The following is a 111270-nucleotide window of genomic DNA, read 5'->3' on the forward strand; positions in this document are numbered from 1 at the left end:
CCCCAATTTCAGAATTGTCGGTGCTTCAGGAGACCCCCGAAGTGCCCGCGCCGCCCACGGAGCCCCCCGTCGCGGCGCGGGCCTTCGGTCCTCTCGGCAGCAAGTTGCCGGAGGGGCCGCGCATCCCCGTCAGTCCAAAGCCGACCCGCCAGAGGGCTTTGAAGCGGTTGATGCGCAGACTGGAAACAATCCAGACCAAGGCAATGAACAGCGCGGCATGCAGCGTCGAAACCTCGCCCGAGTTCATGGCCGCCGCAAGCGTCGTCATCGGGCTGCCGGCGACTGTGCCGACGCCGCCGACGATGACCGCGGCAATGCTTATCCTGAGAAGCCAGGACAGGGTGTTCGATTTGATGCTCATCTTCGTTTGCGCCGGCTGTTTTCGTTACGTCAACTGTGCCGTCGGCCCGTATCCAGATCATGCCGCCCAGGCCGCGCTTTGTTGCAGATTGGTTTCGAGCCAGACGGAATGTCTTTCACATAAGGGAAATTCGCGCGTTCGTTTGACGGCAACCCTGGCATCTTGATCCTACGAGGCAGAGTACAGGCCGACGATGGCATCCCTTGTTCCGCTGCTTTGCCTGTCATTCTCGTTAACCTGAGGAAACAGATTCGAAACACAAACGAGCAGCAAGCGAAATCAGCTTGAAACATGACGTTGGGATAAGCCGGTCATCGAATTGGAACCGGCCCGACCGGCAAAAACAGGGGAACATCATGTACGCTGCCATTTCCGCCAAGCTCATCAACATCACCGCCGCCGCCCTGACCGGTGCGGCTCTTCTCTTCAGTGCCGGCAATGGCGCTGCCCACGCCGCCGCAAGTCAGATCGTGGCGCGTGTCTCGCTGTCGCAGCAGACCATGGAAGTCCTGGTCGACGGCCGCCCGACCTTCGCCTGGAAGGTCTCGACCGGCGACCGGGCGCATATCACCCCGACCGGCTCGTTCAAGCCGACCCGCATGCATGAGATGTGGTACTCGAAGAAATACGACAACGCGCCGATGCCGCATTCGGTGTTCTTCAGCGGCGGCTACGCGGTGCATGCGACCTACGCCATCAAGCGTCTTGGCCAGCCGGCTTCGCATGGCTGCGTGCGGCTGCACCCGGACAATGCCGCCGACTTCTATCAGCTGGTCGAGACCTTCGGCCCGGCCAATACCAGCATCGTCATCGTCAAGTAGTCGGCTGTGGTTGGAGCGGTCGCGCAGCGCAGCTGCACAGCAAGCTCCCGCCTGAAGCTCCACTGAGCTTCGCGGTAATCAATCCAGTCAAAGAAAGAGGCCGGAATTGTCCGGCCTCTTTTTGTTTGTTCGTTGGTGTCGTCGCAGTTCAGTCGACGGGCACCGGCATCAGCTTCGGGTCCGGCTTTTCGGCATGATGCGGCAGGTCCTTGCTGGCGATGAAGGTGTAGAACATCGGCACCACGAACAGGGTGAACATGGTCCCGACCAGGATGCCAGTGAAGATCACCAGGCCCATCGAGTAGCGCGCCGCGGCACCAGCACCGCTGGAGATGATTAGCGGCACCACGCCGAGCGCCATCGCCGCCGTCGTCATCAGGATCGGCCGCAGCCGCACCTTGGCCGAGGCGATGATCGCTTCCCTGCGTGACATCCCATGCTTCTCGCGCTGCTGGTTGGCGAACTCGACCAGCAGGATGCCGTGCTTTGTGATCAAGCCGATCAGCGTGATCAGGCCGACCTGCGTGTAGATGTTGAGTGTTCCCAGCCCCAGATTGAGCGGCACGATGGCGCCGAAGATCGACAGCGGCACTGCCATCATGATGATCAGCGGATCGCGGAAGCTTTCGAACTGCGCCGCCAGCACCAGATAGATGACGAGGATTGCGGCTGCGAAGGCGATCAGGATGGTGCTGCCTTGCTCCTTCTCCTGCCGCGACTGGCCGGAATAATCGATGAAGAAGGTGTCGGGCAGGCTTTCCTTGGCGATGTCCTCGATGGCCTTGAGCCCGTCGCCGGTGGTGACGCCGGGCAGCGGCAGCGCGGAAATCGTTGCCGAGTTCAGCTGGTTGAACTGCTCGATCGCGGCCGGCGAGGCGTTGGTCGAGATCTTGACCACGGCCGAGAGCGGCACCATCTGGCCCGAGACGCTGCGCACGAAGTATTCTGCCAGCTTTTCGGGATTGTCGCGGAATTCTTGTGGCACCTGCGGGATGATGTCGTAGCTGTTTGAATCGCGGTCGAACTGCGCCACTTCGGCGCCGCCGACCAGCAAGGTCAGCGTGCGGCCGATATCGGCGATCGGCAGGTTGAGGGCGGCGGCGCGGTCACGGTCTATCGTTACCGTCACCTGTGGCGCGTCGTAGGCCATCGAGTTCTGCACGACAATGAAGCGACCGGAAGCCTGCGCCTTGTTCTTGATCTGCTCGGCCGCTTCGAAAACATCGGAAGCATTGCCGGTCGAACGCACCACCATGGTGATCGGCAGACCGCCACCGGAGCCAGGCAGCGTTGGCGGCGCGAAGACGAAAGCCTCGACACCGGCGACCTTGGCGAGGCGTCCCTGGATGTCGGCCTGGATCTCCTTCGAGCTGCGCGTGCGTTCGGCCCAGTCCTTGAAGGCAAAGCCAACGAAGGCACCGCTGGTCTGGCCGCCAAACGCCACTGCCGAGAACTGCGCCCGCGTCTCCGGTATGTCCTTGACCAGGCCAAGCATCTGGTTGACGTAGAGTTCGGTATAGTCCGACGTCGCATAACGCGGCGCGTTGACGATCGACAGCAGGAAGCCCTGATCTTCTTCCGGTGCCAGTTCGCTAGACGTCTTGGTGAACGCAAAGCCGGTGACGGCGACCAGCGCAATGACGATTATCAGCGTCAGTGGGCGATAGTTCAGCGATCCGGTGACCGCCTTTTCATAGACGCGTTCGACGCGTCCGAAAGTGCCGTCGACAATGCGCTGGAAGCGGCCGGGTGACCCGGCTTTCAGCAGGCGCGCCGACATCATCGGCGTGATGGTGACGGCGATGACACCCGAAAGCACCACCGAGCCGGCAAGCGTCACCGCAAATTCGCGGAACAGGGCGCCGGTCAGGCCGCCGGTGAAAGCCAGTGGTGCGAACACGGCGGCCAATGTCACCGTCATGGCGACGATGGCGGAAAAGATTTCCCGCATGCCGTTGAAGGCCGCCTGCATCGGCGACATGTGGTCTTCTTCCATGTGGCGATGGATGTTTTCCACCACCACGATGGCGTCGTCGACGACGAGACCGATCGCCAGCACCATGGCCAGCAACGACAACAGGTTGATCGAATAGCCCACCGAATAGAGCAGGAAGCAAACGCCGATCAACGACAGCGGAATGGTGACGATCGGCATCATCACCGAGCGGAACGAACCAAGGAAGAGCAGGATGACGACGATGACGATGGCGACGGCCTCGGCAATGGTCTTGAACACCTCGTAGATCGAGGCGCTGATCTGCTCGGTTGAATCGTAGACGATCTCGATCGTCATGCCTTGCGGCAGTGTGTCCTGGATCAGTGGTACGATCTTGTGGATCGCCGCTGCCGTCGTCAGCGGGTTCGCCGCCGGTGTCGGGAAGATGGCAAGGAAGGTGCCGGGCTTGCCGTTGAAACTGACCCTGGTGTCGGTGCTTGCCGCGGCCAGTTCCACTCGCGCCACGTCGCGCAACCGCACCACATTGCCATCCGTCGAACGCAGCGGCAGTTCGGCGAAAGCCTCAGGCGTCTGCAGCGTCGAGCGCACCGTTATCGAGGAGACGACATATTCGTTCTGGGTGTTGCCGGGCGCAGAAAGGAAGTTGGAATTGTTGATCGCGGCCAGCACTTCGGATGCGGTCACGCCACGCGCGGCAAGCTTGACCGGGTCGATCCAGACGCGCATCGAATATTCCTGGGCGCCGAAGATTTGCACGTCGGCGACGCCTTCCACCGTCGACATGCGTGGCCGGATGACGCGCTCGATATACTCGGTCAACTGCTCCTTCGTCATGTTCGGATTCTGCATCGAGATGTACATCATCGCGAACTGATCGCCGGTGCCCTTGACGATGACCGGGTCCTTCGATGCGTCGGGCAAGGTACCGCGCACGCCCTGCACCTTCGACAGCACTTCGGTCAGCGCGACATCGGGATTGGAGCCGAGCTTCATCTGCACGGTCACGGTGCTGGAAGAGGGCCGGCTCGACGAGGTGACGTAGTCGATGTTCTCGGTCGAGGCGACGGCACGGGCGATCGGCGCCGAAATAAAGCCCTGGATCAGGTCGGCGCTGGCACCCGGATAGGCCGTGGTGATGGTGATGGCCGTTTCATCGACCTTTGGATATTGCCGGATCGACAGGTTGAAAATGCCCTGGAAGCCCAGGAGCAGGATCATGCAGGCCAGGACCGTCGACAGAACCGGGCGGCGGATGAAGATGTCGGAGACGTTCATTACTGGGCGGCCTGCTTGTTTGCCGATTGGGTCGGGTCGATGGTGTTGTCGACAGCAACGGACATGCCATTGAAGAGTCGGTTCTGACCGGCGGTGACAACCTCGTCGCCAGCCGTCAAACCTTCAAGGATCTCGACCATGCCCGCGTTGCGACGGCCAGGCTTGACGAACACCTGCGACAGGACGAGCTCGGGCTTTTGTTCTTCCGCCGCCGGTTTAGCCGGGTCGGCAGCCGCCTTGTCAGCGGGTTTTGCCGCGGCAGGGTCGGCAGGCTTGGCGGCATCAGCGGGCTTGGCTGCATCGGCGGGTTTGGCTGCATCGGCAGGTTGGCCTTCAGGTGCCTTGGCCGGACGCACCACGTAGATGAAGTCGCCGTAGAGGCTGGATGTCAGCGCCGTTTGCGGCAGAGCCAGCACATTGTTTTCCTCGGGCAGTTCGACGCGTACCTGCACAAACTGGCCGGGGGTGAGCTTGCCTTCGGTGTTGGCGACCTCCGCCCGGATGGTGACCAGCCGGCTGGTGGGGTCGATCTTGGGATCGATACCGCGGATCTTGCCGGCGTAGGGCAAGTCGCCGCCACCGATGCCCAGCCGCACCTTTTGCTCGATCTTCAGCAGCGGGAGCTGCTGTTCGGGAACGGAGAAGTCGACTCGCATCGTGTCCAGGTCCTGCAAGGTCACCACTGCAGTGCCCGGCGTCAGATACTGGCCAAGGTCGATTTTCGGAATGCCCACCGTGCCGCTGAAGGGCGCGGTCAATTGTTTCTGGTCGAGCACTGCCTGCAGCTTGTTCACCTGCGAGGCGGAGACCGACGCCGCCGCCCGCGCCGCGTCGAGCGTTGCGTCGGTGCCGACGCCGCGCCGCTGCAGTTCAAGGGCGCGCTGCAGCGTCGTCTGGTCGGATGCGGCCTGCGCCTTGGTCGCCTCGAGATCAGCGCGCTCGACGGCGTCGTCGAGCTGCAGCAGGGTTGCGCCGTCGGCAATCTTCTGGTTGGCGTGAAACAGGATTTCCTTGACGATGCCGGCGGTTTCGACAGTGAGGTCGACGCCGCGCACCGCGCTGACCGTGCCGATTGCCTCGACGCCCGGGGTCCAGTCCGACGGCTTGACGATGACCGTCGATACAGTTGCTGCAGGCGGCTTCATCGTGGCGAAATACTGCTTGATGCCGTTGTCGCGAAGGAAGTTGAAGCCGACGATCCCGCCGACCACGACCGTGAGCACGAGCAAAACCAAGGCGATGACGATTATCTGGATTATGCGCTTGAACACAAAAAGTCCCCTCGAACGGCGACCCACATAGCGGTCGGTCGCGGGACACTAGCAATGGCAGGTCCCGGTTTCAAATGACGGCGATCTTACTGTACCGTCTGGACGGTCTTGTCAATTCCGCATAAGCTAATGTATGGGGGACGGATCGATGAAAACACGCAGAGCAAATTCGCGCGACAGGATACTCGCCGCCGCCGCCGAAGTGGCGCGCGTTACCGGTCCCGGCAGCCTGTCGCTGGACGCGGTCGCCAGCCGAGCCGGTGTGTCGAAAGGCGGCCTGCTGTACAATTTCCCGACCAAGGCGAAGTTGCTGCAGGCGCTGGTGCAAGACTATCTGGATGAGTTCGACGCTGCGCTGGAAACCACCGCCAAGGCTGGCGCCAGCGGCGAAAGCCTGCTTGCCGTCTATATCAGGCTGTCGGCAAATGAGTGGGAGAAACCCCAGCCATCGGCCACGTGGATTTTTTCGGCGATTGCCGAGGATCCCGATTTCCTGACGCCGATCAAAACGTTCAAGCGACAGCTGTTCGAGCGGCTGAAGGGGGAGACGCCTGATATCAAGGCGCTGCTGATCTGCTATCTCGCCATCGAGGGGCTGCGCAGCATGAACCTGTTCGATTCGGATGTTCTCTCGGTCGACGAACGCCGGCTGCTGGTATCGTCCCTGCTGCAGATTGCGGGATAGCCCGCAAACCTGCTGCACCGGGTTCAGGAGAGAGGGGCTGGCGAGGGCAGCTCGAAACGGACCCAACCGTTAGACGTGGTTTGCCCGGCCGTCACATCAGCTTCATCGTCGAGTACCTGCACCGGCGTCAGCTTCGCGCATGGCTCCGATGACGGACAAAAAGGCATGGGCCTGATCATGCTGATCCTGATCGGCGTGGTGCCGACCGCCTTTGCGCTCAACCGCACTCCCGACATCAAAGCGGCATTGCATAGGCGCGCTTCACGACATCGGCGATATCCAAGCTTCTCCCACGGGTTCAGGAACGATCCATACGAGACGTGCGGGAAGATTATGTTGCACGGCAGCATGACAGTGCCATGTCACGCCGCGCCAATGCCAGCTTCAAGGCGCTCGCAAAGGATCACAACATTGTAATCGCAATGACATATGGTCATGCCATTGTTATGTTGCGATGCACAAACTATGTGCGCCAACAGCACCTCACCTGTCGCGAGATCTCCCATGGGTTCCCTGTCTTCGAAGAATGCGCTTGTCACCGGCTCGACCAGCGGTATTGGCCTGGCAATCGCCCGCGCCTTCGCCGCCGAGGGCGCCAACATCACCATCAATGGGCTCGGCGATGCCGCTGCTATCGAACAGGAGCGCGCCGGCATCGAGAAGGATTTCGGCGTCAAGTGCCGCTACTCGGACGCCAACATGATGGACGGCGCCGCGGTGACCACCATGGTGCGCGAGGCCGAGGAAGCCTTCGGCAGTCTTGACATCCTGGTCAACAATGCCGGCATCCAGCATGTCGCGCCGATCGAGGAGTTTCCCGACGATAAGTGGGAAGCCATCATCCGCATCAACCTGCTGGCGGCCTTCTATGCGATCAAGGCGGCGCTGCCCGGCATGAAGACGCGCAAATGGGGCCGCATCATCAGCACCGCTTCCGCGCATGCGCTGGTCGCCTCGCCGTTCAAGTCCGCCTATGTGTCGGCCAAGCACGGCATTTCAGGCCTGACCAAGACGGTGGCGCTGGAGGCGGCGCAGGATGGCGTCACCGTCAACGCGATCGCGCCCGGCTATGTCTGGACGCCGCTGGTCGAAAAGCAGATCCCCGACACGATGAAGGCACGCGGCATGACCGAAGAGCAGGTCAAGCACGATGTGCTGCTGGCCGCACAGCCGACGAAGGAGTTCGTCACCGTCGACGAGCTGGCGGCGCTGGCGCTGTTCCTGTGCTCGGATGCGGCCAGGCAGATCACCGGCACGACCTTGCCGATGGATGGCGGCTGGACGGCGCAGTAAGCGGTCCCTGGGACGGGCTCGATGGCATTGCCCGGTGCAGCTCTTTCCTTGACAAGCGCGAAGGATCAATCCAGCATCATGGCAAGGGGTTCTTTCGCGACGACCCCGTGAGGCGTCAGCCCAACGATCGCGTCCAAACTCTCATCTCTGGAGGTGGACGCCATGCCGTCAACAACCGCAATCACCGTATCGCAGCTCTCTCGCCTCGTCGGCCTGCCTGACGCGCCTGTTCTCATCGACGTGCGCATCGACGACGATTATGATGCCGACCCGCGCCTGCTGCCGGCGTCATGCCGACGCGACTTCAAGACCGTTTCGAACTGGGCGGCGGAATTCACCGGGACCCAAATCGTCGTCATCTGTCAAAAAGGGCAAAAGTTGTCGCAAGGCGTTGCCGCATGGCTGCGCCATGAAGGCATCGCGGCGGAGTCGCTGGAAGGCGGCTTCGAGGCCTGGCTGGCGGCCAAAGGGCTTCTGGTCAAGGCCGACAAGATACCGCGCCGCGACGGCAAGGGCCGCACGGTCTGGGTGACGCGCGCGCGCCCCAAGGTCGACCGCATCGCCTGCCCCTGGCTGATCCGCCGTTTCATCGACCCTTCCGCGGTGTTCCTGTTCGTCGAGCCGGCCGAAGTGCTGGCCGCCGCCGATCGTTTCGCAGCCATCCCCTTCGACATTGACGATGTGTTCTGGAGCCATCGCGGCGAACGCTGCACCTTCGACACGATGATCGAGGAGTTCGGGCTTCAGTCCGAAGCGCTCGACCGCCTGGCGCTGATCGTGCGCGCCGCCGACACCGCGCGGCTTGACCTCGCGCCGCAGGCAGCGGGGTTCCTGGCCGCTTCGCTCGGCCTGTCGCGCATGTTCCGCGACGATCTCGAACAGCTCGAGGCCGGAATGCTGCTCTACGATGCGTTCTTCCGCTGGTGCCGCGACGCCACGGACGAAAGCCACAACTGGCCGAGCGGGGGCAAAACACCATGAACGCCCTTGCCGCTGGCAACGACGCGCACGCCGTCGATATTCCTGAAGCGCCGACCTTCAGGCAAGCAGCAAGATTGTGGGCCAAGATCGGCCTGCTCTCCTTTGGCGGGCCGGCCGGACAGATCGCGCTGATGCATAAGGAACTGGTCGAGGAGCGCCGCTGGATCGGCGAGCAGCGCTTCCTGCATGCGCTCAACTATTGCATGCTGCTGCCCGGTCCGGAGGCGCAACAGCTCGCCATCTATATCGGTTGGCTGCTGCACCGGACCGCCGGCGGTCTCGTCGCCGGCATTCTGTTCGTGCTGCCGGGTGCCTTGGTCATGCTGGCCTTGAGCACATTCTACATGCTCTACAACGACGCGCCGGTCATCGAGGCGCTGTTCTTCGGCGTCAAGGCGGCGGTGCTCGCGGTCGTCGTCGAAGCGGTCATCCGCATCGGCCGGCGGGCACTCAAGAACCGGGTGATGATGGCGATCGCGGTGGTCGCCTTCCTCGCCATCTATGTCGTCAAGCTGCCGTTTCCGCTTATCATCCTGGCGGCAGGGCTGACCGGCTGGATCGGCAACCGTTTTGCGCCGGGGCCGTTTTCCGGCGCCGCGCACGGCAAGGGCAACGCGCCCGATGTTCGCGGCGCCGTCGACCTGATGTTCGAACGCGGCGAACTCGCGCACACCAGGCCGACGAAATGGCATGCGCCGCGCACCATTGCGACCTGGCTGCCGATCTGGCTCGGGCCGGTCGCGCTGATCTGGATGCTGACCGGCTCCTCCAGCGTGTGGACGCAGCTTGGCTCTTTCTTCAGCCTCATGGCGGTGGTCACTTTCGGCGGCGCCTACGCGGTTCTTGCCTATGTCGCGCAAGCCGCCGTGACCTCGTTCGGTTGGCTCGCGCCTGGCGAAATGGTCGATGGCCTCGGCCTTGCCGAGACGACGCCGGGCCCGCTCATCCTGGTGCTGCAGTTCGTCGGCTTTGTCGCCGCCTACCGGCACGCCGGCACGATGAGCCCACTCGCTGCCGGATCGCTCGGCGCGCTGCTGACGATCTGGGTGACATTTGTGCCGTGCTTCTTCTGGATTTTTCTCGGCGCGCCTTACATCGAAGCGTTGCGCCAGAACAAGGCGCTCTCGGCCGCTTTGAGCGCGATCACGGCCGCTGTCGTCGGCGTGGTGATGAACCTCGCTCTGTGGTTCGCGCTGCATGTCATCTTCGGCAAGGTGCAGAGCATTGGCCTTGGCACCGAGGTCCCGGTGCTGTCCTCTATAGACTGGCGTGCCGCGCTGCTGTCGGCCGCTGCGATGATTGCCATGTTGAAACTGAAGATCGGCATGCTACCCACGCTGGCCGGCTCGGCAGTGGCGGGAATGGTGTTGCTGGCCGTATTTTGACGTCAATCAAATCGGATTTGATAAGAGTATAGCCAGCGGACCAGACCGTCTTCAGCAGCACTATCGCGCTCGGCTATCCCAGGAGGCTGGACAATGATCGACAATCGACGGCGCAGGCTATTGCGGCTGGTGATTGTGTTGGCGATCTGCGGCCATGGGCGGTTCGCCTATGCTGCCGATACAGGCGACGGTGTGGACCAGCCTGCCGCCAAGGCGGCCTTGCTCAAGGCCTATCCGGGACTTTTCACCATATTGGGCAATACACTGACCTGGACCGACGGCACCACGATGGTGTGGGATGACGGCAAGACGCGCGACGCCGATGCGCTGTTGGACGCCCCCGACATCGAAGACATGTTTCACTACGCCTATCCGCCGGCCAGTGCGGGAACCCTGATCCCGGCAGATGATTTCGATCCCGGTCGTATCCGCAACCAGGCCTTCTTCGAGAAGCTCTACGGCGGTGGCGCTGCCGCGGTCGGCAAGCACATCGCCGATGTCAAATGGCTGCCGAAACTCGGCAGGAAGGTGGTGCAGGTTAGCAGGCTTTTTGGCATCGATGACCGGATCGGCAAGGTCTCCGACGCGCTTGAGGCCATGCCCGCAGAGCTAAGCCGCTACGGGCTCATGCCAGGCGGCGGTTTTGTATGGCGGCCGATCGCCGGCACCAATCGACTGAGCGTCCACTCTTTCGGGGCAGCTTTCGACATCAATGTCGGTTTCTCCGACTATTGGTACAACAACAGAAACAGGAAGGATCCGAAGGCGCACATTCCGTTCAAGAATCGTATCCCGCTGCCGGTTGTGGAACTGTTTGAGAAACAAGGGTTTATCTGGGGTGGGCGCTGGTATCACTACGATACGATGCACTTTGAGTACCGCCCGGAATTGCTGTTGTACAAGAAATCCGCCTGACCGGGATTGTGGTCGGCGGTTTCCGGGCGCGGATTTCTGCCTGCGTGAGGAAAGCGCGCCTCCGGTTGAATCCGATCTTCCGAACTGCTTCAAAGTCGGTCCTGGATCGCGGAAGGGGATGTGACGTGGTGGATTCTGATCGGATCGACAAGCTGATCGCAGCGGTGCCCCCCGCCCTGGCGCTTCGCGCCGGGCTGGACCTTGGCATCTTCACCCGGCTCGGTGGCGATGCTGCGACTGCTGACAGCCTTGGGGCCGCGCTCGAAGTCGAGCCCGATCGTCTGTCGCGGCTCCTCTACGCGCTCGCCAGCATCGGTCTCCTCGAGGTCGCGGATGGTCAATTTCGCAACGGAGCCGAAGCGTCGGAGTTTCTCGACGCGTCCAAGCCGACCTATCGCGGCGGCGATCATGCGCTCCTGCGCGAGCTCTGGGGAGCCGACCTTTTGACCGCAGAGTCGCTGCGGCAGAACCGGCCGGCCGCGCTGCACGACTTTTCGGAAGCGGGGCCTGAGTCCGCCGCGGCCTTCAGCCGGATGCTGGCACCGGGCGGGGTGATTTTCGGCCGACATCTGGCCCAGGAGATGGACCTCTCGGCGACCGGTTCGGTGATCGACATTGGCGGGGGTGCCGGGACCATTCTCGTTGGACTTCGCGAGCGTTGGCCGCATATTGAGGCGACGCTGATGGAACTCCCAACGGTCGCAGCGGTCGCGCCAGCGATCTTGTCCGAATACGGTGCCGACGACGTGGTTGTCGAAGAGGGCGACATAACTGTCGCGCCATCCATCGGTCGGCACGATCTAGCGATCCTCAAGGCCGTCGTCCAGGTCCTGCCGCCGGACCAGGCACGCAGTTCGATCCTGAACGCGGCGCGTTGCCTCACACCGGGAGGCGAGATCGCAATTGCCGGGTGGGGTGTCGTCGATGACGACCGCCTCGGCCCGACTGAGGGTGTGTTTCTCAATCTCACCTTCCTGAACCTCTATCGTCACGGCGAAGCGTACACGGAAGGTCAGTATCGCGCGTGGATGACCGAGGCCGGATTCCGGGATATTTTGAGGTCGCGCCTGACGGACGGCTGCACCTTGTTTCGTGCGCGCCTCGCGGGCTGATGACGGGAACGCGATAGCAACGGCACCCGTATCGCCCTTCACCAAGTCCTTGAATTGAATGGTGATCCCGACAGGAATCGAACCTGTGACCTACAGATTAGGAATCTGCCGCTCTATCCTACTGAGCTACGGGACCACGCGGCCCGACACATAGACGCTTCGGGCCGTTTCGCCAAGAGGCAGGTTGATGCTGGCTACGCGGCTCTTTCGCACCATGGCGCGGTCTTGAATTCCAGGCCTGTGCCGTTGCGGCTGGGCCTCGATCCGATCGCGCCGAGGGCAAAAACGCCGGTGCCGCTATCAGGTCCGGCGTCAAACCTGTCAGGCGGCCAGGGCGGTTTCCGCCAGCTTCACCCAATAGCTCATGCCGTGCGGGATGACCTCGTCGTTGAAGTCGTAGGCGGGGTGGTGGAGACCCGCGCTGTCGCCATTGCCGATGAAGATGAAAGCGCCGGGCCGCGCTTCCAGCATGTAGGAGAAATCCTCGCCGCCCATCACCGGCTGGATGGCGCGGTGGACCTGGGCGTCGCCGGCGACGTTGGCGGCGATATCGCCGGCAAAGACCGTCTCTTCCGCGTGGTTGAAGGTTACGGGGTAGTTGGCATCGTAGTCGACCTTAATCGTCACTCCGAAGGCCGTCGCCAGCCCGTCGCAGATGGCGCGGATGCGCTCCTCCGCCTTCCTGGCGATGTCTTTCTTCAGCGTGCGCACGGTGCCGGCGATCTCGGCGGTCTCGGGGATGACATTGTAGGCGTCACCGGCGTGGAATTTGGTCACCGACACCACCACGGCCTCGACGGGATCGATGCTGCGCGAGGCAATGGTCTGCAAGGCGCCGACAAGCTGGCTGGTGATGACGATCGGATCGATCGTGCCGTGCGGCATCGCCGCATGGCCGCCGCGGCCCTTGACGGTGATGGTGAATTCGGCGGTCGCCGCCATGATCGGACCGGGCCGGATGGCGAACTCGCCGACTGCCAGGCCCGGCATGTTGTGCATGCCGAACACCCTGGAGATGCCGAAGCGCTCCATCATGCCGTCCTTGACCATTTCGTTGCCGCCGCCGCCACCTTCCTCGGCCGGCTGGAAGATCACCGCCACCGAGCCGGCGAAATTGCGCGTCTCCGCCAGATATTTGGCGGCGCCCAGCAGCATGGCCGTGTGACCGTCATGGCCGCAGGCATGCATCTTGCCGGGAACCGTAGAGGCGTAAGGCTTGCCGGTAATCTCGTTGATCGGCAGCGCGTCCATGTCGGCGCGCAGGCCGACGGTCGTGCCTTGCCCCTTGCGGCCATGGATGATGCCGACGACACCGGTCTTGCCGAGCCCGGTCACCACGTCGTCGCAGCCGAAAGCATGCAGTTTCTCGGTCACGAAGGCGGCGGTCTTGAAGACGTCGAAATTCAGTTCTGGCGTCTGATGCAAATGGCGTCGCCAGCCGGCGACCTCATCCTGCATCTCGGCGGCGCGGTTCAGGATCGGCATACGGGTTCCATCTCGCTGTTGGAGCAGACGGTTTCGGCCTGCTGCATTGCAATTGTGATTGTCGGGCGCTTTGCCATGTTGACGTCACATAGGGTAAATAGCACCGCAAGCAATGTGGTTCGAGGATGAGGGTCGGACCGCATTGTGCTGGCCATCGCGTAATGAAACCTTACGGAGCCAGAGGCGACTACGGCAAGAGGCGATTTCGGATTCGATCATGCGGCACAGGCATTTCCTCACATTATTGCTGGCGGGCGCCGTGGCGCTGCCCGCGCTGGCCGGATCGGCTCTGGCCAATCCGTCGATCCTGTTCGACCTGAAAAGCGGCAAGATTCTTCAGCATCAGGATGCTTTCCGGCGCTGGTATCCGGCTTCCCTGACCAAGCTGATGACCGCCTATGTAGCCTTCCGCGCCATCGCGGCCGGCGAGGTCCAGCTCGATTCGCCGATTAAGGTCACGAAACATTCCGCCGGCGAGCCACCGAGCAAGATGGGCTTCAAGCCGGGCTCGGTTATGCGGCTCGACAACGCGCTGAAGATGATGCTGGTCAAATCGGCCAACGACATCGCCATGGCTGTCGGCGAGAATATCGGCGGTTCGCAGGACGCGTTTGCCGTACGCATGAATGCCGAGGCGCAGCGGCTCGGCATGACCGGGACGCATTTCGTCAATCCGAACGGGCTCTATTCGCCGGACCAGTATACGACGGCGCGCGATCTTGCCTTGCTGGTGATGGCGATCCGCAGCGAATTCCCGCAATACGCCCCCTGGTTCTCGATCGAGGGTCTGGCCGTCGGCAAGAAGACGCTGCCGAACTACAATCTCTTGATCGGCCGCTATCCCGGCGCCGATGGCATGAAGACGGGTTTCGTCTGCTCTTCGGGCTTCAACATGATCGGCTCGGCAACGCGCAACGGGCGCACGCTGGTTGCCGTGGTGCTTGGCGAAAAATCGGCGGTCAGCCGTGCGGAGACTGCCGCAAACCTGCTCGACCAGGGCTTTGCGACGCCGGCTTCAAACCTGGTCACGGTCGCAGCGCTGCCTTCGTATGGCGATGCCGTGTCGGCCAACGATCTGCATGACGAGATCTGCAAGAAGAAGGCGCGGGTAGAACAGTCCGAGGCCGCTCCGCCGGTGGCCGAAAAAGACAAGGATGTGCCCAAATCGGATGTGCCCAAATCGCCCTATCAGGAAAAGCTCGATCATGTGCCGACGCTGGTTGCCGTCGGCCTTGGCGGCGCCACCGGGCCGGCTCCGAAGGCGATGCTCGACCAGGGCGGCCAGGAGTTCGCCGATGTGCCGCTGCCGAGCTGGCGGCCTGATTTGCCGGCGCCGGGCGGCGCCGAGCCGACCGTGACAGGGTCCGCCCCCGCGGCGCAGGGCGATCTCCCGGTCAAGGTCGCGAACTAGGCCGATGGCTGGCTTTCCCATTCCCGTCTCGGTGCTCACCGGCTTCCTCGGCGCCGGCAAGACGACGCTGCTCAACCGGCTGCTCAAAGACCCCGCACTCACCGACACCGCGGTCATCATCAACGAGTTCGGTGAGGTGGCGATCGACCATCTGCTGGTCGAGCAGGCCTCCGACGGCATCATCCAGCTGTCAGACGGCTGCCTGTGCTGCACGGTGCGCGGCGAACTGGTCGACACGCTGGCCGATCTCGTCGACCGGCTGCAGACCGGCCGCATTGCCCGGCTTGCCCGCGTCGTCGTCGAAACCACGGGGCTCGCCGATCCGGCGCCGGTGCTGCAGTCGATCATGGCCCATCCAGCCCTTGTCCAGGCTTTTCGGCTTGACGGCGTCATCACGCTGGTCGACGCCGTCAACGGCAATGCGACGCTCGATGCCCATGTCGAGGCAGTCAAGCAGGTGGCCGTCGCCGACCGCATCGTCTTGACCAAAGCCGATCTGGCCACCGATCCCGGCGATGTCGAGGCATTGCGGGCCCGGCTGCGGCTGATCAATCCCGGGGCGGCGGTGCTCGATGCCGGCGACAGAATGACCGACGTGGCGGCGCTGTTTGACTGCGGCCTATACAATCCGGCCACCAAATCCGCCGATGTGCGGCGCTGGCTGGGCGAAGAAGCCGGCCATGACCATGGCGACCACCATCACGGCGATCATGACCACGACCACCACCACCACCACCGGCATGATTCGCGGGTGCGCTCCTATTCGCTGGTCCATGATCGGCCGGTGCCGTTTTCGACGATCGAGATGTTCCTCGATCTGCTGCGCTCGGCGCATGGCGAACGCCTGCTGCGCATGAAGGGCGTCATCGAGCTCACAGAAGATCCGTCGCGGCCGCTGGTCATTCATGGCGTGCAGAAAATCCTGCATCCGCCGGTGCAACTGGCGTCCTGGCCGGACGGCCAGCGTGGCACAAGGCTGGTGCTGATCACGCTCGACATGCCGGAAGACTATGTCCGCCGGCTGTTTGCCGCCTTCACCAACCGGCCGTCGATCGACACGCCGGACCGTGCGGCGCTGGAAAACAACCCGCTGGCCATCGCCGGGCGTTGATCCTTAAATTCGCGGTTCGCCGCGCTCGACAAGAAAGCGATGCCCGCCGGACATCGCCGCCGTTTCAATCAGCTGGTGGCCGTCATCCGAGCAGAAAGCCGGGATGTCGATGACGGCGAGCGGGTCGGTGGTCTCCAGCCAGAGTCGGCTGCCCGGTTTCATGGCAGCCAACCGCTTCTTGGCCTTGAGTACGGGCAGGGGACAGTTCAGACCCTTGAGATCGTAAACGGCAGCGCGCTTGGGCAAGGCCGAAACCTCAGCCGCCGAACATGCCGAGCAGCTTCTTCTTCAATTTGCTCACCGTGCCTTCGTCGGCGCTCGCGGCCTGCGTTTCCGCCGGCTCGACGCCCGCGGTGGTGACCGGCTGCTGGGCAGCCTGCTTGGCGGCTTCCGCCTCGGCGAGCGCCTGGGCCTTGGCTGCGGCTTTTGCAGCCTTCGCTTCTTCTATGGCCGCAAGCCGTTGTTCCTCGGCCTTCTGCTTGGCGGCCTTTGCCGCGTCGAGCGCGGCCATCTTGCGGCCGGCCGGCGAATCGATGCGGCCCATGCGCGCCGTTTCCGTCACCGAACCGTCCGAGTTGAGCGACGGCGGGTCGATCGGCACGCGTTCGCCGCGCGCCCGGCGCTTCGACCAGTCGGAAACGATGCTGGCTTCCTTGACGCCGGCGATGGTCGGCTTGGGTGCCGGCACCGAGGCCTTGACCGCGCCGCTGAAGGCTGCGTCGTAGGTGCTCTGGTAGGCATTGTAGGCGCTCTTCAGCGAATCCGGCTGCGTGGTGGCAGGACAGGCGCCGGTCGGATCGAAGGTGGTGCCTTCGGGCGCAACCTGGTTGAAGACATAGCGTTTGTCGCAAACATCGACCTTCGGCGGCACCTTGGTGATCTCGAAATTGTCGTAGCCGACCTTCAGCATTTTCCAGAAGTCGTAGTTCGGGTCGTTGCGATAGCGCGCCATGTTGGCGGCGGTCATGCGGAACGGAAAGGCCTGGATCTGGAACTCGGTCTGGCCGCCCTGGAAGGCGTCACGGCCGAAGGCGTAAATCTGCTCGATCTGCGGATCTGTCATCGAATAACAGCCAGACGACGAGCAGGCGCCGTGCACCATAAGATTTGCGCCGGTGCGGCCATTGGCACGGTCATAGGCATTGGGATAGCCGATGTTGAAGGACAGATGATAGTTCGAGCGCGGATTCATCTGCGACGGGCGAACCGTATAGAAGCCTTCCGGCGCCTGGCGGTCGCCTTCGGTGTATTTCGGCCCGAGCTTGCCTGACCATTTGCAGATATCGTAGCTGGCGACCATCTCGTAGCGGCCGTTGGTCTTGGCCTTCCAGATTTCGAGCTTGCCCTCTTCCTTGAAAATGCGGGCCATCACCGACGAGGTGCGGACCATGCCCTTGGCCTGCATGTCGGCCAGGATCTTGTCCGGCAGCGGCTTGTTGGCTTCCGGAGCAAAGTCCTTCATCGACGAATCATTGCAGCCGGCGACGCCGAGGGCGGCGATCAGAAGTCCGGTGCGGGCAAACTTGGCGAACATGGTTACGGCTATGACTTTTCTCTCGGGCCACGGGCTTCGGCACTGCCGGGTCCGCGCGCTGAACACTGACGGACCCTAAGCCCGTTAACCTTGAAAATTCCTTACCGCAAGCTTTGGCCAGCTTCCCTCACGGCAATTTCATTGAGCCGAATGCAGCGGCATTTTTGTGGCGAAATTGCTCCCGGCCGCCACATTGCGGTGGGGGAACAGCCTGAAACTAGAGGCTGCGGCCCATCGATAGGTATTTTTCGCGCCGATGTTCGCGGAAATCCGTGTTGGCGCCTGCAAAGTCCTTCATCGTCCTGGCGATGAGGTCGCCGGTGGCGGCGATCACCGTTTCAGCACCTCTATGGGCACCGCCGAGCGGTTCGGGAATGATGGCGTCAATGATCTTCAGCTCCAGAAGATCCTGGGCGGTGATCTTCATGTTGGTCGCCGCATCTTTCGAGCGGGTGGTGTCGCGCCACAGGATCGAGGCCGCACCTTCCGGCGAGATCACCGAATAGATGGCATGTTCGAGCATGTAGACGCGGTTGGCGGTGGCGATGGCGATGGCGCCGCCGGAGCCACCTTCGCCGATGACCACCGAGATCGACGGCACCTTCAGGCCGAGACAGGCCGAGGTCGAGCGGGCGATGGCTTCGGCCTGGCCGCGTTCCTCGGCGCCGACGCCGGGATAGGCGCCGGCGGTGTCGACCAGCGTCAGCAGCGGAATCTTGAAGCGGTCGGCGAGTTCCATCAGCCGCACCGCCTTGCGGTAGCCCTCCGGCCGCACCGAACCGAAATTATGCTTCAGCCGGCTGGTGGTGTCGGAACCCTTTTCCTGACCGATGATGGCCACCGGCTCGCCGCGGAAACGGGCAAAGCCGCCGACGATCGCCTGGTCCTCGCCGAAATTGCGGTCGCCGGCGAGCGGCGTGAAATCGTTGAACAGGCCCTTGATGTAGTCGACGCAATGCGGCCTGTCGGGATGGCGGGCGACTTGTACCTTCTGCCACGGCGTCAGCGCCTTGTAGGCCTCGCGCAGCGCGTCGCGCGAGCGCTTCTCGAGACGGCTGATCTCATCGCCGACATCGACGGCCTCGCCATTCTCGGCAAGCTTCTTCAGTTCGAGGATCTTGCCTTCGAGATCCTGCACCGGCTTTTCGAAATCGAGGTAATTGTACATTCTTGAGCGGACCGATACGTCGGAAGGCAATGACTGATGGAACCCTGAAATCATAGGCTCCGCGCGGGGGAACGTTGTCCTCACATAGCGATATGAGGCCTAGTCGGCAAGCGGATGATGATCGTTGACCAGCCGCACCAGCCGCTCTTCCAGCACATGGGTGTAAATCTGCGTGGTCGAGATGTCGGCATGGCCGAGCAGTTGCTGCACGGCCCGAAGATCGGCGCCGTTCTGCAACAGATGGCTGGCAAAAGCGTGGCGCAGCACGTGCGGCGATATTTTCGCCGCTGATATGCCGGCCCGGGCGGCGAGGCCTTTGAGGTCGCGGGCAAAGACCTGCCTGGAGAGATAGCCGCTGTCGGACGCCGCTGGAAACAGGAACGGGCTGTCGGCAAAGGCCGGCACCTTTGCCCGCGCCGCCAGCCAAGCCCGCATCGCAGTGCGCGCCTTGGCCGAGAGCGGCACCATGCGTTCCTTGTCGCCCTTGCCGCGCACCATGAAGAAGCGGTCGTCACGCTGGGCCACCGTCACCGGCAGGCCGACCAGTTCGGAAACCCGCAAGCCGGTGGCGTAGAGCACCTCGACCAGCGCGTGCAAGCGCAGCGCCGCCAAACTGTCACTATTGCCCAGGGAGGCGGCCAGCGCTTCCTGCGCCGCCCTGTCGATCAGCCGGCCGGTATCGGCCTCGCTCATCGTCTTGGGCAGCGGCCGGCCTTTTCTAGGGCTGTCCAGGGTTCCGGTCGGGTCGTCGCCGCGCAGGCCTTCGGTATAGAGGAATTTGAAGAACTGGCGGATCGCCGAGAGTTTGCGCGCCTGCGACGTGGCGGCAAAGCCGCGCGCGGCGACGTCGTCGAGATAGCTACGGATATCGGCGGCGGCGGCACCGGCAAGTCCGCCGCTGATTTCAGCCGAGGCGTCTTCAAGGTCGCGGCGATAGGAGGACAGCGTGTTTTCGGCCGCCCCCCGCTCGGCGCTCATCATTTCGAGAAAGGCTTCGATGCGGGCGGCGCTGTTCATTGGCTTAATTTTTCTTGGGGTTCAGCTTTTCCAAGGGGATGCGCACGCTCATTTCCGCTTTCTTTGGCTCGACGAACATCACCAGCGCGAACATCGTGCCATAGGCAATGCCAGCCAGAATCGTGAGCGTCACGACAAAGCGGAACAGTGTCGGCATCAATTTTCGCCCGTCTTCTTGTTCTGCGTTTCCAAACCCAGTGCCCTTATGGGATGCCAATCCGGCCAATTCAAGGACGAAGCTCGCTCGCTGCCTGCTTGACGCAAACAGGCTTTTGATGTCGATACGCCGGCAAAGAGGGCCTAGAAACATCATGGTCTCATGAACGCGCTACCCGCAAATCCTCCCGGCGAGAGCCATGCCGCGCTGCTCGGCCAGCTGGGCAACCGTTCGATTGTCTTTGTCGGCCTGATGGGCGCCGGCAAGACGGCGATCGGCCGCAAGGTGGCAGCGATGCTGGCGCTGCCCTTCGTCGACAGCGACCAGGAGATCGAAAGCGTCTCGCGCATGACGGTTCCGGAACTGTTCGAGCGCTATGGCGAAACCGAGTTCCGGGCGCTGGAGCAGCGCGTCATCCTGCGCGTGCTGGAGAATGGGCCGCAAGTGCTGTCGACCGGCGGCGGCGCCTTCATGAATGCACAGACGCGGGAAGCGATCGCCAGCCATGGCGTTTCGGTGTGGCTGAAGGCCGAGATCGAGCTGTTGATGGACCGGGTGTCCAAGAAGCAGAACCGCCCGCTTTTGAAAAGTGCCGATCCCCGCGCGGTGCTCGAGCGGCTGATGGCCGAGCGCTATCCGGTCTATGCCGAGGCGAACGTCACCGTACCGACCCGCGACGACCGCAAGGAGGTGATTGCGGCCGAGGTGGCGGACGCGCTTTGCCGGCATTTCGGCGTTGCCGAGATTGCCGCAACAGGCGAGGTGCGCTCGTGAGCGATGGCGAAACCGTCACCGTCGAGGTCGGGCTTGGCGACCGCGCCTACGACATATTGATCGGTCCCGGCCTGCTGTCGCGCGCTGGCGCCGAGATTGTGCGCCGCCTGCCCGGCACAAGGGCGGCCGTGGTTACCGACGACAATGTCGCTGCCGCGCATCTCGAGACACTGAAGGCCGGCCTCGAAAAAGGCGGCATCCAGCCTGCCGTGATCACGTTGCCGGCGGGTGAGAAGACCAAGAGCTTTGCCCATCTGGAAGAGGTGGTCGACGGTGTGCTCGCCGCACGGCTGGAGCGCGGCGACGTCGTCATCGCGCTCGGCGGCGGCGTTATCGGTGATCTCACCGGCTTTGCCGCCGGCATCGTGCGCCGCGGCATGAATTTCGTGCAGATCCCGACCTCGCTTTTGGCGCAGGTCGATTCCTCGGTCGGCGGCAAGACCGGCATCAACAGCGCGCGCGGCAAGAACCTGGTCGGCGTCTTCCATCAGCCGAAACTGGTGCTGGCCGACACCGAGGTGCTCGATACGCTGCCGATCCGCGAATTTCGCGCCGGCTATGCCGAGTTGGCCAAATACGGTCTCATCGACCGCCCGGATTTTTTCGCCTGGCTGGAACAGAACTGGAAACAGGTGTTTGCAGGCGGTCCGGAGCGGGCTGAAGCGATCGCCGAAGCCTGCCGCGCCAAGGCCGATGTCGTCGCCCGCGACGAGTTCGAGACCGGCGATCGTGCCCTGCTCAATCTCGGCCACACGTTCGGCCATGCGCTGGAAGCCGCCACCCGCTATGACGGCGCCAGGCTCGTGCATGGCGAAGGTGTCGCCATCGGCATGGCGCTGGCGCATCGCTTTTCGTCCAGGCTCAATCTGGCGAGCCCCGACGATGCGGCGCGCGTCGAGGTGCATCTGCGCGCCGTCGGCCTGCCCTGGCGGATGGCCGACATCCCGGGCGAACTGCCCGATGCCGAGGCGCTGCTGGCTTTCATCACCCAGGACAAAAAAGTGTCGCGCGGGGCGCTGACCTTCATCCTGACGCGCGGCGTCGGCCAGGCCTTCATCGCCAAGGATGTGCCGGCGTCGGAAGTACTGTCCTTCCTCAGGGAAAATCATCCGGACAACAGGAAAGCCGGCTGAGATGGACATTGGCTGGATCGTTGTCGCCGTCCTCGCCATCCTCATCCTGTTTTTCATTTCCGTGCGCACGCGCCTGCTTGCCATGTTCGGCTACGAACTCTCGCGCATCGAGCCGCAGCGTTCGACCCAGGACGAATTGCGCGGCGCGGTCGACGATTTCCGCCGCGACGGCCAGATGGTGCGCGAGGACCGCGACCGTGTCGGCGGCCTGTTCGACCTTGACGAGCTCGAAGTCTCAGACATCATGGTCCACCGCACCAATATGCGCTCGGTCAATGCCGACAATGCGCCGGAAGCCGTGGTGCGCGAGATCCTGCAGAGCCCGCACACCCGCATGCCGCTGTGGAAGGGCTCGCTCGACAACATTGTCGGCGTGCTGCACGCCAAGGATCTGCTGCGGGCACTGAACGATGTCGGCAACGACTTTTCCCGGATCGACGTGATGAAGATCGCGTCAAAACCGTGGTTCGTGCCCGACACCACGACGCTGCAGGAACAGCTCAACGCCTTTCTGCGCCGCAAGGCGCATTTTGCCATCGTCGTCGACGAGTATGGCGAGGTCGAAGGACTGGTGACGCTGGAGGACATCATCGAGGAGATCGTCGGCGAGATCGCCGACGAGCACGATGTCGAAATCCAGGGCGTCAAGCAGGAGGCCGACGGCTCCATCGTCGTCGACGGCAATGTGCCGATCCGCGACCTCAACCGGGCGCTCGACTGGAACCTGCCGGACGAGGAAGCCACCACCATTGCCGGCCTCGTCATCCACGAGACGCAGTCGATCCCGGAGGAGAAGCAGGCCTTCACCTTTCACGGCAAGCGCTTCACCGTCATGAAGCGCGACAAGAACCGCATCGCAAGGCTCAGGATCAGGCCAGCCGGCGACGCCTAGGGCGTGTCGATATTCAGGTGAAGCCGGTCTGCAAACGGCTGATACCTGCGCTTCCGGTGCTCACGTACTTGAGTGCGCTCCGCTCCGGTTCTCGGTATCAGCCATCTTCGACTCGGCTTGACCCGAATCTCAACCCCCCGTCCACAGCTGAGCACGTTACCAATCGTTCATTGGAACTTCGCGGCGCCAGGGTGCATTTTGCGCTCGGGTGGCCAGGAGGGAATGATGATCGATCGGAGAACCTTGCTTGTGGCCTCGTTCGCGGCGCTGTTGCCGGCTGGTGGCGCAGCGGCCTGGGATCGGCAAGCGCCATCCCAGACCTTCGACTACGGGCCGGCCAAGCTCGACATCTATGCGCCCGATGGCGCGCGCGGTCTGCCGGTCGTCCTTTTCGTGCATGGCGGCGCTTGGGCGTTTGGCAAACGCAGCCAGGTGGGCGCCAAGCCGGCCTTCCTGCTGGCCAATGGCTTCTGCTTCGTCTCCATCGATTATCGTATGTTGCCCGAGGCCGATGTCGCCACACAGGCCAACGATGTCGAAAAGGCCTATGCCTATGTGCGCGCGAATATCGCCCAACATGGCGGCGACCCCGATCGCATTGTCGGCATGGGCCATTCGGCCGGCTGCCATCTGGTTGCATTGACCGGCATGCGCGGTGGGCTGCCGGGTATTGCTGCCCTGCTTCTCGACGATACCAGAGGCTATGATCTTGCGGCGCTTGCCAAAAACGGCGGCATGGTCCGGGCCTACGCCCGCGCTTTTTCCGATCCCGCGCAGTGGCATGCGCTGTCGCCGGCCAGCTATGTCGACGGCCGCAAGCATCCGCCGACCTTCATAGCCTATTCGCGCGCCTCGGACCGCGGCGAGCTTTCGAAGGCCTTTGCCGAGCGCCTGCGCGCCACCGGCACGAAGGTCACGCTGTTCGATGGCAGTGCCTATACGCATCTGTCGATCAATCGCGATTTCGGCGAGGATGGCGACGCTTTGACCGCCGCTGCGCTGGCGTTCTTGAAATCGACCGTGGGCTGATCCAAGGCTTTCCAACGAGGCACAGGCGTCAGCGGCGCTGGATTAGACCAAAACTGCCGGCGGGATATTGTCGGGCGGGTGCTCGTAGGTGCATTGCTCTCTCTGTTTGTTTTGACGCAATTCCTAGGGAAAACCGCTTCACACTTTTCCTGGAATTGCTCCTAACCGTCAGACGGGAGAGAATTGCATGAATGGCGCCGATGTCCTGTGTGACGTGCTTCTGGCCAATGATGTGACGGTCTGCTTCGCCAATCCCGGCACATCCGAAATGCATTTCGTTGCGGCGCTTGACCGCAAACCCGAGATGCGGTGCGTGCTGGGTCTTTTTGAAGGCGTGGTGACCGGCGCTGCCGATGGCTATGCGCGCATGACCGATCGGCCGGCCGCAACGCTGCTGCATACCGGGCCGGGCTTGGCCAACGGCCTGGCCAACATGCACAATGCCCGGCGAGCGCTCAGCCCGATGATCAACATCGTCGGCGACCATGCCTCCTATCACCTCGTACTCGACGCGCCGCTGACCAGCGATATCGAGAGCCTTGCGGCGCCGATGTCGAACTGGGTCCGCCGCGTCGATGGCCCAGGCGATGTCGCGCCGGCCGCGGAAGCCGCCTTCCGTGCCTCGCTGACGCCGCCTAGCATCGCGACGCTGATCCTGCCGGCGGATGCAGCCTGGGGCGAAGTCGGCGCGGTCTCCGTCGACAAGGTGAAGCTGGCGCCGCCGCCCGCTGTCGACACGGACGCGGTGCGCAAGGTCGCCGCAGCCATCCGCGCCGCACCGGGTCGTGCCGGCATCATCGTTCGTGGGCGGGCGGCGAGAGCCGATGCGCTTGCGATTGCCGGCCAGATCTCGGCAGCCAGGGACGTCCGTCTGTTCAGTGACGTCCTCGTGGCGCGAATGCAACGCGGCCGTGGGCGCGTCGCACCGACTCGCATCCCCTATCCGATCGACGCGGCAACGGCGCTGCTTGGCGACATCGACGTTCTGGTGCTGGTCGGAGGCAGGGAGCCGGTTGCCTTCTTCGCCTATCCGGGAAAACCGGGACGGTTGGTTCGGGAAGGCTGTCAGGTGCTTACGCTGGCCGCCCATGGCGACGATCTGCATGCGGCGCTGGAAGCGTTGCGCGACGAACTGGGCGTAAAGCCGTCGCAGCAAACGGTCCACGCCGCCGCCTTCCCCGACGAGCCAACGCCGCGCGGCAGGCTGACCGACGATGCCATCGGGCTCTCGGTGGCACGAAAGCTGCCGGCCGATGCCATCGTCTGCGACGAGGCGGTCACCTCGGCACGGCGCTTCTTCGCTTTGTCCGCCTTTGCCGCGCCGCACGACTACATGATGGGCACAGGCGGATCGATCGGCGGCGGCATTCCGATGGCAACCGGGGCGGCGATCGCCTGTCCCGACCGCAAGGTGATCAATCTCGAGGCGGATGGCAGCGGCATGTACACGGTGCAGGGGCTGTGGACCCAGGCCCGGGAAAATCTCGACGTGGTGACGATCGTCTTTGCCAACAGGACCTATGCGATCCTGCATGGCGAGATGAAGAATGTCGGGGTCGAGGCGATCGGCGAGAATGCCAGGCGAATGCTGGATCTCGACCAGCCCGCGCTGGACTGGGTTTCGCTGGCGAAAGGTATGGGCGTCGAGGCGGAGCGCGCCGACACATGCGAGCGGTTCGATGCGCTGCTGGACAGCGCCTTGTCGCGGCGCGGGCCGTTCCTCATCGAAGCGGTGATCTGAGGTCGCCGCGAAAGGCGAGGGCTGATTTGACCTACCAGCGGGTCTTTTCGCCCGGTGCCGAAGGTTCGATCGCCAGCGCATGCACGCCGGCCTTCAGTTCGTCGGCAAGCAGTTCGTTGACGGCGCGGTGGCGGTCGATGCGGCTCATACCGGCAAAATTCGGCGAGACGATGCGGACGCGGAAATGTGTCTCGCCAGTGCCGTCATAGGCGCCGTGATGGTCGGAGCCGTGGTGATGATGGCCGGCATGGAGATGGCTTTCATTGACGATCACCAGCCGCTCCGGCGAAAACGCCTTGTTCAGCTTGTCTTCCATCGTTGTCTGTATGGACATCGCCGCTTCTCCTCACCACATCTATGGTCGCCGCCACAAAATTCGCCATTCGCCGGTTTTGTGCCGCGATTCAGCGGTTAGGGCGATCATCGCGAAAATGTCAATTCTTGTTTCGCAGTAGCGAACAGCCCATAAATGGGTGAGATGAAACCGTATCCCAAATATTTCGAGAAGATTCGTGTCCGCCCCGACAAGGATGCGGAACTCAAGTCGCGCTCGCCGATCTGCCAGTGGGATGGCTGCAAGGAGGCTGGCACCCATCGCGCGCCTGTGGGACGAATGAAGGAAGGCGAGTATTTTCAGTTCTGCTTCGATCATGTGCGCGAGTACAATAAGGGCTTCAACTACTTTTCCGGGGTGCCGGACACCGAGATCGCGCGCTTCCAGAAGGAGGCGATGACCGGCCACCGGCCGACCTGGAAGATGGGCGTCAACGGCGCCTCGACGCGTTCGTCGCCTGACATGGCCCAGATGCGTTCAGGCCGCGCCGGCTACTACAACCGCATGCGCGACCCGTTCGACCTGTTCAAGGGGCCGAAAGATCCGCGCGAGGCGCGCGCGCGCAAAGCCAAGCCGCTTGAGGCCAAGGCGCTGGAAACGCTTGGCCTTGATACAAAGGCGACTGGCACTGAGATCAAGGCGCGCTATAAGGAACTGGTGAAGCTCCACCATCCGGATGCGAATGGTGGCGATAGAGGTTCGGAAGACCGGTTCCGCGATGTGCTGCAGGCCTATCGCGTGCTCAAGCAGGCAGGTTTGTGCTGAGCGACCTTACGGTTCGTGTCGTTTTCCAACTTTCATAAGGTTGGAAAAGGCTCTAAGACCGCCCCCGAACAAAATAGATTGCCGGCGAAATCAGGCTTTTCGCCCGTGGAGACGTTGATAGAGATGAACAAGGTCGATCGCGACATCGCCAACCTGCCCGACACGACGGTGTCGGTGAAGGAGAAATTCGGCTTCGAATCCAAGATGGTGGTGCCGGCCTATTCGGTGACATCAGAGCATGTGCCCGACATCGATCCGGACTATCTGTTCGACAAGAACACGACGATGGCGATCCTGGCCGGCTTTGCCTACAACCGCCGCGTCATGGTGTCGGGCTATCACGGCACCGGCAAGTCGACCCATATCGAACAGGTCGCCGCCCGCCTCAACTGGCCCTGCGTGCGCGTCAACCTCGACAGCCATGTCAGCCGTATCGACCTCGTCGGCAAGGACGCTATCGTCGTCAAGGACGGCTTGCAGATCACCGAATTCCGCGACGGCATCCTGCCCTGGGCCTACCAGCACAATGTCGCGCTGTGCTTCGACGAGTATGATGCCGGCCGTCCGGACGTGATGTTCGTCATCCAGCGCGTGCTGGAATCTTCGGGCCGGCTGACGCTGCTCGACCAGAGCCGGGTCATCCGGCCGCACCCGGCGTTCCGCCTGTTTTCGACCGCCAACACGGTCGGGTTGGGCGACACCACCGGCCTCTATCACGGCACCCAGCAGATCAATCAGGCGCAGATGGACCGCTGGTCGATCGTCACCACGCTGAACTACCTGCCGCATGACAATGAGGTCGCCATCGTGCTGGCCAAGGCCAAGCACTATCGCGACGTCAAGGGCAAGGACATCGTCAACAAGATGGTGCGCGTCGCCGATATGACGCGCTCGGCCTTCATCAATGGCGATCTGTCGACCGTGATGAGCCCGCGTACCGTCATCACCTGGGCCGAGAATGCCGAGATTTTCGGCAATATCGGCATGGCGTTCCGGCTGACCTTCCTCAACAAATGCGACGAGCTGGAGCGCTCGGTGGTGGCCGAGTTCTACCAGCGCGCTTTTGGCGAGGATCTGCCTGAATCCGCTGCCAATGTGGTGCTGGGCTAAGCAGAGTCTCGATGGCGGGTCCGGGCGACAACACGCGCAACAAGTCGAAGACGGGGTCTGAAGCCGACAGCTTCAAGCGCGCCGTCACCGTCTGCATGCGCGCCATCGCCGGCGACAAAGAACTTGAGGTCGGCTTTGCCAAGGACCGGCCGGCGCTGGCCGGCAATCGCGCCCGGCTGCCCGAATTGCCCAAGAAAGCCTCGAAGGCCGACATTGCGATTACCCGCGGCCTCGGCGATTCCATGGCGCTGAAGCGCGCTTGCCACGACACCCGCATCCACAACAAGCTGGCGCCGGAAGGCAAGGCCGCCCGCGCCATCTACGATGCGGTCGAGCAGGCTCGTGTCGAGGCGATCGGTAGCCGCGCCATGCAAGGCGTCGCCGACAATATCGGCTCGATGCTTGAGGACAAATACGCCAGGGCCAACCTCATCGACGTCAAGGACAAGGCCGACGCCCCGATCGAGGAAGCGCTGGCCCTGATGGTGCGCGAAAAGCTGACCGGCCGCGCCGTGCCGAAGAGCGGCGAGCGGCTGGTCGATCTCTGGCGTCCTTGGGTCGAGGAAAAGGCCAGCGCCGATCTCGACGGGCTCTCGGCCAAGCTCGACGACCAGCAGGCCTTCGCCCGCGTCGTGCGCGACATGCTGGCCTCCATGGAAATGGCCGAGGAACTCGGCGACGACCAGGAGACCGAAGACTCCGAAGACAATGACGACAACCAGCCGCAAGGCGAGGAGCAGAGCGAGGAGGGGGGGGAAGACGATTCCGGCTCCGAGCAGTCGCAGTCCGACGATACCGAGGCGTCCGCCGACGATGAGCAGTCGGCCGAGACCGAGGCGTCCGACGCCACCGCGGACGATTTGTCCGACGATGACGACGCCGATGCCGAGACCCCCGGCGAGGCGCGCCGCAACGACAATCCCTTCACCAATCTGCCGAAAGAGATCGACTACAAGGTTTTTACAAACGCCTTCGACGAGACGGTTGGTGCGGAGGAACTGTGCGAAGAGGAAGAGCTGGACCGGCTGCGCGCCTTCCTCGACAAGCAGCTTGCCAATCTGTCCGGCGTCGTCGGCCGGCTGGCCAACCGGCTGCAGCGCCGGCTGATGGCGCAGCAGAACCGCTCCTGGGACTTTGACCTCGAAGAAGGCTATCTCGATCCGGCGCGGCTGGTGCGCATCGTCATTGATCCGATGCAGCCGCTGTCGTTCAAGCAGGAACGCGACACAAAATTCCGCGACACGGTGGTGACGCTGGTACTTGACAATTCAGGTTCGATGCGTGGCCGGCCGATCACGGTCGCCGCCACCTGCGCCGACATCCTGGCGCGCACGCTTGAGCGTTGCGGCGTCTCGGTCGAAATCCTCGGCTTCACCACCCGTGCCTGGAAGGGCGGGCAGGCGCGCGAGAAATGGCTGAAGGACGGCAAGCCGCCGAACCCCGGCCGGCTCAACGACCTGCGCCACATCATCTACAAATCCGCCGATCATCCGTGGCGCCGCGCACGGCGCAATCTCGGGCTGATGATGCGCGAGGGCCTGCTCAAGGAAAACATCGACGGCGAGGCGCTCTTATGGGCGCACAACCGGCTGATCGCCCGGCCGGAGCAGCGCAAGATTCTGATGATGATCTCGGACGGCGCGCCGGTCGACGATTCGACGCTGTCGGTCAATCCGGGCAATTATCTCGAGCGGCATCTGCGCGCCGTCATCGAGTTGATCGAGACGCGCTCGCCGGTCGAACTGCTCGCCATCGGCATCGGCCATGACGTCACCCGCTACTATCGCCGCGCCGTCACCATCGTCGACGCCGAGGAACTGGCCGGCGCCATGACCGAGCAATTGGCCTCGCTGTTTGGCGAGGAAAGCGCGCGCGACACGCGGCGCGGCGGCCTGCGGCGCGCCGGATGATCTTTTCGCGCGGCGGCTTTCGGCAAGTGTTTTTCGCCGCCACTGCCTTGTTCGGCATGGCTCTGTCACCGACCATCGCCGCCGGCCCGACATCGGTCGAGCCGATCGAGATTTCGGCGCGGCCGATCAGCGAATTCCAGATCGGCCACGCCGAGAAACAGTTCGGACCGCTCGAATTCGTCGGCGGGCTGGAAATGACCTCGCCATCGCGCGATTTCGGCGCGCTGTCAGCCTTCCGCTTCCTCAAACCGGGCAGCGACTTCGTCGGTGTCGCCGATACCGGTTTCTGGTTCTTCGGCACCGTGGCTCACGATGCCGACAAGCGCCCCTCGGGCATCCAGAATTTCAAGATGCAGCAGATGGTCGATGCATCAGGCCGGCCGATCGACAGGAAATGGGAGGTCGACGCCGAAGGCCTCGCGGTCAAGGACGGCATCGCGACCGTCGGTTTCGAGCGCAATCAGCGCATCGCCCAGTTCAGAATAGACCCTGACAATATGAAGGCGCCGTTCAAGCAGCTGGATTTCCTGGTTCCGGCCCGGGAGATCCGGCAGAACCGCGGCTTCGAGACGGTCACCCACGCCAATCCTTATGGCCAGCATGAGGGGGGACTGGTGGTGGTGTCGGAAAAGAGCCTGGACAAGGCCGGCAACATCTTTGCGGCAATCATCGAAGGGCCGCACAAGGGCGTCTTCACCGTCAAGCGCAATGGCGAGTTCGACATCACCGACGGCGCCTTCCTGCCGGATGGCGATCTTTTGCTGCTGGAGCGCAGTTTTTCGATGGCGAGAGGCGTCAAGATGCGGCTGCGCCGCATCTATGGCGAAAGCGTCGAGAAAGGCGCCGTCGCCGACGGCCCCGTGCTGATGGAAGCCGACATGGGCTACCAGATCGACAATATGGAAGGGCTCGACGTCTGGACCCGTGACGACGGCGCGCTGATGGTGTCGCTGGTCTCCGACGACAATCATTCGATCCTGCAGCGCAACCTCTATCTGGAATTTATTCTCCACCAGGATTGAGCGGCGCTCCAAGTGCGCACCTGAAGTTGAGGTTTTCAACGGCGGGTTCGATTTGGTCGGGCGCCTTCCCCGATTTTCGCTCGCCAGAATACTTTAGTCTGGACTTGACAATTGGTGCGCCTCGCTCAATACTCAAGTCCATGCTTAACCATTCCCAGATCGACAGCATCTTGCGGGCCCTTGTCGAGCCCACGCGCCGCCAGATCCTGGAAAGGCTGAGCCGCGGACCGGCGACAGTCAGCCAGCTGGCGGAGCCGTTCGGCATGACGTTTGCTGCCGTGCTGCAGCATCTGCAGGCGCTGGAAGCCTGCGGGCTGATCCGCAGTGAAAAGATCGGGCGGGTGCGCACCTGCCGGATCGAACCGGGCGGACTCGCTCCGCTCGCCGACTGGATCGCGCAACGCCGCATACCGGCGGAACGCCACCTCGATCGTCTTGGCCAGATCCTGGCCGAGACGGACCCCAAATACCAATCCCCCAAGAAAAATCAGGACAAGGACCAAGAGACATGAACCAGATTGCATCAGTGAAAGACGAGCACTCCGTCATCCACTCCACCTTCACCATCGAGCGGACCTATCCGCAATCGCCAAACCAAGTCTTCTTTGCCTTCGCCGACAAGGCGACGGTGCGGCGCTGGCGGGTGGATGGCGATGGCTTTGCGATCGCCGAATTCAGCTTCGACTTCCGTGTCGGTGGCGGCGAGGTGTCGCGCTTCAGTTACCAGGGCGGCCCGGAGGTCCGGCTCGACGCGCAATTTCAGGACATCGTTGCCGACCGGCGCATCGTGTTTTCGTACCGCATGGCGATCGGGCAGCAGCCGCTGTCGGCGTCGCTGACCACCATTGAGCTGACGCCCTCAGGCGATGGCACCCGCCTGACCTATACCGAACAAGGTGTCTTCTTTGACGGCGTCGACTCGGCGCAAGGACGCGAAGAGGGCACACGCGGATTGCTGGAGGCTCTCGCGGCGGAGCTGCAGAAAGCGAAGTAGATTTCCTTGGTCATCGCTCGCGCCTGACCAACCTCGGAACTGTTGGCCATCCGGCACGAGCGGTGCAGGGTGGCTATCGCACTGTCCCAGCCGTTGCGATCCAGATGACATGGCGCGCGCCACGCTTGCCGTTGGCCCGCACCTTGACCTCTTCGACCGCAAAGTCCGCCTGCTTCAGCCGTCGCGTGAAGCCGCTGTCCGGCCCTTGCGACCAGACTGCCAGCACGCCTTGCGGTTTGAGCGCGGCGCGTGCGGCGCTCAGACCGGCCACGCCGTAGAGAGCATCGTTGGCCTTGAAAACAATGCCCTCCGGGCCATTGTCGACATCAAGCAGGATGGCGTCATAGGTCAACGCCTTCGAGCGGATGATTTGTCCGACATCGGTCTCGCGGATGCTGACGCGGGGGTCGTCGAGGCAGCCGGCAAAGACCTCGGCCATCGGACCGCGCGCCCAGGCGACGACCGCTGGTACCAGTTCCGCAACAACGATGCTGGCATCGTCGCCAAGCGCGGCGAGGGCGGCACGTAGCGTAAAGCCCATGCCGAGGCCACCGATCAGGATTTTTGGTTGTCTGCGGCCGGCAATCCTGTCGCAGGACAGTTTTGCCAGTGCTTCCTCGGAGCCGCTCAGGCGGCTGTTCATCAGCTCGTTGATGCCAAGCATGATCGAGAATTCGTTGCCGCGCCGCTTCAGGCGCAGTTCCTGGCTGCCATCCGGGGTTTTCGCGCTATCGAGCTGGACCCAGGGGATCACGGGCGGTTTCTTTGTGTGGCCATGATCTTTTCCGAAAACCGGAAACCACTTTTCGGGATCATGGCCTAGACCGCGACCGCCGGCTGGCTCCAGCGGGCGGCGAGCAGCCGGTAGGGGATCAGCGCCACCACGGCGATGATCAGCTTCACCGAGAGGTCGCCGAGCGCCCAGGATACCCATCGCATGGTCTCTACCGGCAGCACGCCCATCAGCGGCGCCGTCTCCAGCGCAAAACTGTCGTTCGGCCCGGCGAAGGCGAAGGCCGCGGAAAAGGCGATGGTGAAGAACACGACGGTGTCGAACACCGAACCGACCAGCGTGCCGACGATCGGCGCGCGCCACCAGCTCTGCCGGCGCAGCCGGTTGAACACTGTGACGTCGAGCAATTGCGCGGTCAGGAACGCTGCACCGGACGCCGCCGCGATGCGCACCAGCCGGTCGGCTGCGGTCTCGAACTCGATCAGGCCGTGGCGAAACAGGAAGGGCGGGACGAGGATCGAGCAGACCACCGCGGTCATGAAGCCGACAAAGACGATCCGGCGAGCCACGGCGGGGCCATAGCGGCGGTTGGCAAGGTCGGTGACCAGGAAGGAGAAGGGATAGGTGAACGCACCCCAGGTGAGCAGGTCGGCCAGCGACAGGCCGCCGATCTGACCCTGCATGGGGAACTGCACAAGGATGTTCGACGCCACGACGACAAGCGCCATGGCGGCCACGAAGGGCAGATATCGCGAGAAGAAGTTCATTTTTTTATCCTGGGTAATGGAACCAGCGAAGCGCATCCGAACTCCGGACTGCGCTCCTTGGAAGGCGGTTGTCCCCCGCCTGAAAGATATTAAGCGGCGGGCTGCTCGGCCAGCTTCTTGGCGATCTGCTTCTTCAGCAGGCGGGCGCGCTGCGACAGCTCCTTGGCGTCTGCCTTGACCAGGAACGCGTCGAGGCCGCCGCGATGCTCGACCGAACGCAGAGCGTTGGCGGAAATGCGCAGGCGCACATTCTGGTTCAACGTCTCCGAGATCAGCGTCACATTGACGAGATTCGGCAGGAAGCGACGCTTAGTCTTGTTGTTGGCGTGGCTCACATTGTTGCCGGACATGACTGCCTTGGCAGTGAGTTCGCAGGTGCGGGACATGGTTCTAACCTTCAGTTCTCGGTCTGGCCAAACCTTTGTACCCGCGCCGGGTGGCGCGCGGTTTCGGTCAGGCGGCCTTTTGGAAAAGTTGGCGTTCCATAGTTGCATTTCGCCCATGCGTCAAGCTCCGGCTTGCCGGCGAGGCGATGGCTTAGTCCATATAAAGGCCGAAATTCAGCCTATAAGCGGTCGCACAGGGACATGCCAGGCCTGAGCTGCCCATCTCCGGCCGAAAAATCGAGGATCGATCCCCGCCATGCTTCGTTCGTCACGTGCTCTTGTTGCCTTGCTTGCCGTTGCCTTGCCGACAGCAACGTCCGCCGCCACGGCCAATTCCGCCGCCTCGCCGCAGTCCTTCAAGGGTGAATACACCGTATCGTTCCTTGGCCTTTCGATCGCCAGGTCGACATTTTCCAGCCGCTATCAGGACGGCACCTATGCGATCGACGGCACCGTTTCCGCCGCAGGCCTCGCCAAGCTGTTCGACGATACGCGCGGCACGATCTCGTCCAAAGGCACGATTTCGGGCAAGAAGATGGTGCCGCAGGTGTTTCGCGCCGACTATACGTCCGGCAAGAAAGCATCGGTGGTCGATATCCGCTTTGCCAACGGCAGCGTCACCTCGACGCAAGTCGTCCCGGCTCCCGGCAAGCGCGACCCCAAGAGCTGGGTGCCGCTTGGTGCCAGCGATCTGGCGTCGGTGCTCGATCCGATGGCTGCCACCGTCATTCACGCCGACAGCCTCGATCAGGTCTGCGGGCGCACGGTGAAGTTCTACGATGGCGAAATGCGCGCCAACCTGACGCTGACCTATGATTCGAAGGGGTCGATCTCGGTGCCCGGCTACAAGGGCGATACGGTCACCTGCAGAATGGGTTTTGAGCCGGTGGCCGGCTACCGCAAGGGCCGCAAGGCGCTGAACTATCTTAAGAACCGCAGCCGCATGATGGTGACGTTTGCACCGCTTGGCCAAACCGGCGTATATGCGCCGATCCACGCCACGGTCGGCACGCAGATCGGCACCCTGACCGTCAGCGCTGGGCGTTTCGAAGCAATCAACTAGGCGCCTTAGCGCGCCGCCGGAGACGGGCATGGGGCGCGCAACACTGATCGGCTTCTCGGCGGTCGCCATGTGGGCGCTGCTGGCCCTGCTGACGGACGCGTCCGGCGCGGTGCCGCCGTTCCTGCTGTCGGCGATCACCTTCACCATCGGCACCGCGGTCGGGCTGGTCGCCCGGCTGTTCATGCCAGCGGCCGACAAAGGCCAGAAGATCCCTCGTCAGGTCTGGCTTGCTTTCGACGCGCGCTACACCTTCGGCTATGCGATGGCCGGCGTTTGCGCGGTGCTGTGGTCGTCCTATTCGCTTTTGTCGTGGCGATTCCCCTCGGTGCCGACCAGCATCGTTACCTGGTTCTGCGCGGCGACGGCGGCACTTTCGTTCGTCTGCCACCTGTTGCTGGAAAAGACGGTGCTGCCTGACGGCGCGGGCCAGTGGCTGACCGTGCTTGGCCTCGGGCTGCTGCCGGTGGGCGCGGCCTTCTACGCCTGGGATATCGGCGTCAAACGCGGCAACATCCAGGTTCTGGGGGCGGCGAGCTATGCGGCGCCGCTTTTGTCGACACTGGTGCTGATCGCCGCCGGCGTCGCCGAGCCGTCCTTGCGTATCCTTGCTGCCTGCGTGCTCATCACCGGCGGCGCGGCGCTGGCGGCGAAATCGCTGTTCCTGCGCAAGCCGGCAACGATCGGGGCACAGGCATGATGCCGTTTCCCGGCGGCATCGACGCCAACGCCAATGCGACGCTGGTGTTTTCGCTGGTGGCGGCGGTGATCTACGCCTTCACGCTGGGCATGCAGCCAACGCTTGCCCGCTCCGCGGTCAAGACACTGGCCGTGGCGATGCTTGCCGTGCTGGCGCTGCTGCAGGGCGGCCCGTGGCTGCTGGTTGCAGCACTGGCGCTCAGCGCCATCGGTGACGCCTTCCTGTCGCGTGACGGCGAAAAGGCGTTTCTCGGCGGGTTGGCGAGTTTTCTCGCCGCCCATGCCGCCTATGTCGCGCTGTTCCTGCGCTCTGGCGGTGGGCCTGGATTGCTTGGCGAACCGTGGCGGGGAGCGATTGCGCTGGCGATGGCGGTGTTCGCGCTTGCCATGCTGGCCGCACTTTGGCGTCGTGTCGGCCCCGGCCTGCGCCTTCCGGTCAGCGTCTATGTCGTCGCCATCCTTGCCATGGGCATGTCGGCACTGACCACGAGCAGTTTCTGGGTCATCGCCGGCGCCGTGCTGTTCATGGTGTCCGACGGGCTGCTCGCGGCGGAAAAGTTCCTCGTATCCGCCATCTCGCCGCAGCGCCTCTGGATGCGCTATGCGGTCTGGGCGCTGTATTACGCCGCCCAATTGGGGATCACCCTGGGTTTCCTGTTGGGCTAGGATCCTTTTGGCTGCCAGCCAGGCTCAGCCATCTCAAATGCGGCGAAGTCAAAGCCAGGCGCCACGGTGCAGCCGACCAGCGTCCATTCGCCCAGGCTGCGCGCCGATTGCCACCAGCCGGCCGGCACGACGATCTGCGGCCGTTCGCCCGCGGCAAGTGCCGGGCCTAGCACCTGTTCAATGACCTGCTCGACGACGGCGCCGTCGTCCTGATGCATCGACAGCGCCAATGGCGCGCCGGCATAGAAATGCCAGACCTCGGCCGCGTCCTTGACCCGGTGCCAGGCCGAAATCTGGTCCTGTTCCAGGAGAAAATAAATCGCCGTCGAATGGCCGCGCGCGCCGCCGGCGCCGTCGCGAAAGGTCTCGGCATACCAGCCGCCTTCCGGATGCGGTTTCAGGCCGAGCATGGCGATGATTTCGGCGGAACTGGTCATGGTTTGGAGACTAGCACCGGGTTCAGAAATTGTCCTTGCGCTTGCGGATCTCGGCGAAGACGTCGGCGTCGGAGGCGGTCTCCATGCCGAGGTGCTTGCGGATTGCCGGATCGTGCCAGCGCAGGAATGGATTGGTCGACAGCTCCTCACCGATCGTGGTCGGCAGCGTCGGCTTGTTGTCGGCGCGCAAGGTTCCGATTTTCGCAGCGCGTTCCTTCAGCGCCGAATTGGTCGGGTCGACGGTCAGCGCGAAGCGGGCATTGGCGAGCGTGTATTCATGGCCGCAATAGATGACCGTCTCGGCCGGAAGGGCGGCGAGCTTTTGCAACGAATCATACATCACCGGCGGCTTGCACTCGAACAGCCGGCCGCAGCCGAGCGCAAACAGCGTGTCGGCGGTGAAGGCGACTTTCGACGCCGGCAGATGGTAGGAGACATGGCCTGCCGTGTGGCCGGGCGTGGCAATGACGTCGATCCTTTCTTCGCCGAGGTAGACGACCGAGCCTTGCTCGACGGTCTCGTCGATGCCGGGGATCTTTGCCTGTTCCGCCTCCGGTCCGACGATGCGCAGCTTGAAGCGCTCTTTCAGCGCCAGATTGGCCTCGACATGGTCGATATGGTGGTGGGTGGTCAGGATCATCGTCGGCGCCCAGCCGGTGCGCTTGATCGCAGCCAGGATCGGCGCCTCCTCGGGCGCGTCGATGATCGCGGTCTGACCGCTTTTGGGGTCATGCACCAGCACGCCGAAATTGTCGCTGCGGCACATGAACTGTTCGATTTCGACCGGCATCGTCTCTCTCCATTGTCGCCGCAGACATAGGGCGCTTGCCCGCCGATGTCATCCGGCTTTGTCGAACTTGGCGCCTTTGTTGAACTTCGGCGGCATCGAAGCTACCGTCCCGCGCATGCATTCCGATATTGTCGATCTCCGCTCCTTCTACTCCACCACGCTCGGCCGCCTGGCCGAACGCTCGATCGCCATGGCGCTGTCCTCTATTTGGGCTGCCGTGCCCAACGAGCGGCTGGTCGGCCTCGGCTACACCTTGCCGTGGCTGGAGCGCTTCGGCACCGACGCCGAGCGGGTCTTTGCCTTCATGCCGGCGACGCAAGGCGCGGTGGTCTGGCCGGCGACGGGGCCGACCGCCACCGCCCTGGTTTTCGACGAGGAACTGCCGCTGGTCGATTCCTGCATCGACCGCATGCTGCTCGTCCATTCGCTCGAGCACGTCGAGAACCCGCGCGAGACGCTGAACGAGATCTGGCGGGTGCTGTCGCCCGCGGGGCGCGTCGTGATCGTCGTGCCCAACCGGCGCGGCGTCTGGGCCCGTTTCGAGCATACGCCGTTCGGCAATGGCCGGCCGTTCTCGCGCGGCCAGCTCACCGAGTTGCTGCGCGAAGCGAATTTCACGCCGGCAGCCTGGTCCGAAGCCCTGTTGTTCCCGCCATCGCGGCGGCGCTTCATGATGCGCTTCCACAATGTGCTGGAACGCGTCGGCCGGCGCTTCTGGCCGATCTTTTCCGGCGTCATCGTGGTCGAGGCGCAGAAGCGGCTCTATCAGGGCGTGCCGGTGGCCCAGCGCGCCTCCCGCCGCGTCTTCGTGCCGGTTCTGTCGCCGCAAGGCGCCACCAGGCTCGGCCGGCTGTCGCAAGCCGGAGATGGACCGTCTTTGGCTGGGCGAGTGACGCGTTCGTGATCGGCGTTGCGCTGTCTCGCACCCTATCTGTCGGGGGCGAATTCGCCGCTCGATCGAAGGGCATATGTCGGCAGCGCCGAGACCGGTTTCAGCACCGCCTTTGAACGCAAGGACTTCACCCATGGCTGATCACCCGGACGACAAGGCCAGCGCCGTGCCTGTTGCCGCGCCGGTCGAGACCAGCCTTGGCGAGCAGATTGCGACAGTCAGGCTGGCGCTGACGGCCTCACCGGTGCGCAAACAACTGCTCTGGGCCTGCCTCGGCATCGTTGCCGTCATTGTCGCCACCTCGGTCGGGCAAGTTCTGCTCAACCGCTGGAACCAGCCCTTCTACGACGCGCTGGCGCGGCGCGACATGCAGGACTTCCTGCATCAGCTCACGGTGTTTGCGGCAATAGCCGGCGGGCTTTTGGTGCTCAATGTCGGCCAGACTTGGCTCAACCAGATGATCCGGCTGAAACTGCGCGAGGCGCTGACGCTCGACCTGATCGATGAATGGCTGCGGCCGGCGCGTGCCTTCCGGCTGGCGCATGCCGGCGCCATCGGCGTCAATCCCGACCAGCGCATGCAGCAGGACGCCGGTCACCTTGCCGACCTTTCGACCGATCTCGGCGTCGGCCTGCTGCAGTCGTTCATCCTGCTTGCCTCCTTCATCGGCGTGCTGTGGTCGCTGTCTTCGGGCTTCGTCTTCCACTTCGGCGCTCATGCGGTGGCGATACCCGGCTACATGGTGTGGGCTGCGATCCTTTATGCCGGCATCGCCTCGTGGCTGAGCTGGCTGGTCGGCCGGCCGCTCATCCGCCGGAACAGCGATCGCTACACGCGTGAGGCGGAGCTGCGTTCGTCGATGGTCCGCGTCAACGAGAACGTCGACGCCATTGCGCTTGCCCATGGCGAAACCGATGCCAAACGCCAGCTTCAACTCGACCTTGGAACGGTGCTGGGCGCCATGCGGCGCATCTACGGCGCCCAGATCAATCTTGCCTGGGTGACCGACACCTATGGCTGGATCACTGTCGTGGCGCCGATCCTCGTCGCTTCGCCGGTCTATTTCGCTGGCGATATCAGCTTCGGCGGGCTGATGATGGCGGTCGGCGCCTTCAACCAGGTGCATTCGTCGTTGCGCTGGTTCGTCAACAATATCGGCGGCATCGCCGACTGGCGCGCGACGCTGATGCGCGTTGCCGACTTCCGCATCGCCCTGGCTGAAACGGATGTGCTGCACGACACGGAAAAGCGGATCGCCTTCGGCGAAAACCCGGACGGCACTTTGACATTCGAGGCGCTGCAGGTGTCGTCACCCGAGGGATGCTCGAAACTCGCTGAGCCGCATGTCGAAATCCGCGTCGGCGAGCGCGTCATGATCACCGGAGAACAGGGCGCCGGCAAGACGCTGTTCTTTCGCGCCATTGCCGGTCTGTGGCCCTGGGGAAGCGGGCGCATCGGCATGCCGGCTGCAGAAGTGCCGGCGTTCGTTCCGCGCACGCCCTATTTCCCGCTTGGCACGCTGCGCGAAGTGCTCAACCATGCCGGTGGCGTCATCACGGCGGATGCCGACATCTCAGCGGTGCTGGCCGAGGTCGGTCTTGCGCGGCTGTCGTCCTCGCTCGACCGCTCGGCGCGTTGGGAACATGAGCTCAGCGATGACGAGCAGCGCCTGCTGGCCTTTGCCAGGCTCGCGCTGCTGCGGCCGAAATGGGTGATCATCGACGAAGCGCTGGACACGTTTGACGGGGCGACGCTGCGGCAGGTGCTGGCGATGCTGGAGAAGCGTCTCACTGGTGCTGCGATCCTCAACATCGGCCGTGGCCAGCACAACAGCCAGTTTTTCCCGCGTTCGCTGATGATCGTGAAGGATACCGCCGGATCGGCTCTCAAACCTGCGCGTGTCCGGGCCGGCGCGATCGAGCCACCACCGCAGACCGCTGCACGCGGCAAGAGGAAATAGGTTCGCGACGGAAGAGGCTGGGCAAGCTTTATTTCGCCGTGATCGCAGGAAAAACTGCCGGCATCGTTCGGAAAGCCTGTGGCCATGCTTGACGCACTCAGCCTGCTTGCTTGCCTTGCCTGCGCTCCTGCCTCAGCGCAGGCCGCGCCTACCAGTGCCGTGGATGTCGAGCTGGTGCTGGCGGTCGACATCTCGCAGTCGATGGACGAAAGGGAGTTCGCCCTGCAGCGCGCCGGCTATGTCGAGGCGCTGCGCCACCCCGATTTCATCAAGGCTGTGCGTTCGGGCAGCACGGGCCGTGTCGCGCTGGCCTATTTCGAATGGGCAAGCGTCGTCCGCGACGATGGTGTCATCGCCTGGCAGGTCATCGACAGCGCCGAGAGCGCCAACGCTTTCGCCGACAAGATCGCAGCCCGTCCCTTCCGAAGCTTTCGCGGCACCTCGATTTCCGGCGCGCTGGCCTTCGGCGCCGGGCTGTTCGAGGGAACCGCATTCGACGCGACGCGCAGCGTTATCGACATCTCCGGCGATGGCCCCAACAATACCGGGGTGCCCGTAACGTCGACACGCGACGCGGCGGTGGCAAAGGGCATTGTCATCAACGGCCTGCCGATCCTGATCAGCCCGTCGCCGACCTTCAGCCATCTCGACCAGTATTATGCCGAGTGCGTCACCGGCGGCCCCGGCTCCTTCGTGCTGCCGATCTACGCGGCGTCCAAGTTCGCGACCGCCATACGCCGCAAGCTGATTCTCGAGGTGAGCGGCGTTTCCGATCCCAAGACGATCCGGATCGACGCGGCAGCTCCGATCGATTGTCTGCAGGGCGAGCGCGACCGGCGGTTCTATTCCGACCCGTTTTTTCCGGAACTTGATCGCTGAAGCTGCAATGCTATTCGGGTGACAATTCAGGCCGGCCGCGCGCCATACTTGTCGCGGAATTCATCGTAGACATCGCGGCGCCAGCGCCGGCCGCCGACGTAGCCGCGCACCAGCTGCGGTAGCGAATAACCAAGCGTTTTGGCCGACCGGTTGGCCAGATAACCGGCAAATGCCTGCGAAACCCTGCCCTTTATGGCGTCGGCGATGATCTGCCGCGCGATCATGTAGGGGGGAATGTCGGGATAGCGGTCGACGATATAAGGGTGCTTGCCCATCAGGTTTGCGTAGGCTTCGACATAGCCGTCACGCCGGCCGGAAATCGAATTCTCCGAATTGTACTTTTTCCAGTCGATATCCTCGGACAGCAGCGCCCCGCCGCGCCGGGCAAAGCGCAGCAGCAATTCGCGATCCTGCATGCGCACAATGTCGCTGTCGTAGCCGCCGATCGCCAGCAGCGATTCGCGCGTGGCCGATATTGCGGTGCCGGCGATGAATATGGTCTGCGCGACCAACGCTCTTTCGAACGCGTTTCGGGCCAGGAAGGCTTCGCGGTTGACGCATCTGGTGCTGCGGCCACCCTTCACCGACACGAAGGAACTGATCAGCACTTCGAGCGATGGGTTTTCCTCGAAACGCTCCAGCGTTCGCTGCAGCCGGTCCGGCAAGTAGACATCATCGGAATCGAGGAAGGTGACGATGGGCGCTTGCGCGCGCTCGATGCCGGCATTTCGGGCGGCATTGGCGCCCCGCCATTTGGCGCCGATATAGATCAGGCGCGGATCGTGAATCCGGGCCAGTGCCGCTCCCGTTCCATCGGTCGAGCCGTCGTCGACGACGATGTGCTCGAACCGGGTCTCGTTCTGCGCCAGCACGCTTTCCACGGCGCGTACAACCTGATCGCGCCGATTGTGGGTCGGCGTGATCACCGTGATGAGAGGCGCTCGATCGGTCTTTCTGGGCATGTCGCTTCCGCTATGCCCCGGGTCCTGCGAGGATCGAATTGCTCGGATGGTCGCCTTCTAATGCCCGCCCCGGAATCGCATTCGATACGGACGCTACAAAGAAGAAGCAATGGTGTCATCACAAAGTGTTGATGCGGGGCCTGTCCGAGAGGGCGAATTCCACGAGCCAGCGCCTCAATTGCAACACCGCCGGCCGGCTGGGAGATCCCGAAACACGTGGTGCGCGGATGGTACCATTCGCCCGCCTATCAGCAGATCCTGGCGCTGCGCACCGGCAATTCGGAGTCCGCCCGTGGTTTTTGTCGACGACGTCGACCACAAAGCTACGGATTGTCTGGGATAGGCGAAGACTACCGCTTCAGCAGGAACACCGCTTGCTGGCCGAAGAAATTCCAGAACCACCATGGCATCGACAGGCCGATCTTCTGGCCGTTGGCATCGAGCGCGGTTGCCTTTTCGACCGTCGCGCCGAGTTCGTCGCACAGATTGACGAAGTCGCGGATGGTGCAGAAATGGATGTTGGGCGTGTCGTACCAGGAATAGGGCAGGTCCTTGGTCACCGGCATGCGGCCATTGAGGAACAGCGACAGCCGCACCCGCCAATGGCCGAAATTGGGGAAGGAGACGATGGCGCGGTTGCCGATCCTCAGCAGCTCGTCGAGAACCAGCTTCGGGTTGCGGGTCGCCTGCAAGGTCTGCGACAGGACGACGAAATCAAAGCCCTTGTCGGGATAGAATTCGAGGTCCTTATCGGCGTCGCCCTGGATGACCGAGAGGCCGCGCGCCACGCATTCGTTGACGCCACGCTGCGACAGCTCCAGCCCGCGACCGTCGACCTGCTTGCTGTCCTGCAGCAATTCCAGCAGCAGCCCGTCGCCGGAGCCGACATCGAGCACCCGCGAGAGCGGCGGGATGAGATCGGCGACGACTTCGAGGTCGACGCGCTGGGCGCGGTTGACGCTCATGGCTTCGCCTTTTGCCTGGCGCATGATCCTAATCCGGAAAGTCTGCAACTTTCCGGGGTCATGCGCTGAGCCCCCTTGCGCGGGCGGCAGAACCGATGAAGCCGTTGATGGCAGCGAACAGTTCCGGTTCGTCGAGCAGGAAAGCGTCGTGGCCGCGGTCGGTGTCGATCTCGACGAAGGATACGGACGCGCCGGCGGCGTTCAGGGCGTGCACGATCGATCGGCTCTCCTCGGTCGGGAACAGCCAGTCGCTGGTGAAGGACACCAGGCAGAAGCGGGTTTTGGTGCCGGCAAAGGCGTCGGCCAGCCGTCCGCCATGGTCGGCGGCGAGATCGAAATAGTCCATCGAACGGGTCATGTAGAGATAGGAATTGGCGTCGAAGCGGTCGACGAAGGTCATGCCCTGATGGCGCAGATAGCTCTCGATCTGGAAGTCGGCATCGAAACCGAAGGTCAGTGCTTCACGGTCCTGCAGATTGCGGCCGAACTTCCGGTGTAGCGCGGCTTCCGACAGATAGGTGATGTGGGCGGCCATGCGCGCCACCGCCAGCCCCTTTTCCGGGCGCGCGCTAAAGTCGAAATATTTGCCGCCATGCCAGTCCGGATCGGCCATCACCGCTTGCCGGCCAACCTCATGGAAGGCGATGTTCTGCGAGGAATGGCGGGCGCCGGTGGCGATCGGAAGCGCCGAGAAAACGCGCTCTGGATAGCTCGATGCCCACTCCAGCACCTGCATGCCGCCCATCGAGCCGCCGAGCACCGAAAACAGCTTTTCGATGCCGAAATGGTCGACCAGCATCAATTGCGCGCGCACCATGTCGCGAATGGTAATGATCGGCAGGTCGAGCCCGTAGGGCTTGCCGGTGGCGGGATTGGTCGAGGCGGGGCCGGTGGAACCGAGGCAGCCGCCGATGACGTTCGAGCAGATGACGAAGAAGCGGTTGGTGTCGATGATCTTGCCCGGGCCGATCAGCACTTCCCACCAGCCGGGCTTGCCGGTCACCGGATTGGTGTTGGCGACATGCTGGTCTCCGGTCAGTGCGTGGCAGACGAGGATGGCGTTGGAGCGGGCATCGTTCAGCGTGCCGTAGGTCTGGTAGGCGATCTGGAACGGCGACAACAGCGTGCCGGCGTCAAGCTTAAGCGGCTTGTCGGCGCCGAAACGCAACACCGGGCTCGACGGTGCGTCGGCCTCGTTGTTGGTTTTTGCAGCGCGCAGAGCGGCCATCACGTCTCTCTTACATCGGTCGTCCGGCCGGTCGCGGACAACAAAAAACCGGCATTGCCGTCGCAAAGCCGGTTACAGGATGCAAACGGCCCTTTAGCAAGTTGTTTAACGTGGCTGCAAGCCGACCGGCCAAATCACCACGGAACTGTTGCGTCCTTCTAGAACTCGCGCGGCCCGACGTCAACGGCCAGCCGTCCGCACCACTGCCACCTCTCGACATTCCGGGCCACGGCTTGTATTTCCGCTGCGGCTTGCCGGCGGAAGTGTTCTCGCCAGCCGAAATACTCTCGACGGATATTGCGAAGATGAACCAGAGACCGGATCAGGCACGTCCAACCCCGCGCGCGGGCATCATGGACATCGAAGCCTATGTGCCGGGCAAAAGCACGGCGCCCGCCGGTGTCGCCAAGGTCCACAAGCTGTCGTCGAATGAGAACCCGCTCGGGCCATCGCCGAAGGCGATCGAGGCGGCGCGCGAGATTGCCGGAAAGCTCGACATCTATCCCGACGGCACCGCCAGGCGGCTGCGCGAGGCGATCGCCGAGGTGCATGGTCTCAACGCGCAGAACATCATCTGCTCCAACGGTTCCGACGAGATTCTCGGCCTGCTGGCGCAGACTTATCTGGCGCCCGGCGATGAAGCTGTCATCACCGAACACGCCTTCATGGTCTACAAGATCTACATCCAGTCGGCCGGCGCCGTCCCGGTTGTGGTCAAGGAAACCGACGACCGCGCCGACATCGATGCAATCCTCGCGGCCGTCACGCCGCGCACGAAAATCGTGTTCCTTGCCAATCCCAACAACCCGACCGGCACCTATGTGCCGTTCCAGGAGGTGCGCCGGCTGCATGCCGGCTTGCCGAAAAACGTGCTTCTGGTGCTGGACGCGGCCTACGCCGAGTATGTCCGCCGCAACGACTACGAAGCCGGCATCGAGCTGGTCGGCAGCACCGAGAACGTTGTGATGACCCGCACCTTCTCCAAGATCGGCCTTGGCGGTGCCCGGATCGGCTGGATGTACGCGCCGATGCACATCGTCGATGCAATCAACCGCATACGCGGCCCCTTCAACGTCAACGCCACGGCGATCGAGGCCGGCGTTGCCGCGATCCGCGACCGCGACCACGTCCAGCGCAGCGTGGCGCATAACGAGACATGGCTGGCCTGGCTGAGCGAGGAATTGACCAGGCTTGGGCTGCGGGTGACGCCGAGCGTCGGCAATTTCGTCCTCATCCACTTTCCCGAGGACAAGGCGCATTCGGCCGCAGCGGCGGACGACTATCTGACCGCACGCGGCTATATTCTGCGGCGTGTTTCCGGCTACGGCTTTCCCAACGCGCTGCGCATGTCCATCGGCACCGAAGAGGCCAATCGCGGCGTCATTGCCGCTCTTTCGACGTTTCTGAAAAGTTAGAAAAAATGACAGCACCGATGTTCGAAAAGATCGCGCTGGTCGGCATCGGCCTGATCGGCTCGTCGCTGGCCCGTGTCATCCGCCGCGAAGGCCTTGCCCGCCACGTTTCTATCTCGACCCGCAGCGCCGCGACGCTGGCGCGGGCGCAAGAGCTTGGCCTCGGCGACTCCTACAGCACGGATGCGAAGGAAGCGGTCCGCGATGCCGATCTGGTCATCGTCTCGGTGCCGGTCGGCTCATCCGGCGCGGTGGCGGAAGAAATCGCGCCGGCGCTGAAGCCGGGCTCCATCCTCACCGATGTCGGCTCGACCAAGGCTTCGGTGATCGCGCAGATGCAGCCGCATGTGCCTGCCGGCGTGCATTTCATTCCCGGCCATCCGCTGGCTGGTACCGAAAAGTCGGGACCGGATGCCGGTTTTGCCGACCTGTTCGAGAACCGCTGGTGCATTTTCACGCCGCTGCCCGACACCGATCCGGCAGTGTTGGAAAAGCTCTCGGAATTCTGGCGGCGCTGCGGCTCCAACATCGACACGATGGACCCGCAGCATCACGACATGACGCTGGCCATCGTCTCGCATCTGCCGCACATCATCGCCTACAACATCGTCGGCACCGCGGACGATTTGCAGTCGGTGACCAAATCCGAAGTCATCAAATATTCGGCCTCGGGCTTTCGCGATTTCACCCGTCTCGCCGCTTCCGACCCGACCATGTGGCGCGACGTCTGCCTGCACAACAAGGATGCCATCCTTGAAATGCTGGCGCGGTTCTCGGAGGACCTCGCTTCGCTGCAGCGGGCGATCCGCTGGGGCGACGGCGAAAAGCTGTTCGACCTGTTCACCCGCACCCGCGCCGTCCGCCGCTCGATCATCGAGGCCGGCCAGGACATCGATGTGCCGGACTTTGGTCGCCAGGCGGTCGAGCACCCCAAAGGGAACTGATATTCAGGTGAGGCCGGCCTGCAAATGGCTGATACCTGCGCTTCCGGTGCTCACGTACCCAAAAGTACGCTCCGCTCCGGTTCTCGGCATCAACCATTTTCGACTCGGCCTGACCTGAATCTCAGCTCCCTTTGCCTTGTCCGGATGTCGGCCACGTCGCCGCCATCATCGCCAGCGTCTCGGCCCTGTCGGGCGCGCCGAGCCTGCCGCCGAAGCGCAGGCATTTGAGTGCGGCGGCGGCGTTGGCAAAGCGCAGTGCCTGTTCGATCGGCATGGCTTCCGCCAGCCCGACGGCAAAGGCGCCGTGAAACACGTCACCGGCGGCCAGCGTGTCCACCGCTTTGATGCTCGGCGCCGCGACATGGCGCTCAGTGCCGGCCGTACGGTCGAACCACCAGGTACCTGCCGCACCGCCCGTCACCGCGACAAAGGCATCGCTGCGCTGCGCCAGCTCGGCGCAGGCGGTTTCCGGGTCTAGCGCCTTGCCGCACAGAATGCGCGCCGCCGGCTCCGAGGCGACGACGTGCGACGCCAGCGGAAACAGGCGTTCCAGCACGTCCAGTGGCGCGGTGTCGGCGTCCAGTATGGCCGGACGGCCGATGGTGCGCGCTGCCGCGAGTGCAAGGGCTGCCGCACCCGGCCAGCGCACATCGACCAGCACGGCATCGAATGCAGCAAGGTCGGCGTCGGGCAGCGCCTCGGGATCGGCCTGCGCTTTTCGGTCGTAGAAAGGCACGATGATGCGTTCGCCCTGCGCGTCGACCAGGATGGCCGACAACGCCGACCGCGCGCCGGCAACGCGCCGGACAAAACGGCAATCGACGCTCTCGGCTTCGATCCCGGCGATCAGCTGATCGCCGACGCTATCGTCGCCGGCGCTGGCCCACAGCGATACCTCCGCACCGAGACGGCGTGCGGCGCAGGCCGCGCTCGACGCCATGCCTGCGGCGATCTGGACACCGTCCGAGGCGATGAATTTGCCCTGATGCGCGGGCAGCGTGTCGACGCGAAGGATGGTGTCGAGCGTCAGCGCGCCAACGCTCAGGAGCTTCACAGGTCTTTTCATAGGACTTTGCTATTCGACCGGCTTGATCTTGCCCAGCGGGATAAAGCCGAACGAAGCCTTGCCCTTGACCACCTTGAGCGGCATCGACGGTTCGTTGCCGAGCAAAGCGAGTGCGGCAAAACCCTGTTCGATCTGGCTCTTCTGCTCGGGAATGGCGGTGGCGAGGATTGCCGCCACGGCTTTCGGGTCCTTCAGCCTGATCGTCAGATCGGCGTTGACAAGGCCGTCTGCATCGACCGACACCGGTCCGGAAACGGTGATGCGCGCGGTGCCCGACGACAGATCGAGCTTGCGGATGTCGACCTCCTGGCCGCGCAGGCTCTTGGCTTCAGTCATCATCAGCGCCACGCCGTTCTTCAGCGTCGCGTCGCCGCTGCCGTCGAGCGGCGGCAGCACGCGCCCGCCGATCGCGTCGGCATCGATCTCAAGGTCGGTGAAGCTTCCGACATAACCAATGTCCTGGCCATCGGGCTGCAGCTCTCCCGCTGCGGTCCCGGCGCTGAACAACGAAACCGGGTCGGTATCGTCGGCCGGGTCGGTCTGGCCGGACAGGCCCTCGGCCTGCAGCGATACGCGCTGCGGCAGCGGATACCATAATTTGACGTTGGCCTGCAGGTTGTCCCAGTCGATCCATAGCGGCATCATGCCCGGTACGGAGGTTCTGAGCGGACCGCGCAGATTGGCAAAGGGTGACAAGGGCTGGACGATCTGGGCAATGGCATTGAAACTGCCGGCCGACGCCGCGATGTTCTTGGCGTCATCCTCGTAGGCAAGGTTGTCGCAGGAAATAACAAAGCTCAACGGGTAGCCACTGACCTGGAGGTTGGCGCAACCAGCCTCGACGCCATTCTTGTTGAGTGTGGCAACGGCCTTGTCGGCCTCGGTTCTGACCTGGTCAGCCAGATAGAACCAGCCGCCGCTATAGATGGCAAACAGCACAACGATGAACGCCACAAGCCAGAACAGGCCGCGGCGGGACTTTGGTTGGCGTTCGTCACTTGACGTCATGCTTTGGCTCTCATTAACGCATGGGTATTGTGGACGGACCTTCGATTCCGACACCGACAGGTGGACAGAGACGAATAGGTAGACGGGGACGGGCGGAAAAACACCGATTCCCTGCGGTGTTGGCATTCTTTTGCAATCAGGCGCGGCGATATGGGCGATTTTTGGGTGTTTGGCTACGGGTCGCTGATCTGGCGGCCGGGGTTCGCGCATGTCGAGACGCAGCGCGCGCGCCTGCACGGCTATCGCCGCTCGCTCTGCGTCTATTCCTTCGTGCATCGTGGAACGCGCGAGCGGCCGGGGCTGGTGCTCGGCCTCGACCATGGCGGCTCCTGCGTCGGGCTGGCGTTTCGCGTGCCCGGCAATCTGCGTGACGAGGTCATCACCTATCTGCGCGAGCGCGAGCTGGTCACCGATGTCTATCTCGAGCGCACGCTCAAGGTTCGCCTCGACGGCGGCGGCACGGTCGAGGCGGTGGCCTACATCGTCGACCGCCAGCATGAGCAATATGCCGGTGCGCTCGACGCGGCGCATGCGGCGGCCGTGGTGCGCGGCGCCGTCGGCCAGTCCGGCAACAATGAGGATTATGTGCTGAGCACGCTCGAACACCTCGAGGCGCTGGGCATTCGCGACCATTGGCTGGAAGAGGTGGCGCGGAGGGTCGCGCCTTTGTGAAGCGCTGGCCCGTTGGAAAAGGCGAGCAGGCCTTTGACCTCGGCGCGGCAAGACCTAGGTAAGGTCTCCGGGCTTTCCCCCGATCCTTCCCGGCGCCACGGAGATCAGTCTTGCAGAAACGCCGTCTTGGTCAAACCGACCTTTCCATCGCGCCTCTGGTTCTGGGCGGCAACGTCTTCGGCTGGACCGCCGACGAGAAAACCTCGTTCGACCTGCTCGACCGGTTTTTCGACAACGGCCTCAACGCCATCGACACGGCAGACGCCTATTCACGCTGGGTTTCAGGCAACAAGGGCGGCGAGTCCGAAACCATCATCGGCAAGTGGATGAAGAGCCGCGGCAACCGTGATCAGGTCATCGTCATCACCAAGGTCGGCTCGGATATGGGCCAAGGCAAGAAGGACCTCTCCGCGGCCTATATCGAAAAGGCCATCGATGCGTCGTTGCAGCGGCTGCAGACCGATGTCGTCGATCTCTATCTGTCGCACTGGCCGGACCCGACCACGCCCTACGAGGAAACGCTCGGCGCCTATGAGAAGCTGCTGGCCAAGGGCAAGGTCCGCCACATCGGCGCCTCCAACCTCGACGCCGGCCAGTTGCGCGCAGCACTCGATGTCGCAAGCCTGCGCAGCCTGCCACGCTACGAAGTGCTGCAGCCTGCCTACAATCTTTACGACCGCTCATCCTTCGATGGTCCGCTGCGCGACATCTGCCTCGCGGAGGACATTGGCGTCATCAGCTATTACGGTCTCGCCAAGGGGTTTTTGAGCGGCAAATACCGCAGCGATGCCGATCTCGGCAAAAGCCCGCGCGGCGGTGGTGTAAAGGACTATCTCAATGCGCGCGGCATGCGCATCCTCGCCGCGCTCGACACCGTGTCGGCGCGGCATTCGGCGAGCCAGGCGGAAGTGGCGCTCGCCTGGGTGATGGCGCGGCCCGGCGTCACCGCGCCGATCGCCAGCGCCACGACGCTCGACCAGATTGACAGCCTCGTCCGTGCCGCGTCGCTGAAGCTGAGTGCGGAAGACATGGCCGAGCTGGACAGAGCCAGCGCGTAGCCGGACTGCACAATCGTTCAAGACGTCCGGCGCTGCCTGGTCCTATCGTCGTCCGCATCCAGACAGGATGCGGACAAAGCAGATGGCCGGACAGGTTCTCTCCCACACGTGGCAGCAATTGCTGGCCCTGGTGCTTGCGGCGGCTGTCGTCATGGGCAGTCCCGGGCCGGCGACGATCAGCGTCACCGCCATCGGCGCCGCTTTCGGCCTGCGCCAATCGCTCCGCTATACCTCGGGGATCATCGTCGGCACGATCGGAGTGCTGCTGATCGTGGCGGCGGGCGTCATGGCCGTTCTCGCCTCAATACCGAAGCTGGCGCCGCTGCTGGCCATCGCTTCGGCAGCCTACATCCTCTATCTCGCGTTCAAGATAGCGACGGCGCCGCCGCTGGCGGAACGCACGGGCGGGGCCAAGCTCCCGACTTTCCTCGGCGGGTTTCTTCTCGCCGTCGCCAACCCGAAAGCCTATGTGGCGATCGCCGCCGTGTTAGGCACGTCTTCGGGGGCCAACGGCGGGGATCGCGGTATTCCCGCCAGGCTGGCGGTGCTCGCCTTGATGATCGTCGCCATCCATGTGCTGTGGCTTCTCGCCGGGGCAGCGTTTGCGCGCTTCCTGCGCCAGCCGCTGGCCTCACGGATCATCAATCTGGTGTTTGCGGCGACACTGGTTTTGACTACCGCGCTGGCGGTGTGGCGATGAGCGCGCGGTTCAGGCTTTCGCCTTTGCGGCCGCGCCAAGTTCCGCCAGCCGCTTCACCGCCGTTGGCGGCATTGGCGGCGCGTTCGGTGCCTGAGATGCCTCGATGAGCAGTTGGTCGCAGGCGGCTTCGGTGTCGCCGATCAGCCGTTCCATGAACTCGTCTTTGGCCAAGCCAGGCGGGATCGGCGGCAGGAAGCGCGCCTTGATGGTGCCGGGGAAGCGCAGGAATTTCCGGCGTGGCCAATAGAGGCCAGCGACATGGGCGACCGGCACCACCGGAATGCCAAGCTGCGCATAGATTTCGACGATGCCGTATTTGTAGGACGGTTCGTCGCCCGGCGCCCGGCGCGTGCCCTCGGGATAGATGATCAACTGGCGGGGATTGCGCGCCAACTCCTCCTTGGTCGCGGCGACCACGGCCTTCAACGCCTTGGAACGGCTGCCGCGATGCACCGGGATCATCCGCATCTTCAAGATGTACCAGCCGAAGAACGGGATCCAGGTCAATTCCCGCTTCAAGATGTAGAGCGGGTCCTGCAGGAAGGGGAAGAAGGCGATCGCGTCCCAGAAGGACTGGTGCTTGGGCGCCAGGATGAACGAGCCTTCGGGCAGGTTTTCCTGGCCGGTGATCTCGCTCCTGGTGCCGGCGATCTTGGCGTAGAGCCACAGGCTGGTGCGCGACCAGAATTTCGGCACAAACCAGGCGCGATGGCGCGGCGAGAGGAAATAGTAGGGCGTCCACAGGATCATCTGGACGATCAGACTGACATAGAAGACGAAGTTGAACGCCAGCGAGCGGATATAGAGCATGCGGGAAGGCCCGGTGAGGAGGTGTGCGTTGGTTACACCAAGCGCGGGCAAAAAGGAAACAGCGCAATGGCCGGGATCAATCCGTCCTGAAATGAACCGCTGTCAGCCCTGCCACGTCGCCCGCGCCAGCCGTTGCTTCAGGCGCGGGGCGGCGAAATCGAGGAAGGCACGCAGTTTCACCGGCAACAGGCCCTGGCCGGCATGGACCAGGCTCGCCGGCCACGACTCGGGCTCGAACGCCTCCAGCACCGGATGCAGCGCGCCCGACCGCACCGCGGCTGATATCTGGTAGGAAAGCACACGCGTCATGCCGACGCCGGCAATCGCGGCATCGATCGCCGCTTCGGCGGTGTTGACCTGAAGCCGGGAACGGATCGGAACCGTGAGTTCCGTCTTGTCGGCGAGGAAGGTCCATGTGGCGAGGGAGGCAAGCCCCTCGAAGGTGATGCAGCTGTGTGCCGCAAGCTCGTTCGGCGTCTTCGGCGTGCCGTGCTCGGCCAGATAGGCCGGGCTTGCGCAAACAACATGCCGGATCGAACCGACACGGATGGCAACCATGCTCGAATCGGCAAGCGGGCCGATGCGGATGGCGAGATCGATATGCTCTTCGATCAACTGGCTTATCCGGTCGCCAAGCGTCAGTCGCACATTCACATCGGGATAGGCGGCGAGGAATTCGGTGACCACCGGCAGCACATGCAGGCGGCCAAAGACGATCGGTGCGGTGATGATCAGCTCGCCTGTCGGGGCGCTGTATTCGCCGGCGGCAATGCGCTCGGCCTCGCCGACCTCAGCCAGAATGCGACGGCAGGCGACAAGATAGGCGTGACCGGCGTCGGTCAGCGTCAGCTGCCGCGCCGAGCGGTTCAACAGGCGTGTTTTCAGATGCCGCTCCAAATCGGAGACCTTGCGGCTGACCGTCGCCAGCGGCACGCCGAAACGGCGTCCGGCGGCGGACAGGCTGCCGGCCTCCACCGCGGCGACGAAAAGCGACATGGCTTCAAGACGATCCATGACTCTCCCGAAAAATGGAAGGACAGGTTACAGATATGTCATCTACATCCGAAAGATGGAAGGCTTTATCTGTGGCGTGTAACGGTCGGCAGTTCGGCCTTGAAGGAGGCTTCCATGAACGCTCAAGCTTTCACCAGCGACGTCGCCTTTACGCCGACCATCAAGGCGATTCAGACCCGCAAGGGCTCGCGCCAGGCCTATGCCCGCGTCGAGGAGCGCGGCGGCTGGCAGGCTGACATCACACCGGACCTCGCCGCCTTCATCGAGGCGCAGACCAGCATCTTCCTGTCGACCGCCAATGCCGACGGCCAGCCTTACATCCAGCATCGCGGCGGGCCGGCCGGCTTCCTCAAGGTGCTCGAGGCGCACACGATCGGCTTTGCGGATTTTTCGGGCAACAAGCAATTCATCACCCAGGGCAATCTGAACGACAACCCGCAGGCCTTCCTGTTCCTGATCGACTATGCCCACCGGCAGCGCATCAAGATCTGGGGCACGGCGCGGATCGTCGAAGATGACGCCGAGCTTTTGGCGAAGCTGATGCCGCAGGATTACAAGGCGCGCCCCGAGCAGGTCATACTGTTTACGGTTTCGGCCTGGGATTCCAATTGCCCGCAGCACATTCCGCAGCGTTTCGAGGCCGCCGACGTGGCGGCAGCCCTTGCCGAACGCGACAAGCGGATTGAACGCCTCGAGCAGGAGATCGCGCGGCTGCGTGGCGCATCGGGCGCGATGGGGTGATGCTCAGTCCTTGGCCGTTGAAACCTCGGCCAGCGCGATGCCGTCAGCGGTCTGGCGAAGCGGTACGATGCCGCGCGCCAGCGCCAGCAAATATTTGCTGTACTCGGTCAACAGCACGCGCAGCGCCTCCGGCTTGGTCAGCCAGCCGCCATTGTCGAGGTTGCTGTTGACCACCGGATAGGGTTCGAGCCTGGCGCCGTGCAGCAGTCGGCGCATCTCCAGCAGGCTGCGCGGCATGTGGTAGTTGTTGGTGACCAGGATGACGGTGCCATAAGCGTGGCTCTCCACCCATTTGGCGCTTTCCTCGGCGTTGCCGATGGTGTCGAGGGCGGCGCGGTCGATGTCGACACAGCAGGAAAACAGCGCCTTGTCGCCACCGGTCGCGGCTTGGAGCTGACGGCGGCTGGCGGAGGGATGAACGCCGCTGATCAGCAGCCGCGCGCCCTTGCCTGAAGCGAGCAACTCCATTGCCGCATCGAGTCGCGACTGGCCGCCGGTGAGCACGATGATGGCGTCGGCCTTTGCCGGATTGGCCGGGGTCGTCAGATGGCTGACCGTGTTGGCAAACCAGCCAAAGCCGCCGGCAAACAAGGCTACCAGCAAAAGCAGACAGAGAAGTGAGATACGCAACGCGGCCATCAAACGGCTCAGCCTGCCGCGTTCATGCGAACGGGCAACCACCACTGGCATCTGTCCAACCGTACCGGTCGAATCCGCGTCCATCATCCTATGGTTAATCCTGAAATGCGGCCTTTGGTAGGTAAAAAAGCGCACATTGCGTTACGGCAGTCTTCATCCGTGATCTTTTCCTGGATGCATGGCGTTGCTCCAAAGCCGGTTTCCACTCTTGGGCGGCGCGCATTAGCCTCCATCCGGTTGGCGAACATCGATATCGCTGAGATAGGCGACGACGGTGGCGTGGGACGTTGCCGCCGTCAGCGCACCGATCACCAGCACCATGAGGCCAACGCCGAGATAGCCAGCCGAACCGATGGCGAAATTGCCGAACAAAGCGGTTGCCTGGTCGGCCTGCGGCGTTGCCATGTTGCGTGACGACCACCAGGAAAAGACGATGAAGACGAGGATTGCCGCGGCGCCGCCGGCCGCTGCACCCTTCATGCCGGTGACGAGAAAGTGCCGGCGGAATTCACGCGCGATGAAGCGCGCCTCGGCGCCGACGAAATGCAGCACTTCGATGATGTGGCCGTTGCCGGCCATCGCACCGCGCGTTGCGAACACCACCGTCAGCACGGTTGCCGACAGCATCAGCGCCAGCACGGCAATGCCGATGGTCACCGTGGTGCGGGCCATGGCGACCAGCCGGTCGACCCAGGTGCGATGATCGTCGAGCGAGGCGCTCGGCAGTTTGGGGGTGATCGCCGCGCGCATGGCAGCGAAATCGGGCGGGCTGTTCTCATCGATGGTGACGATGATCAGACGCGGCACCGGCAGTTCGTCGATGTTCAGGCCCGAGCCCAGCCACGGCTCCAGCAGGCGGGCCGTTGCCTCGCGGTCGATGATCTGGGTCGCCTTCACACCGGGGAATTCGCCGGCAATCTGCGAGGCCTGAGCAAGGGCTGCCTCCATGTCGAGGCCGTCGACCGGTTTGATCTGGATCGTCGCCTCGCGCGAGATCTGGTTCTCCCAAACGGAAGCCGTGTCGCGCACCAGCGTCACCGCGCCGAAGGTCAGGCACGACAGGAAGGTCATGATGGCGATGACCAGCACCAGCGCCCGACCGGCAATGTTCTGCGCCGGCACGATCGGCGCCATCTTGCGCTGGGCACGCGGCGGCGCCTCGGCATCCTCGATGTCCTGGTCCTGGAGATGCTCGGCGGACAGGTCAGTCATAGACATCCAACCTTCCGCCGGCCAGGATCATGCGCCGGGCGTCGACCTGTTCCATCAGACCGAGGTCGTGGGTTGCGATCACCACAGCGGTGCCCAGCCGGTTCAGCTCGATGAACAGCCGCAAAAGCCTGCGCGCCAGCGGCGGGTCGACATTGCCTGTGGGTTCGTCGGCCAGCAGGATCTCGGGCTGTTCGATGAGCGCGCGGGCAATGGCGGCGCGCTGTTTTTCGCCGCCGGACAGCACCGGCGGCAGCACATGCATGCGTTCGCCAAGGCCGACCCATTTCAACAGCTCGGTGACGTCGGTGCGGTAGCTTGCCTCTTCGCGCCCGCGCACGCGCAGCGGCAGCGCCACATTCTCATAGGTGGTCATGTGGTCGAGCAGGCGAAAATCCTGGAACACCACGCCGATGCGGCGCCTCAGATGCGGCAGTTCGTTGCGCGAAATGCGCGAACGGTCCTTGCCGAAGATGGTGATCAGCCCGCGTGTCGGCTTCAGCGACATGAACAACAGGCGCAGCAGCGTCGTCTTGCCGGCGCCCGAAGGGCCGCTCAGGAACTGAAAGGAGCGCTCCGGAATGTGCAGGGAGATGTCGCGGAGGATTTCCGGACCCATGCCATAGCGGAGGCCGACATTTTCGAAGCGGATCACGTTCGACGACCTGAAACTCTCGGCGGCAACGAGCCAGCCATTTCTGTGAAAAGACCATCGGCCGGCATGGTTAACCCTTGGTTAATTTTGGGGCTTTTTCGGGTCGGCACTGAGGTTCCGGTGGGGAAGCGTTAACCATTTCCGTTTACGCAAAAGAAACGAAGAGCGAACGTGTTGCAATACTGGGGCCGTGATGGCTGACGATCGAACGGCGCGCCCGGTTTCCGGCGAAATCATGACCGGGTCAGCGCCCGCACCGGAACATATCATGCGTGGACCGGCGGCTGACATCATCGATGCCGACTATGAGGTGCTGCCGCGCTTTGCCGCGACGGCGGAAGCCGTGCCGTCGCCGCTGCCGCGCAGCGTCGCCGCGCCGTCGATCGAAGGCATGGATATGCTGCGCAAGCCGGAAGCCACACCAGGCCGGCTGCCGGCCGCACGCGGCGGGCCGATCTTCTGGATCGCCGGCGTCAGTGCCGCTTTGGCTGCCTTCTGGGTCTCGGGCGGCCACGCTCTGGTGCGCCAGACGCCGTTCTGGGCTGCTGCACAGCCGGCCGGTGCCGCACTCCGCCTTTCAGGCGTCACCTCGCACGTCGACGCGTCCGGCCCGACGCCGATCCTGTTCGTCGATGGCGAAGCCGCCAATGACGGGGCCAAGCCCGCGCAATTGCCAGCGCTGGAAATCCGCGTCACCGGCAATGACAGCCACATCACCCGCTATAGGTTGGGGACATCCGACCGTTCGCTGGGGCCGGGCGAAAGATTTGGCTTTGCCAGCCGCCTCGACCTGCCTAGAAGCGGGGTAAGGACCGTGTCGGTCGCCTTCGCCGACTAGGGTGTATTGATATTCAGGTGATGCCGGCCTGCGAACGGCGGCTTCCTGCGCTTCCGGTGCTCACGTACTTTATGTACGCTCCGCTCCGGTTCTCGGAAGCCACCATTCTCGACTCGGCCTGACCTGAATCTCAACACACCCTGGCGCGAGGGGCGTAGTAGACGAGCATCTTGGAGAGGCGAAAAAATGCCAGTCGTGCGCGGCAAGGACATCGAAGTCCTGTTTTCGGCGTCCGCCATTGCGCGGCGCAATCTCGAGCTCGCCAAGGAGATCGCCGAACACGATTACCATGACCTGCTGGTGATCTCGGTGCTGAAAGGCTCGTTCATCTTCGCCGCCGATCTCATTCGCGCCATGCACGATGTCGGCCTGTCTCCCGAGGTCGAGTTCATCTTCATTTCCAGCTACGGCGCCGGCACCACCAGCGGCGAGGTGAGGGTGCTGCGCGATATCGACAACGAGGTCGCCGGCCGCGATGTGCTTTTGATCGACGATATCCTCGAATCCGGCAAGACGCTGAGCTTCACCCGCGAGCTGATGCTGTCGCGCGGCGCCAAAAGCTGTGCCATTGCCGTGCTGCTCGACAAGCGCATGCGCCGCCAGACGGCGCTCAACGCTGACTATGTCGGCTTCGACTGCCCGGACTATTTCGTCGTCGGCTACGGCATGGATGTCGCCCACGCCTTTCGCGAATTGCCATTCGTCGGCATCGTCAAAGGGGATGCATAAAGCCGGTCACGGTTCAGGAAAAGTCAACTTTTCCCCGGCAAGTATCCTGCCCATGGCAAAGCTTCTGATCGTCGAGGACGATGAGTCCGTCCGCACTCTCGCCGCCCGCGCGCTCGAACGCGCCGGGCATTCGGTCACCGTTGCCGCCGATGGCGCGCAAGGGCTTGCCCTGATCCGCGCGGCACTTGGCGGCTACGACCTCGTTGTCTCCGACATCCGCATGCCGGAGATGGACGGCATCGAGATGGCCATGGCGGCCGCCGCACTTTTCCCGACGATGAAGATCCTGCTGATGACCGGCTATGCCGACCAGCGCGAGCGCGCCGAGGAACTGAACGGCATCATTCTCGACGTCGTGCAGAAGCCGTTCACGCTGGCCGAAATCCGCGCCCGCGTCGAAAAGGCGCTCGCCTGCTTCGCCTGAAGGTCATGCCGCGTCGCCGGTTGCAACAAGCGCAGGCGTTGCGCCCTTGCGTCGCTCGGTGTTGAGGGCGAGCAGACCGGCGCCGACGATAAGCGCTGCGCCGATCGCGGTCGTCGATCGCGGGACTTCGGCAAAGAACAGGAAACCCCAGAGCGGCGACCAGATGATGCCGGTGTATTCGAAGGTGGCGACGCGGTTGGCGGGCGCCAGCCGATAGGCCTGCGATAGCAGGATCATGCCGGCCGAGGCGACGAAACCGCAGGCTGCCATCTTGAGAAAATCCGGCGTCGCCGGCCAAATCCATGGCCGCACCAGGAATTCGAGGCTGGGATGGACGGCGTGGGTGATGCCGGCAAGGCGGAACAGGCCGGCGACCACCGCGGCGCCGACCAGATAGGCGCCGTTTTGATAGAACGCCATGACGGTCGAGGATTCGGTGTCGCCGATCTTGCGTGCCATCAGCTGCGAAAGGCCGTAGAGCAGCGCCGAACCGAGCGACAGCAGCGCCGCCCAGTCGAACAGGCCGGCGCCGGGCCGCAACATCACCAGAACGCCAAGCATGCCGATAAGTACGGTGGTGAGCGTCTTCCAGGAGACGCGTTCGCCAAGATAGGGGCCGGCCAGCGCCATGATGAACAACGGCGCCATGAAGTAGAGCGCCACCGCGTCGGCCAGCGGCAAAGCGGCGATAGCCAGATAGTAGATCGTGTAGGATGAGAATTGGGTGAAGGCGCGCGTCGTCAGCATGCCAAACCGCTTCGACAGGACGGCTGGCAAGCCGACATCGATGTGGACGAGAAAGATCAGGATCGGCAGAGCGACGATCGAGCGGATGGCCATCACTTCGGTCACCGGATAGGTGCCCGATACGGCCTTGACCAGCGGGTCCTGGAGCGAGAACACCAGTACGCCAAGGCAGAGGCTTATGATGCCAAGGACGATCCGGTTCTGCATGTCGTTCCAACCGTTCACGTGCCGCCGAAAGCCGGGCCTGCTTTCAGGTAAAAAGAACCCGCCACCGTTTCGGGCAGCGGGTATGAGTGAGGACTCTACAAATTGGTCCGCGGCCGATTTCGCAGTCGCATATCCAATGGGAAGCTGACTATCCTCCGCCGTTTGACATGTTGCAAACGAATTGGAATGATGCCAGCAATCAGATTTTCTTATGGCGGATAGCATGAAGCCGACGCTCGACAGCGATCTCCTGCGCACCTTCGTCGCGGTGGCCGAAACCGGCAATTTTACCAAGGCGGCGGAGCAGGCCGGCCGTACCCAGTCGGCGGTTTCGATGCAGATGAAGAAGCTCGAAGGCATGGTCGGCGACAGCCTGTTCGAACGCGGATCGCGCGGCGTGGCGCTGACGCGGCGTGGCGGCGAGCTCATCGCCAACGCCCGGCGTATCGTCTCGCTGCTCGACGAGACGGCGGCGTCGATGGCGGCGGCGCCGCTTGGCGGGCCGGTGCGCATCGGCATTCCCGAGGAATATGGTCACGCCATTCTTTCGCGCGCACTCGGCGCGTTTTCGAAACGTCACACAAAGGTCGAGGTGACGGTGCGCTACGCCCATTCGGGGGCGCAGATGGCGGCACTCGCTGCCGGCGAACTCGATCTCTGTGTGGTGTTCGAATGGCAGGACCCTTCCGGCGGCGAAGTGCTGATGCACGACCCGACCGTGTGGGTGACGTCGAACCTGCATCACATGCATGAGGAACAGCCGGTGCCGATCGCCCTCTACAACCGGGCAGGTTGGTGCAAGGACTTCGCCATCAAGTCACTTGAGCAACGGGGGCTTGCCTATCGTGTCGCTTATACCAGCGACACCACCGGCGGTCTGAAACTCGCTGTCACCTCAGGGCTGGCAATCGCGCCGATTTCGCGCAGCAACATTCCCGATGGTTGTCGCGAACTCACATTGGCCGATGGCTTTGGTGCCATCGATGCCTCCAATGTCGTGATGCACCGCAATCCGAATGCGTCGGGCGAGGCGATCGACGGCATGGAGGAGGCAATCCGCGAGGCGTTCGTCAACAGGCAGGGTCAGCCAGCCGCTTCCTCGTAGAAATGCAGCCGGTTGCCGAACGGATCGGTGACCGATATCTCGCGGCTCTTCCACGGCGTGTCTTCGAGACCCGGCCGCGCGAAGCGGTATTTCTTGCCGATCAATTCGCGATGCAGTGCCGCGATGTCCTCGACCTGAATTCGCAAGGCCGCGCCCGGCGCACCGTCACCGTGATGTTCACTGAGATGCAGGATGCAGCCGTCGCGGCGGACCGCCATGTAGAGCGGCGCGTTGTCGTCGAAGCGGTGCTCCCATTGAATTTCGAAGCCGAGAAAACCGACATAGAATTCCTGCGCCTTGGCGATGTCGAAGATGCGCAGAATGGGGGTGATCGCGCCGAGTTTCGGCATGGCGTTGCAACCGTTCGATAGGTTCAGGGGCAGGGTGGTTATTTGAGCTCCAACAGCCGCTCGAGATAGCTGCGCTCGATATCGGGGCTCAGCGCATTGCCGAGCCGCTTGCGGATCGCTTCGAGGATCTGGCGGGCACGCTGCACGTCGATCTCGTCCGGTACCTTCACCGAGTTGCCGTCGTCAGGGCCGTTGGTAGCGCGCGGCCGGCCGAGCGGATCACGGTCGGCGTCCTGCTGGCGGCCGCCTTGCTCGCTGCCGCCCTGGTCGCCCTGCATGGCCTGCAACTGTTTCATCATGTCCTTGGCGCCCTTGCGCAGCGCCTCCAGCGCTCGGCCCTGGTGGCCAACGGCCTGGTCGCCTTCGCCCTCGCCGAGCGCCTGTTCGGCATTGCCCATGGATTTGCCGGCCTCGCCAAATCCTTCATTGGGCTCCATGCCCAGGCCTTCGAGACCCTTCTTCAGCTGCTCAAGGTCGCTTTGCAGCTTGCCCTGGCCTTCCTGCAACTGCTTCAGCGCTTCAGCGAACTCCTGCGGCGTCATCGGCTTCTGCCGGGCGAGCGGGTCGCGGTCGTCACCCGGGCCGGGCTTGTCCTGATCCTGTCCGCCGCCATTTTCGCCAAGCTGCTCGTCGCGGTTCTGGCCGCGCTGACGCTGGCCGCGCTGCATCTGGTCCATGCGGAAGGTGTCGTTCATCATCTCCTGCTGGCGCCGCATGATCTCGCCGAGCTTGTCCATCTGCTGGCGCATCTCGCTGTCCTGCTGGTCGCCCTGTTGCTGGCGTCCGGCCTGCAGATTGTTCATCATGTCCTGCAGTTGCGACAGCAACTCCTGCGCCTTGTCGCGATCGCCTGATTTCGCCAGATTCTCGATCTGGTCCATCATGCGGTCGATATCGCTCTGGCGCAGTTCCTGGCCGTTCTGCTGCATCTGCGGCGCGTTCGGATTCTGCTGCGCGCGCTGCGCGAATTCCTGCAGGAACTCGTTCATCGCCTCGCGCAGTTCCTTCATCGCCTTTTCGATTTCCGCATCGCTGGCGCCGTTCTTGATCGCGTCCTGCAGCGCCTGCTGCGCCTGGCGCAGCCGCTTCTCGGCGGCCGACAGATTGCCTTCCTCGATGCCGAGCGCGATTTCCCAGAGATAGGACACCTCGTTGCGCAGCTGATCGTCGCTGTCGGCCATCTTCAGCCGGCTGCGGGCGCTCATGATGGCGAGGTAGTGCGCCATGTTGTCGAACGTGTCTTCGGGGCGGATGGTGATCGCGTCCATCAAGTCGAGCACGTGGTTCTTGGCGTTGGCGTCGAGCGCCAGCAGGCGGCGCTGCTCGATCACCGCCCTTGCCAGCGGATTGGAGAATGGCCGCTCCGGCATCACCAGCGTCTTGGTCTCGCTGGTTGCGGTATGTCCGGCATCGTCGGTGGCGACCAGCGTCAGCTTGATGCTGTCGCCCGCCCAGACGTGCTCGGTCAGGTCCTTGGTGGTCTTGGCGACGTTGGTCTTGCCGCCGCGGCGCGGCAGCGCCAGCGGCAGTTCGGGCGGGCCGTAGAGCGGGTGGGCGGTGGGCGCCTGCGGGTCGGCCAGCGCGAAAACCGCCTTGCCGGTGGCCGCGCCATAATCGTCGTCTATCTGGTAGCTGAGTTCGAAGGCGCCGTTGGCGGCACGCTTTGGTTCGCCGACGAAATGGATCTGCGGCGGCTTGTCCGGGATCACTGTGAAAGCCCAGTGGCCAAGGTCGGCTTCGCCCGATTTCAGCGTCAGCGTGCCGTCAGCAGTCAGCTTGCCGGTGAACTGGCGCAGCTTGGGCGTGGCGGCCGCCGGCTTGGCCGTGGTGGCTTTCGGTCCGGCCGGGTCGATAATGCGGGCGTTGCCGCTGGCGTCGGCGTAGCTCAGCGTTTCCTCGCCCGAACCGCCGGTGACGCGCAGCGAGACGTCGCTGCCTTGCGGAACGTTAAAGGTCAAGGCGGCCTGATTGGCGTCAGCGGTGAGGAAGACCGGCGGCTTGCCGGTATAGGCAGGCGGCGTCACCCAGGCATCGATGCGCGGCGGCACCGTGTCGCGTGCCGCATGGGCATTGAAGCCGTCGCCTATCCGGCCGCCCGACGGTCCGAAGGAAAAGGCAAAGGCGGTGACCAACAAAAGGGCAGCCACGGCGCGCAGCCCCCATGGGTCGCGCTCCGGCACGCGCGTGCGCGGCAGGTCGGCGCCGAGGTTGCCGAGCTGGTCGGCCATGCGCTTCTGGTGCTCGCGCCACAGCGCCTGCGAAAAGCCGCTTTCCTTGCCGCTCGGCCGATCGGTCTGCACCAGCACGGGGCTGTGCAGCAAATTGTTGGCCGCTTCGATGCGGCGGTCGATCTCGGCAGCGGACGGCAGTTTGAAGAAACGCAGCGGATAGAGTGCCGCAAGGCCGGCGATGGCGAATGCGGCGACGAGGCCGATGCGCACCATGTCGGGCAAGCGGGGGAAGAGGCCAAGCCAGGAGATGCTGAGGAACAGGCTGGCGACGATGACCAGCGGCAGCAGCAACGGCCAGCCGCGCTCGACCGTCATCGAGACCCGCGTCGCCAGCCGGCTCAAGGCAAGGCGCCCGGCCAGGCCGCGATCGCTGCTGGAAGTGGGTCGTTGCGTCATCGGCCCTTCCTGTCCGGGCGGGATAGCCCGGACTCACGAACGGAAGTTTACCAGCAAACACGGCAAAGGCGAGGCGGCAGTTAAAACGTGAACAGGTCTTGTCGCGGTTGCGGCTAGAAATTCGCCGGATTTGCGTTGGCTCCGCAGACCAGCACGGCGACACGCTCGCCTGGCGATGGTTCGTAGCGGCCGGACAGGATCGCCGCGAAGGCGGCCGCACCACCCGGCTCGGAGATGATCCGCACCCGGTCCCACAGCGCTTTCTGCGCGGCGATGATGTCGTCGTCGCTGACCAGGAGGGAGCGTTCGACGAAGGCCTCGGCGATCGGGAACATCATTTCGCCGACGCGCTTGGGGGCCAGCGAATCGGCGGCGATGCCTTCCGCCGGTGCGTCGACCGGCTGGCCCGCCTCCAAAGCGCGGAAGAGTGTCGGAGCCCCTTCGGGCTCGACGGCGATGATGCGGATCCGGCCGGCAAACCAGGCGGCGATGCCGCCGATCAGGCCGCCGCCACCGACAGCGACCAGCAGCGTGTCGAGTTCGGGCAGGTCTGCCTCGATCTCGAGCCCGAGCGTGCCTTGGCCGACCAGCGTTTCCGCCTGGTTGAAGGCGTGGATCTGCAGCGCACCGGTCTTTTCCGCGAAGCTTTCACTGGCAGCCAGGGCCTCGGCATAGCGGGCGCCGCCGACAACCAGATCGGCGCCGTAGCCGCGGATGCGGTCCAGCTTTGCCTGCGGGCTGACTTCGGGAACGAAGATCGTTGCCTTGTGACCGAGCCGCATGGCGGCATAGGCGACCGCGGCGCCATGGTTGCCGCCCGAGGCGGCGACGACGCCGGCCTTGGGCACCGGACGTTCAAGCAGGTTGGTGAAGGCGCCGCGCGCCTTGAACGAGCCGGAATGCTGCAGGCTTTCGAGCTTCAGGTCGACGGCATGGGCGGGGCGGCCGAAATCGGCCATGTCGACCCGCAGTGTCGGCGTGTGGCGCACGAAGGGCCGGATGCGCGGCTCCATCGCGGCGATGCGCTCGCGGGTGATTGTGTTGCCGTCCGGCATGGTGCGCTCCTGACAAGATTGACATTGCTTAGTAACTTAGCAAAATGGCTAAATACAAGAGGTTGATGTCTTCAAGGCGATCGCCAACGAGCGCAGGCTACAGATCCTCGATTGGCTGAAGGATCCGCGCGCCCATTTCCCACGCCAGTTGGATGGCGATCTGGTCGAGGATGGCGTTTGCGCGCTGCTGATCGCCGAAAAGCTCGGCATCACCCAGGCGACGCTCAGCGAACATATGCGCGTACTCACCCAGGCCGGTCTTCTGCGCGCCAAGCGCATCAAGCAGTGGACATTCTACCGCCGTGACGAGGACAGGATTTCCGAAACCCGGTTGCTCCTTCAGCGCAGGCTGTAGCGCCGTAGGCTCTCTATTCCAGCCAGTCGGGAACTGAATCCAGTCCGATCAGCTCTTCATAGGTCTGGCGCGGGCGTACGACATGGAAGCGGTCGCCGTCGACCAGCACCTCCGGAACCAGCAGGCGCGTGTTGTAGGTGCCGGCCTGCACCGCGCCATAGGCGCCGGCGGTGGAAATGGCGATCAGGTCGCCGGACTTCAGCCTTGGCAGGTCACGGTCGAGGCCGACATAATCGCCGGTCTCGCAGACCGGGCCAACCACGTCGACCATCATGCGTGGCGCAGCGGCCGGCTGCTGCACTACCGGCCTGATCTCGTGGAACGCGTCATAGAGCGTCGGTCGGATCAGATCGTTCATGGCGGCGTCGACGACGAGGAAATTCTTGGCGTCGCCTTCCTTCACGAAGATCACTTCGGAAACGAGGATGCCGGCATTGCCAACGATCAGCCGGCCGGGCTCGAACATCACCTTCATCCCGAGCTTGGTGACATGCTTCCTGACGATCTGCGCATAGGCGTCGGGCAAGGGCGGCGGGCTGTTGTCGACGCGGTAGGGGATGCCGAGCCCGCCGCCGAGATCGATATGCTCGATGGCGTGCCCATCGGCGCGCAGCGCGCCGACCAGTTCGACCAACAGGGCGAACGCATCGTCGAAAGGCTGTAGCTCGGTGATCTGGCTGCCGATATGGGTGTCGATGCCGGTGATCCTGATGCCCGGCAGCTGCGCTGCACGGGCATAGATCTGCCGCGCCTTCTGCCAGGGAACGCCGAACTTGTTCTCGGCCTTGCCGGTGGAGATCTTCTTGTGGGTCTTGGCGTCGACATCGGGATTGATGCGTAGCGAGATCGGCGCCACCTTGCCAAGGGCCGCAGCGCGGGCCGACAGCAATTCGAGCTCAGGCTCGGATTCGATGTTGAAGCACAGGATGCCGGCCTCGAGCGCGAAGTCCATTTCGCGCGCGGTCTTGCCGACGCCCGAAAACAGGATCTTGTTGGCCGGAATGCCGGCGGCCAAGGCGCGGCGCAATTCGCCTTCCGAGACAACGTCGGCGCCGGCGCCAAGTTTTGCCAGCGTGCGCAGCACCGCCTGGTTGGAATTCGCCTTCATGGCGTAGCAGACCAGCGTGGCGAGCCCGGCGAAGGCTTGCGCGAAGACGCGGAAATGCCTGGTCAGCGTTGCCGTCGAATAGCAGTAGAACGGCGTGCCGACGCTGGCCGCGATGTCTGAAATCGCCACGTCCTCGGCATGCAGCACGCCGTCGCGGTAGTCGAAATGGTTCACGAGAGTGGTTCCGGAATGATCAGAGAAGCGGGTCGAGAATGAACTTCTTGTCCTCGACCGGTTTTTCCGGCTCGGGCGGCACGGGCTGCTTGGCCCGCTCGGCATCCTTGCGCGCCTGCACGGCCGCTTCGTAAGGCGTGTCGAGACCGGCCTTCCTGCCGCAGGCCGTAACGGTCGCAAGTGCCGCAAGCAGCGTCAGCGTCACCAAAATCCTGCTTCCGGTCATCGATCCATCCGTCCGAAAATCTTTATCAGCCGCTGCTTTTAGCCGAGTTTTCAGCGCATTGCACCCCGGCCTATGCTTTCGCCAGCCGCTTTTTCCAGGCGCGGATCTGCTTCCTCACTTCCGACGGCGCGGTGCCGCCGAAGCTGACGCGGCTTTTCACCGAATTCTGCACGGCAAGCACCGAGAAGATGTCGGCGGTGATGCCGGGGTGGATGGACTGCAAGTCCTCCAACGACAGCCTGTCGAGGCCGAGCTTTTTCTCTTCGGCCAGCGCCACGGCGCGACCGGTGACGTGATGCGCCTCGCGGAACGGCAGACCGAGCGTACGCACCAGCCAGTCGGCGAGGTCGGTCGCGGTGGAATAGCCGGCGCCGGCGGCCTTTTTCATGGCGGCGCCGTTGACCGTCATATCGCGCACCATGCCGGTCATCGCCGCCAGCATCAGGTCGAGCGTTTCGGCGGCGTCGAAGACAGATTCCTTGTCTTCCTGCATGTCCTTGCCGTAGGTCAGCGGCATGCCCTTCATCACCGTCAGCAGGCCGACCAGATGACCGGTGACGCGGCCGGTCTTGCCGCGCACCAGCTCGGCGGCATCGGGGTTCTTCTTCTGCGGCATGATCGACGAGCCGGTGGAAAAGCTATCCGACAGTCTGACGAAGCCGAATTGCGGCGTCGACCAGATGATGATCTCCTCGGCCAGCCGCGACAGATGGGTGGCGCAGATCGCCGCCATGGCAAGGAACTCGAGCGCGAAATCACGGTCCGAAACGCTGTCCAGCGAATTGCGCATCGGCTCGCGGAAGCCGAGGCTTTTTGCCGTCTGATGGCGGTCGATCGGGAAGCTGGTGCCGGCCAGCGCGGCTGCACCGAGCGGGCTTTCGTCCATGCGCTCGATGGCGTCGCGAACGCGTGACAGGTCGCGCGCAAACATCTCGACATAGGCCATGCAGTGGTGGCCGAAGGTCACCGGCTGCGCCGCCTGCATGTGGGTGAAGCCCGGCATCACCGTTGCCGCATGCTCCTCGGCCCGGTCCAGGAAGGCCGCGATCAGGCCCTTCAGCGCCTCGGCGACGCGGAAACATTCGTCTTTGACCCACAGACGCAGGTCGACCGCCACCTGGTCGTTGCGCGAGCGGGCGGTGTGCAGGCGGCCGGCGGCCGGGCCGATCAGATCGGCAAGCCGCGCCTCGACATTCATGTGGATGTCTTCCAGTCGGGTCGAGAACTCGAAGGTGCCGGCCTCGATCTCTTTCAGAATCGTGTTCAGCCCGTGAGCGATTTTTTCTTGATCGGCCGCCGAAATAATGCCCGTTTGCGCCAGCATCTGGCTGTGGGCGATCGAGCCTCGGATATCCTGGGCATAGAGTTTGCGGTCGAACGAGATCGACGCGTTGATCGCTTCCATGATCGCGGCCGGACCCGAGGCAAAACGTCCGCCCCACATCTGGTTGCTGGCCTTCTTGTCGCTCATCGCTATAACCCGTGCTCCGGAGCAGTTCTTAGAAAATGGCAGACGGCAATAGATTCTTCCCGGCCCCGCGCCTGATCCTCGCCGCTTTGGTGGCAGGCGTGCTGGCTGGCGCGGTCGCGGTATATGTCAGCGAGAGCGGTTCTGGCAACAACGCTCCGGCACAGATCGCCGTCGGCGACAGCAAGGACGATGTCGCCTGCGCCGCCAAGAGCGAGCGCGCGAAGAAAGTCGCCGCCGCGGCCACCGGCCAGGTCGCGGCTCTTTTGCCGGCCGATCCGCCGCAGTCGCTGAAAAGCCTCGCCTTCAACGATCCCGACGGCAAGCCGATGACGATCGCCGACCATGCCGGCAAGACGGTGCTGCTCAATCTATGGGCGACATGGTGCGCGCCTTGCCGCGCCGAGATGCCGGCGCTGGATGCGCTGCAGAAGGAGAAGGGCAGCGACGTCTTCCAGGTCGTCGCGGTCAATGTCGATGCCGGCGACGACGTCAAGCCGAAGAAGTTCCTCAAGGAGATTGGTGTCGAAGCGCTCGGCTACTACCGCGATGCGTCGATGACGCTGTTCAACGAGGTCAAGAGGCGCGGCCTGGCGCTCGGCCTGCCGGTCACCATGCTGATCGACGGCGAAGGTTGCCTGATCGCCCATATGAACGGTCCGGCCGAATGGTCGGGGCCGGATGCGAGGAGACTGGTCGAAGCGGCCTTGGGTAGCTGAGGCGGCAGACGCCGGCCACCCGCCCGACTCCCGTCCATCCAGCTCGACATGCGCAGCGATTCTCCCCGGCCTCTACGCCGCCGCACAGCGCCCTGGCTAGCCAATGCGCCGATATGACGGCTCCATTTCGTCGCGGCGCAAGCCGTCCCGGGAGGAGAAAAATGCCTGTCCACCGGACGAAAAGGGCACAACAGAACTGTCACATACATTCTCTAAGAGACGGTCAGGGAGCCGCGCGACGATCCTTGAAACGAACCACTCAACAGGGAATGAGATTCATGTCGATGATCAAAAAGAGCCTGGCGGCTGTGGCCGCCGGCGCAATCAGCGTTTCCATGGCGCTGCCGGCAGCCGCCGAAGCGACCAAGTTCGATTTCTGGTTCGGCCTTTCGGGCGATCTCGCGCGCGTCGTCGATACGCTGTGCAAGAACTTCAATGCCTCGCAATCCGACTATGAAGTCGTCTGCACCAGCCAAGGCAACTATGATGCCACGCTGCAGAACACCATCGCCGCCTTCCGCGCCGGCAAGCAGCCCGCCATCGTCCAGGTCTATGATGTCGGCACTGCCACCATGATGCTGTCGGGCGCCTACAAGCCTGCCGACAAGCTGATGGAAGAGAATGGCTACAAGATCGACTACGCCGACTATTTCCCCGGCATTGCGCGCTACTACGCGACGTCGAAGGGCGAGATGCTGTCCTTCCCGTTCAACTCCTCGACCGCACTGATGTACTGGAACAAGGACGCCTTCGCCAAGATCGGCCAGACCGAGGCGCCCAAGACCTGGGAAGACGTCGGCGCCGACCTGCAGGCGCTGAAGGACGCCGGCTATGAGTGCCCGATGGCGATCAACATCTCGGCCAACGAAAGCTGGCAGTTGATGGAGCAGTTCTCGGCCATCCACAACCAGCCGATCGCCACCAAGAACAATGGCTATGACGGCCTCGACGCCCGTCTGGAAGTTAACAAGACCAAGTTCGTGCAGTACGTCACCGACCTCAAGAAGTGGTATGACGCAGGCCTGATCAAGATCAAGTCCAAGGATCTTGGCCAGGATATGGTGCAGGCCTTCGCTTCGGGCACCTGCCAGGTGATCATGTCCTCGGTCGGCGACCACGGCACGGTCGGCAAGACGCAGAAGGCAGGCATGAACTGGGATGTCGCCGAGCTGCCGGTCTATGCCGGCACCGAGCGCAAGAACTCGCTTGTCGGCGGCGCCTCGCTGTGGGTGCTCTCCGGCAAGTCGGATGCGGAATACAAGGGCGCTGCGGCGTTCCTCAACTTCATCCACGACCCCAAGACCGCGTTGTTCTGGTCGACCAACACCGGCTACATTCCGGTGACGAAGTCGGGCTTCGAGTACATGAAGGCCGACGGCTTCTACGACAAGGCACCCTACAAGGGTCGCGAAACCGCGATCGCCAGCCTGACCGCCTCGGAGCCGACCGAAATCACCCGCGGCATCCGGCTTGGCAATTTCACCCAGATCCGTGCCGAGTTCGGTACCGAGATGCAAGCGATCTTCGCCAACAAGGTCAGCGTCCAGGAAGGCCTCGACACGCTGGTCAAGAACGGCGACGCCATCCTCGACCGCTTCCAGCAGACCTATCCGGGCAAGACGCTGCCCTGATCGTCTAGAACTTCCAGGCCGCCCGGAGGCAAACGCCGGGCGGCCGCTTCACATCCCGGAATACAGGCGGTTCAACGTCGGCGGATCGATGGAAAAACGCGTTACTTTCAGCAGATGGACGATCGGCATCCTGTTTGCGGTGCCGCAGCTGCTTTTGATCTTCACCTTCTTCTACTGGCCAGCCGGCCAAGCGGTCTACTGGTCGCTGACGCTGCAGCAGCCATGGGGCGGCGGCAACGTCTGGGTCGGGCTGGACAATTTCCGCGCCATCCTGTCCAGCGCCGATTACTGGAATTCGATCACCGCCAGCCTGGTCTTTGCCGGCATCAGCACCGGGCTTGCCATGTTCATCGCGCTGGTGCTGGCGGCTTTGACCGACCGGCAGCTTGCCGGTTCGCGCTTCTATCGCGTCGTGCTGATCTGGCCCTACGGCATCGCGGCACCGGCACTGGCGCTCGCCTTCCGCTTCATCCTGGCGCCAGAAGCCGGCTTCATGGCCGTCGTCAACAAGATGTGGCCCGGATTCTGGGATCCCGGCCTCGACGGCGTTGACGCGATGGCCTCGATCATCGCCGCCTTCTCGTGGAAATATGTCGGCTACAACTTCATCTTCTTCCTGGCCGCGTTCCAGGCCATTCCGCGCTCCTTGATCGAGGCGTCGGCGATGGACGGCGCCGGTGTCCTCAGGCGGTTCTGGGACATCCAGTTCCCCTTGATCACACCGACGATCTTCTTCCTGCTGGTCATCAACATCACCGAGAGTTTTCAGGATTCGTTCGGCATCGTCGACATCATGACATCGGGCGGACCGGCGAACGCCACCAATCTGATGGTCTACAAGATCTATTCCGACGGCTTCAAAGGCCTCGATTATTCAGGCGCCGCCGCACAGAGCATCATCCTGATGCTGCTCATCGTCGTGCTCACCATCTTCCAGTTCCGCTTTATCGAGCGGCGCGTGCACTACCGGTGAGGCTGAGATGGTAGAGCGCACCCCGTTCCTGAATTTCTTCACCCATGTGATCCTTTTCGTCGGCTTCGTGTTTTGCGTGGCGCCGTTCGCGATTGTGGCCATCGCGGCGTCGCACAACCTCAAGGACGTGAATGATGTGCCGATGTCGCTGCTGCCGGGCAGCGATTTCTGGATCAATATCAAGACGGCATGGACGACGGCCGACCTCGGGCCGAAGCTCCTGAACAGCTTCATCATGGCGGCCGGCGTCGCCGCCGGCAAAGTGATCGTCTCGGCGCTCACCGCCTTCTCGATCGTCTATTTCCGTTACCCCGGCCGCACCTTCATTTTCTGGCTGATCTTCATCACMCTGATGCTGCCGCTSGAAGTGCGCATCGTGCCGACCTAYGCSGTCGYCGCCAACGYGCTSTCGCCSTACCAGGCGATCCTCGACGTGACCGGCCTGAGCTGGCTGATCGAAAAGGTCTCGGGCGTCCAGGTTTCGCTCAGCCACGGGCTGCTCAATTCCTATTCCGGACTGATCCTGCCGCTGATCGCCACCGCCACCGGCACGTTTCTCTACCGGCAGTTCTTTTTGACCGTGCCGGACGAATTGACCGAGGCCGCGCGCATGGACGGCGCCGGCGCGTTGCGCTTCTTCATCGACATACTGCTGCCGCTGTCGCGCAACAACATGGCGGCGCTCGGCACCATCATGTTCCTGTGGGCGTGGAACCAATATCTGTGGCCGCTGCTCATCACCACCGATCAATCGCATGCGACAGCGGTCACCGAGCTCAAGCAGCTCATTCCGAATGTCGGCGGCATTCCGGAATGGAACATCGCCATGGCCGGCACGCTGATCGTCATGCTGCCGCCGCTGATCGTCGTCGTGGCCATGCAGCGCTGGTTCGTGCGTGGCTTGATCGCCACCGAAAAGTGACTTCAAAGGGAGATAGCTGATGGCCTCCATCACCATTCGCGGCGTCACGAAAAGCTATGCCAGGTCGCAGGTCGTGCACGGCGTCGATCTCGACATCGCGTCGGGCGAATTCGTCGTCATCCTCGGACCGTCCGGCTGCGGCAAGTCCACGCTGCTCAGGATGATCGCCGGCCTGGAAGAGATTTCCGGCGGCGAGATCGCCATCGACGGTACCGTCGTCAACAAGCTCGAGCCGCGCGAGCGCGGCTGCGCCATGGTGTTCCAGAACTACGCGCTCTATCCGCATATGAGCGTGGCGCAGAATATCGGCTATTCGCTAAAGGTGGCCGGTGTCCCCGCCGCCGAGCGGACACAGCGCATCCAGGCGGTGGCGCGGACGCTGGAGCTCGAACAGCTGCTCGACCGCAAGCCTATGGCGCTTTCCGGCGGTCAAAGGCAGCGTGTCGCGATGGGGCGCGCCATGATCCGCGAACCGAAGGTGTTCCTGTTCGACGAACCGCTGTCCAACCTCGACGCCAAGCTGCGCGTCCAGATGCGCTCGGAGATCCGCAAGCTGCACCGCCGGCTGAACGCGACCTCGGTGTTCGTCACTCATGACCAGGTCGAAGCGATGACGCTCGCCGATCGACTGGTGGTGATGAATGGCGGCCGCGTCGAACAGGTCGGCACGCCGGGCGAAATCTACAAACGTCCGGCGAGCCGTTTCGTCGCGACCTTTGTCGGCGCGCCGGCGATGAACATCCTCGAGGGCGTGGTCACGCTCGACGGGCTGTCGCTGCTCGGCGGCAGCCGCAAGCTCAACGTTTCGCGCGCCGGCCTGGCGGTCGGCACCGAGGTCGCGGTCGGCATCCGGCCGGAAGCCGTAAGGCTGGTCGCGCCCGGCACGCCGGGCGCGCTCGACGCAACCGTCGACCTCGTCGAGGAGCTGGGCGCCGGCCGGGTCATCTATGTCGATCTCGACGGCGCGCCGTTTTCCGTGGTCACGTCGGAAGCCGTCCACCCGCAACCCGGCACCGGGGTCGGCGTGCTGTTCTCACAGGCGGACCTGCATCTCTTCTCGTCGCAAACGGGCAAACGTCTCGATGACATCAGAGCGCCGACACCGGTCCCGGCGCTTTGAATGCACAGCGCAATCTTCTTCTGAAGCCATGAGCGGGTTGTCGAATGAAAATCATCCAGGTCTCGGATCTTCATCTTGGCCGACGCGGTGAGCTTCACTTTGGCGTGGATCTGCATCAACGGCTTGACCGGTGCATCGCGCACATCAATGCCCGTCACGCCGATGCCACCCTTTGTGTCTTCACCGGCGATCTGACCGACGCGGGCGCGCCCAGCACCTATGCCGATCTCAAAGCGGCGTTGCAGGCGCTTTCAGTGCCGTACCGGCTGCTGCCGGGAAACCACGACCAGCGGGCCAACCTTGTCGCCGCCTTTCCCGAACATCCGCTCGACGACAACGGTTTCGTGCAGTCAGTCTACGATAGTGCGGAAGGACCATTGCTGTTCCTCGACAGCCTGGCTGAAGGACGCGTCACCGGCGAACTCTGCGAGATCAGGCTTGCCTGGCTCGACGCTCGGCTCGGCGAGGCGGCGGGGCGGCAGGCCTACATCTTCCTGCATCATCCGCCGGTCGAGCTCGGCCTGCCGTTGCTCGACCCACTCGGACTTGAACAGAAGCAGCGCTTCCTCGACCTTTTGACGCGCCACGGCAATGTCGGCCATATCTTCTTCGGCCACGTCCATCGCGACATTGCCGGCACGGTCGCGGGCATCCCGTTCACCGCGCAGCGCGGCCTACATGCCCGCTTCATGCTCGACCTGGACGGCGAGGAGGTCGTCGAGCAGGCGCCGCCGACCTACGGGATCATTCTCATCGATGCTGCCGCCCGACGGCTCGTCGTGCACAACAACGACTTCCTCGAAAATTGGCCGCTCTGGTCACCGGCGACTGGCGAAAGGGTTTCCTAAGCGCCAAACACGTGCGCCTTGCCGGTCACGGTCAGGCGGACGATCTCGCCGACTGTCGGCGCGTCCATGCCGGGCTTGCGCAGGATCAATGGCGTGTTGCCGATCGCGGCCGCGTCCGGCGGATCGGGACTGTTCAGCAGCCGAACGGCGATGGTGCACATCGAGCCGGCAAATTCCGAGTCCGTCACCTCGCCGAACAGCATGTCCGGCGTGCCCGACATGCCTTCGCGTGATGTCCTTTTCACCGATATCTGCTCCGGCCGCAGCATGATGCGGGCGAGATCGCGCCGCTCGGTGGTGTCGACGGCGACGCGGCCAAGCGGCGAGTTGGCGAAGCCATCGGCAATCTTGGCCGGCAGAATGATGGCCTCGCCGAGGAACTCGGCGATCATCCGGTCTTTCGGCTTGAGATAGAGTTCGCGCGGCGTGCCGACCTGCGAAAACTTGCCGTCGCGCATCACCGCCACCTGGCTGGCAAAGGACAGCGCCTCGGCCTGGTCGTGCGTCACCAGGATGGTGGTGATGCCGGCGGCTTCCAGCAGCTCGGCCACCGCCTTGCGCATCGAGGCGCGCAACGCGGTATCCAATGCCGAGAACGGCTCGTCGAGCAGCATCAGCCGCGGCTTCATGGCCATGGCGCGGGCCAGCGCCACGCGCTGCTGCTGGCCACCGGAGAGCTCGTGCGGTCGGCGTTTCAGGATCGCCTTGTCGAGCCCGACGATGTAGGCGAGCTCGACAATGCGCTCGCTGCGCTTGTCCGCATGGCGGTCCATGCCGAAGCCGATATTGTCGGCAATGGTCAGATGCGGAAACAGGGCGCCGTCCTGCGCCACCACACCGATGCCGCGGCGATGCGCCGGTACGGCCGTGCCGCCATTGGCCAACAGCTGGCCATCGAGCACGATGCGGCCCCGGTCCGGCGCTTCAAAGCCGGCGATCAGCCGCAACAGGGTGGTCTTGCCGCAGCCCGAGGGGCCGACGATCGCCGTGCGGCTGCCACTGACCACGCTGAGGTCGACGCCGGCGAGAGCGGCCACCGGGCCATAGTGCTTGTGCACGCCTTCGAGTTCGAGAAAGCTCATCGCCCGGCCATCCGTTTCGACTGGACATAGAGCAGCCAGGTCAGCGGCAGCGACATCGCCACCATGATGAAGGCATAGGGCGCTGCCGAGGCATAGTCGATCTCGCCGCTGTAGGACCAGAACGCCATTGCCAGCGTGCGGGTGCCGTTGGGCGCCAACATCTGGGTGGCGGTCAATTCGTTCATGATGCCGAGCGCGACCAGCGCCATGCCGGCCGCCGCCCCCGGCGCCGACAGCCGGACCGTCGTCGACCACAGCGCCTTGAGTGGCGAGCGGCCGAGACTGGAGGCGGCGCGTTCGAGCTCGATCGGCGCCTGCGCGATCGACGCCCGCAGGCTGACCAGGGCACGCGGCAGGAACATCAGGGCATAGGCGACAAGGATGGTGAACAGGGACTGATAGAGCGGCATGGCGATGCGCACGGTGATGGTGACCAGCGCCAGCGCCACGACGACGCCAGGCAGCGAGCCGACGATGTAGTTACAGCCTTCCAGAAGGCGCTGCAGCCGTCCCGGCGCGCGGATCGAGATCCACGCCATCGGCATGGCGGCTATCGTTGCGAGCAGCGCCCCGGCGAGCGCCAGGAACAGCGTCTGGCCGAGCGCCAGGCCGATCTCGTCGAATCGCCAGACCTCGGCGCCACCCGCCGCAAGCCAGCGGCCGATGGTGACGAACGGCACGCCGATCGCCAGCAGCGAGGTGATGGCCGGCAGCGCCAGGCAAGGGATGGTGTAGCTGCCGAGGTTGGTGCGTTGCTGGTGGCGCGCGGCGCCCGAGCCGACGCGGGCATAGCGCTCCTCGCCGCGCACCAGCACCTCCAGGCCGAGCAGCACGAAGCAGCATGTCACCAGAACGCCGGCCAGCATGTTGGCGGCGGGGCCGTTGAAGGTCGACTGGAACTGGTCGACGATCGCCGTGGTGAAGGTGTCGAAGCGGATGAAGACGTAGAGGCCGTATTCGGCCAGCAGATGCAGGCCGACCAGGAGCGAACCGCCACAGAGCGCAAGCCTGAGCTGCGGCAGCACGACCCGGGCGAACACGCGCCACGGGCCGAGACCGAGCGCTGCCGCGGCGTCCTCGAGAGCGGGATCGAGACGCCGCAGCGCTGCCGCCACCGGCAGATAAAGGAACGGGAAATAGGCGATGACGGAAACCAGGACACCGGCCCACAGGCCGTGCAATCCCGGCACCATGGTGATCCAGGCGTAGCTGTGCACGAAGGCAGGGATGGCGAGCGGCGCCACCGCCAGCCAGGCCCACAGGCGGGCACCCGGCAGGTCGCTGCGTTCGGTCAGCCAGGCCAGCGCCACCGACAGCACGATGGCGATCGGCACGGCCAATGCCACCAGCAGCACGGTGTTGACCAGAAGTTCGCCGACGCGCGGCCGGAAGACCAGCGCGGCTACCGTTTCCCAGCCGGTCTGCACCGCGATCCAGATGATGAAGGCAAGCGGCAGCAGGGAGAACAGCGAGATAAGAATGGCCACGAGCACTATCCAGGACATAGGCTGTCGCCGCGTCGATCGTCCGGCCGCCTTGGTGGTCGGCAAGCCTGAACGTGCAAGATCGATTGCAGGCTGCATCAGCTCAGACGCCGTGCCGCCGCCGCCCGCTGGCGGGAGCGACTGAGGGACCGCAAGTGCGGCCGGGAACGCAGCGTGTCGTCATGGACCAATGCCATCTCGAAAACAGAGCGCTCCTGCGGATTGCCGCAGGAGCGCAGTCGTTGCCCTTTTAGGACGAAAGCGGACTAAAGCAAGCCGGCTGCCGTCATCAGATCGGTCACCTTCTTCGAGTTCAGCGTCGTCGGATCGACCTTCGGCGCCTGCAGATCGGCCAGTGGCACCAGCTTCGGATTGGACCCCGCACCCTTGCCGACCGCGTATTCGAAGGAATTGCCGGTCTTCAGCACCTCCTGGCCACCCTTGCCGGTCACCCATTTCAGGAAGGCCTGGGCTTCCTTCTTGTGCTTGCTTGAGGCCAGCACGCCGCCGCCGGAAATCGAGACGAAAGCGCCCGGATCCTGGTTCTTGAAATAGTGCAGCGCGACGTTCTTGCTGTTCTCGCCAGTCTTGGCCTGATCGCCGAAATAGTAATAGTGATAGATCACGCCGCCTTCGATCTCGCCGGCATTGACCGCCTTCATCACAGTGCTGTTGCCCTTGTAGGCGGTGAAGTTCTCCTTCATCGCCTTCAGCCAGTCGGCCGTGGCGGCCTCGCCCTTGAGCTGAAGCAAAGCGCTGACGATCGCCTGGAAATCGGCGCCGGAGGGCGAAGCGGCCCAGCGGCCCTTCCAGGTGGGATCGGCGAGATCGAGCATCGATTTGGGCAATTGGTCGGTGGTCAGTTTGGTCTTGTTGTAGGCAAAGACGGTGCTGCGCGCGGCGACACCGACCCATTTGCCGCTGGCCGGCTGGAAATCCTGGGGAACCTGCGCCAGCGTGTCGGCGTCGACCGGCGCGAACAGGCCTGACGTTTCGACCAGCACCATGGCTGGCGAGTTTTCGGTCAGGAACACGTCTGCCGGCGAAGAGGCGCCTTCGGCGACGATCTGGTTGGAGAAATCGCTGTCGCCGCCATTGCGGACGGTGACCTTGATGCCGGTTTCCTTGGTGAAGCCTTCCGCCCAGGCCTTGGTCAGATTCTCGTGCTGAGCATTGTAGACGACAATGCCGTCTTCCTGCGCCACCGCCGGACCGGCGATCAGGCTGATTGCCAGCGCGGTGGCGCCGGCAAGGGTGGAAAGAGCATATTTCATGGGCATCGTCCTCGATCTCGATGGTCTTTGGCTTGGCACGGCTGCACCTATCAATACATGATTATCATAGTCAACATTGATGGGCTGCTTCAATCGGTCGCCAGGGCGCAAACTTTCGTGATTTCCCAGCACTTTGGCTTGGACATTATTTCGCCGGCCACGTAACAAATCTGCGCCGAGGCGCGAACATCGGGGAGTGAACTCTTGTGACCGGCAAGGACGAAGCCGAACTCTCCCGGCTGCTGCGGGCCGCGATTGCGGGAGACGAAAGGGCTTACGCCGACTTTCTGCACCGCATCGCTGCTGTCGTTCGCGGCTTTGCCCGGCGCAAGATCGTACAGGGCGGAGTGGACCCCGAGGATGTCGTGCAGGAAACCTTGCTAGCCATTCATGTGAAACGGCATACTTGGCGTGATGATGCGCCGGTCCTGCCGTGGGTCTATGCCATAGCGCGTTTCAAGCTGATCGATGCTTTTCGGCGGCGCGGGCGGCGCATCGAGATCGAGATCGACGACATCGCCGAGACCTTTGCCGAGCCGGAAGCCGAGACCGTCAGCGAGCGCGATATCAACCGGGCGCTCGACGGCCTGCCGCCGGCGCAACGCTCGGTGGTCTCGGCTGTATCGGTCGAAGGCCGTTCCATCGGCGAGACGGCGGCGAAATTCGGCATCACCGAGACGGCGGTGCGTGTGTCGCTGCATCGCGGGCTTGCCGCGATAGCGAGACGGTTCGGGCGGGAATGACATGAGGACGGACGATCTCATCAAGGCGCTCGACGCCGATGCAAGCAGCAAGGCGATGCCGTTGCGCTCGGCCTGGTGGGTGGCTGCCGGTGCGGCGGTGGTGATCGCGGCAGTGGTTTTCTGGCTGACCATCGGCCCGCGTCACGATATCGCGACGGCCATGCATTCGATGCGCTTCCTCGCCAAATTCGTCTTCACCATCACGCTTGCCATCAGCGCCTTTGTCTTCATCCGCAGACTCTCGATGCCCGGTGCCTCGACTGGTCGGGCGGCTGCCTGGATGATCGCCGCGCCGCTGCTTGTGGTCGTGGCCGTCGTTCTCGAGCTTTTCGCGGTGCCGCAGGCCGAATGGGGCACGCGGCTGGTCGGCTCCAACATGATGATCTGCATGGCGCTCATCCCGCTGATCGGCATCGGCCCGCTTGCCATTTTCCTCTGGATGCTGCGCTACGGCGCGCCAACGCAACCGGTGCTCGCCGGCACGGTGGCCGGCCTGCTTGCCGGCGGGCTGTCGGCGACCTTCTATGCCGCGCATTGTTTCGACGATTCGCCGCTTTTCGTCGCCACCTGGTACACGATCGCGATCGTCATCCTTGCCGCGCTCGGCGGGCTCGGCGGGCGGCTCTTCGTGCGCTGGTAAGAGGCCGCGATCAGAGCCAATGGACACCGATCCTTAATCATGCCGGCAATTGTTTGCGGGCAAACCATATCGGCGGTACCGACGGCGCAACCTTTCCTTAAAATCGATCATTCAGGGTTTCTGCGGGGACATGCGATTATGCATGGGGATCGCACACATCGTGACATGGCAGGAATTGAAGGGCTTGAGACCTGACCGGCACGCAGTTCTGGCGTTTCTGGTGGTCATTTTTTTCGCGACGGCGGCAGCAATCCTGTTGTCGCGGCTGAACGTCGGCGCCGAAGGCTTGAGGCTCTGCCTGCAGATAGCGGTCGCCATAGCCGCGGGCGCGATTTTCCTGCTGGTCCTGTTCATCCGCCGGATCAGGGACGATCACCGGCAGATCGCCGAGAGCGAGCAGCGCTTCCGCCGCGCCATGGAAGATTCGGCGATCGGCGTTGTCATCGTCGGCCTCGATGGGCGCATTGTGCAGACCAATCCCGCCTTTGCCGCCATGCTCGGCTATACCCGCGAGGAGATAGAGGCGCTGACCTTCTTCCAGATCACGCATCCTGACGATCTGCAGATCGGCAAGGAAACGATGGAGAAAATGAGAGAGGGCAAGGTCGATTCCTATCACTTCGAAAAGCGCTACCTCAGGAAGGACGGAACGCCGGTGTGGGCCCACCTCGCCGGCTCCGTCATCCGCGACGAGCGCACTGGCCGGCCCCTCTATCTCGTCTCCCAGATCGAGGACATCGACGCCCGCAAGCAGTCGGAGGCGCGCATAGCCGAGGCCGAGACGCGCTGGAATTTCGCACTGGCCAGCGCCGGCCAAGGCGTCTGGGATCTCGACATGCGCAAAGGTGGCACGACCTATTCCTCCACCTGGGTGAACATGCTGGGTTACGCGGACGGTGAGCTGGATGGCGACCCCGATCTCTGGCTGACAATGATCCATCCGGACGACCGCGAAACCGTCGCCGAGGCCGATCGCGCTCATCTGGACGGCAAGACGCAGTACTTCGAAGCCGAATTCAGGATGCGCCACAAGGATGGCCACTGGATCTGGATCCTCGATCGCGGCAAGGCGCTGGAGCGCGACAGCGAAGGGCGCCTGATCCGGGCCATCGGCAGCCTGACCGACATCACCCAGCGCAAGCAGGCCGAAGAGCGCCTCATCGTCTCGGCGGCGATGCTGGCCGATGAAAAGGAGCGGCTTCGGGTAACGCTGCAATCGATCGGCGATGCCGTCATCTGCACCGATGCCGCAAACCGCGTCACCTTCATGAACCCGATTGCCGAGAAGCTGACCGGCGTTGAAGGCCGCGAAGCGCTCGGCAAGACGCTTGGCCATGTCTACTGGGCGGTCGACGAGGAAACAGGGCAAAGGATCGGTGTGGCGCGGCCCGCGATCAACAGCCCCGGCCCTGCGGACCAGAACAGCCGCGCCGTCCTCATCCGCCGCGACGACACGCGCTGCAGCATCCGTCAGGTCGTGTCGCCGATCATGAATGAGCGCGACGAGTTCTGCGGGCTGGTCATCGTCTTTCAGGACTTTACCGATGCGCGCGCCCTGCAGCGGCAGCTCGCCTACGCTGCGGCCCATGACGCGCTCACCGGCCTTGCCAACCGTTCGAGTTTCATCCGCACCATGGAGGAGCTGGTCGATCAAAGCCGCAAAGCCAACACGGCCGACACGACAGGGTCGGTCGGAGGGGGCAGCGAGCACCAGTTCATGTTCATCGACCTCGACCATTTCAAGCTGGTCAACGACACCGGCGGTCACGCCGCGGGCGATGCCTTGCTGAAACGGGTTGCCGATGCCATCCGCGGTGCTCTTGGTCCGGAAGACATTGTTGCCCGCCTGGGTGGCGACGAATTCGCGGTGATCCTGAAGTCTGGTTCGGCGATCAGCGCAAAGATTGCCGCGCGATCCATCATCGATGCGATCCGCGGTCTGAGTTTCGCCTGGGACGGCCGGCACCATTCGATAGGCGCCAGCATCGGGCTGGCCCCGATCCGCGCCGGCTGCGGCGAAGTCGACGAGATCATCGCCCGGGCCGATGCCGCCTGCTATGCAGCCAAGGCTGCCGGCCGTGGATGTGTTTCGATGGCGCCGGAGGAGAACGGCACGAGCGACAAGTCAGAGACACCGACGCCGCTCGCCGTGGCGTCGTAGGCGACGCGCGGCCAATCTTCTTGTTTTTGGTGTTTAGCGCGTCGGGACGGGGTGCTCGCCGCGATAATCGTAAAAACCGCGCCCGGTCTTGCGTCCGAGCCAGCCGGCCTCGACATATTTTACCAGCAGCGGGCAGGGGCGGTATTTCGAATCCGACAGGCCGTCATGCAGCACCTGCATGATCGACAGGCAGGTATCGAGGCCGATGAAGTCGGCAAGCTGCAACGGTCCCATCGGATGGTTGGCGCCGAGTCGCATGGCGGTGTCGATGGCGTCGACCGAGCCGACACCCTCGTAGAGCGTGTAGATCGCCTCGTTGATCATCGGCAACAGGATGCGGTTGACGATGAAGGCCGGGAAATCCTCCGAGACCGTGATCGTCTTGTCGAGCTGCTTCACATAGGTCTTGGCCGCCTCGAAGGTCTGGTCCTCGGTGGCAATGCCGCGCACCAGTTCGACCAGCTTCATCAGCGGCACGGGGTTCATGAAATGTATGCCGATGAAGCGCTCGGGACGGTCGGTCTGGGCGGCGAGGCGCGTGATTGAGATCGACGAGGTGTTTGTCGCCAGGATGGCTTCCGGGTTGAGCTGCGGGCAGAGCTGCGCGTAGATCTTGCGCTTGACCGTCTCATCCTCGGTCGCCGCCTCGATTACCAGATCGGCACCGGCAAGGTCGGCCATGGCCGGCGCTGCCGAGATGCGCGCCATCGCGTCGTTGCGGACCTTTTCGTCGAGCTTGCCCGAGCCGACCTGGCGCGCCATGTTGCCGCTGATGGTGGCGATGCCCTTTTCGATGCGGTCGGGTGAAATGTCGTAGATCAGCACCTTGAAGCCCGACAGCGCGGAAACGTGGGCGATGCCACCGCCCATCTGGCCCGCGCCGATGATGCCGATCGTCTCGATCTTGCCCATTACACCGATCCCGTCATATGGCCTTTGCGGCCTGCTTTTGTGCGGTGCAAACTAAAAGGGCGGGGCGACTTCGTCTACCCCGCCCCTCACAATTTAATACGCTTTGCCAGAAAGCGTCAAAGAGCCTTTTGCAGTTCCGGCAGAATGACGAAAAGGTCGCCGACGAGGCCGTAGTCGGCAACCTGGAAGATCGGCGCCTCCTCGTCCTTGTTTATGGCGACGATGACCTTGGAATCCTTCATGCCGGCAAGGTGCTGGATGGCGCCGGAGATGCCGACGGCAATGTAGAGATCGGGGGCGACCACCTTGCCGGTCTGGCCGACCTGCCAGTCGTTGGGCGCATAGCCGGCATCGACGGCGGCGCGGGAAGCGCCGACGGCGGCACCGAGCTTGTCGGCGACCGGCAGGATGACTTCCTGGAACTTTTCCGCCGAACCCAGCGCGCGGCCGCCCGAGATGATGATCTTGGCCGAGGTCAGTTCCGGACGGTCGGTGTCGGAGAGCTTGTTCTCGACGAAGGAGGACAGGCCGGGATTGGCCGCCGCGTTGACGGTCTCGACCGCGGCCGAGCCGCCCTCGGGTGCTGCCTGGAAGGAGGCGGTGCGCACCGTGATCACCTTCTTGGCGTCAGTCGACTGCACCGTTTGGATGGCATTGCCGGCATAGATCGGCCGCTTGAAGGTGTCGGGCGACACGATCTCGATGATCTCGGACACCTGCGCCACATCGAGCAGGGCTGCCACGCGCGGCGCGACATTCTTGCCCGATGAGGTCGCCGGGGCGATGATGGTGTCATAGGACCCGGCCAGCGAGACGATCAGCGCCGCCAGCGGTTCGGCGAGACGCTCGGTCAGTTCGTCGGCATCGGCCAGCAGCACCTTGGTGACGCCCTTGAGTTTGGCGGCGGCGTCCGCCGCCGGCTTGGCGCCCTTGCCAGCAACCAACACATGCACGTCCGAACCGATCTGCAGGGCTGCAGAGAGCGCCTTGGCGGTCTGGTCGGAAAGGGTTGCGTTGTCGTGTTCGGCAATCAGAAGAATAGCCATGTTCTTGTCTCCTTTTCCGATCGCTTACAGCACGCCGGCTTCGTTCTTCAGCTTGTCGACCAGTTCGGCGACGCTCTTGACCTTGACGCCTGCCTTGCGGCCGCTCGGCTCCTCGGTCTTGATCACTTTCAGGCGCGGCTTGACGTCGGCGCCGTAGTCGGCCGGGGTCTTCTCGTCGAGCTGCTTCTTCTTGGCCTTCATGATGTTGGGCAAGGAGGCATAGCGCGGCTGGTTGAGGCGAAGGTCGGCGGTCACGATCGCCGGCATCTTCAATTCCACCGTCTGCAGGCCGCCGTCGACTTCGCGCGTCACCTTGGCCTTGTCGCCGTCGATGACGACTTTGGAAGCGAAGGTGCCCTGCGCCCAACCCAGAAGGGCTGCGAGCATCTGGCCGGTCTGGTTGGAATCGTCGTCGATCGCCTGTTTGCCGAGGATGACGAGGCCGGGCTGTTCGGCGTCGACGACGCCCTTCAGCACCTTGGCGACGCCGAGCGGCTCGGTCTGCTCATCGGTTTTGACCAGGATGGCGCGGTCGGCGCCCATGGCGAGCGCGGTGCGCAAGGTTTCCTGCGCCTGCTGTGGTCCGATCGAGACGACGATGATCTCGTCCGCCTTGCCGGCCTCCTTCAGCCGGATCGCCTCTTCGACCGCGATTTCGTCGAACGGGTTCATCGCCATTTTCACATTGGCAAGCTCAACCGCCGAACCGTCCGCCTTGACGCGCACCTTGACGTTCGCATCCACAACCCGCTTCACGGGCACAAGGATCTTCATTTCCTGTCACCTCTTTCAAGAATAGTTGGGCGCGCTATAGCAGCGCGTGCCTTTTCTGAGTTGTCGAAAGCCGACATTCCAGACGGAATTCTGCTCTTCAAACGCCTAGCAGTGGCGCTTCCGTAGTTGCGACTACCCGGCGCGTCAATATCCGTGACGCACTCAAATCGGTTCAGTCCTGACTTGGAGTGGCTCCGCGACCCCATTGCGGCGCGGGCTGCGCCGGAAGTGGAGCGGTTGGCTCGGCTGGGGTGGGCGCCTGTCCGACGGTCGGCGTGGCTTCGGGCTCCCCATCGGCGCCGGCAAGCAGCGGCACGCCGCGGCTGCGCAGGATCAGCACCAACACCGCGCCGGCGATGATGCCGCCGATGTGGCAGGCCCAGGAAACCTGGTTTTCGCCGCCGGAGGCGAACATAACCACCTGGAAGCCGATCCACAGGATGAGCGGGATGAAGGCCGGGATGCGCAGCGGAATGCGGGCGAAGGCCAGCACCCATACTTTCACCCTGGGATAGAGGATCAGATAGGCGGCGACCACGCCGGCAATGGCGCCTGAGGCACCGATCAGCGGCACTTGCGAGTCCCACGCCACCAGACCCTGGAAAGCGGCTCCCGCGATGGCGCACAGGAGGTAGAAGATGAGGTAGCGGATATGGCCGAGCGCGTCCTCGACATTGTCGCCGAACACCCACAGGAACAGCATGTTGCCGCCAAGGTGGAAAATATCGGCGTGCAGGAACGCATAGGTGAGGTAGCTCAGGCTCTCGGGAATGACGACGAATTGCGGCGCCAGTTCCGCCTTGTCGTGGACGACGGACGGAATGAAACCGAGGCCGAGCACGGCGGCGTTGTTGAAATCCTCGCCACCGATCGCTGTGACCAGGTAGATGAGTGTGTTGAGCGCGATCAGGCCGATCGTCACATATTGCAGCCTGATATGCCGCAGCCTGTTGGTGTCGTAGAGCGGGATGAACATTCAGGGACCCCTCCCGCTTCGGCCAAATTCAGCGGTTCTTGCCGGGAATCCATAACACGTCGGCATTTCCGTTGTCATTGACCGCCCGTGCGGCGACAAACAGAAAGTCCGATACGCGGTTGATGTACTTGATGCCCTCGCGGTTGACATGCTCGCGCGGGTCCTGCGCCAGCGCCACCATGATGCGTTCGGCCCGTCGCGCCACCGTGCGGGCAAGGTGGAGAGCGGCGGCCGCCGGCGTGCCGCCGTTCAGCACGAAGGATTTGAGCGGCTCCAGGTCCTTGTTGAGGAGGTCGATGTCTTTTTCGATGCGGTCGGTCTGAGAGGCGACGATGCGCAGCGGCTCGTAGCCGAGCGGCTTGCCGTCGTCGGGTACGGCGAGATCGGTGCCGAGGTCGAAAAGGTCGTTCTGGATGCGGCCAAGCATCGCGTCGATCGACGGATGGGTTGTCGCCGTGTGGACACGGGCCATGCCGATGCAGGCATTGGTTTCGTCGACCGTGCCATAGGCATCGATGCGCAAATCGGATTTCAGCCGCCGTTCACCGCTGCCGAGACCGGTGGTGCCGTCGTCGCCGGTGCGGGTGTAGATCTTGTTGAGCTTGACCATGCTCTGCCTCCCGAATCGGCTGGCGCCGTCATTTGCGGGTGAAATACACCGCCAGCAGGATCAGCGCCAAGGCCACGGCCTGCAGCAGCACGCGCGCCTGCATCAGCTTGTTCGAGGTCATGCCGGAGCCGCCGCGCATCATGTTGATAAGACCGCGTATAAGCACAATCACCACGGCGACCATGACGAGGACGGCGAGGACATTGAAGACGGTTGCCATAGTCTGTTCCCAGTTCTGTTGCGTTCAGGCGCGTTTGGCCAGAACGCGATAGAGCATCGATGCCGGCAGAAGGCGTTTGAGGATCACGCCAATCCTGGCCGGCACTGTTACCACATAGTGCGGGCGCGGGCGCCGCGACAGAAGCGCATGGCGCAAGGCCGCATGAACCACCTCCGGCCCTGGCTTCAGGCTGGAGATACTGCCGCCGGCCCGCAGCCGTGCCAGCTGTGCCTCGTAGTCGAGGCGGTGGGCRGAGTTCTCGTGGTCGATATTCCTGAGGAACCAGAACAGCGCATTGCTGGCGATCTTCGATGTCACCGGCCCTGGCTCGATCAGCGAGACATGGATGCCGCTGCCCTGGAGTTCCTGATGCATGCACAGCATCAACCCCTCGAGTGCGTGCTTGGATGCGGAATAGGCGCCGCGAAAGCGAACCGGCGTCAGCCCGAGGATCGAGGAACAGTGGACAAGGCGGCCATGGCCCTGGCGCCGCATGACCGGCACGATACGGCGGGTGAGATCGTGCCAGCCAAAAAAATTGGCCTCGAATTGTTCTCTCAGTGCTGCAACCGGCAGATCCTCGACAGCGCCGGGTTGCGCATAGGCGCCATTGTTGAACAGCCCATCGAGCCGTCCGCCCGTCCGCTCCAGTACCGAGGCCACCAGCGCCTCGATGGAATTGGGCTCGCGGTAGTCGAGATAAAACGCCTCGATGCCGTCGGTTTCGAGGGCAGCAATGTCTTCAGGTTTTCGTGCGGTTGCGAACACCCGCCAGCCTTCCGCCTTGAGCGCGCGGGCGCAATACGCCCCTATCCCGGAAGAGGCGCCGGTGACGATGATGGTGCGCAACTCCTGCGCCGGAGAAATCGTGGTTTGACCTAGGGTTGCCATTTGCCACAATCACTTCCCATATTCGCGGCGTCGAGACAATCGAAGGGAACGCGGCTCTTGATGCGGAAGATCGTCGTGCTGCGCCGCGTGCTCTATGACGCGCTAGGCCATTTCAACACCGACGACGGCTGGGCCATGGCCAGCCATCTGGCGATCACCTCGCTGATGGCGCTGTTCCCGTTCCTGATCTTTGCCACGACGCTGGCGAGCTTCCTCGGCGCGCAGGCGTTCTCGGACACGGCCGTGCATCTTGTCTTCGACACCTGGCCCGAACAGATCGCCAAGCCGATCGCACGCGAAGTGCTCAACGTGCTGACCGTCAGGCGCACCGACCTTCTAACCTATGGCGTGCTGCTTGCCGCCTACTTTGCCTCGAACGGCATCGAGGCGCTGCGCACCTCGCTCAACCGTGCCTATCGCGTCTCGGAAACGCGCGGCATCATCTACCGCCGGGTGCAGAGCATCATCTTCGTGCTGATCGCCACCGCCGGCTTCCTGGCAATCAGCGTGCTTTTGGTGTTCGCGCCGCTGCTGGCGCGCCTCGCCGAAGCCCATATCGAAGGGATCAAGCCCTATATGGGTACAATCACGCTGTGGCGTTACGTCATCGCCTCGACGGTCATTGTCGGCGGGCTGTTTGCCGTGCATTTCTGGCTGCCTGCCGGCAAGCGCCGTCTCGTCTCGATCGTGCCGGGCATCACCTTCACGCTGGCGGCATGGCTGATCGGCTCGACCGTCTTCGCCAGCTATCTCGATCATTTCTCGTCCTATGTGACGACCTATGCCGGCCTCGCCTCGATCATGATCGCGGTGGTCTTCCTCTATATGGTCTCGGCGATCTTCATCCTCGGCGGCGAGCTCAATGCCGCGATCAGCCGCTATCTGGAGGCGCGGGCACGGGTCGGATGAGTCGATGCCGGACGGATTGAGGAACTGAGGGATTGAAGAACTGGGGAATTGAGGAATTGAGGAATTGAGGAATTGAGGAAAAAGCGACCATCCGGCGCTGTGTGCTTCTTCTCCAGTTCCCCAGTTCCCCAGTTCCCCAGTTCTCCAATTCTTCAGTTCTTCAATTCCTCAGTTCTTCCCTTAGTCGGCCGCGCCGTGGCCAGCCCGACGCCGAGCGTTGCAATCGCCATGCCGACAAGCTGCAACAGGTTGAGCTGCTCGCCGAACAACGCCCAGGCGATCACCGCGGTGACGGCCGGCACCAGATAGAACAGCGACGCGACTTTCGACATCTCGCCGTCGCGGATCATCACCATCAAAAGGAAGATGGCGCCGATCGACAGCACGAGCACCAGCCAGGCCATGGCAAAGATCAGTTCGCCGTTGATGATGACCGTGTGCGTTTCGAACGCGAGCGAGGCCAAGGCCATCAGCGAGGCACCGCCGACATATTGCCACATCGTCGCGGCCACGAGGTCGCCACCGGAGGCAAAGCGCTTCTGCCAGACGGTGCCGGCACTCATGCCCAAAACCGAAACAATCGAGGCGATCAGCGTTTCGGCGGTCACGCCGCCACCGAGAGCGCCAAGCTTCGGCCAAAGCACAATGATCACCCCGAGCAGGCCGACAGCGAGACCGACCCAATGGCGCGGCAGGATGGCTTCGCCGAGAAACCTGCCGGCGAGCACCGCCGTGATCAGCGGCTGCAAACCGACGATCAGCGCCGAAAGCCCGGCCGGCATGCCCCGATGGATCGCCCAGAACACGGCGCCGAGATAGATGCCATGCATGAGGATACCGGCAACGGTGGCGTGGAGCGCTTCCGTGCGGGTCGCTCTCTTCGAGCCAAGCACCAGCATCAGGCCAGCCAGCAGGATTGCTGCCAGGACGAAACGCACCGCCAGGAAGGTGAATGGTTCGGCCCATGGCATGGCATAGCGCGCACCGATGAAGCCGGTTGCCCACAGGACGACAAAGGACGCGGGGATGAACCGCTTGAGACTGTGCATTTTAAGGGGGCGCCCGTTTTCGGTGAAGATGTTCGGTAAAGAGTCGACTACCGCGATTGCTCTAATGCGGTTCGATCCGGCAAGCAAAACGAAACAATTGATTTATAAGCTCATTCGAATTTAACCGGTGGTGTCAGGACTATCGACTGATCCCCGGGGGACATGGCGTTTCGGCTTCGACAAGGAGCGGGCAGGCATGCTGTTGCATCTAGACACAAGCTGGTTGCTGATGACGGTCGCGTCCGTCGCCGTGTTCGGTTTTTTCTTCGGCGCGGCGCTCGACGCCATCATGAAGGAAGACGGCTTCGGCTCCAGCGGCAACACGCTGTTGTTCACCTTCGGCTTCTTCTTCGCGATCATGGTTGCGAATGAACATGGCATCAGCCTGAAAGATCTCAAGCTCGCGGTCGCCTGGGGCCTGGGCGGCGCCTTCACCTTCATCAGCGTGCTGGCGCTGGTCAAGGCCGGTTTGGCCCGCTGGTAAGGGTATGTCGATATTCAGGTGAGGCCGGCCTGCAAACGGCTGATGCCTGCGCTTCCGGTGCTCACGTACTAAAGTACGCTCCGCTCCGGTTCTCGGTATCAGCCATTTTCGGTTCGGCCTGACCTGAATCTCAACACACCCTGGAGCGAACCTGTCTAGAGTCCAACCAGCCGCCTGACATCGTCGGGCGATGCACCTGTCTGGCGTTGCGAGGCAAGTCCGGTATCGCCAAGGCTTTTCGACAGCTTTCGTCCGTCCGGTCCGAGGATGAGGCGATGGTGAAAATATTTCGGCTGCGGCAGGCCCAGAATGTCCTGCAGCAGGCGCTGCACGCCGGTGGCGGAAAACAGGTCCTGGCCGCGCACGACGTGGCTGATGCCTTGCAGTGCATCGTCGGTGACGACAGCGAGATGGTAGCTGGTCGGAATCTCGCGGCGCGCCACGATCACGTCACCCCAGTCCCGTGGCTTGGCTTCTATCGTTCGGGTTGAAGCAAGCGTCTCGTCGGTAAACTCGGTCCATGACAGGTCCTTGCCGAGGCGCGCCAGCGCCGCCTCGACGTCCAGCCGCCAGGCGAAGGGCGCATTCTCAGTGATCCGTCGCTTGCGCTCCTTGATCGGCAACGCCTTGTCCGCGGCGGGATACAGCGGCACGCCGTCCGGGTCGCGCGGCCAGTCACGGCCGCGGCTTTCGCTGTCGGTGATGAAGGCTCTGATCTCGCCACGGCTCATGAAGGCGGGGTAGACGAGTTCTTCCTGGATCAGCCGGTCGAGCACAGCCTCATACTCCGCGAAATGATCGGACTGACGGCGCACCGGTTCTTCCCAACCGAGCCCGAGCCATTTGAGGTCGCGAAAGATGCCTGCTTCGAATTCCGGTGTGCAGCGCGTCGTGTCGATGTCCTCGATGCGCAGCAACAGGCGCCCGCCGGCCGCCGCTGCCAATTTTTGATTGAGCAGCGCCGAATAGGCGTGGCCGAGATGCAGTTCACCATTCGGGCTTGGCGCGAAGCGGAATGTCAGGAGTGTCATCTCTCGGGCAGCAATCGGATTGTGCAGCAGTTTCGCCAATTGCTACGCTGGGCTCAGTGCAGGAACAAGCAAACATGCAACGCATCGCCAACCTCGACGACGTCGCGCGAGGCCTGGACGCGCTTTGCCGCATCGATCCGCGCCTGGAAAAGGTGCGCGGCATGGCCGGCGAGGTGCCGCTGCGGCTCTCGGAGCCGGGGTTCAGAAGCCTCGCCTCGATCATCGTCTCGCAGCAGGTCTCCCGCGCCAGCGCCGATGCCATTTTCGGCCGGCTGACGAAACTGGTCGATCCGCTGACGCCGCAAGCCATCCTCGCCGCCGATGAGGCGATGTTTCGCGAGGCCGGGCTGTCGCGGCCGAAGCAGCGCGGCCTGATCGCCATTGCCCAGGCCGTCGCCGACGGCCTCGACCTCAATCACCTCTGCCGACTCGACGCCGGCGAGGCGATCGCGGCGATGACGGCAGTGCCGGGCATCGGTCCGTGGACGGCGGAAGTCTATCTTCTTTTTGCCGCCGGACACCCCGATGTTTTCCCGGCGCGGGATGTCGCGCTACAAACGGCGGTCGGTCACGCGCTCGGCATCGAACCGCGTCCGCCGGAGAAAACGCTGATCGCATTGGCCGAATCATGGAGCCCGTGGCGCGGTGTCGCATCGCGACTTTTCTGGGCCTATTATCGTGAGCTGAAGGGCAGGGACGCCGCGCCTCCCGCCTGAATCCGCAAAAAAGCATTAAAATCATGCGCTTTTGGCAGGTCATGTGGCCGACATGCCGCTTCACATCCCTGTCATGTCGGGCTTACAGTATCCGCGCCGATCGGTTCTTGAACTAGGAGGTCAACAAGGTGACGGTTGCCGTATCTCCGGATGGGCTTCCAGCGCTGGTGCTGAATGCGGATTACCGTCCGCTCAGCTATTACCCTCTGTCGCTCTGGTCGTGGCAGGACGCCATCAAGGCGGTGTTCCTCGACCGGGTCAACATCGTCGCCGAATACGAGCATGCCGTGTCGTCGCCGACCTTCTCGATGAAGCTGCCAAGCGTCGTCAGCCTGAAGGCCTATGTGAAGCCGTCCAGGCATCCGGCCTTCACCCGCTTCAACGTCTTCCTGCGCGACCGTTTCCAGTGCCAGTATTGCGGCACGCCGGAGGATCTGACCTTCGACCACGTCATTCCCCGCCACCGCGGCGGTGCGACGACGTGGGAGAATGTCGTTGCCGCCTGCTCGCCCTGCAATCTGAGGAAAGGCGGCATGATGCCGGCGCACGCCAAGATGTGGCCGCTGCAGAAGCCCTACCAGCCGACGGTGCATGATCTGCACAACAATGGCCGCCTGTTCCCGCCCAACCACCTGCATGAAAGCTGGATGGATTATCTGTACTGGGATGTCGAACTGGAACCCTGAGATCGTTCGAGAATTCGGGAGGCTGGCCGTCTGGAGCGATCGTCTGCGCTTCCGATGCTCACGTACTTGAGTACGCTCCGCTTCGGTTCTCGACAATCACTCCATACGACTCAGCCTGCCGAATTCTTTGAACGATCTCGCGTCGGGGTCTGGCGCTTGATTAATCGCGGGCCATTGCGCCGCGGAAGGCGACGGCGGCGAGGATGAAGCTGGCGATGGCGTTCCAGCCGGCCAGCGACAGGCCGAGGATGCGAAGTGCCGCCTTGTCGCAGGAGGGCGGCACGAATTTGTCGAGCGCGTCGAGCACGCCCTTGCCGCCGGTGTCGACCGGGCCGGCGCCGGCGGTGCAGTCAGCCGGACCCTGCCACCAGGCCCATTCGACGCCCGAGTGATAGACGCCGAGATAGAGGCCGTAGAGCATCAGCAGGCCGCCGATGGCGAGCAGGCCGCGCGTCAGCCAGGCCGGCGCGCTGAGCATCGAGGCGATCACCGCCAAAAGCATCAGTGGCGCGCCGATGTAATAGGGCGTGCGCTGCTCCAGGCAGAGGTGGCAGGGGATGTAGCCGCCTATGTGCTGGAAGGCGAGCGCGGAGCCGACCGTGGCGGCCATGGCGACGGCGAGAAACAAAGCCGTGCGCGTCCGCTGGCGTCCGGTATCGGCATTCATGGTCGCTGTCATGGGTCTTCGTCCGTTGAATTCGCCGTCCGCCGGCATAGTTCTGAACCACCGCCCGCCTTGGGCGGTCAGAAGGCGTATTTGACCACGATATAGAGCGAAATCAGGGCAGCGGCCGCCGCGCCGGCGATCAGCCCGAGACGCTTTTCAATGAACTCGCGGATCGGCTCGCCATAGCGACGCAACAGCCAGGCCAGGAGCAGGAAGCGGGCGCCGCGGGTGACGATCGCGAGCACGATGAACAGCAGCAGATTGACGCCGATGACGCCCGACAGGATGGTCACGACCTTGATCGGCGGCAGATGCGCGGCGCCCGAAGTGATCAGCATCAGGATGATGAAGCCGACGCCCGACGAGGTGCGCAGATGCTCGAACTCATCATATTTGCCGTAGAATTCGAGGATCGGTCTTGCCACCGCGTCATAGGCATAGTGGCCGATGAACCAGCCGGCGATGCCGCCCAGAACCGAGGCAACGGTGGCGATCAGCGCGTAGCGATAGGCGCGGTCGGGTCGGGACAGCGCCATCGGCAGATAAAGCACGTCGGCCGGCACCAGGAACACCGAGCTTTCGACGAAGGCGATGAAGGCCAGCCACCATTCGGCGGATTTGCGTGCCGCCAGCGACAAGGTCCAGTCGTAAAGTCCGCGAAGCATCGGCTCTCCTGATGCAGGTCGCCCAAACTGCGCAGCGGCTTCGGGACAACGGCATGCACAAACAATGATCGAAGCGCGCCACGTCGATCTCTCAGGCCGGGCGCGCTTTCACTCGCGGCCTGTCTAGAAAGATTTTCTGCGCCGCACAATGGCAGGAGCTACACGAAACCGAAAGGCGGGCTTTTGCCGCAAGCAGGGCAGGGCGGCGCATTTGGCCAGTTGACGAACAGGCCTCCAACCGTATAGTCCGCGCCCATCCAGGCCCTCCGGCCTGAGCCCCTATGGCGGAATTGGTAGACGCGCTCGACTCAAAATCGAGTTCCGCAAGGAGTGCTGGTTCGATTCCGGCTAGGGGCACCACTTCATTTTTTCGATCTTTGATATCGCGGAACCTTTTAGCGGAAGCTTGTGGCTTCCGCGATGTTCAGAGCAGATTCCGCATAGACCAAAAGCCTAGCAAGGCAGGGATAGCGCTACTTGGTTGCTTCCGCATACGGGATATTAAAGCGCGTCGCGCTGAAGCGGATTCAGGTGACGCGCTTTAAGCCTTTGTTTTTGTGCATGTCGTTCCCCCAAAACCGCTGCGCACTTTTGGGCGACAAGCACTAGTTCTATGAGTGAGGACAAATCTTGGGGTTTGTCATCGCAGCAATTACCAGGCACGGCCGACCAGCGCGGAACTTCCATTCCGAGTCCTAACGCACAAAAGCGATTAAGCTGCCTCTCGACGAATGACGTGCTACTCGATCGAAATCGCAGCGCGATGCCCGGATCGAAACGGCAATCTTCTCTGTTTTGAAGCCATTCCGGACAGCCCCGACCATAGTTCCTCGACATTGCCTGGGAACTCGGGAGCCCCCAGCTGGTCGATACATTCAGTGTCCAGCTTGCGTCGAGGGTTTGCCAAGAAATCGTCCGCCACCTTCGAACCACAAGGATCGGAATCAATCACATCATGTCCGATTCCTCGAAAAACGACCACTTGCCCGAACGGAAGCGTTTTGGCTGCCCGGTTCGCCCAGACAGTCGGCGTGGCCGGATCATATTCTCCTGACAACAGCAGGGTAGGTATATCAAGGCGACGTGGCTTCTTTAACGATGCGGGCCTATCATCAGCGAGCCAGAGTGGGCATGCCCAGGTGTAGTCACTCCGTTCGGCCCAGTTTGCCCAGTATTGGTCATGTTTGCCGCTCAGGTCAGGTGGGTCGGTGTCGGAACAAGTTACCGAAAAGTCCATACCTTGGGAGATTTCGAGGTCATCGGGTTCAAACATGATATCCGTCAGCGGCCGGTAGTCCTGTTTGTATGTCCTCTCGATCAGCTCCGGCAGGCTTGGTATAGTCTCCCTGTCGTATAGCATGCCGAATATAAGATCGAGGAAGTTTGCACCGGAAACATATGTGTATCGCGGATGCTTCTCCGCGCTACGCAAGAGCGCTGGCTGACGATCGAGTTGCCTAGCGATGGAGTGGACGGCTTCGGCTAATCCTTGCTTACAGCCATTCGCTTTCAGGCAGTCCTTCTGCAAGATGGCGAGTGATCGATCAAGGTTTGGGCCGTCTTCATCCAGGTAGTTGATGTCCATCGGAACAACTGAGTCCAATATGCTCGCGGACACCCCTTCGGGATGCTGGTTCATCACTTCCAAGGCCAGAAGCGTGCCGTACGAGACCCCATAAAGTACCCATTTTTCTATCCCGAGGGCCTTTCGAAGATCGTTGATATCCTCGGCATTTTGTTCGGAGGTGTAGGCGTTGAGATCGATTCCCTTGGCGATCAAGGCGCTCCTGCACGCAAGAAGCTCCTTCTTCTGGACATCGACTAGTCTGCTTTCCGCGTCGAGACTGGGCAAAATGGAATTCCAGTGATCAACTACGAAAAAAGGAGAGCAGTCTAGAGACGGATCGGACTTCCCGATTCCGCGTTGATCGACGACGACCACTCGGCGTCCAATCATCCAGCTTTGGGCACCAATAAAGTCCCACCATCCATCGATGTCTTCTCTGCTACCGATTTCGACGGGCTGACCCGGCCCACCCGTGAGAAATACGATTGGCTCGTGCCGTTCGAGATCCGGTTCAAAGACGACTGCGGACAAAACGATTTCAGCATCAGTTTTCGTCTGACGGTTCTCGGGCACACGCAGGGTTCCGCATGTCATTGTGCGATCCCGCGGAACTTCAAACCAGCAGTCCGCCTTCTTGAACTCGCCCGCGAACAGCTCTCCACCACCTGCGCAAACAAGAAACGCAGCCAGCATGATTGGGAGAACGGACGCCCGATAAATAGCGAATAAAGTAAATCTGAAAACGGTCGGCATTTGCCCCCCCCCTTTAAAATAAAGGTTGGAATAACCTTGGCTTGCACAAAAATCGGACGCGCTGTCTGAGTGCCCGACGAATGAGTAACGGTCGCGCCTATTATCGATGCGAAGCTAACAGTGTTTCTCTACGAATGTTTTTCAGGTCGGCGACAATTTATCGATCGTGCTTTGAAGGTCGCTTTTCCCGATCTTTGCCCTGAAAGTTCTTGAAGGCCTTTGCCTCCACATCATCGGGTTCGATAAGATACAACAGTAGCCCCGTGCGAACATCCACGCACCCCTCACTCCCCCCATTTAGATATGCCATACAAGCATATTCTAATGTTCGGTTATCGGCAAGCGGGCGTAGTGGAAGTTGGCAACTCATTTTGGATTGATCGTGYAGCCCCGTTCCCGCAAGTGAATCGATTGCCCGGATACTGCCAAGCTATTGGCTGTGGTGTTGGTGTTGCCAGTGGTGTCGATGATCGAGCCGCTGGCGAAGACGTCGCCTTCGACGTTGAGGTTGCCCTTCAGGGTGGGCAAGCCGCACGAAAAGCATAATGACTTTTGGAGGCACAGGATTTGTCCCATCCATTCGCCAAGTGCCTGAATTATTTCACTTCTTGTTCCCGGTTAGGGGGATCAGTCTTTCCCGCAAACGCAACCTACCGCATATTCCCCGTATGCCCTTGCGAGTACCGCCCCGGCTGCGGCCAGACCGTCAGGCCATGCGGCTCGACCCCGACGCGGATCTTGGTCACGGCGCCGTTCGTCGTGTCGATCATGTAGGCGTCGCTGTCGAAGCGGCCGGACAGCCATAGCTGTTTGCCGTCGGCGCTGACATTGCCCATGTCGGGGCTGCCGCCGCCGGGGATCGGCCATTGCGCAACGACCGAGCGGGTGGCGAAGTCGATCACCGTCACGCTGCCCGGTCCCTTTGCCTTGCCCTGCTCCATCCTGTGCGAGCCGCGGTTCGAGACATAGAGCCGCTTGCCGTCACGGCTGACGACGAAGCCATGGGCACCGATACCCGTCGGAATGAAGCCGATTTCCCTGAAGCTGTCGCCGTCGACCAGGAACACGCCGTCATTCATCATGTCGGCGACGTAGAAGATCTTGCCGTCAGGCGAGAGGCGGATGTCCTGCGGCATGCCCATTTTCGAGAAGTCGAGATGGCCAAGCACCTTCTGGTTCTTCAGGTCGATCTTGGCCAGCCCGCCATTGCCGTATTCGCAGGTGAAGATCGCGTAGGCGCCGTCAACTGAGAAATCGGCGTGGTTGATGCCGGGGCAGGTCGGCGTCGGCAGGCTCGATTTCAGCGCCATGGTGTGGGGATCGCGGAAATCGAGCTGCTCCAGGGCTTCGTCGACGATGATGGCCGCGCTGCCGTCCGGCATGAAGTACATGTTGTAGGGATCGTCCACGTCTATCTGCGCGCCGGGCTTGCCGGTCATCGGGTCGATTGGCGTCAGGCTGCCGTTCTTGCCGGTGCCGTTGTTGGCCACCCAGAGTGTCTTCAGGTCCCAGGAAGGGATGACGTGCTGCGGTTTGCTGCCGACGGAGAATTTGTCGACTTCCTTCAGGGTCATGGTGTCGATCACCGTGACGCTGTTGGAGGAGCGGTTCGGCACATAGACGCGGGGCAGCGCGCCAAGCGTGGCCGGGCCGAGATGGCCGGCGACTGTGTGGCTGTAGATGTTGACGGACGGCGGGGGCTCGCTGCAATCCTCGGGACAAGTATCGGCCCAGGCACGAGCGGGCAGGAGTGCAAGCAATAGGAAGGCCGCACCGGCACTGGCGTGACGCGAAAAATTTGTGATCATCTGGATGGTGTGTCGTGAAAGCCGGCTGAAATTGCCGCCGGGACCAATAGCGTGTGTTTCGTGGTTGATCCAGCGCCTTTTCAGGCCTCGGCATACGGTTGAGCAGCCGAAGTGCCTGCGTTGGAAGACCATCTCTGGACTAGCGCCGCCCGAGCAGGCTCTTCATGCGGTTGCGCAGGATGCGTGCCATGTTGCGGGTCTCGCGGTAGAGATGCAGCTGCGAGGCCGCCTGGCGGGCAAGGCGGTCGGCGTCCGGCGTCAGCCCGATGACCAGCGAGCCGACCGGCTTGCGCTCGCTCCACAGCCGGCTCATCACCGGATGGTCGGGCACGGCGCAGGAATCGGTCATCATGATGTTGGGGTCGTCGAGATGCTGCCTGGTCACTTCGATCATCAGCAGCGTGCCCGGAGAATAGGCGGCGAGCCTCTCGTCATAGGCGGTCTTCCAGGTGTAGGCGACGCCGGCTTCGACGAAGACGATCAGGCAAGCGACGGTGCGGCCGTCCAGCGTCAGCGAATGGATGCGGCACAAATCGTGTTCGGCCAGCCGGTGCACGGCCTCGCGGGCGAAGGCGGCGCGGTAGCGGTCGATGGCCATGGCGGTGCGCTCGCGGCCCTTCCAGCCGGCGGCCTCGAGCGTCAGGAAGCTTTCGATGGCGTGGCGGATCTCGTCCGGTCCCCGCGCCACCACATGCTCCAGCCTGCCAAGATCGGCGAGGCGCCGCTTCAGCCGGCGGAATTCGCGGTAATGGTGCGAGCGCAATGACGCCTTGAGGTAGGCGTCGCCATCGAGCTCGCTTTCAAGGAACGGACGCTCGACCTTGCCGGTGGTGACCATCGTCAGGCCACGCGTCTCGGCGACGCTGGCGAGCAGGCTTGCCACCGCGCCGTCCAGCCGCATGTCAGGCAGGACGAAGACCTTTGGCAATTTGAGATGCGGCCGCGACAGCATCGCAAAGAAATCCTCGATCACGCCGACCGGATCGTCGCGGTCGACCAGCGGCGTGCCGATCGGACCGAACGGGCTCGACCATGTGCGCATGACCGGGACGCCGAGCGGCACCGCCGGCTTTTCCACCGAGAATGGCACAAGCAGGCGCAGGCGGTTGCGGTATTCGTCGCCGTCGCGGATGACGGCCAGCCGCACTTCGCGGTCTTCCAGCCGCGGCATTGCCGGCGCCAGGAAGCGCGGGTTGAAGAAGATGTTTGGCTCGACCGTGCGGGTGCAGAGATAGTCCAGTTCCTCGACCAGGTCGAAGCCGGCGGAGGCCGGGTAGATCGCCAGCTTCCGCTGCGGCCGGTTGTTGGCCAGGATCTCGAGATGGGCGGGATCGGCGTCGCGCTGCAGCCCGGCAAGTCCGGACACCATGGCGCCGGCCGGGCCGCCGCTGGTTTCCTCGAGCAACGGGGTCGCGGCCATCAGGCATCTCCCCTGGCGGCCGGCACGGCGGGCACGAAGATCAGCATGACGATGCCGAGCTTGCGCCAGACGGTGAAGGACAGCGCGCTGGCCTCGAAGATCATGGCGAAGCTGGTGGCGATCGCCGCGCCCCACAGGCCAAACAGCGGGATCAGCAAGACATTGAGGCCGATATTGAAGGCCAGCGTCATGGCGTAGACGGCGGCGCAGATGTTCTGGTTGCCGCTCATCGTCAGCAGGCTTTCGCACGGGCCGACGGCCGCCCGCGCCACAACGCCGAAGACCAGCAGGAACAGCAGCGGATAGCCGGCGGTGAATTCAGGTCCGAACAGCACCAGCATCGGCCAGCCCAGCGCCAGCACCAGCAGCGCCATCAGCAGCGACGGCCAGAAGGTCCACGACACCGTCTCGCGGGCGAAGGCGGCGAGCTTGTCGGGGTCGCCATGGGTGAACTGCGCGTAGCGCTGGGCGACGCCGGCCTTGACCGCGAAGTAGACGAAATGCACCAGCGCCAGCGTCTTGACGGTGGCAAAATAGACGGCGACATCGTTGGGGTCGAGATAGGCGCCGACCATCAGCACGTCGGCATTGGTGAGCAGGAAGAAGAAGCTCTCGACCAGGAAGATCGGCAGCGACACGATGAACCATTGCGCGAAATGCACCTTCATCGGCCCGGCCGGGATCTTCTTGTCCATGCGCGTGGTGACGCCGATCAGCTGCGCCAGCGTGGTGGCGTAGGTGGCCGCGATCGAGGCGAAGATCGCGGTTTTGGCGTCGGGCGCGTAGCCGACCAGCAGCATCAGCGCCATCAGCGCCAGGATGAGCACCGGCCGCACCAGATAGGTCGGCGACAGCGCAAACAGCGCCCATGAATTGGCCCGCGACAGCCCCTGCAAAAGGTCGCCCATCGCGATCATCGGCAGGCAGATGACGCCGAGGATGAACGGCACGACATAGTAGTTTTCGATAAAGGACGAAAACAGCCAGACGCCAAGCGCGCCGAGCCCGGCGAACAGCGTCGAGGCGATCAACACGAACAGGCGGCTGGCCACAACGATGCCGCGCAATTCGTCCATCATGCCGCGCTCGCGGTATTCGGGGATGAAGCGGATGACCGAGGTGTGGAAGCCGAGGCAGGCGAGGTTGCCGACGATGACCATCGTCACCCAGACGAGGACGAAGATGCCGTACTCGAACGAGCCCATCCAGCGCGCCATCAGCACCTGGCTGACGAAGGCGATGACGGCGCTGATGATGCGGATGGAGAAGGCGATGATCGACATGCGGCCGGCTTCGCCGCGCTCGTCGGCGGTGAACAGCACGGCATCGATGCGGCCAAGCAACGGCCTTATGCGCAGCGCCAAGCGCTGCGGCAAGAACCGCCCGGCTGTCGTGGCCGCGGAAAAGCGCACCCCGATTTCACTCCGTTTTCCGCCTCTTTTCTGGGTTCGGTGTAGCCAAAACACATTAAGAAAACGTGGGCGGAGGGAGGCCTTCTCCCCGTCTCTATACGGGCAGAAGGTGCCGGCAGGCGGATGAGGGGCAACGCAAGCTTTGGGGGATTTTCTGCGATATGTGCAAGGCGATGAATTTGTTCGTAGAAGCGGCGTTTGTGGGGGCTCCCGCAGTAAAGGCATCCCCCTGAAGTGGACAGATCGGCCAATCGCCAACCCGGAGCTGCCCCTCATCCGGCCCTTCGGGCCACCTTCTCCCCGTGAACGGGGAGAAGGAAGAGACCCGCGTTACATCCCCTTCATCGCCTCACACGACACGTTCGGGTTCATGTCGGCGAAGGTGCCGGTCGGATTCTGTTTCCAGGCCCAGACATGCAGCTCGTAGAACGGGCCGAGGCCGTAGCGGTTGGGGGCGCTGTTGAAGTTGAACAGCTGCCCGCCAAGCGACGCCGGGCCTTTCGAGGTGATGTATTCCACCGCCACCAGCTTCAGCGTTCCGTCGGCCATCGGCTCGTACATCACCGCCTCGGGCTTGGCGACATCGACCGCGTCGTCCTTGAGATAGGCGCCATTGACGTAGTGGATGCCCATGGCGCCACCGGTGATGCCGCTGGCGCAGGGGATCGGCGCGTAGCCTTCGGCGGTCGCCGCCGCCACGTTCTCGAAGCGGTCGTTGGCCGTTCGCACCATGTCGGCCAGCATGTTGGCGTCGTGGGCGTGGGCGGCCGTGGCCGCGATCGACAGGAGGGCGGCGAAGCACCCGGTCCAAAGCGTTTTGGTCATGATCGTTCCATTCGTTGTTGATGACGCGACAGGACGGCCGGCCGTGAGGCCGGGCCGTTGCAACGCTGCGGCGTCTGGTTTGCAATCCGGAACGGACTGACCGTCCGGTTTATTCAGGCCAGGTGGCCTTTGCGGTTTTCGAAATGTCTTTGCCGTTCAAAACGGTTTTGCGAAATCAGTGGTCCCACCAGTAATATTGCCAGTATTCCCGCTGGATACGCTCGGACAGGCCGATGTCGCGCCTCAGATAATCGTCTTCCGGGGGCAATCGCCGCCTGCCATACAGATGCGAAGGCAGGTTCGCCGCGAACCGCCATAGACGGCCGAGCAGGGAGGTTGCTTGACCTCCCACGACAGGCGCGGCTTCACCGACCGGCAGGCCAGCAAGCAGGTCGCCATCGCCGCGAAGGGCAGCTTGATGCTCATCGATCGGCTCGAGATCAACGGTAAAAGTAAGGGTCAAGAACCCGCACCTCCATGATCTTGTCGACCGGCAGCGAATTCTTGTGGGCCGCGCTGCGGATCGCCTCGGGCGAGGGGCCGTCATAGATGCAGAAGCTGTGCTTCTTGTCGGGCGTCACGAAGGACTGCACCCAGGTGACGCCTTTTTCGGCGTTGCGCATGACGACGCCGCCGAGCGCATCGGCGCCGATTTCGGTCATCGGCACGTTGAGCCCGTCTGGAAATGTCCGTTCCACCACATAACGAGGCATGGGAAGTTCCTCTTCTCATTGAGTCACGCTCGGTCCGAGCGCGGCTGGACAATGATCACGTCCGGCAAGAGCGCACATCGGAGCCATTCCCTATTTTTGGCGGGACGATTCCCTATGTTGGCGACGTTATTTGTGGAGAGAGTCACCGCAATGTGTGGAAAGTCACATTGCAAGGCTCGCGCCTGGGGCTATCGTTGCGGCAGCCACCAGGTGGCAAACCCCCGATCTCGCGAGAGAATGACGATGCTTCTGGAACGGCAGACACAGCTGGAGCAACTGGACGGCCTGCTCATGGAGGCGGCACGCGGCCGTGGCCGGGTGGCGGCGCTGGGAGGAGAGGCGGGCGCCGGCAAGACGTCGCTCGTCGAGGCCTTCATCGAGCGCGCGGCGGAAGGCACGCGGATCTTGCGCAGCGCCTGCGAGGATCTGTCGATACCCGATCCGCTCGGGCCGCTCTACGATCTCGCCCGGGAGGCGCATTGGGCGCTGCCGCAGGCGATCGACCACCGGCAAGGGCAAAGGCTGCCGCTGTTTTCCGATGCGCTCGAAATCTTCGAGACCAAGGCGCAGCCGAGCCTGCTGGTGATCGAGGATCTGCATTGGGCCGACGACGCGACGCTGGATTTCGTTCGCTTTTTCGGCCGGCGCATCGTCAACACCCATATCCTGCTTCTGGTGACGGCGCGCAACGACCGCAGCGAGGCGCAGATGCGCGTGCGCCGGGCGCTGGGTGAAATCCCGGCGGGCAATGTCGCGCGCATCGACGTGCCCCTGCTCAGCGAGGCGGCGGTGCTGTCGCTGGCCGACGCGGTGGGCCGCGACGGCGACGCCATTTACAGGGCGACGGCCGGCAACGCCTTTTTCGTCACCGAACTGTTGTGCGCCGAAAATGAAACGACGCCGCCGGCCAGCGTGCGCGATGCCGTGCTGGCGCGGGCCGAGCGGCTGTCGGCCGGCGCCCGCTCGATGCTCGACGCGGTGTCGGTCTTTCCAAGGCGCGCCGATGCCTGGGCGTTGCAGGGCCTGTGCGGCGTCGCCAGCGCCGGGCAGCTGGCGGAGTGTGTCTCGGCCGGCCTGCTGGACGATATGGGCGACGGCTATGCCTTCCGCCACGAGATCGCCCGCCGCGCCGTCGAAATGATGCTGACGACGAGCCACAGGCGGCAATTCAACCAGCGCGCTCTGGCTGCCCTGCTCGAAAACAGCGATGTCTCCGCCGGTCGCCTGGTGCATCACGCGGTGGAGGCGCACAATCTGGAGGCCGTGCGCGAACTGGCGCCGATCGCCGCGCGCGAGGCATCCCGCGTCGGCGCACATCGCGATGCCGCCGGCTACTATGAAGTCGCCCTGCGCCATGCCGACGGCCTGCCTGCGGTGGAGCGCGCGGTGCTCTATGAGAAATATGCCTTCGAGTGCCACCTCATCGGCCAGATCGAAGAGGCCATCGAGGCGCAAGGCCATGCGCGCCTCCTGCATCAGGCGCAAGGCAACAGAGCGAAGGAAGGCGACAGCCTGAGATGGCTGTCGCGCTTTGCCTATCTGATGGGCGACCGCAAGGCCGCCGACGTCTTCGGCGAGCAGGCGGTGGCATTGCTGGAAACCGTGCCGGCTGGCGCCGAACTCGCCATGGCCTACTCCAACCTATCGCAACTGGCGATGCTGGCCGAAAGGCTGGATGAAGCCTTGCGGCTTGGCGAAAAGGCGGTCTCGCTTGCCGGGCGCATGAACCGGCCCGACATCGTCTGCCATGCGCTCAACAATCTCGGCAGTGCCGGGCAGTGGCTGGATCTGGCGGCGGGACGGATGCACCTTGCCCGCAGCCTGGAGATCGCGCTCGATCAGAATTTTCAGGAACATGCGGCACGTGCCTTCACCAACAGCGCCTGCAGCGAGATGAACCAGCTTGACTTCGGTGCGGCGCAGTCCTTCCTCGATCGCGGCATCAACTATTGCGTCGAAAACGATCTCGTCACCTGGCGCGACTATATGCGCGGTGTGCTGGCGCAATTGCTGCTGCGCCAGGGGCAATGGGAAGAGGCCGCCACCGAGGCGCTCGATGTGCTGTCCAACGACCATGCGACGATGCTGGTGCGCTATCCCGCGCTGATTGCACTGGCGAAACTCAGGATCCGGCGCGGCGATCCCTCCGCCGAACCGCTCTTGCAGGAGATGAAACAGTTCCTGGAAAAGGGCACGGAGCTGCAGCGGGTGGCGCCCTATGCTTGTGTCATGGCCGAGCAGGCATGGCTCGGGCAGGGCGACAGAGATGAGGCGCTGCGGCTGATCGATCTTGCCGACAGCCTGTCGCCGACACGGGCGGTTTTCAGCGAACTGGCGACATGGCGCCAGAAGCTGGCTCCGCATAGTCACCCCGGCGATACGTCAGGCATGGCCGCGCCCTACCAACTGCTGCTGGACGGCGACTGGCAGGGGGCGGCGGCGCTTTGGGCCGAGCTCAACGCACCCTATGAACGCGGACTTGCCCTCGCCCAGGGCGACGAGGAGGCGCAGCGTTTGGCGCTGGAGATTTTCGAGAACCTCGGCGCCAGACCGGTGGCGCAGCATGTGCGCGAAACGATGCGGCGCAACGGCGTCAACAATATCGCCCGGGGGCCACGCCGCACGACGCGCGAAAATCAGGCCGGCCTGACCCAGCGCCAGATGGAAGTGCTGCAACTGATCGAACGCGGTTTTTCCAACAAGCGGATTGCCGAGCAGCTGACCATCTCACCGAAGACGGTGGATCATCATGTGTCGGCGGTGCTGGGCAAGCTGGAGGCTGTTTCGCGCGGTGAAGCGACTGCGGCGGCGCGCGATTCGGGGTTGTTGTAGGAAGTCGTCGGGAGGGACGGGATCGAAGGTCAGCGATCCTTCGCGCCCCCCTCTGCCCTGCCGGGCATCTCCCCCACGAGGGGGGAGATTGGATGTCGCGTCGGCTTTCGCCAATTACCAAAGCTGAAGAAAAAGACGCTGTCAGCGCAGCTGCCGATCTCCCCCCGTGTGGGGGAGATGTCCGGCAGGACAGAGGGGGGCGCTGCCCCGCCAACCTATCAGTGATCAGGCAAACGCGCCGTGGCAGTGCTTGTACTTCTTGCCGGAGCCGCAAGGGCAGGCCTCGTTGCGGCCGACCTTGCCCCAGGTTGCCTGGTTGTTGGGGTCACGATCTTCGGGAGCGACGATGGCGTTCTGTTCCTGACGGACCAGAAGTGCTGTCTCGCCGCCTTCAAAGTCGTTCTCGCCGGTGGTGCCGTCGATATGGAGGCCGAACATCTCTGGGGCTTCCGGCGGCGGCGCTTCGGCCGCCTGGCGGACCAGCTCGACGCGCATCAGCTGCGCGGTGACGGCCTGGCGCAGATTGCCCAGCATCGCCTGGAACAGTTCGAACGCCTCGCCCTTGTACTCCTGCAGCGGATCGCGCTGGGCGTAGCCGCGGAAGCCGACGACCGAGCGCAAATGGTCGAGATTGACGATGTGCTCGCGCCAGAGGTGGTCGAGCGTCTGCAGCACCACCGAGCGCTCGACATAGGTCATCACGTCGGGGCCGAAACGCTCGGCACGCTCCTTGGCGGCGGTGTCGGCGGCCTCGGTGATACGCTCGCGGATGTCGTCCTCGGCGATGCCCTCTTCCTTGACCCAGTCCTCGATCGGCAGGTCGAGATTGAGGAATTCGGCCACCTCGGCCTTGAGGCCGGCGGCATTCCACTGCTCGGCATAGGCGTTTTCGGGAATGGCCTTGGCGACGATCTCGTCGATGACGCCTTCGCGCATCTCGGCGATGATTTCGGTCAAGCCCTCTCCGTCCATCAGTTCGATGCGCTGCTCGAACACCACCTTGCGCTGGTCGTTCGAGACGTCGTCGTATTTCAGGAGGTTCTTGCGGATGTCGAAGTTGCGGGCTTCGACCTTCTTCTGCGCCTTTTCCAGCGCCTTGTTAATCCACGGATGGATGATCGCCTCGTCTTCCTTGAGGCCGAGCTTCTGCAGCATGCCGTCCATGCGCTCGGAGCCGAAGATGCGCATCAGGTCGTCCTGCAGCGACAGGAAGAATTTCGAGCGGCCTGGATCGCCCTGGCGGCCGGAGCGGCCGCGCAGCTGGTTGTCGATGCGGCGCGATTCGTGACGTTCGGTGGCCAGCACGTAGAGGCCGCCGGCGGCGAGCGCCTTTTCCTTGAGACGGGCGACATCCTCGCGGATTGCCTTTTCCATGGCTTCGCGCTCGGGTCCCTCAGGCATGTCGCCAAGTTCGTCGGCGATGCGCATCTCGGCATTGCCGCCGAGCTGGATGTCGGTGCCGCGTCCCGCCATGTTGGTGGCGATGGTGATGACGCCGGGCTTGCCGGCCTGGGCGACGATGGCCGCCTCGCGCTCGTGATGGCGGGCGTTCAGCACTTCGAAGTCCTTGAAGCCTTCCTTGCGCAGGCGCTCGGCCAGCTGCTCGGATTTCTCGATGGACGTCGTGCCGACCAGCGTCGGCTGGCCTTTGGCGCTGGCTTCGCGGATCTCCTTGACGATCGCCTTGTATTTTTCCTCGACCGTCCGGTAGACCTCGTCGTCCTCGTCCTTGCGGATGACCGGCAAATTGGTCGGGATCTCGGTGACGTCGAGATTGTAGATGTTGCCGAATTCCTCGGCCTCGGTCAGCGCCGTGCCGGTCATGCCGGCGAGCTTCTTGTAGAGGCGGAAATAGTTCTGGAAGGTGACGGAGGCCAGCGTCTGGTTCTCCGGCTGGATCGCCACATGCTCCTTGGCCTCCAGCGCCTGGTGCAGGCCTTCCGAATAGCGGCGGCCCGGCATCATGCGGCCGGTGAACTCGTCGATGATGACGATCTCGCCGTTGCGAACGATGTAGTCCTTGTCCCTCTGGAACAGCCGATGCGCCTTCAGCGCATTGTTGACGTGGTGGACGATGGCGACGTTCTCGACGTCGTAGAGCGACTCGCCCTTGAGCAGGTCGGCGTCGCGCAGCAGGTTCTCCAGCTTCTCGGTGCCTTCCTCGGTGAAGATCGAGGTCTTCTGCTTCTCGTCGATCTCATAATCCTGCGGCTGCAGCTGGATGATGAAGGTGTCGATGGTGTTGTACATTTCCGAACGGTCCTCGAGCGGACCGGAAATGATCAACGGCGTGCGCGCCTCGTCGACCAGGATGGAATCGACTTCGTCGACGATCGCGTAATTGTGGCCGCGCTGCACCATCTGGGCGCGCTCGTACTTCATGTTGTCGCGCAGATAGTCGAAGCCGAGCTCGTTGTTGGTGGCGTAGGTGACGTCGGCGGCGTAGGCGACGCGGCGCTCCTCGTCGGAGAGGCCGTGGACGATGACGCCGACCGAGAGGCCGAGGAACTTGTAGACGCGACCCATCCATTCGGAGTCGCGGGTGGCGAGATAGTCGTTGACGGTCACGACGTGGACGCCGTTGCCGGCCAGCGCATTGAGGTAGACGGGCAGCGTGGCGACCAGGGTCTTGCCCTCGCCGGTGCGCATCTCGGCGATGCCGCCATTGTGCAGCACCATGCCGCCGATCAGCTGCACGTCGAACGGGCGCATGCCGAGCACACGGCGTGCCGCCTCGCGCGCGGTGGCGAAGGCCGGCACCAAAAGATCGTCGAGGCTGGCCCCGTTGGCGATGTCCTGGCGGAATTTGTCGGTGCGTCCGACGAGCTCGGCGTCGGAGAGCGCCCGCATCTCGTTTTCCATGGCGTTGATCGCCTCGACACGGGGCCGGGTCGCCTTGACGCGGCGATCGTTTGAGGAGCCGAAAACCTTACGGGCGAGACCGCCGAGACTGACCATCCAATGGTCCTTTCGATAGAATTCTCAATCTTGAGACGGGTGCCGGCCGGCCCCATCACATCCGCGTGATACGCGGACGAACACAAAAAGCGCCCGGAAAACGGTTCTGGACGCAAAGTCGTTGGACAGATAAGAGGGGGCTCAACTGATGTCAACGCCGCGCTCGCCCTCGGGGTCGCGCCAAATTCCGCCACAATCAGGCTGATCTGCAAGCCCTTCCCGCTCTCGCAATCCCCCATTGGAGTTATCTTGATGTCCTTATTGTTCCGCCGTGCGTCGCTCGCCAGCCTTGGTCTGGCTTTCGGCCTGTCGGCTCTCTCCGTGTCGCCGCTGATGGCGGAAGATGCCGCCCCGGCGCAGCCGGCGGCCGCAGCACCCGCGGCGGCACCGGTCGATCCGAATGCCGTTGTCGCCACGATCAACGGCCAGACGCTGACCGAGGCAGACCTTGTGCTTGCCGAAGGCGAGCTGTCGCAGCAATTCGCCCAGCTTCCGCCCGAACAGCGCCGCGCCGCTGCCCTTTCGGCGGCCATCGAGATCCGCGTCATGGCTGCCCAGGCGGTCACCACCGGCCTCGACAAGGATCCTGATTTCCAGCGCCGCATGGCGTTCCTGCAGCAGCGTGCCCTGCATGGCGAGCTGGTCGAGAAGGGCGTCGTCAACAAGGTTACCGACGCCGAGGTTCGCGCCCGCTACGACCAGGAAATCGCCAACACCCCGCCGGTCAACGAGGTGCATGCCCGTCACATCCTCGTGAAGACGAAGGAAGAGGCCGAGGCGATCATCAAGCAGCTCGACGGCGGCGCCGATTTCCAGAAGCTTGCCAACGAGCACACCAGCGATCCCTCGGGAAAGACCAGCGGCGGCGATCTCGGTTGGTTCGGACCTGGCCAGATGGTGCCGGAGTTCGACAAGGCCGCCTTCGCGCTCGAGGTCGGCAAATACACCAAGGAGCCGGTGCAGTCGCAGTTCGGCTGGCACGTCATCAAGGTCGAGGACAAGCGCGTCAAGCAGCCGCCGGCGTTCGATGACGTCAAGGACCAGGCCAAGCAGGCGGTCATCCGCGACAAGTACTTTGCGCTGGTCAAGACGCTGCGCGCCGCCGCCAAGGTCGAGATTCCCGACGCGAATCTGAAAAAGGCGGTCGATACGCTGGAAAGCGCCAAGTAAGGCTGAGGCCGACGACAAAAGGGCGCTGCAAGCGAGAGGGCTTGCGGCGCCTTTTTTGTTTCTAGCGCGCGCCGGGGGCTATGCCGTGCATCACATAGCGGACAGCGGCGCGTATTGTTGCCTCGTCTTCGTCGAGGCGGTCGGTCAAAAGATGCGTCCAGGCGAAGGAGGCGATCAGGTCGGCGACGAGCTCGGCGTTGACATCGGCCGCAACCTCGCCGCGCGCCTTGGCGCGTTCGATCATCTGGCCAGTATGGGCGCGGCGGCCCCTGGCATAGTCGGCAAGGGCCGCGGCCGCGGCTGGATCCGACTGCGCTTCGGCGACCAGCGATCTGAACACGCTGCCCGACGACGTCTGGCGCCAGTGCGAGAACAGGTTTTTCAGGAAGCCGACGAGGTCTTCCTCCAAATTGCCGGTGTCGGGAGTGTCGACGCGCTTGCCCCGCTGGTAGACTTCGAGCAGCAAGGCGGCCTTGCTCGGCCACCAGCGGTAGATCGTCGGTTTTCCCGCACGCGCCCGCCGCGCCACGGCCTCGATCGAGAAGCCGGCATAGCCAGCCTCGACCAGCACCGCTTCGGCGGCATCGAGAATGGCGCCAGCGCTGTCGGGGTTGCGCCGGGCGCCGATCGATTTGCGCCCGGGATACGCGTCGTCACCCATCTGTCTGTTCCCTGCGGACCATTCTCCAGGGATCATATAGGACCTTTGATGAAACGAAACGATCCGTTTTTGTGTCCTGAAGCTGCGCTTATTTCATCGCTTCGGATGTTTCCGATGCGATGCGCCATTGGCCATCTGACTTGACCAGTCCCAACGTCACCCACGCCTTGCCTGTCAGCCGCGCTGCCGCTTTGTCCTTCGGCACATAATCGTAAGCCATGGCGAAAACCGCGTCGGCGCTGTCTTCGCCATGCGGCGTCACCTCAAGGCTGCCGGGCTCGAGATTGAACGACCATGATGCAAATTGCGCGAACCAGTCAGTCTTGACCTTGATGAGGGCGTCCGTGTCATAGCGGGTGCCGAAGATGGTGGCGGAGGGACTGTAAAGCCGCTTGACGGTTTCGCTCATCGCTTTGGTATCCGGTGCCAAATAGTCTTGGAGCAGGAAAGCCTCGATCGCGCCCTTGTCGCCGACGGAACGCTCCAGCGCCGCAACCTTGGTTTCGGGCGCGGGGCCGACAGCCGGCTTTACGTCCGCGACGGGTTCTCCGCCGGGCACGAATTCGAAGCGTTCGAGCAGCGAGCCTTGCTCCCAAGGGCGCTGCCCCTCGCGTGTTTCGGAGACCACGTCGCGGCGCACCGCGATCATCATGTCGTTGATGCTTTGGCCAGGTTCGGCGATGTGCCGCAGAAGCGCTGCGGCAAAGGGCGAATTGCGCCCGGTCCCGTCCATGGCGACGGCGCCGGGCGCGGTCGAGAAGGCGATGAACGAGCCGCGTGTCGAATCGAACTGCGCCAGGCCGGCAAGAGCCGTTGCCGATCGCGTGGTGGCGGTACGGCTCAGGCTGCGCGCAAACGGATTGTTGCGGCAGGCATCGAGAAACACCAGGCTGACCTTGGTCTGCTGTTCCATGATGTCGAGAACTTCGTCGATCGGCACGGCTTCGAGCTGCAGCTTGACCGGCATGTCGAGCCTGGCATCGACCGGGACGATGTAGTTGCGCCCTTCGACCTGCAGGCCATGGCCGGCATAATAGAAAAGCCCGGCACCGGCGCCTTCCAGCGCATCGGAAAACTCGCCGATCTTGCGTTCAAGCTCACGCTTGCCGAGATCATTGCCTTCGATGACCTCGAAACCGATGCTGCGCAGCTTGCCGGCAATGTCGAGCGCGTCGTTGACCGGATTGGTCAAGGTGCCGGCCTCGGCATAGGTGCCGTTGCCGATGACCAGCGCCACGCGCTTTTCCGGCTGCGCATCGGCGCTCAGGAGCAGAAGCCCCAGAAACGCCATCGCCAAGATCACCAGCCTGCCCATGGCCGGGATCATAACGCGAGAGGCCTCGCCGACGCCAACGGATTTGAAATGCAAGCTTAATCCAGGTGGCTTGCCGGCGCCGAAAACGGAAGAGAACGCCCTTGCGCCAGGCCGTGGTATCGGGCAAACCGGCCTTCCCCAGCGTTTTTCCGCCGCCCGAGGTCCCCATGTCCGCAACGATTTCGCCGCTCGCGCCGAAGAAATATCCCAAAATGCCTGCCATCGAGGGCGTGCGCATCGCCACTGCCGAGGCGGGGATAAAGTACAAGAACCGCACCGACCTGCTGGCCATGGTCTTCGATGCCGGCACCACGGTTGCCGGCGTGTTCACCAAGTCGAAATGCCCGTCGGCGCCGGTCGATTTCTGCCGGCAGAACCTTGCCGCCGGCAAGGCGCGCGTGCTGGTCGTCAACTCCGGCAACGCCAATGCCTTCACCGGCAAGAAGGGCCGCGCCTCCACGGCAGTGACCGGCGAGGCGGCTGGCAAGGCCGCGGGCTGCACACCGGGCGAGGTGTTTTTGGCTTCCACCGGTGTCATCGGCGAGCCGCTCGACACGGCGAAGTTCAGCCATCTGCTGGCCGGGCTGGTCAAGGACGGCAGGCCGGACCAGTGGACCGAGGCGGCAAAAGCCATCATGACCACCGATACCTATCCGAAAGTGGCGACCGCGACGATCAAGCTCGGCGACACCGACGTCACCATCAACGGCATCGCCAAGGGCGCCGGCATGATCGCGCCCGACATGGCGACGATGCTCTCCTTCATCGCCACCGACGCGCCGATCGCCGCACCCGTGCTGCAGGATCTTTTGTCGCGCGGCACGTCCAAGACTTTCAACGCGGTCACCGTCGACAGCGACACCTCGACCAGCGACACGCTGCTGATCTTCGCCACCGGTGCTGCCGGCAAGCGTGGCGCGCCAGCGATAAGCGATCCCAGGGATGCCCGCCTCGGCGCGTTCCGCCGGGCACTTGGCAAGGTGCTGAAATCGCTGGCGCTGCAGGTGGTGCGCGACGGCGAGGGCGCCCGCAAGCAGGTCGAAGTCACCGTCACCGGCGCGAAATCGGCCCGCTCGGCCAAGCGTATCGCGCTGTCCATCGCCAACTCGCCGCTGGTCAAGACGGCGGTCGCCGGCGAGGACGCCAATTGGGGTCGCGTCGTCATGGCCGTCGGCAAGGCCGGCGAACCCGCCGA

At 63.3% G+C, this 111270-nt stretch carries 109 protein-coding genes, 2 tRNA genes and 1 riboswitch (1 of these 112 only partly in view); of the genes, 54 read left to right on the forward strand and 57 right to left on the reverse strand.

Annotation, left to right across the window (positions count from 1 at the left end; genetic code table 11):
- Positions 1-25: 25 nt before the first annotated feature.
- A complete protein-coding gene (locus tag AC1DXN_RS20430) occupies positions 26-361 on the reverse strand; it encodes a hypothetical protein (protein WP_477421639.1) in 336 nt (111 codons plus the stop codon).
- A gap of 356 nt (positions 362-717) precedes the next feature.
- On the opposite strand from AC1DXN_RS20430, the gene AC1DXN_RS20435 reads away from it, so the two are divergent.
- Positions 718-1182, forward strand: a complete 465-nt coding sequence (locus tag AC1DXN_RS20435; protein WP_477246434.1) for a L,D-transpeptidase — start codon at positions 718-720, stop codon at positions 1180-1182.
- A gap of 148 nt (positions 1183-1330) precedes the next feature.
- Here the strand turns inward: AC1DXN_RS20435 and AC1DXN_RS20440 are convergent, their stop codons facing one another.
- Both AC1DXN_RS20440 and AC1DXN_RS20445 read right to left on the reverse strand, forming a co-directional pair.
- The gene (locus AC1DXN_RS20440; RefSeq protein ID WP_477270899.1) at positions 1331-4414 is read right to left on the reverse strand and encodes an efflux RND transporter permease subunit; all 3084 of its coding nucleotides are present in this window, start codon (positions 4412-4414) and stop codon (positions 1331-1333) included.
- The gene (locus AC1DXN_RS20445) at positions 4414-5685 is read right to left on the reverse strand and encodes an efflux RND transporter periplasmic adaptor subunit (RefSeq protein ID WP_477270901.1); all 1272 of its coding nucleotides are present in this window, start codon (positions 5683-5685) and stop codon (positions 4414-4416) included. Before AC1DXN_RS20445 ends, AC1DXN_RS20440 begins: the two co-directional genes overlap by 1 nt.
- 148 nt (positions 5686-5833) lie before the next feature.
- Here AC1DXN_RS20445 and AC1DXN_RS20450 point away from each other — a divergent pair, with 148 nt between their 5' ends.
- The 6 genes from AC1DXN_RS20450 (at position 5834) to AC1DXN_RS20475 (ending at position 12056) form a co-directional block, all read left to right on the forward strand.
- Positions 5834-6370 carry a TetR/AcrR family transcriptional regulator gene (locus AC1DXN_RS20450; protein WP_477270903.1) on the forward strand — a complete coding sequence of 179 codons (537 nt, stop codon included), beginning with the start codon at positions 5834-5836 and terminating at the stop codon, positions 6368-6370.
- 504 nt (positions 6371-6874) lie between these two features.
- Positions 6875-7663 (forward strand): 3-hydroxybutyrate dehydrogenase, encoded by a 789-nt coding sequence (locus tag AC1DXN_RS20455; RefSeq protein WP_477270905.1) that lies wholly within the window; start codon positions 6875-6877, stop codon positions 7661-7663.
- Positions 7664-7825: 162 nt separating this feature from the next.
- A complete protein-coding gene (locus AC1DXN_RS20460; RefSeq protein WP_477270907.1) occupies positions 7826-8644 on the forward strand; it encodes a chromate resistance protein ChrB domain-containing protein in 819 nt (272 codons plus the stop codon).
- The gene (gene chrA / locus AC1DXN_RS20465) at positions 8641-10029 is read left to right on the forward strand and encodes a chromate efflux transporter (protein WP_477270909.1); all 1389 of its coding nucleotides are present in this window, start codon (positions 8641-8643) and stop codon (positions 10027-10029) included. The genes AC1DXN_RS20460 and chrA overlap by 4 nt, the downstream gene beginning before the upstream one ends.
- 93 nt (positions 10030-10122) lie before the next feature.
- Positions 10123-10944 (forward strand): M15 family metallopeptidase, encoded by an 822-nt coding sequence (locus AC1DXN_RS20470; RefSeq protein ID WP_477270911.1) that lies wholly within the window; start codon positions 10123-10125, stop codon positions 10942-10944.
- Positions 10945-11069: 125 nt separating this feature from the next.
- Positions 11070-12056: a methyltransferase gene (locus AC1DXN_RS20475; protein ID WP_477270913.1), complete on the forward strand. Its 987-nt coding sequence runs from the start codon at positions 11070-11072 to the stop codon at positions 12054-12056.
- A gap of 59 nt (positions 12057-12115) precedes the next feature.
- Here AC1DXN_RS20475 and AC1DXN_RS20480 read toward each other — a convergent pair.
- Positions 12116-12192 (reverse strand) — tRNA-Arg (locus tag AC1DXN_RS20480).
- 185 nt (positions 12193-12377) lie between these two features.
- Positions 12378-13541, reverse strand: a complete 1164-nt coding sequence (locus AC1DXN_RS20485) for a M20 aminoacylase family protein (protein WP_477270915.1) — start codon at positions 13539-13541, stop codon at positions 12378-12380.
- Between the two features lie 217 nt (positions 13542-13758).
- Between AC1DXN_RS20485 and AC1DXN_RS20490 the strand changes: the two genes are divergently transcribed.
- Both AC1DXN_RS20490 and AC1DXN_RS20495 read left to right on the forward strand, forming a co-directional pair.
- On the forward strand, positions 13759-14952 hold the full coding sequence (locus AC1DXN_RS20490; RefSeq protein ID WP_477270917.1) for a D-alanyl-D-alanine carboxypeptidase family protein: 1194 nt from the start codon (positions 13759-13761) through the stop codon (positions 14950-14952).
- A gap of 4 nt (positions 14953-14956) precedes the next feature.
- Positions 14957-16063, forward strand: coding sequence for a CobW family GTP-binding protein (locus tag AC1DXN_RS20495; RefSeq protein WP_477270919.1), 1107 nt, complete (start codon positions 14957-14959; stop codon positions 16061-16063).
- Positions 16064-16066: 3 nt separating this feature from the next.
- On the opposite strand, the gene AC1DXN_RS20500 is transcribed toward AC1DXN_RS20495, so the two are convergent.
- The 5 genes from AC1DXN_RS20500 to AC1DXN_RS20520 form a co-directional block, all read right to left on the reverse strand.
- Positions 16067-16309: a sulfurtransferase TusA family protein gene (locus AC1DXN_RS20500; protein WP_477270921.1), complete on the reverse strand. Its 243-nt coding sequence runs from the start codon at positions 16307-16309 to the stop codon at positions 16067-16069.
- A 10-nt stretch (positions 16310-16319) separates the two neighbouring features.
- Positions 16320-17597 carry a L,D-transpeptidase family protein gene (locus AC1DXN_RS20505; protein ID WP_477270923.1) on the reverse strand — a complete coding sequence of 426 codons (1278 nt, stop codon included), beginning with the start codon at positions 17595-17597 and terminating at the stop codon, positions 16320-16322.
- Between the two features lie 217 nt (positions 17598-17814).
- On the reverse strand, positions 17815-18765 hold the full coding sequence (locus tag AC1DXN_RS20510; RefSeq protein ID WP_477246467.1) for an acetyl-CoA carboxylase carboxyltransferase subunit alpha: 951 nt from the start codon (positions 18763-18765) through the stop codon (positions 17815-17817).
- Positions 18766-18864: 99 nt separating this feature from the next.
- Positions 18865-19782 carry a site-specific tyrosine recombinase XerD gene (locus AC1DXN_RS20515; RefSeq protein WP_477270925.1) on the reverse strand — a complete coding sequence of 306 codons (918 nt, stop codon included), beginning with the start codon at positions 19780-19782 and terminating at the stop codon, positions 18865-18867.
- Positions 19783-19786: 4 nt separating this feature from the next.
- Complete coding sequence (locus AC1DXN_RS20520) at positions 19787-19939, reverse strand: histidine kinase (protein WP_477246470.1); 153 nt, start codon at positions 19937-19939, stop codon at positions 19787-19789.
- Positions 19940-20101: 162 nt separating this feature from the next.
- Between AC1DXN_RS20520 and AC1DXN_RS20525 the strand changes: the two genes are divergently transcribed.
- The 5 genes from AC1DXN_RS20525 (at position 20102) to AC1DXN_RS20545 (ending at position 25508) form a co-directional block, all read left to right on the forward strand.
- The gene (locus tag AC1DXN_RS20525) at positions 20102-20713 is read left to right on the forward strand and encodes a shikimate kinase (protein ID WP_477270927.1); all 612 of its coding nucleotides are present in this window, start codon (positions 20102-20104) and stop codon (positions 20711-20713) included.
- Positions 20710-21846 carry a 3-dehydroquinate synthase gene (gene aroB, locus AC1DXN_RS20530; RefSeq protein WP_477270929.1) on the forward strand — a complete coding sequence of 379 codons (1137 nt, stop codon included), beginning with the start codon at positions 20710-20712 and terminating at the stop codon, positions 21844-21846. Before AC1DXN_RS20525 ends, aroB begins: the two co-directional genes overlap by 4 nt.
- Before the next feature lies 1 nt (position 21847).
- On the forward strand, positions 21848-22738 hold the full coding sequence (locus AC1DXN_RS20535) for an HlyC/CorC family transporter (protein WP_477270930.1): 891 nt from the start codon (positions 21848-21850) through the stop codon (positions 22736-22738).
- A 225-nt stretch (positions 22739-22963) separates the two neighbouring features.
- Complete coding sequence (locus AC1DXN_RS20540) at positions 22964-23767, forward strand: alpha/beta hydrolase (protein ID WP_477270932.1); 804 nt, start codon at positions 22964-22966, stop codon at positions 23765-23767.
- A gap of 187 nt (positions 23768-23954) precedes the next feature.
- On the forward strand, positions 23955-25508 hold the full coding sequence (locus tag AC1DXN_RS20545; protein ID WP_477270934.1) for an acetolactate synthase large subunit: 1554 nt from the start codon (positions 23955-23957) through the stop codon (positions 25506-25508).
- Between the two features lie 31 nt (positions 25509-25539).
- On the opposite strand, the gene AC1DXN_RS20550 is transcribed toward AC1DXN_RS20545, so the two are convergent.
- Positions 25540-25842, reverse strand: coding sequence for a BolA family protein (locus tag AC1DXN_RS20550; RefSeq protein WP_477270936.1), 303 nt, complete (start codon positions 25840-25842; stop codon positions 25540-25542).
- A 135-nt stretch (positions 25843-25977) separates the two neighbouring features.
- On the opposite strand from AC1DXN_RS20550, the gene AC1DXN_RS20555 reads away from it, so the two are divergent.
- From AC1DXN_RS20555 to AC1DXN_RS20580, 6 genes are all read left to right on the forward strand, one after another.
- Positions 25978-26607, forward strand: a complete 630-nt coding sequence (locus tag AC1DXN_RS20555) for a J domain-containing protein (protein ID WP_477270937.1) — start codon at positions 25978-25980, stop codon at positions 26605-26607.
- 123 nt (positions 26608-26730) lie between these two features.
- Complete coding sequence (gene cobS / locus AC1DXN_RS20560) at positions 26731-27717, forward strand: cobaltochelatase subunit CobS (RefSeq protein ID WP_027038092.1); 987 nt, start codon at positions 26731-26733, stop codon at positions 27715-27717.
- An 11-nt stretch (positions 27718-27728) separates the two neighbouring features.
- Positions 27729-29627: a cobaltochelatase subunit CobT gene (gene cobT / locus AC1DXN_RS20565; RefSeq protein ID WP_477270940.1), complete on the forward strand. Its 1899-nt coding sequence runs from the start codon at positions 27729-27731 to the stop codon at positions 29625-29627.
- Positions 29624-30649 carry an esterase-like activity of phytase family protein gene (locus tag AC1DXN_RS20570; protein ID WP_477270942.1) on the forward strand — a complete coding sequence of 342 codons (1026 nt, stop codon included), beginning with the start codon at positions 29624-29626 and terminating at the stop codon, positions 30647-30649. Before cobT ends, AC1DXN_RS20570 begins: the two co-directional genes overlap by 4 nt.
- A gap of 140 nt (positions 30650-30789) precedes the next feature.
- Positions 30790-31161, forward strand: coding sequence for an ArsR/SmtB family transcription factor (locus AC1DXN_RS20575; RefSeq protein WP_477271491.1), 372 nt, complete (start codon positions 30790-30792; stop codon positions 31159-31161).
- Positions 31158-31643 (forward strand): SRPBCC family protein, encoded by a 486-nt coding sequence (locus AC1DXN_RS20580; protein WP_477270944.1) that lies wholly within the window; start codon positions 31158-31160, stop codon positions 31641-31643. Before AC1DXN_RS20575 ends, AC1DXN_RS20580 begins: the two co-directional genes overlap by 4 nt.
- A gap of 73 nt (positions 31644-31716) precedes the next feature.
- On the opposite strand, the gene AC1DXN_RS20585 is transcribed toward AC1DXN_RS20580, so the two are convergent.
- From AC1DXN_RS20585 to rpmB, 3 genes are all read right to left on the reverse strand, one after another.
- Positions 31717-32397, reverse strand: a complete 681-nt coding sequence (locus AC1DXN_RS20585; protein WP_477270946.1) for a spermidine synthase — start codon at positions 32395-32397, stop codon at positions 31717-31719.
- Positions 32398-32462: 65 nt separating this feature from the next.
- Entirely contained in the window at positions 32463-33143 is a 681-nt protein-coding gene (locus AC1DXN_RS20590; RefSeq protein ID WP_477246493.1) for a queuosine precursor transporter, read from the reverse strand.
- 89 nt (positions 33144-33232) lie between these two features.
- On the reverse strand, positions 33233-33529 hold the full coding sequence (gene rpmB / locus AC1DXN_RS20595) for a 50S ribosomal protein L28 (RefSeq protein ID WP_477246495.1): 297 nt from the start codon (positions 33527-33529) through the stop codon (positions 33233-33235).
- Positions 33530-33785: 256 nt separating this feature from the next.
- Here rpmB and AC1DXN_RS20600 point away from each other — a divergent pair, with 256 nt between their 5' ends.
- From AC1DXN_RS20600 to AC1DXN_RS20610, 3 genes are read left to right on the forward strand one after another with little or no spacing between them, the layout of a single operon-like run.
- Positions 33786-34592, forward strand: a complete 807-nt coding sequence (locus AC1DXN_RS20600) for a DUF3108 domain-containing protein (protein ID WP_477270948.1) — start codon at positions 33786-33788, stop codon at positions 34590-34592.
- A gap of 28 nt (positions 34593-34620) precedes the next feature.
- The gene (locus AC1DXN_RS20605; RefSeq protein ID WP_477270950.1) at positions 34621-35289 is read left to right on the forward strand and encodes an EamA family transporter; all 669 of its coding nucleotides are present in this window, start codon (positions 34621-34623) and stop codon (positions 35287-35289) included.
- Complete coding sequence (locus AC1DXN_RS20610) at positions 35286-35954, forward strand: lysoplasmalogenase family protein (protein ID WP_477270952.1); 669 nt, start codon at positions 35286-35288, stop codon at positions 35952-35954. Before AC1DXN_RS20605 ends, AC1DXN_RS20610 begins: the two co-directional genes overlap by 4 nt.
- Here AC1DXN_RS20610 and AC1DXN_RS20615 read toward each other — a convergent pair.
- Together AC1DXN_RS20615 and gloB are read right to left on the reverse strand one after the other, a co-directional pair.
- Positions 35951-36391 (reverse strand): cupin domain-containing protein, encoded by a 441-nt coding sequence (locus AC1DXN_RS20615; protein WP_477270954.1) that lies wholly within the window; start codon positions 36389-36391, stop codon positions 35951-35953. The genes AC1DXN_RS20610 and AC1DXN_RS20615 overlap by 4 nt on opposite strands.
- 22 nt (positions 36392-36413) lie before the next feature.
- Positions 36414-37181, reverse strand: a complete 768-nt coding sequence (gloB, locus tag AC1DXN_RS20620; RefSeq protein WP_477270956.1) for a hydroxyacylglutathione hydrolase — start codon at positions 37179-37181, stop codon at positions 36414-36416.
- Between the two features lie 115 nt (positions 37182-37296).
- Between gloB and AC1DXN_RS20625 the strand changes: the two genes are divergently transcribed.
- From AC1DXN_RS20625 to AC1DXN_RS20635, 3 genes are all read left to right on the forward strand, one after another.
- On the forward strand, positions 37297-38085 hold the full coding sequence (locus tag AC1DXN_RS20625; protein WP_477246631.1) for a class I SAM-dependent methyltransferase: 789 nt from the start codon (positions 37297-37299) through the stop codon (positions 38083-38085).
- 121 nt (positions 38086-38206) lie between these two features.
- Entirely contained in the window at positions 38207-40033 is a 1827-nt protein-coding gene (locus AC1DXN_RS20630) for an ABC transporter ATP-binding protein/permease (protein ID WP_477270958.1), read from the forward strand.
- An 84-nt stretch (positions 40034-40117) separates the two neighbouring features.
- On the forward strand, positions 40118-40912 hold the full coding sequence (locus tag AC1DXN_RS20635) for a DUF1194 domain-containing protein (RefSeq protein ID WP_477270960.1): 795 nt from the start codon (positions 40118-40120) through the stop codon (positions 40910-40912).
- A 26-nt stretch (positions 40913-40938) separates the two neighbouring features.
- On the opposite strand, the gene AC1DXN_RS20640 is transcribed toward AC1DXN_RS20635, so the two are convergent.
- The 3 genes from AC1DXN_RS20640 to metX all read right to left on the reverse strand — a co-directional run bounded on the left by AC1DXN_RS20640 (position 40939) and on the right by metX (position 44067).
- Entirely contained in the window at positions 40939-41874 is a 936-nt protein-coding gene (locus tag AC1DXN_RS20640; protein WP_477270962.1) for a glycosyltransferase family 2 protein, read from the reverse strand.
- Positions 41875-42224: 350 nt separating this feature from the next.
- Positions 42225-42839: a methionine biosynthesis protein MetW gene (gene metW, locus AC1DXN_RS20645; protein ID WP_477246513.1), complete on the reverse strand. Its 615-nt coding sequence runs from the start codon at positions 42837-42839 to the stop codon at positions 42225-42227.
- Positions 42840-42897: 58 nt separating this feature from the next.
- Positions 42898-44067, reverse strand: a complete 1170-nt coding sequence (metX, locus tag AC1DXN_RS20650; RefSeq protein ID WP_477270964.1) for a homoserine O-acetyltransferase MetX — start codon at positions 44065-44067, stop codon at positions 42898-42900.
- A gap of 73 nt (positions 44068-44140) precedes the next feature.
- Positions 44141-44218, reverse strand: a riboswitch (SAM riboswitch).
- Between the two features lie 154 nt (positions 44219-44372).
- Here metX and hisC point away from each other — a divergent pair.
- Positions 44373-45482: a histidinol-phosphate transaminase gene (gene hisC / locus AC1DXN_RS20655; protein WP_477270966.1), complete on the forward strand. Its 1110-nt coding sequence runs from the start codon at positions 44373-44375 to the stop codon at positions 45480-45482.
- A gap of 5 nt (positions 45483-45487) precedes the next feature.
- Entirely contained in the window at positions 45488-46423 is a 936-nt protein-coding gene (locus AC1DXN_RS20660; protein WP_477270968.1) for a prephenate/arogenate dehydrogenase family protein, read from the forward strand.
- Positions 46424-46544: 121 nt separating this feature from the next.
- On the opposite strand, the gene AC1DXN_RS20665 is transcribed toward AC1DXN_RS20660, so the two are convergent.
- Together AC1DXN_RS20665 and AC1DXN_RS20670 are read right to left on the reverse strand one after the other, a co-directional pair.
- Positions 46545-47489, reverse strand: a complete 945-nt coding sequence (locus tag AC1DXN_RS20665) for a sugar kinase (RefSeq protein ID WP_477270970.1) — start codon at positions 47487-47489, stop codon at positions 46545-46547.
- A 9-nt stretch (positions 47490-47498) separates the two neighbouring features.
- Positions 47499-48497, reverse strand: coding sequence for a DUF2125 domain-containing protein (locus AC1DXN_RS20670; protein WP_477270972.1), 999 nt, complete (start codon positions 48495-48497; stop codon positions 47499-47501).
- Positions 48498-48647: 150 nt separating this feature from the next.
- On the opposite strand from AC1DXN_RS20670, the gene AC1DXN_RS20675 reads away from it, so the two are divergent.
- The 3 genes from AC1DXN_RS20675 (at position 48648) to AC1DXN_RS20685 (ending at position 50927) form a co-directional block, all read left to right on the forward strand.
- A complete protein-coding gene (locus tag AC1DXN_RS20675) occupies positions 48648-49169 on the forward strand; it encodes a gamma-glutamylcyclotransferase (RefSeq protein WP_477270974.1) in 522 nt (173 codons plus the stop codon).
- A gap of 110 nt (positions 49170-49279) precedes the next feature.
- On the forward strand, positions 49280-50227 hold the full coding sequence (locus AC1DXN_RS20680) for an aldo/keto reductase (RefSeq protein ID WP_477270976.1): 948 nt from the start codon (positions 49280-49282) through the stop codon (positions 50225-50227).
- A gap of 82 nt (positions 50228-50309) precedes the next feature.
- Positions 50310-50927 (forward strand): LysE family translocator, encoded by a 618-nt coding sequence (locus AC1DXN_RS20685; RefSeq protein WP_477270978.1) that lies wholly within the window; start codon positions 50310-50312, stop codon positions 50925-50927.
- A 9-nt stretch (positions 50928-50936) separates the two neighbouring features.
- Here AC1DXN_RS20685 and AC1DXN_RS20690 read toward each other — a convergent pair whose 3' ends face one another.
- Entirely contained in the window at positions 50937-51737 is an 801-nt protein-coding gene (locus AC1DXN_RS20690; protein WP_477270980.1) for a lysophospholipid acyltransferase family protein, read from the reverse strand.
- 102 nt (positions 51738-51839) lie between these two features.
- Positions 51840-52751: a LysR family transcriptional regulator gene (locus AC1DXN_RS20695; RefSeq protein ID WP_477270981.1), complete on the reverse strand. Its 912-nt coding sequence runs from the start codon at positions 52749-52751 to the stop codon at positions 51840-51842.
- A 114-nt stretch (positions 52752-52865) separates the two neighbouring features.
- Between AC1DXN_RS20695 and AC1DXN_RS20700 the strand changes: the two genes are divergently transcribed.
- Positions 52866-53492 carry a pyridoxamine 5'-phosphate oxidase family protein gene (locus tag AC1DXN_RS20700; protein ID WP_477270983.1) on the forward strand — a complete coding sequence of 209 codons (627 nt, stop codon included), beginning with the start codon at positions 52866-52868 and terminating at the stop codon, positions 53490-53492.
- Positions 53493-53495: 3 nt separating this feature from the next.
- Here AC1DXN_RS20700 and AC1DXN_RS20705 read toward each other — a convergent pair whose 3' ends face one another.
- The 3 genes from AC1DXN_RS20705 to ftsE form a co-directional block, all read right to left on the reverse strand.
- Positions 53496-54218: a YdcF family protein gene (locus AC1DXN_RS20705; RefSeq protein ID WP_477270985.1), complete on the reverse strand. Its 723-nt coding sequence runs from the start codon at positions 54216-54218 to the stop codon at positions 53496-53498.
- A 135-nt stretch (positions 54219-54353) separates the two neighbouring features.
- Complete coding sequence (locus AC1DXN_RS20710; protein WP_477271493.1) at positions 54354-55343, reverse strand: cell division protein FtsX; 990 nt, start codon at positions 55341-55343, stop codon at positions 54354-54356.
- Positions 55336-55995 carry a cell division ATP-binding protein FtsE gene (gene ftsE / locus AC1DXN_RS20715; RefSeq protein ID WP_477270987.1) on the reverse strand — a complete coding sequence of 220 codons (660 nt, stop codon included), beginning with the start codon at positions 55993-55995 and terminating at the stop codon, positions 55336-55338. Before ftsE ends, AC1DXN_RS20710 begins: the two co-directional genes overlap by 8 nt.
- 190 nt (positions 55996-56185) lie before the next feature.
- On the opposite strand from ftsE, the gene AC1DXN_RS20720 reads away from it, so the two are divergent.
- From AC1DXN_RS20720 to AC1DXN_RS20730, 3 genes are all read left to right on the forward strand, one after another.
- Entirely contained in the window at positions 56186-56833 is a 648-nt protein-coding gene (locus tag AC1DXN_RS20720; protein ID WP_477270989.1) for a hypothetical protein, read from the forward strand.
- A 186-nt stretch (positions 56834-57019) separates the two neighbouring features.
- Positions 57020-57562: a hypoxanthine phosphoribosyltransferase gene (gene hpt / locus AC1DXN_RS20725; protein WP_477246541.1), complete on the forward strand. Its 543-nt coding sequence runs from the start codon at positions 57020-57022 to the stop codon at positions 57560-57562.
- Positions 57563-57614: 52 nt separating this feature from the next.
- A complete protein-coding gene (locus AC1DXN_RS20730) occupies positions 57615-57986 on the forward strand; it encodes a response regulator (RefSeq protein ID WP_477270991.1) in 372 nt (123 codons plus the stop codon).
- 3 nt (positions 57987-57989) lie between these two features.
- Here AC1DXN_RS20730 and AC1DXN_RS20735 read toward each other — a convergent pair whose 3' ends face one another.
- Positions 57990-58940 carry a DMT family transporter gene (locus AC1DXN_RS20735; RefSeq protein ID WP_477270993.1) on the reverse strand — a complete coding sequence of 317 codons (951 nt, stop codon included), beginning with the start codon at positions 58938-58940 and terminating at the stop codon, positions 57990-57992.
- 223 nt (positions 58941-59163) lie between these two features.
- On the opposite strand from AC1DXN_RS20735, the gene AC1DXN_RS20740 reads away from it, so the two are divergent.
- Positions 59164-60045, forward strand: a complete 882-nt coding sequence (locus AC1DXN_RS20740; RefSeq protein WP_477270995.1) for a LysR family transcriptional regulator — start codon at positions 59164-59166, stop codon at positions 60043-60045.
- Here AC1DXN_RS20740 and AC1DXN_RS20745 read toward each other — a convergent pair.
- From AC1DXN_RS20745 to AC1DXN_RS20755, 3 genes are all read right to left on the reverse strand, one after another.
- Positions 60024-60395 carry a glyoxalase superfamily protein gene (locus tag AC1DXN_RS20745; RefSeq protein ID WP_477246549.1) on the reverse strand — a complete coding sequence of 124 codons (372 nt, stop codon included), beginning with the start codon at positions 60393-60395 and terminating at the stop codon, positions 60024-60026. The two genes, AC1DXN_RS20740 and AC1DXN_RS20745, sit on opposite strands and share 22 nt — an antisense overlap.
- A gap of 38 nt (positions 60396-60433) precedes the next feature.
- Positions 60434-63022 (reverse strand): TIGR02302 family protein, encoded by a 2589-nt coding sequence (locus AC1DXN_RS20750; protein ID WP_477270997.1) that lies wholly within the window; start codon positions 63020-63022, stop codon positions 60434-60436.
- 113 nt (positions 63023-63135) lie between these two features.
- Positions 63136-64077 (reverse strand): threonine/serine dehydratase, encoded by a 942-nt coding sequence (locus AC1DXN_RS20755; RefSeq protein WP_477246552.1) that lies wholly within the window; start codon positions 64075-64077, stop codon positions 63136-63138.
- Positions 64078-64129: 52 nt separating this feature from the next.
- Here AC1DXN_RS20755 and AC1DXN_RS20760 point away from each other — a divergent pair, with 52 nt between their 5' ends.
- Positions 64130-64432, forward strand: coding sequence for an ArsR/SmtB family transcription factor (locus tag AC1DXN_RS20760; protein WP_477271495.1), 303 nt, complete (start codon positions 64130-64132; stop codon positions 64430-64432).
- Positions 64433-64445: 13 nt separating this feature from the next.
- On the opposite strand, the gene lysA is transcribed toward AC1DXN_RS20760, so the two are convergent.
- The 3 genes from lysA to argH all read right to left on the reverse strand — a co-directional run bounded on the left by lysA (position 64446) and on the right by argH (position 67411).
- Positions 64446-65714 carry a diaminopimelate decarboxylase gene (gene lysA, locus AC1DXN_RS20765; protein ID WP_477270999.1) on the reverse strand — a complete coding sequence of 423 codons (1269 nt, stop codon included), beginning with the start codon at positions 65712-65714 and terminating at the stop codon, positions 64446-64448.
- Between the two features lie 19 nt (positions 65715-65733).
- The gene (locus AC1DXN_RS20770; protein ID WP_477246558.1) at positions 65734-65940 is read right to left on the reverse strand and encodes a hypothetical protein; all 207 of its coding nucleotides are present in this window, start codon (positions 65938-65940) and stop codon (positions 65734-65736) included.
- Between the two features lie 70 nt (positions 65941-66010).
- Positions 66011-67411 (reverse strand): argininosuccinate lyase, encoded by a 1401-nt coding sequence (argH, locus tag AC1DXN_RS20775; RefSeq protein ID WP_477271001.1) that lies wholly within the window; start codon positions 67409-67411, stop codon positions 66011-66013.
- A gap of 35 nt (positions 67412-67446) precedes the next feature.
- On the opposite strand from argH, the gene tlpA reads away from it, so the two are divergent.
- The 6 genes from tlpA to AC1DXN_RS20805 all read left to right on the forward strand — a co-directional run bounded on the left by tlpA (position 67447) and on the right by AC1DXN_RS20805 (position 73621).
- Complete coding sequence (gene tlpA, locus AC1DXN_RS20780) at positions 67447-68127, forward strand: thiol:disulfide interchange protein TlpA (RefSeq protein ID WP_477271003.1); 681 nt, start codon at positions 67447-67449, stop codon at positions 68125-68127.
- Positions 68128-68405: 278 nt separating this feature from the next.
- Complete coding sequence (locus tag AC1DXN_RS20785) at positions 68406-69758, forward strand: extracellular solute-binding protein (RefSeq protein WP_477271005.1); 1353 nt, start codon at positions 68406-68408, stop codon at positions 69756-69758.
- Positions 69759-69846: 88 nt separating this feature from the next.
- A complete protein-coding gene (locus AC1DXN_RS20790) occupies positions 69847-70731 on the forward strand; it encodes a carbohydrate ABC transporter permease (protein ID WP_477271007.1) in 885 nt (294 codons plus the stop codon).
- 7 nt (positions 70732-70738) lie between these two features.
- Positions 70739-71653: an ABC transporter permease subunit gene (locus tag AC1DXN_RS20795; protein ID WP_477421641.1), complete on the forward strand. Its 915-nt coding sequence runs from the start codon at positions 70739-70741 to the stop codon at positions 71651-71653.
- Between the two features lie 19 nt (positions 71654-71672).
- Positions 71673-72773, forward strand: coding sequence for a sn-glycerol-3-phosphate ABC transporter ATP-binding protein UgpC (gene ugpC, locus AC1DXN_RS20800; RefSeq protein WP_477271011.1), 1101 nt, complete (start codon positions 71673-71675; stop codon positions 72771-72773).
- A 44-nt stretch (positions 72774-72817) separates the two neighbouring features.
- On the forward strand, positions 72818-73621 hold the full coding sequence (locus AC1DXN_RS20805) for a phosphodiesterase (RefSeq protein WP_477271013.1): 804 nt from the start codon (positions 72818-72820) through the stop codon (positions 73619-73621).
- Here AC1DXN_RS20805 and AC1DXN_RS20810 read toward each other — a convergent pair.
- From AC1DXN_RS20810 to AC1DXN_RS20820, 3 genes are all read right to left on the reverse strand, one after another.
- On the reverse strand, positions 73618-74703 hold the full coding sequence (locus tag AC1DXN_RS20810) for an ABC transporter ATP-binding protein (protein ID WP_477271015.1): 1086 nt from the start codon (positions 74701-74703) through the stop codon (positions 73618-73620). The two genes, AC1DXN_RS20805 and AC1DXN_RS20810, sit on opposite strands and share 4 nt — an antisense overlap.
- Positions 74700-76286 carry an ABC transporter permease gene (locus AC1DXN_RS20815; RefSeq protein WP_477271017.1) on the reverse strand — a complete coding sequence of 529 codons (1587 nt, stop codon included), beginning with the start codon at positions 76284-76286 and terminating at the stop codon, positions 74700-74702. Before AC1DXN_RS20815 ends, AC1DXN_RS20810 begins: the two co-directional genes overlap by 4 nt.
- Before the next feature lie 167 nt (positions 76287-76453).
- The gene (locus tag AC1DXN_RS20820) at positions 76454-77461 is read right to left on the reverse strand and encodes an iron ABC transporter substrate-binding protein (RefSeq protein WP_477271019.1); all 1008 of its coding nucleotides are present in this window, start codon (positions 77459-77461) and stop codon (positions 76454-76456) included.
- 206 nt (positions 77462-77667) lie between these two features.
- Here AC1DXN_RS20820 and AC1DXN_RS20825 point away from each other — a divergent pair, with 206 nt between their 5' ends.
- The 3 genes from AC1DXN_RS20825 to AC1DXN_RS20835 all read left to right on the forward strand — a co-directional run bounded on the left by AC1DXN_RS20825 (position 77668) and on the right by AC1DXN_RS20835 (position 81005).
- Positions 77668-78204 (forward strand): sigma-70 family RNA polymerase sigma factor, encoded by a 537-nt coding sequence (locus AC1DXN_RS20825; protein ID WP_477246578.1) that lies wholly within the window; start codon positions 77668-77670, stop codon positions 78202-78204.
- 1 nt (position 78205) lies between these two features.
- Positions 78206-78844: an NrsF family protein gene (locus tag AC1DXN_RS20830; RefSeq protein ID WP_477271021.1), complete on the forward strand. Its 639-nt coding sequence runs from the start codon at positions 78206-78208 to the stop codon at positions 78842-78844.
- 220 nt (positions 78845-79064) lie between these two features.
- On the forward strand, positions 79065-81005 hold the full coding sequence (locus AC1DXN_RS20835) for a PAS domain S-box protein (protein WP_477271023.1): 1941 nt from the start codon (positions 79065-79067) through the stop codon (positions 81003-81005).
- Between the two features lie 33 nt (positions 81006-81038).
- Here the strand turns inward: AC1DXN_RS20835 and AC1DXN_RS20840 are convergent, their stop codons facing one another.
- The 7 genes from AC1DXN_RS20840 to AC1DXN_RS20870 form a co-directional block, all read right to left on the reverse strand.
- Positions 81039-81917: a 3-hydroxybutyryl-CoA dehydrogenase gene (locus AC1DXN_RS20840; protein ID WP_477271025.1), complete on the reverse strand. Its 879-nt coding sequence runs from the start codon at positions 81915-81917 to the stop codon at positions 81039-81041.
- Between the two features lie 116 nt (positions 81918-82033).
- Positions 82034-82963 (reverse strand): electron transfer flavoprotein subunit alpha/FixB family protein, encoded by a 930-nt coding sequence (locus AC1DXN_RS20845; RefSeq protein WP_477271027.1) that lies wholly within the window; start codon positions 82961-82963, stop codon positions 82034-82036.
- A 24-nt stretch (positions 82964-82987) separates the two neighbouring features.
- Positions 82988-83737 (reverse strand): electron transfer flavoprotein subunit beta/FixA family protein, encoded by a 750-nt coding sequence (locus AC1DXN_RS20850; protein WP_477246590.1) that lies wholly within the window; start codon positions 83735-83737, stop codon positions 82988-82990.
- Between the two features lie 172 nt (positions 83738-83909).
- Positions 83910-84713, reverse strand: coding sequence for a rhomboid family intramembrane serine protease (locus AC1DXN_RS20855; protein ID WP_477271029.1), 804 nt, complete (start codon positions 84711-84713; stop codon positions 83910-83912).
- 28 nt (positions 84714-84741) lie between these two features.
- Complete coding sequence (locus AC1DXN_RS20860) at positions 84742-85323, reverse strand: cob(I)yrinic acid a,c-diamide adenosyltransferase (RefSeq protein ID WP_477271031.1); 582 nt, start codon at positions 85321-85323, stop codon at positions 84742-84744.
- 28 nt (positions 85324-85351) lie between these two features.
- Positions 85352-85543 carry a twin transmembrane helix small protein gene (locus AC1DXN_RS20865; protein ID WP_477246596.1) on the reverse strand — a complete coding sequence of 64 codons (192 nt, stop codon included), beginning with the start codon at positions 85541-85543 and terminating at the stop codon, positions 85352-85354.
- 24 nt (positions 85544-85567) lie between these two features.
- Positions 85568-86434: an SDR family oxidoreductase gene (locus AC1DXN_RS20870; protein WP_477271033.1), complete on the reverse strand. Its 867-nt coding sequence runs from the start codon at positions 86432-86434 to the stop codon at positions 85568-85570.
- 60 nt (positions 86435-86494) lie between these two features.
- Here AC1DXN_RS20870 and AC1DXN_RS20875 point away from each other — a divergent pair, with 60 nt between their 5' ends.
- Positions 86495-87343: a YihY/virulence factor BrkB family protein gene (locus AC1DXN_RS20875; RefSeq protein WP_477246599.1), complete on the forward strand. Its 849-nt coding sequence runs from the start codon at positions 86495-86497 to the stop codon at positions 87341-87343.
- A 152-nt stretch (positions 87344-87495) separates the two neighbouring features.
- Here the strand turns inward: AC1DXN_RS20875 and AC1DXN_RS20880 are convergent, their stop codons facing one another.
- Positions 87496-88392 carry a DMT family transporter gene (locus tag AC1DXN_RS20880; protein ID WP_477271035.1) on the reverse strand — a complete coding sequence of 299 codons (897 nt, stop codon included), beginning with the start codon at positions 88390-88392 and terminating at the stop codon, positions 87496-87498.
- A gap of 196 nt (positions 88393-88588) precedes the next feature.
- Between AC1DXN_RS20880 and AC1DXN_RS20885 the strand changes: the two genes are divergently transcribed.
- Positions 88589-88876 (forward strand): hypothetical protein, encoded by a 288-nt coding sequence (locus tag AC1DXN_RS20885; RefSeq protein WP_477271037.1) that lies wholly within the window; start codon positions 88589-88591, stop codon positions 88874-88876.
- Between the two features lie 155 nt (positions 88877-89031).
- Here the strand turns inward: AC1DXN_RS20885 and gluQRS are convergent, their stop codons facing one another.
- The gene (gene gluQRS, locus AC1DXN_RS20890; RefSeq protein WP_477271039.1) at positions 89032-89907 is read right to left on the reverse strand and encodes a tRNA glutamyl-Q(34) synthetase GluQRS; all 876 of its coding nucleotides are present in this window, start codon (positions 89905-89907) and stop codon (positions 89032-89034) included.
- A 74-nt stretch (positions 89908-89981) separates the two neighbouring features.
- On the opposite strand from gluQRS, the gene AC1DXN_RS20895 reads away from it, so the two are divergent.
- Positions 89982-90623 (forward strand): DNA-3-methyladenine glycosylase family protein, encoded by a 642-nt coding sequence (locus tag AC1DXN_RS20895; RefSeq protein WP_477246607.1) that lies wholly within the window; start codon positions 89982-89984, stop codon positions 90621-90623.
- A gap of 128 nt (positions 90624-90751) precedes the next feature.
- Complete coding sequence (locus tag AC1DXN_RS20900; RefSeq protein ID WP_008874122.1) at positions 90752-91309, forward strand: HNH endonuclease; 558 nt, start codon at positions 90752-90754, stop codon at positions 91307-91309.
- 160 nt (positions 91310-91469) lie between these two features.
- On the opposite strand, the gene AC1DXN_RS20905 is transcribed toward AC1DXN_RS20900, so the two are convergent.
- Together AC1DXN_RS20905 and AC1DXN_RS20910 are read right to left on the reverse strand one after the other, a co-directional pair.
- Positions 91470-91988, reverse strand: coding sequence for a disulfide bond formation protein B (locus AC1DXN_RS20905; RefSeq protein ID WP_436261508.1), 519 nt, complete (start codon positions 91986-91988; stop codon positions 91470-91472).
- A gap of 65 nt (positions 91989-92053) precedes the next feature.
- Complete coding sequence (locus AC1DXN_RS20910) at positions 92054-92641, reverse strand: YqaA family protein (RefSeq protein WP_112562267.1); 588 nt, start codon at positions 92639-92641, stop codon at positions 92054-92056.
- A gap of 275 nt (positions 92642-92916) precedes the next feature.
- Here AC1DXN_RS20910 and AC1DXN_RS20915 point away from each other — a divergent pair.
- A tRNA-Leu gene (locus AC1DXN_RS20915) sits at positions 92917-93001 on the forward strand.
- 379 nt (positions 93002-93380) lie between these two features.
- On the opposite strand, the gene AC1DXN_RS20920 is transcribed toward AC1DXN_RS20915, so the two are convergent.
- From AC1DXN_RS20920 to AC1DXN_RS20950, 7 genes are all read right to left on the reverse strand, one after another.
- On the reverse strand, positions 93381-94961 hold the full coding sequence (locus AC1DXN_RS20920; protein ID WP_477271040.1) for an alpha/beta hydrolase: 1581 nt from the start codon (positions 94959-94961) through the stop codon (positions 93381-93383).
- Positions 94962-95611: 650 nt separating this feature from the next.
- Complete coding sequence (locus AC1DXN_RS20925; protein WP_477271044.1) at positions 95612-96769, reverse strand: YncE family protein; 1158 nt, start codon at positions 96767-96769, stop codon at positions 95612-95614.
- 139 nt (positions 96770-96908) lie between these two features.
- A complete protein-coding gene (locus AC1DXN_RS20930; protein WP_477271046.1) occupies positions 96909-98189 on the reverse strand; it encodes a GNAT family N-acetyltransferase in 1281 nt (426 codons plus the stop codon).
- Positions 98189-99601, reverse strand: coding sequence for a lipopolysaccharide biosynthesis protein (locus tag AC1DXN_RS20935; protein ID WP_477271048.1), 1413 nt, complete (start codon positions 99599-99601; stop codon positions 98189-98191). Before AC1DXN_RS20935 ends, AC1DXN_RS20930 begins: the two co-directional genes overlap by 1 nt.
- 330 nt (positions 99602-99931) lie before the next feature.
- Entirely contained in the window at positions 99932-100426 is a 495-nt protein-coding gene (locus AC1DXN_RS20940) for a hypothetical protein (protein ID WP_477271050.1), read from the reverse strand.
- 175 nt (positions 100427-100601) lie between these two features.
- Positions 100602-100889 carry a hypothetical protein gene (locus AC1DXN_RS20945; protein WP_477271051.1) on the reverse strand — a complete coding sequence of 96 codons (288 nt, stop codon included), beginning with the start codon at positions 100887-100889 and terminating at the stop codon, positions 100602-100604.
- Positions 100867-101139 (reverse strand): DUF4242 domain-containing protein, encoded by a 273-nt coding sequence (locus AC1DXN_RS20950; protein ID WP_477271053.1) that lies wholly within the window; start codon positions 101137-101139, stop codon positions 100867-100869. Before AC1DXN_RS20950 ends, AC1DXN_RS20945 begins: the two co-directional genes overlap by 23 nt.
- 243 nt (positions 101140-101382) lie before the next feature.
- Between AC1DXN_RS20950 and AC1DXN_RS20955 the strand changes: the two genes are divergently transcribed.
- On the forward strand, positions 101383-103971 hold the full coding sequence (locus tag AC1DXN_RS20955; RefSeq protein WP_477271497.1) for an ATP-binding protein: 2589 nt from the start codon (positions 101383-101385) through the stop codon (positions 103969-103971).
- 225 nt (positions 103972-104196) lie between these two features.
- Here AC1DXN_RS20955 and secA read toward each other — a convergent pair whose 3' ends face one another.
- Positions 104197-106929 carry a preprotein translocase subunit SecA gene (gene secA / locus AC1DXN_RS20960; RefSeq protein WP_477271055.1) on the reverse strand — a complete coding sequence of 911 codons (2733 nt, stop codon included), beginning with the start codon at positions 106927-106929 and terminating at the stop codon, positions 104197-104199.
- 252 nt (positions 106930-107181) lie between these two features.
- Between secA and AC1DXN_RS20965 the strand changes: the two genes are divergently transcribed.
- Positions 107182-108099 carry a peptidylprolyl isomerase gene (locus AC1DXN_RS20965; RefSeq protein ID WP_477271057.1) on the forward strand — a complete coding sequence of 306 codons (918 nt, stop codon included), beginning with the start codon at positions 107182-107184 and terminating at the stop codon, positions 108097-108099.
- A gap of 61 nt (positions 108100-108160) precedes the next feature.
- Here the strand turns inward: AC1DXN_RS20965 and AC1DXN_RS20970 are convergent, their stop codons facing one another.
- Positions 108161-108760 (reverse strand): TetR/AcrR family transcriptional regulator, encoded by a 600-nt coding sequence (locus AC1DXN_RS20970; RefSeq protein WP_477271059.1) that lies wholly within the window; start codon positions 108758-108760, stop codon positions 108161-108163.
- An 88-nt stretch (positions 108761-108848) separates the two neighbouring features.
- The gene (locus tag AC1DXN_RS20975; protein ID WP_477271061.1) at positions 108849-110129 is read right to left on the reverse strand and encodes a caspase family protein; all 1281 of its coding nucleotides are present in this window, start codon (positions 110127-110129) and stop codon (positions 108849-108851) included.
- A 113-nt stretch (positions 110130-110242) separates the two neighbouring features.
- Between AC1DXN_RS20975 and argJ the strand changes: the two genes are divergently transcribed.
- Positions 110243-111270, forward strand: partial view of a bifunctional glutamate N-acetyltransferase/amino-acid acetyltransferase ArgJ gene (gene argJ / locus AC1DXN_RS20980; protein WP_477271063.1) — the 5' portion only. It continues 214 nt past the right edge of the window; only the first 1028 of its 1242 coding nucleotides appear in the window; its start codon is at positions 110243-110245; its stop codon lies off the right edge, out of view.

The sequence above is a fragment of the Mesorhizobium sp. P2_H9 genome (genome assembly GCF_056403215.1).

Bases quoted from the DNA above. Each gene is read 5' to 3' on its own strand.
- AC1DXN_RS20430 (WP_477421639.1), bottom strand. From the start codon at position 361: ATGAGCATCAAATCGAACACCCTGTCCTGGCTTCTCAGGATAAGCATT.
- AC1DXN_RS20435 (WP_477246434.1), top strand. From the start codon at position 718: ATGTACGCTGCCATTTCCGCCAAGCTCATCAACATCACCGCCGCCGCC.
- AC1DXN_RS20440 (WP_477270899.1), bottom strand. From the start codon at position 4,414: ATGAACGTCTCCGACATCTTCATCCGCCGCCCGGTTCTGTCGACGGTC.
- AC1DXN_RS20450 (WP_477270903.1), top strand. From the start codon at position 5,834: ATGAAAACACGCAGAGCAAATTCGCGCGACAGGATACTCGCCGCCGCC.
- AC1DXN_RS20455 (WP_477270905.1), top strand. From the start codon at position 6,875: ATGGGTTCCCTGTCTTCGAAGAATGCGCTTGTCACCGGCTCGACCAGC.
- AC1DXN_RS20460 (WP_477270907.1), top strand. From the start codon at position 7,826: ATGCCGTCAACAACCGCAATCACCGTATCGCAGCTCTCTCGCCTCGTC.
- chrA (WP_477270909.1), top strand. From the start codon at position 8,641: ATGAACGCCCTTGCCGCTGGCAACGACGCGCACGCCGTCGATATTCCT.
- AC1DXN_RS20470 (WP_477270911.1), top strand. From the start codon at position 10,123: ATGATCGACAATCGACGGCGCAGGCTATTGCGGCTGGTGATTGTGTTG.
- AC1DXN_RS20485 (WP_477270915.1), bottom strand. From the start codon at position 13,541: ATGCCGATCCTGAACCGCGCCGCCGAGATGCAGGATGAGGTCGCCGGC.
- AC1DXN_RS20490 (WP_477270917.1), top strand. From the start codon at position 13,759: ATGCGGCACAGGCATTTCCTCACATTATTGCTGGCGGGCGCCGTGGCG.
- AC1DXN_RS20495 (WP_477270919.1), top strand. From the start codon at position 14,957: ATGGCTGGCTTTCCCATTCCCGTCTCGGTGCTCACCGGCTTCCTCGGC.
- AC1DXN_RS20505 (WP_477270923.1), bottom strand. From the start codon at position 17,597: ATGTTCGCCAAGTTTGCCCGCACCGGACTTCTGATCGCCGCCCTCGGC.
- AC1DXN_RS20510 (WP_477246467.1), bottom strand. From the start codon at position 18,765: ATGTACAATTACCTCGATTTCGAAAAGCCGGTGCAGGATCTCGAAGGC.
- AC1DXN_RS20515 (WP_477270925.1), bottom strand. From the start codon at position 19,782: ATGAACAGCGCCGCCCGCATCGAAGCCTTTCTCGAAATGATGAGCGCC.
- AC1DXN_RS20520 (WP_477246470.1), bottom strand. From the start codon at position 19,939: ATGCCGACACTGTTCCGCTTTGTCGTGACGCTCACGATTCTGGCTGGC.
- AC1DXN_RS20525 (WP_477270927.1), top strand. From the start codon at position 20,102: ATGAACGCGCTACCCGCAAATCCTCCCGGCGAGAGCCATGCCGCGCTG.
- AC1DXN_RS20535 (WP_477270930.1), top strand. From the start codon at position 21,848: ATGGACATTGGCTGGATCGTTGTCGCCGTCCTCGCCATCCTCATCCTG.
- AC1DXN_RS20540 (WP_477270932.1), top strand. From the start codon at position 22,964: ATGATCGATCGGAGAACCTTGCTTGTGGCCTCGTTCGCGGCGCTGTTG.
- AC1DXN_RS20545 (WP_477270934.1), top strand. From the start codon at position 23,955: ATGAATGGCGCCGATGTCCTGTGTGACGTGCTTCTGGCCAATGATGTG.
- AC1DXN_RS20550 (WP_477270936.1), bottom strand. From the start codon at position 25,842: ATGTCCATACAGACAACGATGGAAGACAAGCTGAACAAGGCGTTTTCG.
- AC1DXN_RS20555 (WP_477270937.1), top strand. From the start codon at position 25,978: ATGGGTGAGATGAAACCGTATCCCAAATATTTCGAGAAGATTCGTGTC.
- cobS (WP_027038092.1), top strand. From the start codon at position 26,731: ATGAACAAGGTCGATCGCGACATCGCCAACCTGCCCGACACGACGGTG.
- cobT (WP_477270940.1), top strand. From the start codon at position 27,729: ATGGCGGGTCCGGGCGACAACACGCGCAACAAGTCGAAGACGGGGTCT.
- AC1DXN_RS20570 (WP_477270942.1), top strand. From the start codon at position 29,624: ATGATCTTTTCGCGCGGCGGCTTTCGGCAAGTGTTTTTCGCCGCCACT.
- AC1DXN_RS20575 (WP_477271491.1), top strand. From the start codon at position 30,790: ATGCTTAACCATTCCCAGATCGACAGCATCTTGCGGGCCCTTGTCGAG.
- AC1DXN_RS20580 (WP_477270944.1), top strand. From the start codon at position 31,158: ATGAACCAGATTGCATCAGTGAAAGACGAGCACTCCGTCATCCACTCC.
- AC1DXN_RS20590 (WP_477246493.1), bottom strand. From the start codon at position 33,143: ATGAACTTCTTCTCGCGATATCTGCCCTTCGTGGCCGCCATGGCGCTT.
- rpmB (WP_477246495.1), bottom strand. From the start codon at position 33,529: ATGTCCCGCACCTGCGAACTCACTGCCAAGGCAGTCATGTCCGGCAAC.
- AC1DXN_RS20600 (WP_477270948.1), top strand. From the start codon at position 33,786: ATGCTTCGTTCGTCACGTGCTCTTGTTGCCTTGCTTGCCGTTGCCTTG.
- AC1DXN_RS20605 (WP_477270950.1), top strand. From the start codon at position 34,621: ATGGGGCGCGCAACACTGATCGGCTTCTCGGCGGTCGCCATGTGGGCG.
- AC1DXN_RS20610 (WP_477270952.1), top strand. From the start codon at position 35,286: ATGATGCCGTTTCCCGGCGGCATCGACGCCAACGCCAATGCGACGCTG.
- AC1DXN_RS20615 (WP_477270954.1), bottom strand. From the start codon at position 36,391: ATGACCAGTTCCGCCGAAATCATCGCCATGCTCGGCCTGAAACCGCAT.
- gloB (WP_477270956.1), bottom strand. From the start codon at position 37,181: ATGCCGGTCGAAATCGAACAGTTCATGTGCCGCAGCGACAATTTCGGC.
- AC1DXN_RS20625 (WP_477246631.1), top strand. From the start codon at position 37,297: ATGCATTCCGATATTGTCGATCTCCGCTCCTTCTACTCCACCACGCTC.
- AC1DXN_RS20630 (WP_477270958.1), top strand. From the start codon at position 38,207: ATGGCTGATCACCCGGACGACAAGGCCAGCGCCGTGCCTGTTGCCGCG.
- AC1DXN_RS20635 (WP_477270960.1), top strand. From the start codon at position 40,118: ATGCTTGACGCACTCAGCCTGCTTGCTTGCCTTGCCTGCGCTCCTGCC.
- AC1DXN_RS20640 (WP_477270962.1), bottom strand. From the start codon at position 41,874: ATGCCCAGAAAGACCGATCGAGCGCCTCTCATCACGGTGATCACGCCG.
- metW (WP_477246513.1), bottom strand. From the start codon at position 42,839: ATGAGCGTCAACCGCGCCCAGCGCGTCGACCTCGAAGTCGTCGCCGAT.
- metX (WP_477270964.1), bottom strand. From the start codon at position 44,067: ATGGCCGCTCTGCGCGCTGCAAAAACCAACAACGAGGCCGACGCACCG.
- hisC (WP_477270966.1), top strand. From the start codon at position 44,373: ATGAACCAGAGACCGGATCAGGCACGTCCAACCCCGCGCGCGGGCATC.
- AC1DXN_RS20660 (WP_477270968.1), top strand. From the start codon at position 45,488: ATGACAGCACCGATGTTCGAAAAGATCGCGCTGGTCGGCATCGGCCTG.
- AC1DXN_RS20665 (WP_477270970.1), bottom strand. From the start codon at position 47,489: ATGAAAAGACCTGTGAAGCTCCTGAGCGTTGGCGCGCTGACGCTCGAC.
- AC1DXN_RS20670 (WP_477270972.1), bottom strand. From the start codon at position 48,497: ATGACGTCAAGTGACGAACGCCAACCAAAGTCCCGCCGCGGCCTGTTC.
- AC1DXN_RS20675 (WP_477270974.1), top strand. From the start codon at position 48,648: ATGGGCGATTTTTGGGTGTTTGGCTACGGGTCGCTGATCTGGCGGCCG.
- AC1DXN_RS20685 (WP_477270978.1), top strand. From the start codon at position 50,310: ATGGCCGGACAGGTTCTCTCCCACACGTGGCAGCAATTGCTGGCCCTG.
- AC1DXN_RS20690 (WP_477270980.1), bottom strand. From the start codon at position 51,737: ATGCTCTATATCCGCTCGCTGGCGTTCAACTTCGTCTTCTATGTCAGT.
- AC1DXN_RS20695 (WP_477270981.1), bottom strand. From the start codon at position 52,751: ATGGATCGTCTTGAAGCCATGTCGCTTTTCGTCGCCGCGGTGGAGGCC.
- AC1DXN_RS20700 (WP_477270983.1), top strand. From the start codon at position 52,866: ATGAACGCTCAAGCTTTCACCAGCGACGTCGCCTTTACGCCGACCATC.
- AC1DXN_RS20705 (WP_477270985.1), bottom strand. From the start codon at position 54,218: ATGATGGACGCGGATTCGACCGGTACGGTTGGACAGATGCCAGTGGTG.
- AC1DXN_RS20710 (WP_477271493.1), bottom strand. From the start codon at position 55,343: ATGACTGACCTGTCCGCCGAGCATCTCCAGGACCAGGACATCGAGGAT.
- hpt (WP_477246541.1), top strand. From the start codon at position 57,020: ATGCCAGTCGTGCGCGGCAAGGACATCGAAGTCCTGTTTTCGGCGTCC.
- AC1DXN_RS20730 (WP_477270991.1), top strand. From the start codon at position 57,615: ATGGCAAAGCTTCTGATCGTCGAGGACGATGAGTCCGTCCGCACTCTC.
- AC1DXN_RS20735 (WP_477270993.1), bottom strand. From the start codon at position 58,940: ATGCAGAACCGGATCGTCCTTGGCATCATAAGCCTCTGCCTTGGCGTA.
- AC1DXN_RS20740 (WP_477270995.1), top strand. From the start codon at position 59,164: ATGAAGCCGACGCTCGACAGCGATCTCCTGCGCACCTTCGTCGCGGTG.
- AC1DXN_RS20745 (WP_477246549.1), bottom strand. From the start codon at position 60,395: ATGCCGAAACTCGGCGCGATCACCCCCATTCTGCGCATCTTCGACATC.
- AC1DXN_RS20750 (WP_477270997.1), bottom strand. From the start codon at position 63,022: ATGACGCAACGACCCACTTCCAGCAGCGATCGCGGCCTGGCCGGGCGC.
- AC1DXN_RS20755 (WP_477246552.1), bottom strand. From the start codon at position 64,077: ATGCCGGACGGCAACACAATCACCCGCGAGCGCATCGCCGCGATGGAG.
- AC1DXN_RS20770 (WP_477246558.1), bottom strand. From the start codon at position 65,940: ATGACCGGAAGCAGGATTTTGGTGACGCTGACGCTGCTTGCGGCACTT.
- argH (WP_477271001.1), bottom strand. From the start codon at position 67,411: ATGAGCGACAAGAAGGCCAGCAACCAGATGTGGGGCGGACGTTTTGCC.
- tlpA (WP_477271003.1), top strand. From the start codon at position 67,447: ATGGCAGACGGCAATAGATTCTTCCCGGCCCCGCGCCTGATCCTCGCC.
- AC1DXN_RS20785 (WP_477271005.1), top strand. From the start codon at position 68,406: ATGTCGATGATCAAAAAGAGCCTGGCGGCTGTGGCCGCCGGCGCAATC.
- AC1DXN_RS20790 (WP_477271007.1), top strand. From the start codon at position 69,847: ATGGAAAAACGCGTTACTTTCAGCAGATGGACGATCGGCATCCTGTTT.
- ugpC (WP_477271011.1), top strand. From the start codon at position 71,673: ATGGCCTCCATCACCATTCGCGGCGTCACGAAAAGCTATGCCAGGTCG.
- AC1DXN_RS20805 (WP_477271013.1), top strand. From the start codon at position 72,818: ATGAAAATCATCCAGGTCTCGGATCTTCATCTTGGCCGACGCGGTGAG.
- AC1DXN_RS20810 (WP_477271015.1), bottom strand. From the start codon at position 74,703: ATGAGCTTTCTCGAACTCGAAGGCGTGCACAAGCACTATGGCCCGGTG.
- AC1DXN_RS20815 (WP_477271017.1), bottom strand. From the start codon at position 76,286: ATGCAGCCTGCAATCGATCTTGCACGTTCAGGCTTGCCGACCACCAAG.
- AC1DXN_RS20820 (WP_477271019.1), bottom strand. From the start codon at position 77,461: ATGAAATATGCTCTTTCCACCCTTGCCGGCGCCACCGCGCTGGCAATC.
- AC1DXN_RS20830 (WP_477271021.1), top strand. From the start codon at position 78,206: ATGAGGACGGACGATCTCATCAAGGCGCTCGACGCCGATGCAAGCAGC.
- AC1DXN_RS20840 (WP_477271025.1), bottom strand. From the start codon at position 81,917: ATGGGCAAGATCGAGACGATCGGCATCATCGGCGCGGGCCAGATGGGC.
- AC1DXN_RS20845 (WP_477271027.1), bottom strand. From the start codon at position 82,963: ATGGCTATTCTTCTGATTGCCGAACACGACAACGCAACCCTTTCCGAC.
- AC1DXN_RS20850 (WP_477246590.1), bottom strand. From the start codon at position 83,737: ATGAAGATCCTTGTGCCCGTGAAGCGGGTTGTGGATGCGAACGTCAAG.
- AC1DXN_RS20855 (WP_477271029.1), bottom strand. From the start codon at position 84,713: ATGTTCATCCCGCTCTACGACACCAACAGGCTGCGGCATATCAGGCTG.
- AC1DXN_RS20860 (WP_477271031.1), bottom strand. From the start codon at position 85,323: ATGGTCAAGCTCAACAAGATCTACACCCGCACCGGCGACGACGGCACC.
- AC1DXN_RS20865 (WP_477246596.1), bottom strand. From the start codon at position 85,543: ATGGCAACCGTCTTCAATGTCCTCGCCGTCCTCGTCATGGTCGCCGTG.
- AC1DXN_RS20875 (WP_477246599.1), top strand. From the start codon at position 86,495: ATGCGGAAGATCGTCGTGCTGCGCCGCGTGCTCTATGACGCGCTAGGC.
- AC1DXN_RS20880 (WP_477271035.1), bottom strand. From the start codon at position 88,392: ATGCACAGTCTCAAGCGGTTCATCCCCGCGTCCTTTGTCGTCCTGTGG.
- AC1DXN_RS20885 (WP_477271037.1), top strand. From the start codon at position 88,589: ATGCTGTTGCATCTAGACACAAGCTGGTTGCTGATGACGGTCGCGTCC.
- gluQRS (WP_477271039.1), bottom strand. From the start codon at position 89,907: ATGACACTCCTGACATTCCGCTTCGCGCCAAGCCCGAATGGTGAACTG.
- AC1DXN_RS20895 (WP_477246607.1), top strand. From the start codon at position 89,982: ATGCAACGCATCGCCAACCTCGACGACGTCGCGCGAGGCCTGGACGCG.
- AC1DXN_RS20905 (WP_436261508.1), bottom strand. From the start codon at position 91,988: ATGACAGCGACCATGAATGCCGATACCGGACGCCAGCGGACGCGCACG.
- AC1DXN_RS20910 (WP_112562267.1), bottom strand. From the start codon at position 92,641: ATGCTTCGCGGACTTTACGACTGGACCTTGTCGCTGGCGGCACGCAAA.
- AC1DXN_RS20920 (WP_477271040.1), bottom strand. From the start codon at position 94,961: ATGCCGACCGTTTTCAGATTTACTTTATTCGCTATTTATCGGGCGTCC.
- AC1DXN_RS20925 (WP_477271044.1), bottom strand. From the start codon at position 96,769: ATGATCACAAATTTTTCGCGTCACGCCAGTGCCGGTGCGGCCTTCCTA.
- AC1DXN_RS20930 (WP_477271046.1), bottom strand. From the start codon at position 98,189: ATGGCCGCGACCCCGTTGCTCGAGGAAACCAGCGGCGGCCCGGCCGGC.
- AC1DXN_RS20940 (WP_477271050.1), bottom strand. From the start codon at position 100,426: ATGACCAAAACGCTTTGGACCGGGTGCTTCGCCGCCCTCCTGTCGATC.
- AC1DXN_RS20950 (WP_477271053.1), bottom strand. From the start codon at position 101,139: ATGCCTCGTTATGTGGTGGAACGGACATTTCCAGACGGGCTCAACGTG.
- AC1DXN_RS20955 (WP_477271497.1), top strand. From the start codon at position 101,383: ATGCTTCTGGAACGGCAGACACAGCTGGAGCAACTGGACGGCCTGCTC.
- secA (WP_477271055.1), bottom strand. From the start codon at position 106,929: ATGGTCAGTCTCGGCGGTCTCGCCCGTAAGGTTTTCGGCTCCTCAAAC.
- AC1DXN_RS20965 (WP_477271057.1), top strand. From the start codon at position 107,182: ATGTCCTTATTGTTCCGCCGTGCGTCGCTCGCCAGCCTTGGTCTGGCT.
- AC1DXN_RS20970 (WP_477271059.1), bottom strand. From the start codon at position 108,760: ATGGGTGACGACGCGTATCCCGGGCGCAAATCGATCGGCGCCCGGCGC.